The sequence below is a fragment of the Hyunsoonleella aquatilis genome, assembly GCF_014270105.1.
GTDB classification, from domain to species: Bacteria; Bacteroidota; Bacteroidia; order Flavobacteriales; family Flavobacteriaceae; genus Jejuia; species Jejuia aquatilis.
This window is the reverse complement of sequence record NZ_JACNMF010000004.1, coordinates 1-115343: the sequence shown is the minus strand read 5'-3', so window position 1 is coordinate 115343 and position 115343 is coordinate 1. Positions and strand designations below refer to the sequence as shown.

At 39.4% G+C, this 115343-nt stretch carries 72 protein-coding genes and 1 tRNA gene; 45 read left to right on the top strand and 28 right to left on the bottom strand.

Features of this window, described 5'->3' with window-relative positions; translation table 11 throughout:
* Positions 1-118 precede the first annotated feature (118 nt).
* The 8 genes from H7U19_RS12170 (at position 119) to H7U19_RS12135 (ending at position 7588) form a co-directional block, all read left to right on the top strand.
* Positions 119-820, top strand: coding sequence for a FadR/GntR family transcriptional regulator (locus H7U19_RS12170; RefSeq protein ID WP_186562769.1), 702 nt, complete (start codon positions 119-121; stop codon positions 818-820).
* 182 nt (positions 821-1002) lie between these two features.
* On the top strand, positions 1003-2301 hold the full coding sequence (locus H7U19_RS12165) for an MFS transporter (protein ID WP_186562767.1): 1299 nt from the start codon (positions 1003-1005) through the stop codon (positions 2299-2301).
* Positions 2302-2338: 37 nt separating this feature from the next.
* Complete coding sequence (locus H7U19_RS12160; RefSeq protein ID WP_186562765.1) at positions 2339-3103, top strand: SDR family NAD(P)-dependent oxidoreductase; 765 nt, start codon at positions 2339-2341, stop codon at positions 3101-3103.
* A 44-nt stretch (positions 3104-3147) separates the two neighbouring features.
* A complete protein-coding gene (locus H7U19_RS12155; protein WP_186562763.1) occupies positions 3148-3903 on the top strand; it encodes an SDR family NAD(P)-dependent oxidoreductase in 756 nt (251 codons plus the stop codon).
* Between the two features lie 6 nt (positions 3904-3909).
* Positions 3910-4674 carry a TSUP family transporter gene (locus tag H7U19_RS12150; RefSeq protein ID WP_186562761.1) on the top strand — a complete coding sequence of 255 codons (765 nt, stop codon included), beginning with the start codon at positions 3910-3912 and terminating at the stop codon, positions 4672-4674.
* Positions 4675-5206: 532 nt separating this feature from the next.
* Positions 5207-5701, top strand: a complete 495-nt coding sequence (locus H7U19_RS12145; protein WP_186562759.1) for an RNA polymerase sigma factor — start codon at positions 5207-5209, stop codon at positions 5699-5701.
* A gap of 1 nt (position 5702) precedes the next feature.
* On the top strand, positions 5703-6350 hold the full coding sequence (locus H7U19_RS12140; RefSeq protein WP_186562757.1) for a hypothetical protein: 648 nt from the start codon (positions 5703-5705) through the stop codon (positions 6348-6350).
* A complete protein-coding gene (locus H7U19_RS12135) occupies positions 6347-7588 on the top strand; it encodes a serine hydrolase domain-containing protein (protein ID WP_186562756.1) in 1242 nt (413 codons plus the stop codon). The genes H7U19_RS12140 and H7U19_RS12135 overlap by 4 nt, the downstream gene beginning before the upstream one ends.
* A 172-nt stretch (positions 7589-7760) precedes the next feature.
* On the opposite strand, the gene H7U19_RS16895 is transcribed toward H7U19_RS12135, so the two are convergent.
* Positions 7761-7913: an SsrA-binding protein gene (locus H7U19_RS16895; RefSeq protein ID WP_343069102.1), complete on the bottom strand. Its 153-nt coding sequence runs from the start codon at positions 7911-7913 to the stop codon at positions 7761-7763.
* A gap of 774 nt (positions 7914-8687) precedes the next feature.
* Positions 8688-8909 (bottom strand): hypothetical protein, encoded by a 222-nt coding sequence (locus H7U19_RS12130; protein WP_186562754.1) that lies wholly within the window; start codon positions 8907-8909, stop codon positions 8688-8690.
* Between the two features lie 190 nt (positions 8910-9099).
* Between H7U19_RS12130 and H7U19_RS12125 the strand changes: the two genes are divergently transcribed.
* The gene (locus H7U19_RS12125; RefSeq protein WP_186562752.1) at positions 9100-10041 is read left to right on the top strand and encodes a calcium/sodium antiporter; all 942 of its coding nucleotides are present in this window, start codon (positions 9100-9102) and stop codon (positions 10039-10041) included.
* Positions 10042-10095: 54 nt separating this feature from the next.
* Here the strand turns inward: H7U19_RS12125 and H7U19_RS12120 are convergent, their stop codons facing one another.
* Genes H7U19_RS12120 through H7U19_RS12105 form a run of 4 tightly spaced genes read right to left on the bottom strand, consistent with a single transcriptional unit; the run spans position 10096 to position 14739 of the window.
* Entirely contained in the window at positions 10096-11370 is a 1275-nt protein-coding gene (locus H7U19_RS12120) for an adenylosuccinate synthase (RefSeq protein WP_186562750.1), read from the bottom strand.
* Positions 11371-11385: 15 nt separating this feature from the next.
* On the bottom strand, positions 11386-11859 hold the full coding sequence (locus H7U19_RS12115) for a Fur family transcriptional regulator (RefSeq protein ID WP_186562748.1): 474 nt from the start codon (positions 11857-11859) through the stop codon (positions 11386-11388).
* Between the two features lie 25 nt (positions 11860-11884).
* Positions 11885-14104, bottom strand: coding sequence for a RelA/SpoT family protein (locus tag H7U19_RS12110; RefSeq protein WP_186562746.1), 2220 nt, complete (start codon positions 14102-14104; stop codon positions 11885-11887).
* Between the two features lie 56 nt (positions 14105-14160).
* Positions 14161-14739, bottom strand: coding sequence for a non-canonical purine NTP diphosphatase (locus tag H7U19_RS12105; protein ID WP_186562744.1), 579 nt, complete (start codon positions 14737-14739; stop codon positions 14161-14163).
* Between the two features lie 109 nt (positions 14740-14848).
* On the opposite strand from H7U19_RS12105, the gene H7U19_RS12100 reads away from it, so the two are divergent.
* Both H7U19_RS12100 and H7U19_RS12095 read left to right on the top strand, forming a co-directional pair.
* Positions 14849-15859, top strand: coding sequence for a Gfo/Idh/MocA family oxidoreductase (locus H7U19_RS12100; RefSeq protein WP_186562742.1), 1011 nt, complete (start codon positions 14849-14851; stop codon positions 15857-15859).
* A 105-nt stretch (positions 15860-15964) separates the two neighbouring features.
* The gene (locus tag H7U19_RS12095; RefSeq protein WP_186562740.1) at positions 15965-16264 is read left to right on the top strand and encodes an HPF/RaiA family ribosome-associated protein; all 300 of its coding nucleotides are present in this window, start codon (positions 15965-15967) and stop codon (positions 16262-16264) included.
* A 107-nt stretch (positions 16265-16371) separates the two neighbouring features.
* On the opposite strand, the gene rlmH is transcribed toward H7U19_RS12095, so the two are convergent.
* On the bottom strand, positions 16372-16845 hold the full coding sequence (rlmH, locus tag H7U19_RS12090) for a 23S rRNA (pseudouridine(1915)-N(3))-methyltransferase RlmH (protein WP_186562738.1): 474 nt from the start codon (positions 16843-16845) through the stop codon (positions 16372-16374).
* A gap of 110 nt (positions 16846-16955) precedes the next feature.
* Here rlmH and nadC point away from each other — a divergent pair, with 110 nt between their 5' ends.
* The 4 genes from nadC (at position 16956) to priA (ending at position 22246) form a co-directional block, all read left to right on the top strand.
* Positions 16956-17813: a carboxylating nicotinate-nucleotide diphosphorylase gene (gene nadC, locus H7U19_RS12085; RefSeq protein WP_186562736.1), complete on the top strand. Its 858-nt coding sequence runs from the start codon at positions 16956-16958 to the stop codon at positions 17811-17813.
* 267 nt (positions 17814-18080) lie between these two features.
* Positions 18081-19025 carry a YihY/virulence factor BrkB family protein gene (locus H7U19_RS12080; protein ID WP_186562734.1) on the top strand — a complete coding sequence of 315 codons (945 nt, stop codon included), beginning with the start codon at positions 18081-18083 and terminating at the stop codon, positions 19023-19025.
* A gap of 110 nt (positions 19026-19135) precedes the next feature.
* Positions 19136-19726, top strand: coding sequence for a hypothetical protein (locus H7U19_RS12075; protein WP_186562732.1), 591 nt, complete (start codon positions 19136-19138; stop codon positions 19724-19726).
* Positions 19727-19795: 69 nt separating this feature from the next.
* Positions 19796-22246, top strand: coding sequence for a replication restart helicase PriA (priA, locus tag H7U19_RS12070; RefSeq protein ID WP_186562730.1), 2451 nt, complete (start codon positions 19796-19798; stop codon positions 22244-22246).
* A 1-nt stretch (position 22247) separates the two neighbouring features.
* Here priA and H7U19_RS12065 read toward each other — a convergent pair whose 3' ends face one another.
* Positions 22248-22943: a LytR/AlgR family response regulator transcription factor gene (locus tag H7U19_RS12065; protein WP_092580221.1), complete on the bottom strand. Its 696-nt coding sequence runs from the start codon at positions 22941-22943 to the stop codon at positions 22248-22250.
* 200 nt (positions 22944-23143) lie between these two features.
* Here H7U19_RS12065 and rpsF point away from each other — a divergent pair, with 200 nt between their 5' ends.
* From rpsF to hisS, 5 genes are all read left to right on the top strand, one after another.
* Positions 23144-23482, top strand: a complete 339-nt coding sequence (rpsF, locus tag H7U19_RS12060; RefSeq protein WP_186562728.1) for a 30S ribosomal protein S6 — start codon at positions 23144-23146, stop codon at positions 23480-23482.
* Positions 23482-23781 carry a 30S ribosomal protein S18 gene (gene rpsR, locus H7U19_RS12055; RefSeq protein ID WP_186563393.1) on the top strand — a complete coding sequence of 100 codons (300 nt, stop codon included), beginning with the start codon at positions 23482-23484 and terminating at the stop codon, positions 23779-23781. The genes rpsF and rpsR overlap by 1 nt, the downstream gene beginning before the upstream one ends.
* A gap of 13 nt (positions 23782-23794) precedes the next feature.
* Positions 23795-24247 (top strand): 50S ribosomal protein L9, encoded by a 453-nt coding sequence (gene rplI, locus H7U19_RS12050; protein ID WP_186562726.1) that lies wholly within the window; start codon positions 23795-23797, stop codon positions 24245-24247.
* An 82-nt stretch (positions 24248-24329) separates the two neighbouring features.
* A complete protein-coding gene (locus H7U19_RS12045; RefSeq protein ID WP_186562724.1) occupies positions 24330-24800 on the top strand; it encodes a DUF6495 family protein in 471 nt (156 codons plus the stop codon).
* Positions 24801-25173: 373 nt separating this feature from the next.
* Entirely contained in the window at positions 25174-26550 is a 1377-nt protein-coding gene (hisS, locus tag H7U19_RS12040) for a histidine--tRNA ligase (protein ID WP_186563391.1), read from the top strand.
* Positions 26551-26867: 317 nt separating this feature from the next.
* Here the strand turns inward: hisS and H7U19_RS12035 are convergent, their stop codons facing one another.
* The 6 genes from H7U19_RS12035 to H7U19_RS16985 all read right to left on the bottom strand — a co-directional run bounded on the left by H7U19_RS12035 (position 26868) and on the right by H7U19_RS16985 (position 52273).
* On the bottom strand, positions 26868-34355 hold the full coding sequence (locus tag H7U19_RS12035; protein ID WP_186562722.1) for an immunoglobulin-like domain-containing protein: 7488 nt from the start codon (positions 34353-34355) through the stop codon (positions 26868-26870).
* Positions 34356-34574: 219 nt separating this feature from the next.
* Complete coding sequence (locus tag H7U19_RS12030) at positions 34575-37760, bottom strand: LamG-like jellyroll fold domain-containing protein (RefSeq protein WP_186562720.1); 3186 nt, start codon at positions 37758-37760, stop codon at positions 34575-34577.
* A 207-nt stretch (positions 37761-37967) separates the two neighbouring features.
* A complete protein-coding gene (locus tag H7U19_RS12025) occupies positions 37968-45341 on the bottom strand; it encodes a choice-of-anchor D domain-containing protein (RefSeq protein WP_186562718.1) in 7374 nt (2457 codons plus the stop codon).
* Positions 45342-45539: 198 nt separating this feature from the next.
* Positions 45540-51893 (bottom strand): M14 family zinc carboxypeptidase, encoded by a 6354-nt coding sequence (locus H7U19_RS12020; RefSeq protein ID WP_186562716.1) that lies wholly within the window; start codon positions 51891-51893, stop codon positions 45540-45542.
* Positions 51894-52096: 203 nt separating this feature from the next.
* A tRNA-Met gene (locus H7U19_RS12015) sits at positions 52097-52170 on the bottom strand.
* Positions 52148-52273: a hypothetical protein gene (locus H7U19_RS16985; RefSeq protein WP_281386197.1), complete on the bottom strand. Its 126-nt coding sequence runs from the start codon at positions 52271-52273 to the stop codon at positions 52148-52150. The genes H7U19_RS12015 and H7U19_RS16985 overlap by 23 nt, the downstream gene beginning before the upstream one ends.
* Positions 52274-52356: 83 nt before the next feature.
* Here H7U19_RS16985 and H7U19_RS12010 point away from each other — a divergent pair, with 83 nt between their 5' ends.
* Positions 52357-52749, top strand: coding sequence for an START-like domain-containing protein (locus H7U19_RS12010; RefSeq protein ID WP_186562714.1), 393 nt, complete (start codon positions 52357-52359; stop codon positions 52747-52749).
* 51 nt (positions 52750-52800) lie between these two features.
* The gene (locus H7U19_RS12005; protein WP_186562712.1) at positions 52801-53643 is read left to right on the top strand and encodes an aminotransferase class IV; all 843 of its coding nucleotides are present in this window, start codon (positions 52801-52803) and stop codon (positions 53641-53643) included.
* Here H7U19_RS12005 and H7U19_RS12000 read toward each other — a convergent pair.
* The 5 genes from H7U19_RS12000 to H7U19_RS11980 all read right to left on the bottom strand — a co-directional run bounded on the left by H7U19_RS12000 (position 53640) and on the right by H7U19_RS11980 (position 58177).
* Complete coding sequence (locus H7U19_RS12000; protein ID WP_186562710.1) at positions 53640-54200, bottom strand: YqgE/AlgH family protein; 561 nt, start codon at positions 54198-54200, stop codon at positions 53640-53642. The genes H7U19_RS12005 and H7U19_RS12000 overlap by 4 nt on opposite strands.
* 123 nt (positions 54201-54323) lie before the next feature.
* The gene (locus tag H7U19_RS11995; protein WP_092580684.1) at positions 54324-54596 is read right to left on the bottom strand and encodes an HU family DNA-binding protein; all 273 of its coding nucleotides are present in this window, start codon (positions 54594-54596) and stop codon (positions 54324-54326) included.
* Positions 54597-54786: 190 nt separating this feature from the next.
* A complete protein-coding gene (gene fmt / locus H7U19_RS11990; RefSeq protein WP_186562708.1) occupies positions 54787-55734 on the bottom strand; it encodes a methionyl-tRNA formyltransferase in 948 nt (315 codons plus the stop codon).
* Entirely contained in the window at positions 55731-57638 is a 1908-nt protein-coding gene (locus H7U19_RS11985) for a RecQ family ATP-dependent DNA helicase (RefSeq protein WP_186562706.1), read from the bottom strand. Before H7U19_RS11985 ends, fmt begins: the two co-directional genes overlap by 4 nt.
* A complete protein-coding gene (locus H7U19_RS11980; protein ID WP_186562704.1) occupies positions 57635-58177 on the bottom strand; it encodes an AAA family ATPase in 543 nt (180 codons plus the stop codon). Before H7U19_RS11980 ends, H7U19_RS11985 begins: the two co-directional genes overlap by 4 nt.
* A gap of 249 nt (positions 58178-58426) precedes the next feature.
* Between H7U19_RS11980 and H7U19_RS11975 the strand changes: the two genes are divergently transcribed.
* From H7U19_RS11975 to H7U19_RS11960, 4 genes are all read left to right on the top strand, one after another.
* Positions 58427-58720: a DUF493 family protein gene (locus H7U19_RS11975; protein ID WP_186562702.1), complete on the top strand. Its 294-nt coding sequence runs from the start codon at positions 58427-58429 to the stop codon at positions 58718-58720.
* 59 nt (positions 58721-58779) lie between these two features.
* Positions 58780-59409 (top strand): DUF4290 domain-containing protein, encoded by a 630-nt coding sequence (locus tag H7U19_RS11970; RefSeq protein WP_186562700.1) that lies wholly within the window; start codon positions 58780-58782, stop codon positions 59407-59409.
* A gap of 8 nt (positions 59410-59417) precedes the next feature.
* Positions 59418-60725, top strand: coding sequence for a UDP-N-acetylglucosamine 1-carboxyvinyltransferase (gene murA / locus H7U19_RS11965; RefSeq protein ID WP_186562698.1), 1308 nt, complete (start codon positions 59418-59420; stop codon positions 60723-60725).
* Positions 60726-60839: 114 nt separating this feature from the next.
* On the top strand, positions 60840-61727 hold the full coding sequence (locus tag H7U19_RS11960; RefSeq protein ID WP_186562696.1) for an NHL repeat-containing protein: 888 nt from the start codon (positions 60840-60842) through the stop codon (positions 61725-61727).
* A gap of 17 nt (positions 61728-61744) precedes the next feature.
* On the opposite strand, the gene H7U19_RS11955 is transcribed toward H7U19_RS11960, so the two are convergent.
* Complete coding sequence (locus H7U19_RS11955) at positions 61745-62608, bottom strand: AraC family transcriptional regulator (RefSeq protein WP_186562695.1); 864 nt, start codon at positions 62606-62608, stop codon at positions 61745-61747.
* Between the two features lie 103 nt (positions 62609-62711).
* Positions 62712-63293, bottom strand: a complete 582-nt coding sequence (locus H7U19_RS11950; RefSeq protein ID WP_186562693.1) for a GNAT family N-acetyltransferase — start codon at positions 63291-63293, stop codon at positions 62712-62714.
* Positions 63294-63331: 38 nt separating this feature from the next.
* Between H7U19_RS11950 and H7U19_RS11945 the strand changes: the two genes are divergently transcribed.
* From H7U19_RS11945 to H7U19_RS11925, 5 genes are all read left to right on the top strand, one after another.
* The gene (locus tag H7U19_RS11945; protein WP_186562691.1) at positions 63332-63757 is read left to right on the top strand and encodes a hotdog fold thioesterase; all 426 of its coding nucleotides are present in this window, start codon (positions 63332-63334) and stop codon (positions 63755-63757) included.
* 24 nt (positions 63758-63781) lie between these two features.
* Positions 63782-64879: a chorismate-binding protein gene (locus H7U19_RS11940; protein ID WP_246454799.1), complete on the top strand. Its 1098-nt coding sequence runs from the start codon at positions 63782-63784 to the stop codon at positions 64877-64879.
* Between the two features lie 51 nt (positions 64880-64930).
* Positions 64931-66691 (top strand): 2-succinyl-5-enolpyruvyl-6-hydroxy-3-cyclohexene-1-carboxylate synthase, encoded by a 1761-nt coding sequence (gene menD / locus H7U19_RS11935; protein WP_186562687.1) that lies wholly within the window; start codon positions 64931-64933, stop codon positions 66689-66691.
* A 337-nt stretch (positions 66692-67028) separates the two neighbouring features.
* Positions 67029-67367 (top strand): DUF2853 family protein, encoded by a 339-nt coding sequence (locus H7U19_RS11930; RefSeq protein WP_186562686.1) that lies wholly within the window; start codon positions 67029-67031, stop codon positions 67365-67367.
* 98 nt (positions 67368-67465) lie between these two features.
* Entirely contained in the window at positions 67466-68293 is an 828-nt protein-coding gene (locus H7U19_RS11925; protein ID WP_186562684.1) for a CvfB family protein, read from the top strand.
* On the opposite strand, the gene H7U19_RS11920 is transcribed toward H7U19_RS11925, so the two are convergent.
* Complete coding sequence (locus H7U19_RS11920) at positions 68285-68701, bottom strand: hypothetical protein (RefSeq protein ID WP_186562683.1); 417 nt, start codon at positions 68699-68701, stop codon at positions 68285-68287. The genes H7U19_RS11925 and H7U19_RS11920 overlap by 9 nt on opposite strands.
* A 427-nt stretch (positions 68702-69128) precedes the next feature.
* On the opposite strand from H7U19_RS11920, the gene mnmE reads away from it, so the two are divergent.
* The 6 genes from mnmE (at position 69129) to glgP (ending at position 78187) form a co-directional block, all read left to right on the top strand.
* The gene (gene mnmE / locus H7U19_RS11915; protein ID WP_186562681.1) at positions 69129-70526 is read left to right on the top strand and encodes a tRNA uridine-5-carboxymethylaminomethyl(34) synthesis GTPase MnmE; all 1398 of its coding nucleotides are present in this window, start codon (positions 69129-69131) and stop codon (positions 70524-70526) included.
* Positions 70527-70542: 16 nt separating this feature from the next.
* Positions 70543-70833: a DUF2188 domain-containing protein gene (locus tag H7U19_RS11910; protein WP_186562679.1), complete on the top strand. Its 291-nt coding sequence runs from the start codon at positions 70543-70545 to the stop codon at positions 70831-70833.
* Between the two features lie 258 nt (positions 70834-71091).
* Positions 71092-71694: a cytochrome c nitrite reductase small subunit gene (nrfH, locus tag H7U19_RS11905; protein WP_186562677.1), complete on the top strand. Its 603-nt coding sequence runs from the start codon at positions 71092-71094 to the stop codon at positions 71692-71694.
* A gap of 13 nt (positions 71695-71707) precedes the next feature.
* Positions 71708-73207 (top strand): ammonia-forming cytochrome c nitrite reductase, encoded by a 1500-nt coding sequence (gene nrfA / locus H7U19_RS11900; protein WP_186562675.1) that lies wholly within the window; start codon positions 71708-71710, stop codon positions 73205-73207.
* 81 nt (positions 73208-73288) lie between these two features.
* Complete coding sequence (locus H7U19_RS11895) at positions 73289-76441, top strand: cytochrome c biogenesis protein CcsA (RefSeq protein ID WP_343069100.1); 3153 nt, start codon at positions 73289-73291, stop codon at positions 76439-76441.
* An 87-nt stretch (positions 76442-76528) separates the two neighbouring features.
* Positions 76529-78187 (top strand): alpha-glucan family phosphorylase, encoded by a 1659-nt coding sequence (gene glgP, locus H7U19_RS11890; RefSeq protein ID WP_246454798.1) that lies wholly within the window; start codon positions 76529-76531, stop codon positions 78185-78187.
* A 60-nt stretch (positions 78188-78247) separates the two neighbouring features.
* On the opposite strand, the gene H7U19_RS11885 is transcribed toward glgP, so the two are convergent.
* Genes H7U19_RS11885 through H7U19_RS11870 form a run of 4 tightly spaced genes read right to left on the bottom strand, consistent with a single transcriptional unit; the run spans position 78248 to position 88641 of the window.
* The gene (locus tag H7U19_RS11885) at positions 78248-78970 is read right to left on the bottom strand and encodes a 4'-phosphopantetheinyl transferase family protein (RefSeq protein ID WP_186562673.1); all 723 of its coding nucleotides are present in this window, start codon (positions 78968-78970) and stop codon (positions 78248-78250) included.
* An 11-nt stretch (positions 78971-78981) separates the two neighbouring features.
* Positions 78982-80334 (bottom strand): nucleotide disphospho-sugar-binding domain-containing protein, encoded by a 1353-nt coding sequence (locus H7U19_RS11880; protein ID WP_186562671.1) that lies wholly within the window; start codon positions 80332-80334, stop codon positions 78982-78984.
* A 38-nt stretch (positions 80335-80372) separates the two neighbouring features.
* Positions 80373-87377 carry a non-ribosomal peptide synthetase gene (locus H7U19_RS11875; RefSeq protein ID WP_186562669.1) on the bottom strand — a complete coding sequence of 2335 codons (7005 nt, stop codon included), beginning with the start codon at positions 87375-87377 and terminating at the stop codon, positions 80373-80375.
* 49 nt (positions 87378-87426) lie between these two features.
* On the bottom strand, positions 87427-88641 hold the full coding sequence (locus H7U19_RS11870; protein ID WP_186562667.1) for a HupE/UreJ family protein: 1215 nt from the start codon (positions 88639-88641) through the stop codon (positions 87427-87429).
* Positions 88642-89031: 390 nt separating this feature from the next.
* Here H7U19_RS11870 and H7U19_RS11865 point away from each other — a divergent pair, with 390 nt between their 5' ends.
* The 6 genes from H7U19_RS11865 to H7U19_RS11840 all read left to right on the top strand — a co-directional run bounded on the left by H7U19_RS11865 (position 89032) and on the right by H7U19_RS11840 (position 97717).
* Entirely contained in the window at positions 89032-90594 is a 1563-nt protein-coding gene (locus H7U19_RS11865) for an amino acid adenylation domain-containing protein (RefSeq protein ID WP_186562665.1), read from the top strand.
* Positions 90591-90833, top strand: coding sequence for an acyl carrier protein (locus H7U19_RS11860; RefSeq protein ID WP_186562663.1), 243 nt, complete (start codon positions 90591-90593; stop codon positions 90831-90833). Before H7U19_RS11865 ends, H7U19_RS11860 begins: the two co-directional genes overlap by 4 nt.
* A gap of 14 nt (positions 90834-90847) precedes the next feature.
* Complete coding sequence (locus tag H7U19_RS11855) at positions 90848-93970, top strand: non-ribosomal peptide synthetase (RefSeq protein ID WP_186562662.1); 3123 nt, start codon at positions 90848-90850, stop codon at positions 93968-93970.
* Positions 93963-94427, top strand: a complete 465-nt coding sequence (locus H7U19_RS11850; protein WP_186562660.1) for a hypothetical protein — start codon at positions 93963-93965, stop codon at positions 94425-94427. Before H7U19_RS11855 ends, H7U19_RS11850 begins: the two co-directional genes overlap by 8 nt.
* Before the next feature lie 131 nt (positions 94428-94558).
* Positions 94559-96832: a TonB-dependent receptor gene (locus H7U19_RS11845; RefSeq protein ID WP_186562658.1), complete on the top strand. Its 2274-nt coding sequence runs from the start codon at positions 94559-94561 to the stop codon at positions 96830-96832.
* 105 nt (positions 96833-96937) lie between these two features.
* Entirely contained in the window at positions 96938-97717 is a 780-nt protein-coding gene (locus tag H7U19_RS11840; protein ID WP_186562656.1) for an alpha/beta fold hydrolase, read from the top strand.
* On the opposite strand, the gene H7U19_RS11835 is transcribed toward H7U19_RS11840, so the two are convergent.
* A complete protein-coding gene (locus H7U19_RS11835; RefSeq protein WP_186562654.1) occupies positions 97710-98483 on the bottom strand; it encodes a LuxR C-terminal-related transcriptional regulator in 774 nt (257 codons plus the stop codon). The genes H7U19_RS11840 and H7U19_RS11835 overlap by 8 nt on opposite strands.
* A 7-nt stretch (positions 98484-98490) precedes the next feature.
* Entirely contained in the window at positions 98491-99261 is a 771-nt protein-coding gene (locus H7U19_RS11830) for a LuxR C-terminal-related transcriptional regulator (protein ID WP_186562652.1), read from the bottom strand.
* A gap of 416 nt (positions 99262-99677) precedes the next feature.
* Between H7U19_RS11830 and H7U19_RS11825 the strand changes: the two genes are divergently transcribed.
* Together H7U19_RS11825 and H7U19_RS11820 are read left to right on the top strand one after the other, a co-directional pair.
* Positions 99678-100448 carry a helix-turn-helix domain-containing protein gene (locus tag H7U19_RS11825; protein ID WP_186562650.1) on the top strand — a complete coding sequence of 257 codons (771 nt, stop codon included), beginning with the start codon at positions 99678-99680 and terminating at the stop codon, positions 100446-100448.
* Positions 100449-101264: 816 nt separating this feature from the next.
* Positions 101265-115343 (top strand): choice-of-anchor tandem repeat GloVer-containing protein (locus tag H7U19_RS11820; RefSeq protein ID WP_186562648.1); only part of this gene is annotated, 14079 nt, incomplete at its 3' end.

Genomic DNA, 115343 nt, shown 5'->3' with positions numbered 1-115343 from the left:
AAACTGGTCAACCAATAAAACATGAGGTTAAACAGAAAAAATAACCGATTCATAATTAGAGGGATAGTGGTATAGAAAACATTTAACAGCCAATTTTCTCTAGGTATAAATATAGTATATGAAGATAGAAGCAATAACATTAAACGATAATCACAAAGTTCAAAATGCCATAATCGCTAAGATTAGGGATTTAATAAACTATAAAAACCTCGAGCCTGGAGAAAAGTTGCCGTCCGAGAGAATGTTGGCCGAAAAGTTTGGGGTTACCAGAAGCAACGTTCGTGACGCCATTCAAAAACTGGAGTTTTATGGGCTTTTAAAATCCATTCCTCAAAGTGGAACTTTTGTTGCGAATATTGGGATTATAGCTTTAAATGGTATGATTGAGGATATTTTAAGGTTGGATGAACCGGATTTTAAATCATTAGTAGAAACTAGGATTCTATTGGAATTGAAGACGGCCAGCTTGGCAGCTTCAAGAAGGAACGAAGATGATTTAAAGCATATAAAAGTGACGCTTGACGCCTATGAAGATAAGGTGTTGAACAATAAAGAAGCCGTACAGGAAGATTTGCTGTTTCATTTGGCAATCGCAAAGGCAAGTGGAAATAGTACCATGAATACCTTAATGTTATCAATTACGCCAGAGATTATCACCAATTTTGAAAAGTATCATGTTTGTGATGAAAACCAAGCGTTTTTGGGTATTCAGGAACACACAGATATTTACGAAGCGATTAAAAAACAAGATCCAGCTTTGGCAAAAGAAAAAATGAAAGTCCACTTTAAGGCATTATATCAATTTTGTTATAATACTTAAGTAATATATACATCAGATAAAGTTGGGAGTGCACGCCTTGACTTTGTTTAAATATTAGTACCAGGAGGGGAGAAACTCTTCATTTGAGATTTCTTCATTGTAAAGAAATAAGTATAATATTTCAGTACAGAAACATGACTTCATTTGGTTGTGCATGGAGCGTATTGAATAAACTGAGCATTATGAAAATAAAAGGATTACGATGGTGGGTGATTACATTAATCGCGTTAGCAACGGTGATTAATTATATTGATAGGCAGGCTTTACCTGTGCTTTGGCCTGATATTGCCAAGGATTTATACCCAGATAAAACATCGGATGAGCGTAAAGGAATTTATGCTATCATCTCAACTATATTCATATTTTCATATGCATTTGGTCAAGCTATTTTCGGTAAAATTTTCGATAAGTTAGGAACAAGAATTGGATTCGCATTATCTATTGGATTTTGGTCCATTGCCACTGCATTGCATGCCTTAGCAAGGGGTGTTGTAAGTCTTAGTATTTTTCGTTCCATATTGGGTATTGCCGAAGCAGGAAATTGGCCGGGAGCCGCAAAAGGAAATGCAGAATGGTTTCCTACCAAAGAACGGGCATTTGCACAAGGTCTTTTTAATTCAGGAGCAGCGATTGGAGGTATAATCGCTTTTCCTACAATTGGATTGTTATCTGTCTATTTCGGATGGAAATACATTTTTATATTGGTTGGTATTACTGGATTGCTATGGCTTATACCATGGTGGATTTTGGTAAAATCTCCACCTAAAAAACATCCATGGATAACGGATGAGGAGCGCAAATATATTTTAACAGGACAGCAGAACCAAGATAAAGATGGAGATGGTGAATTTGATGAAGGTTATAACCCTGAAACAGGCAAAATGCTAACTCATAAAGAAAGCTGGGGCGTAATTATTGCTTCTGCGGCTCTTGACCCAATTTGGTGGCTATTTATCTTTTGGATACCAATTTACTTAAACGAGGTTTATGGGATGGATGTTAAATCTATTGGGTTTTACGCTTGGGTACCTTATGTAGGAGCCATGTTGGGAGCTTGGTTTGGTGGATTATTGGCTCAAAACCGTATTAGGGCAGGCTGGACAGTAAACAAAACCCGAAAGTTTGTAATCACACTTGGATGTGTAATTATGTTGCCGATGTTACTTGCAATGGCAAATCCTGGCGGACCAGAAACAGCTGTTGTATTTATGGCAGTTATTTTATTTGGTTTCCAAACGGCTATCGGTAATGTTCAAACGTTGCCTAGTGATTTGTTCGGTGGAAAAACAGTAGGTACATTATCGGGATTTGCCGGTATGGCTGCTAAGTTAGGTGCATTTGGGTTAACTATTATGGTACCATGGCTTACATCAGGTGGTAATTACACCCCAGCATTTGTTATTGGTGCCGCATTGGCCATAATTACAGTGGCAAGTGTTTGGGTATTATGCCCTAAAATAGAGCCGTTAAGAGAGAAGTAAATTTTTAAAATAAAAACAAGTTATAAAATTTAAGAATATGAGTAATTTAAATCAAAAAATAGCAGTAGTTACAGGTGCGACAGGAGGAATTGGTTTTCAAGTTTCTAAGCGTTTAGGAAAGGATGGCTACACAGTAATTTTAAACGGTATTGAAGATGAGGTCGGTGCTCAAAAAGTTGAAGAATTGACCAATGAAGGCATCACCTCGGAATATTACGGATTTGATGTTACAAATGAAGAAGAGGTGACTTCAAACATCAACAAAATCGGTGAGAAATATGGAAAAATAGATGTTCTTGTTAATAATGCCGGTGGTTTAGGCGGCAGGTCTAGATTTGAAGACATGACTACAGAGTTTTACAGATTTGTGATGGCATTGAATTTAGATTCAACATTTTTTGCATCAAGAGCGGCAATACCATTCCTCAAAAAAAGTGATAATGCTTCTATAATAAATTACACTTCAATTGCAGGATGGAATGCCGGCGGTCCAGGGGCTGGGATTTATGGTACTTCCAAAGCCGCCGTACATGCCATTACAAGGGCTTTGGCCAAAGATTTAGCTGAGTATGGTATAAGGGTTAATGCAGTATCCCCTGGTACAATTGACACCCCATTTCACGCCCAAATTAAATCAACAAAGCCTGAAGTTTTTGCCTCATGGAAGAACAATATCATGTTGGGAAGACTAGGGCAACCGCAGGAAGTTGCCAGTGTGGTATCCTTCTTGGCGAGCAGGGACGCTTCATTTATTACGGCGGAAACCGTCCAAGTTGGAGGAGGACAAGGCTTGGGCATATAGTTTTAAAATAGCTTACATTTGCAATTGAATTTTAAACTGTACAAATGGGTAGATTAAAAGGTAAAATAGCGGTAGTAACTGGGGGCTCTCGGGATATCGGAAAGGCGATATCAATAAAGTTGGCGAAAGAAGGTGCGAAGGTTGTGGTTAATTACTTTAACTCCGAATCCGGTGCCAATGACACGGTCAATGAGATACTGTCTTTAGGAGGTGAGGCTATAGCCGTAAAAGCAGATGTATCCAAACTTTCGGATATAGAACAGCTTAAGTCAAAAACTACTCAAGCATTTGGGAGTAAGGTGGATATTCTTATTAACAACGCTGGCGGACTTTTTGCGCGAAAAACATTGCAGGAATTGGACGAGTCGTTTTATGAATTAGTGTTTAACGTTAATTTTAAATCTACCGTTTTTGTGATGCAAGCATTCGAGTCATTAATGGGTAAAGGGGCCTCAATTATCAATTTGTCTTCGCAGGCGGCGAGGGATGGCGGTGGAGGAGGTTCCTCATTATACAGCTCCTCTAAAGGTGCCGTTATGACGTTTACCAGGGCAATGGCAAAAGAACTTGGCCCGAAGGGTATTCGGGTAAACGCGGTATGTCCAGGTTTGATCGGAACCAAATTTCACGATGATTTTACCAAAGATGAAATCCGAAAAAAAGTAGCTTCTAATACGCCACTTAGACGGGAAGGAGAAGCATCCGAAATAGCGGATTTAGTAGCTTATCTAGCATCCGAAGAATCCTCCTTTATCACCGGTAATAATCTTGATATAAATGGTGGCCTTGCATTTTCCTAAACAAAAGTGAACGATTATCCTCTTGATCTATATTCTAGCCTATTACTTGCTATCATAGGAGTTGTAGCTGGTTTTCTTAATGTAGTAGCAGGAGGAGGGTCGTTGATAACACTGCCAGTAATGATTTTTATGGGGCTTCCCCCAAATATTGCTAATGCTACCAATCGTATCGCAATACTATGGCAAAATGTATTTGCAATTGCAAAGTTTAAAAAGGCAGGGGTAATTGATTCCAAGTATAGTCTTTATTTAGGTTTGGCTGCAGTACCGGGTGCACTGCTGGGAGGATGGCTAGCCGTTGATATAAAGGGCGAGGTTTTCACCAAGATCTTATCTGTTGTTATGTTGGTAGTTGGGGCTCTCATTTTATTGGGATCTTCATTGAAGCAAAAGGGGCGTTCCTATAATCAAGGAAAAGACTTGTGGATTGGGGTGCTACTATTCTTTTTCATTGGCGTTTATGGAGGCTTTATTCATGCTGGAGTAGGATTCATAATTATTCTAGTGCTTGACAGATTGATGCAGGCTCCATTGGCCAAAATTAATAGTGTAAAAGTCATTGTAGCGTTCATTTATACGCTCGCTGTAGTCATGTTGTTTTTGTTCAAGAATGTTATCAATTGGCAATATGGCCTAACACTGGCTATAGGTACATCAATTGGAGGATGGCTTGGAAGCTATTTTTCTATAAAGAAAGGTGATAAGTGGATAAAAGTATTGTTGTTTTTTACCATAATAGCGCTTTCAGTAAAATTATGGTTCTATAATTAAGAAATGCCCCTTTAATACTAGGTTCAAAGTAAATTCATTTGTCAAGAATCTCTTCAAAATCTTATATTGATATATGGACTTTATTTTACAATTTGAGGAGTGATTTAAGGTCTTCTAAAAAGTTTGAACTTTTCCCTATTAGGGTCACAAATAATTAACCCAATCATATGTAATACAGTTGGTTGGGTTTCTGTTTTTTAAAAATTCACCTCTTTTGAATGTATTGGTTATTAGTTTATAAAAATACCTTAAAAATAAGTTATTGAGGTAAGTTTGATTATGACTAAATAGCTAAAGAGCTTCTTAAAATAAAATAGAGGAGATAATATCTGGATTAAATAAAAAGAGTTTGATTCTATGTGCAAACTATTAAATAATTTAATTAGTTATACTTCGGGGAACATTGTACTTGATATAAGTGAATCCTCTATTTCAGAAAAAGAGAGGTGTAGGTACCTTATTTATATCAAATTTTAAAAAAAATCATTCCAAAGTGTAAAATTGAATAACATTTGTGCTCTAATATGATAAGATGAATCAAATGGAACAAGAGAAACTTTTCATGGATTGGTTTGATAAATATCAAGGCGTAATTATAAAGATTGCTAGATCTTTTACTAGTAGCGCGGATGATTTTGACGATCTCTACCAAGAAATCATTATTCAAATATGGAAATCTACTGTTTATTTTAGAGGAGAGTCATCAGCAATGACTTGGGTCTATAAAGTTGCAATTAACCGAGCAACTCTATGGAAAAAACGGGAATCAAAAAGACTAGAGCTAGTAAAGTCAATTGATTTGCCCTTAACATTGCTTAAAATGGATGATGGTTATCCAGACCACTTTGAATATCTCTATGAAGGGATTAGGAAGCTTAACAAGATTGATAGATCACTGATTTTACTTGTACTTGATGAAGTGAGTCACAAGGAAATTTCTCAAATAATGGGACTTTCTGAGTCTGCAGTGGGTGTCCGAATTCATCGTGTCAAGAAAAAGCTTTTAGGATTAATTAAAAGAGATTGAAATGGAATTTGATGAAGTATTAAAAGATTGGAACGAACAAAATATAGAACCGAAATTGAATAAGCATGAAGTTCTTCAGTTAATTAATAGAAATGTCCGAAAACATACAAGAAATAACTTTTGGTTACTCTTTATCTCTGGAACTATCATGTTATTAGCCTTTCTCTCACTTTTATTTTGGGTTTATCTTTTTGTTAATATAGGTTCGGGTCAAATGCGTGAAATGGATATTTTTCCTCCATTTGGATGGTTTATATTATTTCCTTTGTACGTCTTTGCAATTAGCTTACATATCATTATTAGACATATTTCCCAAAAGAAAAAACAACGTGAATTTAACCAAACTGTAAATGGAATATTTCTTATCAGAAAAAACCAGCTAGAAAACCGAGTATCTTTCTTTCACAAACTTCCATTTATTTATCTGGGAGGGTTGCTGGTTACAACGCTTGGCCAGTTTATAACACCCGAGTTTAGTTACTTCACTAATTATTCATTACCAATAGCATTCGGGCTGTTCTTACCAGATGTACTCTTAATAGTTGTTTTGACCGTATTAACAAGAAAAAGAATAAGGAATAAATATAAGCCTCAATTATCAGAAATTGAAAAACTTCTGAAAGACATAAATTTCAATGACCAGATATGAGTAAATACTTCTTTAGAACTTTGAAGTTCATACTAATTAGTTTATCTATAATACTATTTTTCATCTTCTTTTCATTGCTATGGAATTACTTAAATGGAGATGTACTCCCTAATGCGGATCATTTAAACCCTGTGTCCACAGAGATATATGATGATCGCTATACGGATCATATAAAAAAAGCCAAAAATATTCTTAAACAAAGAAGCCAAAAATTTCATGCTCCTGGATATTCTATTAGTGTTGGGGTCAACAATGAAGTTGTATGGTCTGAAGTTTATGGATATGCCAATCTTGAAAACCAGTCACCACTCACTATCCGATCTAAATTTCCAATAGGTAGTTTATCCAAGCCTTTGACAGCTACAGCTACTATGAAGCTTTGTGAAGACGGAGTGATAGATTTACAAACAGATATTTGTAATATTGTTCCAGAATTCCCTAAAAAACCTTACAAGATTTCTTTAGAACACCTACTTTCTCACCGGTCGGGCATTCGGCATTACCATACCAAATTTAAATGGCCACCACCTTATTTTACTATTGATCTACATGTGGGTGATGACTTTTCGAACTCAGAACAAAGGCTTGGTCTTTTTTCCCATGACAGTTTGTTATTTCAGCCAGGAACTGAATATAGCTATAGTACATTTGGGTACACTCTAGTAGGAGAAGCAATGGCCAAAGCTGCTAATGTGAATTTCTTAGATCTTATGGATGCTTTGATTTTTGAACCATTAGGAATGTCATCCACAGGTGCAGATTATATTGACAAGCCTGTAAGTGAAAGAGTGACAAGCTATAACAAAACTATAATAGGAAAGCGGGTAGAGATTGCCCCGGATGAGAATTGTAGCTATAAATGGGCTGGAGGTGGTTTTCTATCTACATCTACGGATTTAGCAAAATTCGGACTGGCATTAATGAACGGACAAATAATAAAAGACTCAAGCTTTAAGTCCATGCTTCGGCCAATAAGTCCATATGAAAATTCACCGTTTCCCCAATTTCACGGTATGGGGTGGAACTTTTATAAATTAGCTTCAGGAAATACGCTTGTTAATCATGGTGGGTCACCAACTGGTGGACAGGCCAGTATGGTAATGATTCCAGAAGCAAAAGTGGTGGTGGTCATCTTGACAAATTCCTATATTTATGGTGCGCTACCATTGAAAATGGTCGCAGCCAAAATTGCACAAGAATTTGGCAAAAGTCTAAAAAATAATGTTCCTGATAAATAATGTTTGTTGCTTAATAGTTTGATAATCAAGTTTTTGAGATTTACATGCTAGCGATAAATTAATTTAATCAGATTTCAGAATTAGTTTAATATCATCAATAAAGTTTGAACTTTTCCCGCTTAGGGTCACGAAATACAAAGACTTCCATGATTGGAGGTCTTTTTTTTAGAAACTAATCCAACGCATTTTTCGTAACATACCAGCGCCAACCAATTATGGCCATTTGTAGTTTATTGGCCTTGGCTAAATCTAATTTCCTTTTTGAATAGCTTGGGAGTACAGCTTTGTTAACCTTCGCTAAAAATTTAAAAACTTGCTTTTTCACCTGAAATGTTGTTAAAACAAAAATAGTAAAACTTATTCTAGACTAAGTTTTACTTTTTTTTGGGTTTAGAACATTGAAATAATCAAAAGGATTATGTCAATGACAAATTTGGCAAGTGTTATCATATTTTTGCGGGTTTTAAAGGGTTAATAATTGTGCTGTTTTTTGAAGATATATATTTGACTGAATGTCCACCAAACGTTTTCATGAAAATCGATAAATTTGCATACGGAATTGTAAGTGAAAAAATGATATTGATTTCGATATGAATGTGACTTTCTTTGATATTGTTTCAAAAACAAACTGTATAAGGTTGTTTTTGTTTCAGAACGAAAGAATTATAGGGGTTTTTGGAAGTGTTTTTTTAAAACCAAGGGGTTTTTGATTATAAAAAGTGTCTTTTTTGATGATTTCATCTTTTTCAAAAGAAAGATATGCAAGTAGAGTGACTTTAAAACAGATTTGTTTTTATGTGTCAATTTTTAATAAGTATCAATTATTTTTTTTCAATTAAACTAATAAAGTTCAACAACAAACACATGACTATTTTTATTGTTGTTTAACTATAACTTTGGTTTTAAATAAAATAAAAGCAGTACATATTTTTATGTACTGCCTTAAAACCCTTGCAGAATAAATTTTATTATTTGCCAAAAATGGCTTCACATCTATATTTATCCTTATCAACGCCAACGCCACATTCCCATTGTTCTAAGGGGGGACTTCACCATCAACGGCTATTTTATACACTAGATAATTATCTCTCATAAGACCTCACATTTCAATTTCTTTATCCGTATAGGTAATTAGACGTTTAGAGCTATCCTCTATATTTACAAATTTTGGTCCCTCAGTGTGGTTATCATCTTTCATATAAGTACCATTAAGAGTGATTGTGCCACTTATTTCTACTCCGATAATTCTATCGGCTTCAGTAGAACAGGCTGTTAGAATTACACAGATAAAGATTAGGGTAATTTTAAATGAAGTTTTCATGTTTAGGTTAAGTTTAAAATTTGGACAATGAATTTTAAGGATTGATTCCACATTTCATTGATGAATTTGCAGTTATTCGTTGAATGAAAACAATGATTGGTGTTTTATCGAATGTATTATCAAGTCAAATCATAATAAAAGGATTAATAATTGTTGAATCTTTAATATTATCTTCGCAAAAAAAAAGTGTATGAGTATCCTTTGGGTCGTCCTTGGTTTTGTGTTATTGGTAATTGGTGGGGAATTTTTGGTGCGTTCGTCAGTAGCACTTTCCTTTAAATTCAATATCTCAAAAATGGTAATTGGGATGACGGTGGTATCCTTTGCGACTTCTGCTCCAGAATTACTAGTAAGCCTTCAAGCCGCACTTTCGGGTTCGCCTGCTATTGCAATAAACAATGTGGTAGGCTCAAATATTGCCAATATAGGTTTGGTTTTGGGGATCACTGCATTGGTTGGGCCAATTATGGTGGATAAGTCCTTTTATAAATTGAACTGGCCTGTAATGATGGTCTTCTCAATTGCCCTGTATTATTTTTTGATTAATGATGATGTTTTGACTGCCCTTGAAGGAGGCGTTCTGTTATTAGGGCTTATAGGGTTTTTGTTTGTGCTGATTAGAAGTACCAGAAAAGATGCAATTCCCGAGGAAGTGGATGAATCATTGGCCGTTGTTTCAAACTTCAAAATCATTTTATGGTTGTTGATTGGGGCGGCCTCACTTTATTTTGGAAGCGAGTGGTTGGTGGATGGCTCTAAGGAAGTGGCTCGTGCAATAGGTGTAAGTGAAGCCGTAATTGGCGTTTCTTTAATAGCCATTGGTACTAGTGTTCCCGAATTGGCAGCATCGGTTATTGCGGCGGCCAAACAGGAAAAGGCAATTTCTTTGGGCAATTTAATCGGTTCTAATATATTTAATATTGGTTCTGTTTTGGGGATGACCGCATTGGTAAAACCAATTCCAGTGACTGAACCTCAAATACTCACCAATGATATTTTCTGGATGCTAGGGTTTGCGGCGGTATTAATACCAATGATATTTCTGCCCAAGCAGATGCAGATTAGCAGATTTAAAGGCTTCTTTTTGGTTCTGGGTTATGGCATTTTTATGGCTATAGTGTTTTCAAAATAAAAAGCCCAAAATGCTTTGCATTTTAGGCTTTCTGTCAGTTTTTAATGTAGTCAATTAGTTCCTGAAAATCGTCTGTTTTCTATCTGGCCCAACCGAAACAATGGTGATTGGTGTCTCCAGTTCCTTTTCCAAGAATGCAATGTATTCATTAAGTTCCTTTGGCAATTCTGAAGCCTCGGACATTTTGGTCAAATCTTCACTCCAGCCTTTAAAATCGGTATAGATTGGAGTCACATTTTCGGGTTCGATATTATACGGTAAATGTTTGATGACTTCATCTTTGTAATTGTATGCCGTACATACTTTTAAAGTCTTAAAACCAGAAAGTACATCGCCTTTCATCATCATCAATTGGGTAACGCCATTTACTTGGACTGCATATTTTAGCGCCACCAAATCCAGCCAACCACATCGTCTTGGGCGACCAGTGGTAGCACCAAACTCATGCCCAACTTTTGCCATGGTTTCACCATCTTCGTCAAACAATTCTGTTGGGAAAGGGCCAGATCCAACACGGGTTGTATAAGCCTTAAAAATACCAAAAACATCACCAATTTGGTTAGGAGCAACCCCCAAACCTGTACATGCACCTGCCGCAGTGGTATTGCTTGAAGTTACAAAAGGATAGGTCCCAAAATCGATATCCAGTAATGAGCCTTGGGCACCCTCTGCCAAAATGGTTTTGCCTTCGCGTTGAGCTTGATAAACGTATTCCTCAGAGTCAATAAACCTTAAGGATTTCAAAACCTTTACGGCTTCAAAAAACTCGGTTTCCAATTCCTTTAAATCGTATTCAATGGCGGCATCGTAATAATCAATCATGGATTCATGTTTGTCTGCCAGAGCTCTGTAGCGTTCCTTCCAATCGCTTAACTCCAAATCACCAATACGAATGCCATTTCTTCCCGTTTTATCCATGTAAGTTGGTCCAATGCCTTTTAGCGTTGAGCCGATTTTGGCCTTTCCTTTTGAAGCCTCACTGGCCGCATCCAGAAGTCTGTGGGTTGGTAATATGATATGTGCTTTTCTTGAAATCAATAGCGATTTTCTGAAATCCACATCTTGCTCTTCAAGTTTATCTAATTCCTTCTTAAAAATTACAGGATCAATGACTACGCCGTTACCAACCAAATTAATAGCGTCGTCATGAAAAATCCCAGAGGGAATAGTATGCAAAACGTGCTTCCGTCCATTAAAAACCAAGGTGTGTCCAGCATTTGGCCCTCCTTGAAAACGTGCAATAATATTATAGTTTTTGGTAAGAACATCAACAATTTTTCCCTTGCCTTCGTCTCCCCATTGTAGTCCTAGTAGTAAATCTACTGCCATTCTAAAATAAATTTGTTAGTTGTTTTTTTCGGTGTTAGCCTCTGAAGATTTGCGGTTCCCGTAAAAATATAACGAGTGGTTGTTAATTTCGATATTGAATACCTCCTCAATCGTTTTTTTGATAGATTGAATTCTGGGGTCGCAAAATTCAATCACTTCACCAGTATCGGTGAGAATCACGTGGTCGTGTTGTCTATCAAAATAGGATTTTTCATAATGTGCCTGATTTTGACCAAATTGATGCTTTCGTACCAAACCGCATTCTAAAAGCAATTCAATTGTATTATAAAGGGTGGCCCGCGATACCCGATACTTTTTATTCTTCATATTCAGATAAAGCGACTCGATATCAAAATGCTCCGTACTATCATAAATTTCCTGGAGTATAGCATAGCGTTCGGGTGTTTTTCTGTGCCCGTTGCTTTCCAAAAAGTTGGTAAAAACGCTTTTTACAATCTCTTGATTTTTGCTATCTGTTGTGGAACCCATAATTGCGAGTGCAAATTTACATTTTTTATACTCTTGACACTTTATCTATCCCATTTATTTTTTCGAGTTTCGCTAATAATTTTCGTAAAAGAGCCTTGTTTTTCACAATGACTTTGATTTTCCCTGTGAACAAGCCGTCATCCGTTTCAAAACTAAGGCTTTTCATATTTACGTGCATGTTGTCTGAAATGATTTTGGTGATATCATTTACCAAGCCCAATTGGTCAATCCCTGATACTTTGATTTCGGTTGCATATTCCTGCTGGCTGGAGTCTATCCATTTGGCCGGCATAATACGATAGGCGTAGTTAGATTGAAGGCTCAAGGCATTTGGGCAGTTGTTTTTATGCACTTTAATCCCTTCAGAAACTGTTAAAAAACCAAAGACGTCATCTCCTGGAATGGGGTTACAACAGTTGGACAGTTTGTAGTCCAGTTTTTCCTCTTCTTTATTGAAAACCAAGGAGTCGTAATTGGAAGTAACCTCTTCTTTTTCAATGTCTTCCTTCGGAATGGTAGTCTTTTTGGTAATACGGTTTTTAAAAAAACTAACGAAGGCGTTGCTTCTGGAGGAGGCAAAATCCTTTAGCATTACGTTGTCAATAGAACCGATTCCAACTCGGTAGAACAAATCCAGACTTGTCTGTAGCTTAAAATGGCGAACCAAATCGTTAACCGTTGATTCATTTAGAATAATTTTCAGCTGCTTTAGTTTTCGCCTTAAAATCTCCTTGCCCTCTTCTCCAATTAATTTTCGGTCTTCACGCAGGGCAGATTTAATTTTTGCCCTGGCTCGAGCCGTGGTGGTGTAATTCAACCAGTTGGCATTGGGTTTGGAGCTTTCAGAAGTTACAATTTCAACTTGGTCTCCGCTTTTTAGTTCGTGGCTTAAGGGGACGAGTTTTCCGTTAACTCTAGCACCTCGGGTATGCATGCCTACCTCGGTATGTATATGAAAGGCAAAATCTAGGGATGTAGCTCCCTTAGGCAACGATTTTAGCTCTCCTTTCGGAGTAAATACAAATATTTCTTGCGAGTAAAGATTGAGTTTAAATTGCTCCACAAAATCTACGGCATTAACGCTTGGGTTTTCCAAAGCTTCTTGTAATCTGTTAATCCAACTCTCTAGATTATCTTCCTTTTCGTCTTCTTGTTTGTATTTATAGTGCGCGGCATAGCCTTTTTCGGCAATTTCATTCATGCGCTCACTCCTAATCTGAACTTCAACCCACCTGCCTTTTGGGCCCATAACAGTGATATGCAAAGCCTCGTACCCTGTCGATTTTGGTGAAGAAATCCAGTCTCTTAATCTGATTGGGTTTGGCCTAAAATGGTCTGTAACTATGGAGTATATTTTCCAAGCCAAAAACTTTTCGTTATGATCTTCACTTTTGTATATAATCCTAATGGCAAATTTGTCATAAACCTCATCAAAAGATACGCCCTGGTTTACCATCTTTTTACGTATGGAAAAAATGGATTTTGGCCTTCCTTTGATAGTGTACTTAAAGTCTTCCTTGTCCAAGGAATTTTTGATGACACTGCTGAACTGTTCGATGTATTTGTCCTGTTCTTCCTTGCTTTCCTGAATTTTGTTGAGAATGTCGTTATATACCTCTGGCTGTGTATATTTCAACCCTAAATCTTCAAGTTCGGTTTTGATGTTGTAAAGGCCAATTCTATGCGCTAAAGGTGCATAGATATAAAGGGTTTCCGAAGCTATTTTCACCTGTTTGTCGGGACGCATGGCGTCCATTGTTTGCATATTGTGCAGGCGGTCAGCTATTTTGATAATGATTACCCGGACATCATCATTTAAAGTCAAGAGCATTTTCCTGAAATTCTCGGCCTGTAGGGACACATCCATGTCCTGCTCCTTGCTCAAAGAAGAAATTTTGGTAAGACCGTCCACAATGCGGGCTACGGTTTCGCCAAAAAGTTGCTCGATATCGTCAATGGAGTAATCATCGCAATCCTCCACTACATCGTGAAGTAGGGCAGCCGCAATAGAGGTAGCGTCCAGCCCAATTTCCTGCGCCACTATTTTTGCCACCGCAAGCGGGTGGAAAATATAGGCCTCACCAGATTTTCGGCGTTGGTCCTTATGGCCGTCCAATGCCACTTCAAAGGCTTTTCTGATGAGCTTTTTGTCCTCAGCCGTAAGCGTCGTGTAGCTTACTTTCAGTAACTCTTTATAGGCTTTGGCAATGGCCGCGTTTTCTATTTCAATCTCTTCCTCTGTCATCGAATAAAAATAATGCAAACAATATTAATAGCCAATACAGATGTTTAACTTTTTTCTTAGTCTACTTTGCCTAAGAATGAGGTGAGTTTTTGAACTGCTTTCCCACGATGGCCAATATCGTTTTTTAGTTTTAAATCCATTTCGGCAAAGGTCATGTCGTGCCCTTCCGGTTTAAAAATAGGGTCGTAGCCAAATCCTTTCTCTCCTTTTTTTTCTGAAGTAATTTCACCTTTACAAATACCCGTAAATATGTGAAGTTTTTCATTTAGGTATAAAGCGATAACAGTTTTAAATTGCGCGGTGCGATCTGATTTGTTCTGTAGATTTTTTAGCAATAAATCCATATTGTCGTTGGCGTCACGTTGCGCCCCGGCATATCTTGCTGAATATACCCCAGGTGCTCCGTTAAGAGCATTTACCTCCAGCCCGGTATCATCGGCAAAGCAATCAAAACCATAGTTTTCCTTGATGAATTCTGCTTTTTGGACGGCGTTGCCTTCAATGGTGTCTTGGGTTTCTGGAATGTCCTCAAAACACCCTATATCCTTCAAACTTAATAACCGAATGTTTTTAGGTATTAAAGCTTGTACCTCCTTAAGTTTATTTTGATTATTTGTGGCAAAAACAAGTTGCATTATATCAATTAAAAAATGAAACTAAAAGTACAATTATAATGATTCATATAAAAAGTACTAAATTAGTTTATGGAATAATTCAATAAAAATCAAACCTAAAACCATTCAAATGAAACAAAGCATAAAAACAGGAGTTTTATCGTACGGAAAATCAGGAAGCCAATTTCATTGTCCGTTTTTAGAATTACATTCCGGATTTGATTTGTATGCTGTTTTAGAACGTACAAAAAAGAAAGCTAAGTTAGAATATCCAAATATTATAAGTTATGATTCAATTGATGCATTTTTAAATGATCCTGAGATTGAACTTGTTATTGTGAATACACCAAGTGCCACGCATTTTGAGCTTGGATTAAAAGTAATCCAATCGGGAAAGCATGTTGTTATGGAAAAACCATTCACTGTAACTTTAGATGAAGCCAAAACACTTTATGAAGCAGCTGAAAAGCATAATCGCCTTATTTTGCCATATCAGAATAGGCGCTATGACAGCGATTATTTATCAGTGAAAAATGTTTTAGAATCAGGTAAACTGGGTGATTTAATAGAAGTACATTTTAGATATGACAGGTATGTTTATGCGCTGAGTGATAATCCCTCTAAAGAGTCCCCCGTTCCAGGAAATGGTGTTTTGTATAATTTAGGATCTCATGTTATTGATGCGGCGATTTCCTTATTTGGTGACCCGATAGCATGGCATAAATCTTCAGGACAATTTAGGCCCAATACCCTAGTGGATGATTACGCATGCGTACACCTAAAGTATCCTAGCGGGTTGCATGTATGTATCACCGCAAGTCTCTTGGTTGCTGATCCTATGCCAGCGTTCGTTTTATACGGAAAAAATGGTGCTTACGTAAAGGAGCGGACAGATGTGCAAGAAGATCAAATACAAGCGGGAATAAAACCCAATGATCCGTTGTATGGTATTGAGGCAGATGATAAGGAAGGTATACTGACTTATTATGAAAATGGGATTAACAAAGTACAAGAAAAAATTCCCTCCCTACGGTCTACCTACTTGAATATTTTTGAAGACGTTTTTCAAGCTATCAGAAACAATAAACCTTATGTGGTAACAAAATCTCAAGTTTTAAAGCAAATAGAGATCCTTGAATAGTAAAGGTTGTGAAATTTTATAACTATTTTATGACTTTTGTTCTGTCCTCTTTTGCAAGAAACCACTATTTTTAGATAAGAATTAACAATTAAAAGAAAACGGATTATGACAGTAAATTTTCAGTATGTAGATGTAGATGTAAGTGAAACTCTTTCTGGTTTCGCTGAAGAAAAATTAGGTAAATTGTTTAATAAATACGAATTTTTGATAGGTGCCATAGTGTACTTTAAACAGGACGAAAAAGACCATGATGCAGGGAAAATATGTAATATTGAATTGAGCCTTCCGGGGCCTAGAATATATGCCACGTCAAACGAACATAATTTTGAAGTTTCAGTTAGAGAAACCATTAAAGATTTAGACCGACAGCTTAAAAAGCGTAAGCAGGTTTTTAAGACGCATTAAATATTGATGGTAAACAGAGAATAAAAAGATGGCCTGAACATTAGTGTTTTTGGCCATTTTTTTTGTCTTTGATTAAGTATTACTGACTTTGACTGTTAATTGATCGCTTACCGATGATGATACGGTTCGTTCCTCAAAATTGTGAACCCTCGATATAACTGCTCCACAAAAAATAAGCGCACCATTTGATGGGAAAATGTCATTTTGGATAATGATAGTTTCCCATTCGCCTTTTTATAAACGTCTTCAGAAAATCCATAAGGTCCCCCAATAGCATACACCAATTGTTTGATGCCCGAATTCATGTGTTTTTGTAGATGTTTTGAAAATGCAATGGAATCTAATTGTTTGCCGTTTTCATCTAAAAGCACCAAAACGTCTGTTGAGTTAATCTGCTTTAAAATGAGTTCGCCTTCCTTCTGTTTTTGTTCATTTTCGCTGAGATGTTTCGTCTTTTTTAAATCGGGAATGATGTCAAATTCAAACTTTACATAATGCCCAAGCCTCTGCATGTAAAGTTCGATTAGCTCTATAAGTTCCTTATTATCAGTTTTGCCAATGGCAAGTAATTTTATGGTCATAGCCCCAAAATTACAATTTCATTTTTTACGATATTCATATTATAAGTCTTAAAAACTAAAAAATTCGTAATTTCCAGTTCCATTTATTATTTTTGCGCAAATTCCCTAGTATGATTACCAAAGAATATTTTGAAAAAGAAGTAGCATTCATCATCGAAAACGCTATAAGAGAGGATGTTGGCGATGGCGACCATAGTTCGTTGGCCTGTATTCCAGAAAATGCAAGAGGAAGGGCAAAATTGTTGGTAAAGGACAAGGGCGTAATTGCGGGAGTAGCTTTCGCAAAGCGTGTGTTTGAATACGTGGACAAAAAACTTAGGGTAGAAATTAAAATTGAAGATGGGACACCGGTATCCTATGGCGACATCGTATTGTATGTTGAGGGGCCTGCGCAATCCATTTTAAAAGCGGAAAGAACGGTACTCAATGCCATGCAACGTATGAGTGCAATTGCCACTAAAACTAGACGATTTGTCACCCTTTTAAAAGGTACGAAAACACAAATTTTGGACACCCGAAAAACCACACCGGGCATACGTGTCCTGGAAAAATGGGCGGTAAAAATCGGTGGAGGTGAAAACCATAGATTCGCGCTTTATGATATGATTATGTTGAAGGATAACCACATCGATTTTGCCGGTGGCATCACCAAAGCCATAGATATGACGAAGGAATACCTTGCAACAACAGGAAAGGATTTGAAAATCATGGTAGAAGCCAGGGATTTGACCGAGGTTGAGGAGATTTTAAAAAGTGATGGCATCTATCGTATTTTGATCGATAATTTTGACTATGAGGACACTAAAAAAGCGGTTGAACTAATCGGAAACAAGTGCCTCACGGAATCCTCTGGAAACATAAATGAAACTACTGTAAGACATTATGCAGAATGTGGCGTGGACTTTATTTCCTGTGGTGCGCTGACCCATTCTGTTCACAATATGGACTTGAGCTTAAAGGCAGTCTAAACAGATAGGAAGTATTCCTTTTATTTAAGTAACAAATGCGCTTTAGTGCTACTTATTTTTAATACCAAATAAATTAGAAAATGCAATATAAGATGGGCAGTTGCTTTCTTTTCTTATGAAGCTGAAAAATGCTTGCATAGCAATGGCTACGTAAGTATTTTTTCAATGAAATAATAGAAGAAATGAACGAGCAGATTAATTGTATTTTTTGGTTTTTTTGGTATAACTTGCATCACGTAAGTTGAAACAGTAAATCCGTTTCCATTAATGGCAAAACCTATTCGTGATAGACTGGAAGCTATTCCGGTTATTAATATTTTGGTTCGTTTTTTAACAAGAATTAAATTGCCCGGCCTTGAGGGACTTTCTATCTATGACTTGTTGGAGCTTTATGTTTTGGGCATTGTTAAAGGGGCATTAACGACCAGGGCAAGTGCCATTGCCTTCAGCTTTTTTACGGCCATTTTCCCATTTTTATTGTTTGTCATTATTTTGATTCCCTATATCCCTATCGATAATTTCCAAATGGAATTTATGGGTTTTTTAAATTCTATTTTACCGCCCCAAACATCTGATTTCTTTTTTTCGAATATTTTTGAAAATATAAATAACAGTGGAGGAGGAGGTCTGATATCATCTGTGTTTTTATTGTCAATGTTGTTGATGGCCAATGGCGTAAATGCTGTATTCTCTGGCTTTGAAAACTCCTATCACGAACAGTTAACAAGAAATGTATTTCAGCAGTACCTATATGCCTTTGGAATAGCTTTAATTTTGGCGTTTTTAGTGTTGCTTACCGTGGCCGTATTCGGATATTTTCAAATCTATATTCTAAAACCGTTGTATGAAAGCTTAAGTGGGGAAGTACTGGCAGAAGATAGTGGATTGGGTTGGATTATTTTTGCAAAATACATGTTTTTTGTGGTCATGGTGTATATCGCAACAGCCACCTTGTATTATTTTGGAACTAAAGAAGGAAGGGAATCCCGGTTCTTTTCAATAGGTGCATTGTTAACAACACTTTTAATCATTTTGACGTCTTACTTATTCGGGGTATATATCGAAAATTTCAGTCAGTATAATAAGCTCTATGGCTCTATCGGAGCACTTTTGATATTGCTTTTGTATTTGTGGTTGAATTCCAATATTTTGCTATTGGGCTATGAGCTAAATGCATCTTTACAATTTTTGAAGAAACGTCCTAAAACATAAAATAAGACCCATAAAATTTAAGAAAGTTGGATATTTTTTTATTTTTGAAACGATAAAATATTTACAAATTGATAGTGTTTTTTCTGTAATTTTTAAACCAAAATATTTCTATGAAATTAAAGATATTGTTTTTAACAGCGATGTGTTTTGTGATTTTTAGTTGTGAAGTTAAGGACGCCCTTGATGCACTCGATGAGTTAGAAGATATTGAGATGACAGAGGATGAAAAAGAGAGTGCCATTGTTATGACTGCAAAAGTTAATGGAAATCTTATCGAAATACCATATAAAAATGCGTCCCTTTTTATAGACAAGGTAATTGAAACTCATCGTTTAAGGTTGATCGGCGTTACTGAAACTATTTTTGTAATCGATAACGAGGCCATTTCATTATTCGCCTATTATGGCGCAGAGGAAGACTTGAAGGAAGGTGTGGAGTGGAATTTATCAAATTTAGAGTCAGGATTAACTGGTATGAGGGGTATTTACCAAGCTAATGACAAGGCTTTGAATAACGCAGTAGTAAATGCCACCACGGATGATACAAATACGGCTTACATTAAAATTAATAAACTTGATTACACCAATAAGGTGGCTTCGGGTATATTCAGTTTCACCGCCCAAACCCTAGTAAATGGGGAGATTCAGGCTTATGTGATTTCTGAGGGAACATTTGAAAATGTCAAGATCGTAGAGCAATAGATATATTATTTTGCGTTTGAGGTCTTTTTTGTTGTTAAAAGTTTTGCGGGATTGCATTATTTTTGAAGAATGCACTATTTCATCGAAGCCATACTCCCGATACCGCTCCAAAAGCTCTTTACCTATCGCATAACTTCTGCTGAAGCTGACTTTTTAAAACCCGGCATGCGCGTTTCTGTGCCCTTCGGAAAATCTAAAATTTACACAGCTTTGGTGTATCGGATTCATAACGAAGCACCTCAAGTTTATGATGCAAAGGATATCCACCAAATCTTGGATGAATCTGTTCTTGTAAATGAAACGCAGCTGAAATTTTGGGAATGGATTGCCAAATATTACATGTGTACTTTGGGCGATGTGATGCGGGCCGCTTTGCCCAATGCCTTTATTCTTGAAAGTGAAACTATCATTTCGAAAACCAATATTGAATTGAATGACAGTGAATTCAAGGACGATGAGTTTTTGGTGTATGAAGCCTTGCACCATCAATCTTCTTTGAAAGTGCAGGATGTGATGAATATTTTGGACAAGAAATCCGTATTGCCCGTTATCAACCGATTGATAGAAAAAAATGCCATTGCACTTCATGAAGAGGTTTTCGAAAAGTATGTGCCGAAATTGGTGCGCTATGTAAAATTGGATTCAAATTTTTCATCGGAAATTGAACTTCAAAAATTATTGGAGGAATTAAGTCGAGCGCCCAAGCAAAGACAGGTATTGATGGCTCTGTTTATGTTGTCTTCAAAAACCAAAAAACCGATAAAAGTTTCAGAATTGACTGCTGAAAGTGACGCATCTTCGGCAGTTGTGAAGGCTCTGATAAATAAAGGCATTTTAGAAGAATATTTTATTCAAACCGATAGGGTGGTTTATTCAGGTGAGGCCAATGAAGATTCCAAACATTTAAACGAGCATCAAGAGAAAGCTTTATCCGAAGTCAAATCCGAATTTGAGAACCACCATACAGTGCTGTTGCATGGCGTAACATCCTCAGGAAAAACTGAAATCTATGTAAAGCTGATTGAAGAGGTGTTACAATCCGGAAAACAGGTATTATATATTTTGCCCGAAATTGCATTGACGACCCAATTGGTCAGTCGTTTACAGAATTATTTTGGCGAGAAAGTGGCAGTGTTTCATTCTAGATATTCTTCGCATGAAAGAGTGGAGGCCTGGTACAATGTATTGAACAGCTCCCCGAAAGCACAAATAGTTTTGGGAGCCCGTTCGTCGATATTTTTACCATTCAAAAGTTTGGGATTAATTATTGTTGATGAAGAACATGAACAATCTTTTAAACAATTTGACCCCGCGCCCCGTTATCATGCACGGGATTCGGCCATTGTTTTGGGGAATATGCATAATACCAAAGTGCTTTTAGGATCAGCAACTCCAAGCTTGGAAAGCTATTTTAATGCTCAACAAAATCGATATGGTTTTGTGGAATTAAAATATCGTTATAATGATGTATTGATGCCAGAAATTGAATTAGTGGATATCAAAGACAAGCACAAGAAAAAGTTGATGAAAGGGCATTTTAGTGATAGATTAATTCAGGAAATGACGGAAACCCTTTCCGAAGGGCATCAAATTATTTTGTTTCAAAACCGTCGTGGATTTTCGCCAATTATCGAATGCAATACCTGCGGACATGCACCCCAATGCCCGAATTGTGATGTTAGTTTGACCTATCATCAATACCGCAATCAATTGCGTTGTCATTATTGTGGTTACAACACATCCATGCACACGACTTGCAGTGCTTGCGGCAGCCCAGAACTGGACAACAAGGGTTTCGGAACCGAGCAGATAGAGGAGGAGGTAAAAGTTTTATTTCCCGATTATAAAGTGGCCCGAATGGATTTGGATACTACTAGAGGAAAATACGGTTACGAAAAAATTATTACCGCTTTTGAACAACAAGAAATTGATATATTGGTCGGAACCCAGATGCTGACCAAAGGATTGGATTTCAGAAATGTAAAATTAGTCGGTGTGATGAATGCCGATAATATGCTCAACTTCCCGGATTTTCGTGCTCACGAGCGCAGTTTTCAATTGATTATGCAAGTATCGGGGAGGGCAGGGAGAACGGATAAGCGCGGTAAGGTATTGGTGCAGACTTATAACCCCTATCACAATATCTTACAACAGGTGTCGTCCAATAATTACGAGGCTATGTTCAAGGAACAAATGGACGATCGGTTCAATTATAAATACCCGCCGGTTTATAAACAGATTAAAATAACTTTAAAACATAAAGATTATAATAAGGTAGAAACTGCATCTATCTGGTTGGGGAAATCCTTAAGACAAGTTTTCGCCGATAATGTTTTGGGTCCGGAATCACCACCAATATCCCGAATTCGAAATCAGTTCTATAAAAATATTCTGGTAAAGATTCCTAAAAAACAGTCTTTATCAAAAACAAAAGAAGCTATCATTAAAATTAACAATAGCTTCTTCAGTATAAAAGATTTTAGGGCGGTTAAAATAGTTTTAAATGTCGATAACTTCTAGTTTAAATGTTATTTAACGCATCTACTAATTGTGTCTTCTTATTTCGGCTTAGTGGTATTTCGTAAGCACCAACTTCCACATTTTTACTGTTAAACCTATCAATTTTATCAAGATTAACGATATAAGATTTGTGGATTCTTAAAAATTTGTTTTCTGGCAGTTCCGCTTCAAAAGCTTTCATGGTAGATAATACAACCAAGCTAGTCTCCTCGGTTACCAGTTTAACATAATCACCAAGGGCTTCAATCCATTTGATGTCCTTAATGTATACTTTACGTTTCTTAAGATTGCTCTTTACAAAAATATGCTCACCTTCTTCCTCATGAAAATCCAATGTCAATTTATGTTGTTCTAGAGCTTTCTCAACGGAAGTGTTAAAACGTTCTTTAGTAATTGGCTTGTGCAAGTAATCTGTAGCATCATAGTTGAATGCCTTAAATGCATATTCGGTTTTGCCAGTTACAAAGATAATTTGGGGTTTTTTGTTCAATACGTCTAAAAGTTCAAAACCATTTAGCACTGGCATTTCAATGTCTAAAAAGATTAAGTCTACTTGATGCGTATTTAAACCATTTTTTGTTTCGAGAGCGCTACTGTACTCGGCAATTAAGTTAAGCGAAGGGTGATTTTCGACTAACTTAACTATGGAGAGACGTTGTATCGCTGAATCGTCTACTACTACACAGTTTAAAGTCATAACATTTTATATTATTTCGGTTAAGATATCGACAATAGTACAATAATTTCCGCTAAAAACCAAAAATCATCGGTAAACTGTCAAAATTAACAAAATATTAACATTTGAGGGAGACGAATATTTTGTCCTTAAAAAGAGTTGTAATATACTAAAAAATGATTATTTTTGCAGGCAATTTTTAACAATTTAAAACGATTTTTATGAATCATTATGAAACTGTTTTCATCTTAAATCCCGTTTTATCTGATGACCAGATAAAGGAAACAGTTAAGAAATACGAAGATTTTCTTGTTTCTAACGGAGCTAAGATGATAGCTAAGGAAGATTGGGGGCTTAAAAAATTAGCCTACCCTATCCAGAACAAAAAAAGTGGATTTTACCACTTGTTTGAGTACCAAGTGGCCGGAGAGGCAATTGAAGCTTTAGAGGTTGAGTTTAGACGTGATGAACGTTTCATGCGTTACTTAACTGTGAAACTAGACAAGCACGCAGTGGCTTGGGCCGAAAGAAGAAGAGAAAAACTTAACGTAAAAGCTTAATTATGGCATCTATTGATCAACAAGCAAAAGGAAAGAAAGATGGAGAAATTAGATATTTAACTCCGCTTAATATAGAGACTAACAAACAGAAGAAGTACTGCCGTTTTAAGAAATCTGGTATCAAGTATGTAGATTACAAAGATCCAGACTGGTTATTAGGTTTTGTAAACGAGCAAGGTAAAATTTTACCAAGACGTTTAACAGGTACATCTTTAAAGTACCAACGTAAAGTGTCTGTAGCCATTAAAAGAGCACGTCATTTGGCTTTGATGCCTTATGTAGCAGATTTATTAAAATAAAACAATCATAACAATGGAACTTATATTAAAACAAGACGTTGAGAATTTAGGATTTAAAGACGATGTTGTAACAGTTAAGAACGGTTATGGTAGAAATTATTTAATTCCTCAAGGGCATGCTATTTTGGCTACGCCGTCTGCTAAAAAAGTATTAGCTGAAAACTTAAAGCAAAGAGCCTTTAAAGAGAAGAAAATTGTTGACGATGCCAACAAAACGGCAGAGGCCATCAAGGCATTGGAAATCAAGATTGCTTCAAAAGTTGGTGCTGGCGATAAATTATTCGGTTCTGTGAATAATATCGACGTTGCCGGTGCCTTAGAAAAAGAAGGCCACGAGATTGACAAAAAATTCATCTCTGTTGCCGGTGGAAACGTAAAGCGTTTAGGGCAGTACAATGCGACTATTCGTTTACACAGGGACGTAGTTGTAGAATTACCATTTGAAGTTATAGCGCAGGCCAATTAATTTCAAAATTCTAAATACAGTAAAAACCGTTTAGATACGTTCTGAACGGTTTTTTTGTTGAGAAAAATTTAAATTTGTTCTAATGAAATACAGAAGACTAACCAAAGAACAATTTGAGGAACTGCACCAGGAATTTATCAATTTCTTGGCGACGCAATCCATTACGGCCGACGAGTGGGCTGAACTAAAGAAGAATAAACCGGAAGTGGCGGAAACCGAATTGGACGTTTTTAGCGATCTTGTTTGGGAGGGTGTGCTTAATCAAGCAGAATATTTGGAGCATTTTGCGCCACAGCATATCTATTTGTTCCGATTGGCCGAAGATGAGATGCATGCCATTGTAGTGAACGTCAAAAATGAAGCTGTGGATATCACTACAAAAGAAGGCTATAACTGGCTCCGCGAAAATTTAATGGACGAGCGTGTTGAGTTTTTGCAGGCTGATAAAGATTATTCCGAAGACAAAAATGGTGATAAATTTAAAATGATAGAGCAGGGGGCAGTCATTACAAAAGGGGAATTGTACCGCTATTTTGATGAGTTAATTAACTAGTCTCAACCCTTCCGAATTTTGGTTTTTATGAAACCAAATCCCGATAGCTATCGGGACACCTTTCCTTCAAAAAGGAAGGAGTTTTGACCAGCCGATAATTGAGAATCACTTTGTACTTGTGTGTTGCAATAAGTCAGCAGTAAAAAACTCTCCTCCTTTGTAAGGAGGAGTACCACGAAGTGGGGAGGTGGTTAGAACTCATTTTTTAAGAACCATACTTTTTTCCTCTAAAAACCTGTAAAAACAACTTCATTAATTATTTTTGCACTTTGTCATTCCGCATTGTCCCACTGAGCGCAGTCGAAGTGTGATGCGGAATCAAATAAAAAACAAACTAATCTTAAAAGAGATACCTGCGTTCGCAGGCATTATTATGGCCCAAAAACCAAGCATCCCAAAAGGCACTAGAGATTTTAACCCCGAGCAGGTCGCAAAGCGCAACTATATTTTCAATACCATTCGCAATGCATTTGAAACCTTCGGCTTTCAACCCATTGAAACTCCAAGTTTTGAAAACTCCGAAACCCTAATGGGCAAATATGGCGATGAGGGCGACCGCTTGATTTTTAAGATTTTGAATTCTGGGGATTATTTGTCAAAGGCAAATGCAGAAGCTTACGAAACGAAAGATTCGAATAAACTGACCACGAGTATCTCCGAAAAAGCCTTGCGTTATGACCTCACTGTGCCCTTCGCGCGTTACGTCGTACAACACCAAAATGAGATCGAATTCCCATTTAAGCGCTACCAAATCCAGCCCGTTTGGCGCGCCGATAGGCCCCAAAAGGGACGTTTTAGGGAGTTTTACCAATGCGATGCGGATGTGGTGGGCAGTGGCTCGTTATGGCAGGAAGTGGAGTTTATTCAGTTATATGATAAAGTGTTTTCTAAATTGAATTTGGAAGGGGTGACCATCAAAATCAATAACCGCAAAATACTCTCGGGAATTGCTGAGGTGATTGGTGCATCTGATAAATTGATTGATTTTACCGTAGCTTTGGACAAACTGGACAAAATAGGTGAGGCCAAGGTAAAACAGGAAATGTTGGACAAGGGCATTCCTCAAACGGGTATCGATAAACTGCAACCTTTGTTTTCAATTTCCGGGGATTTTGAATCGCAGATTGCTGATTTGAAAACCATTTTATCCTCTTCTGAAGAAGGCCAAAAAGGGATAGCCGAATTGGAATTCATCAATAACGCTATTTCAGAATTAGGCCTGAATACTGCCAAATTACAATTAGATGTCACCTTGGCCCGTGGTCTTAATTATTATACCGGGGCTATTTTTGAAGTGTCTGCCCCGGAATCCGTAAAAATGGGCTCCATCGGTGGTGGTGGCCGTTATGATGATCTAACGGGTATTTTCGGAATGCCAAATATGAGTGGGGTTGGTATCAGCTTTGGATTGGATCGTATTTATTTGGTTTTGGAAGAATTGGTTTTATTTCCTGAAACGGTTTCAAAAAATGTGGAGGTGCTGTTTATCAACTTTGGTGAAAAAGAAGCGTTATTCAGTTTAAAAGCGATAAAACAGCTACGCGCACAGGACGTCAATGCTGAATTATATCCTGATGATGCAAAAATGAAAAAACAAATGACCTATGCCAATCGGAGAAACATTCCTTTTGTGGTCTTGGTAGGGGAGTCCGAAATAGGAGCAAATCACTACACTTTAAAGAATATGGTATCTGGCTCTCAGGAAAAAGTGTCCTTGGATACTTTAATTTCTACCATAAAAAAGTCCTGAACAAGGTCCAGGACTTGAAATAGCTATCGAAAATTAGATTTGGGGTTTAAGGTGACTAACTCAAATAACTATTGTATCAATACGTTTTTGATGTATCACGGTGCTAATATAGGAAATATTTTTTAAAAATACGACGAAATGCTAAAAAACACGATGAAATACATTATTTTACAATAGTTTAAACATCTCTGTTTTCATCAAATTGCCTAGCTAATTCGTTATCTTGGGCTTCAATGATTCCAACAAAAAAAGAGGTCAACTCAATAATTGAGTTGACCTCTTTTTTGTTAAAGGATTGTTGGTTAGGTTATTACAATTTATTTCTTAACAAACCTTCTGGAATATAGCTTGTCGCCATCCTTCACCCTAATCGAATAGACTCCGGCTTCCAACCTGTCCACCACAATCTTTTTGTCCGTTTTACCTTCCTGAACCAATTGGCCTAAGGCATTCACAATCGTATATTCAAGTTTGGATGAGGTACTCGATTGTCCGCTAGTGTTCGTGAGCTTAATATTCAATACATCGGTCACTGGATTTGGATAAAGCCTAAGCTCGGTTTTAACAATAGCATTGTCCTCGGTGCCAAGAACTTTTTCGACACCGGTCTTTGCGCTACTAGAAGTAGAAAGACCGATGTTGTCAATTGCAATGTCCGCCTGCCAAGTACTGCCGACAATTCTGTTAAATCGCAATTGAACACTATTTCCCGTATAAGCTGTAATATCTACATTTACGGTGAGCCAACTATTGCCTTTATTGCCCGATTCGCTCCATAGAGTTGCCCATGTAATACCATTATCATTACTTGCCTCCAAGGCAATGGTTCCCATATCGCTTGCGCCAAACATATGATAATCAAAACTAAAGGTGGCGGTTGTGCTCGCGCTTAAATCAAAACATGGAGAGTTGAGAATAGCGCTCTTATTGGGGTAACCCACGTTGTTGCCAGAGGCTTCAACGAAGAGGTAATAGGTTCCGGCACTAGCAGATGACGGTCCGGTGTTATTTGAAGGGGTGCCGGAGGCATCGATTGTCCAGTCATTGTCATCTGCACTGGATTGCGTCCATAATCCTAATGTGTTTTCAAAACTTTCAGAGTAAGGGAAAGCGGAAACACCACCCGAGCAACTCGGCAATACAACAACTTCATCAACCAAACTTATGTCGTCAATTGCTATGTCCGCTTGCCAAGTACCGCCAATAAATCGATTAAACCTTAATTGAACGCCGTTGCCAACGTAAGGTGTTAAATCAACAATCGCAGTCAGCCAGCTATTTCCTTTGTTGCCAGATTGGCTCCAAATACTTGTCCAGGTTGCCCCTTCATCAATACTTACTTCTAAGTCAATAGTTCCCATATCGGATGAGCCAAACATATGATACTTAAAGCTGAAAGTAGCTCCGGTAAGGCCTCCTAAATTAAAACATGGGGAATTCAATATAGCCCTTTGGCTCGGGAAATTAGGGGAAGATGCCTCAACATAAATATATTGATTACCCTCAAATGCAGATGACGGCCCCGTATTATTGGATGGCGTTGAATTTGAGTTAAGAGACCAATCTATATCATCATTTGTTCCTTGTGTCCATGCTCCAAAGGAACTTTCAAAACCTTCATTGTAAGGGAAAGATGAAATGCCACCTGTACATCCATTTGGTATATCAATGACATTCACGGTTCTTGTTTCCTGCGTTGCAGGATTTCCTGCAGCATCACTTACATCATAGGTCACAACATAGGTTCCCGCAGTATTGGTGTCGACGGTATCGCCCCCGACAACAATGTTGGCCGTGATGTTGCCGTCAATATCGTCCGTCGCTGTTGCTCCAAGTTCATTATATGTCTCACCAACATTTAAGTCGATGATAGCTGAACCAATCAGAGTAATTATTGGAGCTACTGAATCAGGAATGACGTTAATAATTCTTGTAACCTGGGTTGCTAGGTTTCCAGCATTGTCGCTCACGTCGTAGGTTACCACGTAGGTGCCTGCGGTATTAGTATCTACAGTGTCACCCCCGACAATGATGTTGGCAGTTATGTCCCCATCGATATTATCGGAAGCCGTGGCACCCTGTTCGGTGTAAGTATCGCCCAAGTTCAAGTCGATTGAAGCGGAGCCGATCAGTGTAATCACCGGTGCAGTAGTATCGGGAATCACGTTTACCGTCCGAGTTACCGTTGCGGCAAGGTTGCCAGCGTTATCGCTCACGTCGTAGGCCACCACGTAGGTTCCGGCAGTATTAGTGTCGACAGAATCGCCACCGATAAGAATGTTCGCTGTGATGTCGCCATCGATGTTATCTGTTGCTGTTGCACCTTCTTCTGTATAAGTATCGCCCACATTTAGGTTGACGGTTGCGCTGCCAACAAGCGTAATGACCGGTGCAGTGGTATCCGGAATCACGTTTACGGTTCTTGTTACTGTTGTTGCTGGATTTCCGGAAGCATCGCTCACGTCGTAAATCACTACGTAAGTTCCGCCAGTATTGGTGTCTACCGTATCACCGCCGATAACGATGTTTGCGGTAATATCTCCATCAATGTTGTCGGTTGCCGTTGCACCATCTTCGGTATAAGTATCGCCCACATTCAAATCAATTGATGCCGGACCAATCAGTGTAATTACAGGAGCAGTAGTATCGGGAATCACGTTTACCGTCCGAGTTACCGTTGTGGCAGGGTTGCCGGCGTTATCGTTCACGTCGTACGTCACCACATAGCTACCTGCGGTATTGCTATCAACTATGTCCCCTCCGATAACAATGTTCGCTGTGATGTCGCCATCGATGTTATCTGTTGCTGTTGCACCTTCTTCTGTATAAGTATCACCCACATTTAGGTTGACGGTTGCGCTGCCAACAAGAGTTATGACTGGCGCGGTGGTATCTGGAATCATGTTCACGGTTCTGGTCACTTGTGCTGCCGCATTTCCGGCCGCATCGCTCACATCGTAGGTTATGACATAAGTACCGGCCGTATTAGTATCTACGGTGTCACCCCCGATAAGAATGTTCGCTGTGATGTCCCCATCAATGTTGTCAGTTGCCGTCGCGCCCTGTTCGGTATAGGTGTCGCCAACGTTTAAGTTGACTGTTGCGTTGCCAACAAGCGTAATGACCGGTGCAGTGGTATCCGGAATCACGTTTACGGTTCTTGTTACTGTTGTTGCTGGATTTCCGGCAGCATCGCTCACGTCGTAAGTCACTACGTAAGTTCCGCCAGTATTGGTGTCTACCGTATCACCGCCGATAACGATGTTTGCGGTAATATCTCCATCAATGTTGTCGGTTGCCGTTGCACCATCTTCGGTATAAGTATCGCCCACATTCAAATCAATTGATGCCGGACCAATCAGTGTAATGACTGGGGCCGTGGTATCAGGAATCACGTTTACCGTCCGAGTTACCTGCGTTGCGGGATTTCCTGCTACATCGCTTACGTTGTAGGTTACGATATAGGTACCTGCTGTATTAGTGTCTACGATGTCACCCCCAATAATGATGTTTGCTGTGATATCGCCATCGATATTATCGGAAGCCGTCGCGCCCTGTTCGGTATAGGTATCGCCCACATTCAAATCAATTGATGCTGAACCTATTAGAGTAATGACTGGCGCAGTAGTATCTGGAATCACATTTACTGTTCTTGTTACCTGTGTTGAGGCATTCCCAGATGCATCGCTTACATCATAGGTTACAACATAAGTTCCACCAGTATTTGTATCCACGGTATCGCCTCCGATGACGATGTTTGCGGTGATGTCCCCATCAATGTTATCCGTTGCTGTTGCGCCTTCTTCTGTATAAGTATCGCCCACATTCAAGTTAACCGTTGCATTGCCGATAAGCGTGATAATTGGTGCGATGGTATCTTGCTCGTCAGCGGTCAAATTAATATCATCAATGGCAATATCTGCCTGCCATGTACCGCCAGTAACCCTGTTGAAGCGCAATTGAATGCTCGCGCCTGCATAGGCATCTAAATTAATATTTACGGCTAGCCAAGAATTTCCTTGGTTGCCGGATTGGCTCCAAATACTGGTCCAATTGGCACCATCATCACTACTCAATTCTAAATCAATAGTTCCCATGTCGGAAGAGCCAAACATGTGGTATTGGAAACTGAAATCCGCACCACTGGCTCTCGAAAGGTCAAAGCATGGAGACGTTATAATTGCCCTTTTATTTGGGTAACCTGTGTTGTTGCCTGAAGCTTCAACAAATATATAGCTTGTGCCTTCAACCGCACTTGAAGGTCCTGTGTTGTTGGATGGAGTGTTATTGGAGTTCACCAACCAGTCCAAATCATCCGCACCTGATTGCGTCCAAGTTCCAATGGTACCTTCAAAGCCAAAGGCATAAGGATAGGAGGTAATGCCTCCGGTACATCCTGGAGGTGCATCAATAACGTTAACGGTTCTTGTGACTTGAGTGGCCACATTTCCGGCGGCATCGCTTACATCATAAGTAACTACATATGTCCCCAAAGTATTGGAATCAACAGTATCCCCACCAATTACAATATTTGCCGTAATATCTCCATCAATATTATCTGTTGCAGTAGCCCCTTCTTCGGTATAGGTAGCCCCTATAATTACATCTGCAGGGGAAGATCCATTTAAGGTGATTACTGGTGGTGTTGAATCTACGCCATCAAATGTAGTAACTACAATGTCATCAATAGCAATATCCGCTTGCCAAGTACTTCCAACAAACCTATTGAATCTTAATTGAACACTGCTTCCCACATATGCATTAAGGTTGACATCAACGGATAACCAGGTGTCTCCTTGGTTACCTGATTGGCTCCATAAACTGGTCCAATTAGTACCATTGTCATTGCTAACCTCAAGATCGATTGTGCCCATGTCGGATGCACCAAACATATGGTATTTGAAGCTGAAAGTAGCCTGAATCATTCCGGTAAGGTCGAAACAGGGCGAGCTAATTATTGCTCTTTTGTTAGGATAACCGGTGCCTTCAACAGAAGCTTCAACATATATATAGCTGGAGCCTTCTATTGCTCCTGAAGGGCCTGTGCTTTGGGAGGGTGTGGTGTTTGAATTGACTAACCAATTTAAATCGTCTGCCGTGGATTGGGTCCAATCTCCGATAGAGCCTTCGAAGCCTTCATTATAAGGGAAAGAGGCAATCGAAGTGCCCGTGCAGGCCACAAATGCGTTGGTAGTAAAATTAACCGAACTGCTATAGTTTGAAGTGTTTGAAGTACAGCGACTTCTAATTTGAACTTCGTAATCCGTGGATTCTGCTAACCCAGATAAGTCGGTAGTAAGTCCGTTTATATCATTAATTTCTGTCCAGTTGGTATCACTGATTGCTTTGTACCTTATGTCGTATGTTGCGGAGGTTACCTGATCCCAGGTTAAGGTGGCTGTGGTTACGCCAATGTTAGAAACACTCAATCCAACAGGAACTGACAGGACACAAGGAATTTGTACGCCCAATACCCTAAAATCATCAAAAACAAATCCGTCAAAAGAAGTGGTGTAGCTATCTTGTCTATTGGAGCCATCAGTATTGAAATTAAATCTCAAATAAACGGTTGATTGATTAAAATAAGCATTGTTGTTCGTGCCATCAATGATAATCTCTTCCATCACCCATTTATCCTGAGTATCTCCGTCATACAATTGTTCGCCATCAGGCTGAAAATTATTGTTGGTTGTGCTTTTTCCGGAGTAAGTATTGTTTTCGTTTGGGGCTCCAGGTTTGGTATAGGTCCCGCATAGGGGGGTCCATGTTGATCCATTAGTGGAAGCTTCAATCTGTACATAATCAAAACTTCGCTCTAAATCCCATTTGGCATAATACTGAATGATGGTTTCGTTAACACCAGTAGTGGCAATAGTGGAATTAAGCTGAAGCGTCTTGGATTCATTGTTAGCGTATGAGCCAGACGGCGAATCAGTAATGGCCGTTGTTGTTGTACCAGAAAATCCATTGAGGGAGATAGTGCCCCAAGATCCTCCTGCAGCCGTCCAGTTTGAAGTTCCGTCCGTATCTGGGTCATCAACAAACTGAATATTTGGTGTGTAATATTTTTTGATATTTGCTTGATAAATTACTCCGTCATCATTGCTTAAGGCAACATTAAATTCAATAATGTCATTGGCCTGTATAGCATTGTCCAAGCTATATGTTGCGACCACATTCCGCTGTTCTAGCGCAGACATCCCAATCTGGGAGCTTGGGCTACTTATAGAATTTATATTGGCAGAAACAGGTGTAACTGAAAGCGTAAAGTCACTGGCGGTTTGTCCTAAATACTCAATTCCAAAATTTAGATTCCCATTTAAAGCGGTAATATTGGAAGGAGATAAATCAATAAGTTTCGCGTACTTACCGCTAAAATATGCAGCCAGAAAATTACCTCTCATAGCTCTTCTGGCAATATCATCGATGAGCAAGGGATCCGGCCAAAAGCCACTGCCAGTTGAACCAGCTTCAGATCCCGATCCATTCTCTGGCGTCCATGCCATGGCATTTATACCTGCACCGGGGCCACCAGTAGAACCAGCAACGGCAGGACCCATCATCCAGTCATTCATGTTCCCACTGTTTAATGCACTTATTTGGGTGCTTGGACCGTATGCATAACGGTTAAAATGGGTCATATCATGATTGTATTTGGCAAATTCATCTTCTCGTCTGTCCACACCAGCGGCATCTAAAGTTGCTGGATCTACGCCTGCATAGCCATGAAGCATGGCATTTTTAAATGAATGATGGTTCAATACCAGCTTGAAGTCGTGTTGCAAAAAGAAGTCTCTGACGATTTGAGATTCAGGCTCGGAGAAAAACGTAGGGCCTCGATAGGTTTCACTACACGTATTTGTAGAAGACCCACCATTGCCCCAATAGTATCCAAAATTTCTGTTGAGATCGACTCCTTCGGAGGTGGTTCCACAACTTCCATTATAGATGTTCCTGTTTTTTCGCTGTAACCCACCACCATTGGGCAAAATGGATTCGTTATAGGCCAAACCGTCAGAATTAACAATTGGAATAAAGTATAATTCCTGGTTGTTTACTAAATTGGTTATCGCAGGATCCGAACCGTAATTTTCAAGAATATACCACATATAGTACATCAGATTCATCAAACTGGAAAGTTCTCGAGAGTGCGTCATTCCAGTATATAAGGTTTCTGGCTCTCCAGATTCGTCAATATCAGGGTTATCTGAAATTCTTACGTAATAAGTTGTTCTGCCTTCTACAGTAGTTTGATTGGTAGGGGAGGCATCTGTTTTCACTGAAATAATATTGGGGTAAAGCGATCGCATTAAATCAAGCTCTGCCAAGGCTTCTGAAACCGTGAGGCAACCACCCATACTTCCAAGTTTGAAATTTGTAGGTGTGCTCCAGTTAATTTCATCACACCCGTTATATTGGCCAATATTGTCTAGTACCACACTCGAAACACTGCTTTTGCCAAATCCAGCTTTGGATTGGAAGCCTTTTTGAGCTTGAAGCTCTTGCCTGGCCCTGGGAAGGTTTTTTTGGGCGCGGTCCGCATAATAAGTGCTTAAGTCATCTATAAGCACATTGTAAGGTACGCCTAACCTGGAGATTGTGGCTAGTTCGTTTTGCGATAATTCCAATTGCAACTTGCCATCTTTATATATGGCACCACATTGAAGGTCTATTCCTGATTGTGCCATCTGAGAGATGGTGGCACTACTGGGATTGCTAATACTGACACGTTTGTAATTAATTTGTTGTGAAAACGCGAGGGAAAGGTTCAGTAAAATACTGAACAGAAAAAGTATTTTTTTCATAACTAAGGTTGGATATAATAAAGGTTAATTGAGACTTAAATTAATCTTTTTTACTATACCGTAGATAAATTTTATCAACAAATTATTAAAAACTTATATAATTATGGTTTTGCCATAACTAGTGCAAAGAAAGCGCTTACATAAAATGTAAGATATTGAATGACAACGTAATGTGTTTGAAAATTCCGTCTCTTTTAGGAGATTTCTATTGGATTAACATTATAATATAGCTACTTTTTTGGCTATAGTACCATATTCGGTTTCAATTTTTAGAATATAGTTATTTGGGGGGATATGATTGGCGCTAAACTTAAGATGGTTTTTGTTGGTTTTGGTTTCGCGCTGAAACAATGATTGACCAAGAATATTGAACATTTCAACAGATTCGATCATCTGAGAAGAAGGGTTGTTGATGACGATACTGTTCTTTTCATTAGAAAAATAAACCTCTATTTGTTCGCTTTCCAAATGTGTCTGGGCACTTAAGGTCTGAGATTGGGAAAAAACAATTTCAAAACGGTTGAGGTATTCTCCTGTGGACAAAAAGATTTCGTATTTCCACTGGGTTAGGTCATGATAAGTATTCAATTCTTTATCATGAAGATAAATTATAAAATCGTTTGGTGTATTTTCCAACTCGTCAATAGAAATGCTATTGAAACCGTCCATATCAGTATGGATACCCAACGGAAACACTGTTTCTTCATTGATTTCATTCGTACCTTGGATGGTGTGCTTTTGATTTTGGATCATCCAATACATATCGTCAATCTGGGTGTCGATGTACTTGGAGTCATAGCCCCAATCTATTGCAGGGGTTGCATCCTCGTCAATAGTGAGGAGCAATTGTCTTCTTAGGGTATTTGGCGAGGTAAACCCAAGTCTTATTTTTGTTCTGGGGTCTTCTGCTTCCTCTTCAACCAGTTTTTGAAATTTCTTGTTTGTTGTAGAGGACTCTTGCGGCTGATGATATAAAACTCTCTGATTGTTATTAAACATAATTTTGCCGTTAGAAGTCGCCGTAAGATAAAATCCTTGACCTACAGGGATAAACCTTCCAGGGATTTCGTTGGGTGTGCCCCCTGTTGATATTTCAGGGCTGTCTGAACCTTTTGAAGCGGCAGGCACTCCTCCGGAAAGAGAGAATGTGGCATAGCCTCCCTGATAATTATCCGCAATGTGGGAGTTGCCTCCCCAATGTTTCCAAAAATATAAAGTACCGTTGGTCATGCTTGCATCTGTTTCCAAATTTTTATTATCCTTTAAAAACTGTATGGCATCGATGGCGGATGGATAGGGATTGCCCACTAGGTAATCGCTACCGGCGGTAACATTGATTTCAATTGTTCCGTTATTTGGTTTGCCTTGAAGTGTATATTTTTGCACGTCTGAAATAGTACCCGTTCCTGGGCCTTTCATTGTGAAACCTTCGCCCACCATTATTTCTCCAGAACTTCTTACCTGTTGCCACGTGGCAGTAGTATTTCCTGAATTATTGGAGAATTTCCAAATCCAGTAATCCGCTATTCCCAGAGGTACCGCAACACCGTCATAACCACTTTCCAAAAAATTAACATCGGCAAAAATGTCTTTTACTGTAAAACTGTTATTGTTAGTGCTATTACTTTGCCTTCCAACAGGAGATGCCCAATAATTATAGGTGTATTTGTCCGCCGTGCCTTCAAGTTCTTTTTCCAATACGCCAGAACTCAAAGGATCCAGCAAACTTTCCGAAGCTTGTATGAGTTGAGAATCTCCTTCTAGGCTTAGGGTGCCATCTAATCTAAGATAACTGGTGTTGAATAAGCCCGAATCATTTTTAACAGATAGCGAAGCGCCTGAATCGACGATAAGCCCCAAGATTGTGGCATTTTCGTTGATGTCTAAGTTTCCTTTTACCTGTAAAATAGCATATTCGGGAAAGCCTCTATATGCATCCCACACATCTCCTTGCAACCAATTTTCAGGGTTCTTCCAATCGCCTGTGGCGGTCTCTTTTGAGACGAAGGGTAGGGGTGCGTCAAAATCCTGATAGGTTTCTTCCATGTTGTGCAATAGCCCGTGTTCGGAATAATTAGATTTGTCAGCAGTATAGCCAGTGTCCAAAATTTCCATTGTATAATAGAGCAACAAATCCTTCCAAGATAGTCCTTCAATAGTATTATGGGCAATAGCACCTGTGATACTTTCATTTTTGGATTCTATTTTTTGAAAGATTTGAGCTTGTAATTGAGCTTCCGCTAGAGCCTTGTTGTAAACTCTTATTTCATTTATTGAGCCATCAAAATAGTTGTCTTTTGAAACTGAATTTCTACCTATTTCAAAATCGAATGCACTCCATTCACTTGAATTACTGAGCGTTGTATTTGCGACATCCGAATTTGTATGTTCCCATTCTTTTTCACCATTGATAAAAAGTGAAATATTTCCATTAATACCATCGTAAATCAACGCCACATGATACCAAATGTTCTCGTCCAAAACCATCGATTCCAAAGCAGGAGATGCAATGTCCCCTCTCGAATCGGTTTTTAAGGATGCTCGTAGGCTGTTATTACTATCGACAAAAAGCATACAGTTGGGCTGTCCCATAATGGTGTAATCACCGGTATAATCGTCCAATTTAATCCAGGACATCAATGTTGCTTGTTGTTGGCCACCTAAAAAAGAGGATCTACTAACATAATCATCAGTACCGTCAAAATCCAAGGTTTGCGGTTTGCAAAAACTGAAATTTCCAATCCCGGTGGCATGCAAGCTCTCAGGGTTGCAGGTATTGCAATCCTCCCAAAGTATAGTAATGCTTGTGATATAATTGGAGTCAGCAAAATTTACCCCCAGCATGGGATTTTCACCTGCCGATAAATTTGCCACAGCATTTACAATTCCGGTAGTTTCATCAACTGTATATGGAGGTTGAGCTGAAGTGTTAAATTTTGGGTAGATGTCGTTTCCATTAACGTCCTTTCCTTTAATGGTATATTTATCTCCTTTCCCCAGGGAAACATTAATGTGATGTATGTCAAAGGATAGGGCGTAAATAGGCTGGCTAAATGTAATAGTGCAAGTTATGCCCTCCCCAGAAAAACCGTTTGTTAATAAATCAATGCCTTTATAAAGATAGCTGGATTGAGTTCCTATTTTAGGGGTCTGTCCAGACCAAAATCCTAGCGTGCTGGTTTCACCTGTAAATTCTATTTTGATGTCTATCCCAGAATCGTCAACATTCGAATACGTATTTGAAAGTGTTCCCGGTCTCCAATATGCATCTTCGCTTGCCGAACTTGTCGTCCAATTTAAATTGAAGTTTTGTCCACACTCCGGAGTGGGGTGCAACTGCGCTTGCAATGTATTGCAAAAAAGGAGAGAGAAAGCCAATATTACAGCAATTGCAATGTTCTTCATAAGTAGGATTTTGGCAGGTTAGTTAAAAAATAGTTTTGGTGCCGACAATATAGGAAACCGATTGATTTTACTTTTATATATTCGATAAAGAGATTATATGCACGACAAAATATGTTTTTAAAATATACCCCAAATCTAGGTTTGGGGTATATCAGTTGGTCTTAATTCTAATTTAAGTCTCTATGAATTTTTGCTTCTCGTTGGCAATTAATCAATCAAAACTTTGTTGGTAATAGTACCATTTTCTGATGCCACAGAAATAACGTAAACACCCTTGTGAATCTGTCTTGTTTTAAATTCAAGGTAAGACTCGTCCATTTTGTCAGGTTGAGCCCTGAATACAGATTGACCAAGAATATTGAACATTTCCACAGTTTCAATATCAGTATGTTTTGGGTTATTTACTATAATACTTTCTTTTTCATTTGAAAAATAAACTTGCAGATTTAAATCTTCTACATCGTCAGTACTCAATGAAACATTACTTTGGAAAGTAATTTCAAAGCGTGAATTATACTCGCCTGGGCTTAACACTATGCTGAAGTCACTTTCTTTCAAATTATGATAGGTATCCAATTCTATATCGTGTACAAAAATGTCTTTACTAGCACTAATGTTTTCCAGGTTTTCAATTCTTATTGTGGCTAAGCCTTCTCTGTCTATTCTAACGCCAAAAGGGATAAATTGGTCCTCATCAAAGTTATCTAAAGCTTGGATTACCAGTTTGGAATTGTCCATGGTCCAGTACATATCCTCCCTATTATCCTCGTTTAAAAAGGCGTCGTAGCCGATATCAAAGGCTGTTGAGGCATTGTTATCCACGCCAACCAATAATTGACGGTGATAACCACCTGGCGAATCGAACATTAATCTAATTTTTTCTCTGGTATCCTCAGGCTGTGCCTTAGCAGCTGATTTAGATTTTCCCTTTTTAAAATGTGCCGAGCCTGTGTTGGAGCCTGAAACAAATTCCTTTTGGTAAGCTCTTTGGCTATTTCTAAACAGGAGGTTTCCGCCAACAATGGGCTGTGTGAGCCCGGCGATGCCTCCATCATCTACAGCGGATACGAAGAAACCTTGTCCAACTGCAATATATCTTTCGGGTAGTGTGGTTCCTGAAACATAAGTCGCATTAATTCTTGCATCCGTTGAAACGGCAACAGTGCCGCCCAAAAGCGTATAAACTGCATATCCACCTTGGTATTCAGCTAAAATATGGCTATTTACAGCAAAGTGATCCCAAAAATACAATGCGCCATTAATCACATTTGTGGTATTAGTTCCGCCATCTGTAGCGCTAATGTTGTCCAAAATGAATTGGTTGGCATCTAATGCTGAAGGGTAGGGGTTCCCGACTAAATATTCGTTATCTACAGTGATTGACAAACTGAAATCACCATTATTTGGTTGACCTTGAAAGATGTAGTTTTGGTCTGCGGTTAGCGTTCCTGGGCCTTTCATGGTGAAGCCTTCGCCTACTGACAAGGACCCTGTACTTCTAACATGTTGCCACTCGCTATATACATCATTTGGTCTGTTGGCGTATTTCCAAATCCAATAATCGGCGTTTTGAACCGGAGAACTTGTGCCATTATATCCGGAGGTAAGAAATCCAATATTGTTGAAAACATCAGTTACGTCATAGCTAGCATTACTTGTAGTAGATACTGGCGAAGACCAATAGTTATACAAATAGGTATTGGAATACCCTTGTTGGTCCCTTTCCAGGGTACCTGTACTTGCAGTATCAAAATCACTTTGATCCGTCTGTACTAATTGGGATTCTCCTTCTAAATCTAGCGTACCATCAATTCTTAAGTAATGCGTTACGGTCAGTCCAATACCAGTGTTTCCTACGGTATCTCCGTTTACTTGTAAATCACCACTATTAACAATCAAACCTTGAACGATACAATCTCGCGATCTGGCGGCTGTTGGGGACGAACCAAGATAGGTATCGTGGTTAATTTCCACAATATTCCAATCAATAGGGGTAACGCCATCAACAATAGAAAGTGAATTTGGTAAATTTTGATCCGCATTATTTAGCCAAGTTCCGGCAGCGTCCCATGATCCGGCCGCCTCAGTTTCATAAGGAAGTGGAGCAGTTTGGCGGTCCACAGTATTTAGGTTTCTTAGTGCGCCTTGGATATTGTTTCCTGAGATGTCATTTGTATTTGTATACGTATATACAGACATTGGGTAATACCCCGCAAGGTCGGTCCACGGCACCGCACTGATTTCACACTTCGAAATAGTCGTAGGAATCACATCTCCGTATTGAAGAGCAAGTGTTGCGTCATCCATAATTTCTTGGTTCATTACGTACCTTAGTTGGTCCACTGTTAAAGCGGTATCCCATACCCTAACTTCATCAATGTTACCCGCGAAATAATCAGTTGTATTTGGATCATATCCATCTGCCGCAGCAATTAAGAACTTTCGTGAAGTTGCTGTTGGTGCCGGCCATGAGGATGCACTAGTGTCCGCTACACCATCAATGTACAATGTAGCTGTACCACTATTATATATTACTGCAACATGGTGCCATTTGCTCTCGGGAATAGCTACAGAAGAGGTTAGGGTAGCCGCCCCGCCATTAATAGCGAATGACAATCTGCCTGAGCCGTCAATTCTTAAGTCGTAGCCTTCAGTAAAGGCGTTATCTCTTTTTGAAACAATTGAAGCATTTATAGCACCTACATCTCTTTTTATCCATGCAGAAATAGTAAAGTTGGATGTATTTAGGTCTAAGTTGTCATCCATATCAACATAATCCGAAGCACCGTCAAAATAAACAGAGCGTTCAACAATGACCTGAGGCGCATAACCGAAGGTTATATACTTTGTGCCATTGAAATCATAGTCGGTTTCAAGGTTGCCACTGCCGTCTGGCACCATTACCCTGTAATCTGCTGTAGGGTCAAATATGTTTGTATCGGAAATAAACATCAGATAACTTCCTGGAGGAGAAATATTTCTAATGGCATTTTGAGGCAATTTTACTTTACAAGAAGGAATATCCCCGCCAATTTCAACCACTTTCCAAATGCGTTGCATCCCGTCAAATGTCACTGGCGTTGAAAGACCTGCAATGCCTGCACTCATATCAACATTTACAGTAAATGGAGCACTGGTGATATCCGCACCATTATTACCCCAAACCAAGAATTGTCTGTCGGTAAATGTTGTGGTATTGGTTGTAATATTATCATTATTGGTATCATAGACATCTGTAAGTCCTATCGTTAAGAATCCGCTGGTTAACGTTGGGCCATAGGCATCCGTGCCGTCTGATTCAACATTCTGGCTTTTGGATTGCTTCTGGTTGAGTTCGGATGCGTCATCCCTACCAATGCCCGCTATATCATAATTATAACCAGTATTGGCGCTTGTATCCCAAATCACATTGCCTTGAGAATCGATATAGTCCACATCATTCTGCCTGTAATCCGTTAAGGTTGAAGTGGCGCGCTGTAAAGTGATACCATATTTTATGCCTAAATAACTTTGAATTTTCTGTTGATTCAAGGCAGAATTAGGAGCTTTATAAGAAATAACTTCACCCAACATACCATTGAGTTGAGAGGTAGTTCTACCTGCAATTCCACTTCGGCCAGTTCCTATTAGGAAGGACAAGTTGTCAAATTCGTAATAGTTTAGCGGCGTACCTGTTCCTGATGTTCCTGTTGTACCGGTAGTGTTATCAATTTGTTTACCGTTTTTATATATTTCTTTTGAAGTTCTTGCGCCATTGGCCTTAACGTTCAAAATCATAACATGATCAAAAGTGTCGCTTGAAGATGTAAATGCTCTACCGTATGAGTCCACACCTGGTGTACTACTGGTATTGGCATAGGCACCCATATTATGTGCTATCACTTCATTTACATACCTTCCTGTAGCACTACCAAATGATAATCCTGTGGGGTCCTCATGATAGTTGGCATCGTCGGAACGCCCACCAATAGAAAATTGTCTCCCCGGAGAAAAGGTACCTGTTTGTGTATCCACCACGTCATCACTTTTTACCACAACAAAGTAATCCTGGGAATGGAATCCTCCTTTACCGTTCATGTATTCGGTATTGTTGTTGTCAAAATCTGCGATTGGGTTAAAGTTGATATTTCGAGTGGCATTATCTCTGTAAATTGGTGCCAAAGTACTTGCGGCATTGGCATCTTCTTTGTCTAGGCTTGTATCATAAGCTTGGTCTTCCCAGCTGGTTAAAGCTGTGCCGTCTGATACTGAAATACCTTCATTGGCTTTTAACCACAGGCGTAGATTGGACGTGACATCTGCTGGCGCAACTGTTGCGTCGTTGAGCACTGTTGACGGATCCGCTTCTATCTTGAAATTATCAAATGCGACACCAACATCTGTACTAGAGCCATCACTTGAAAATTCTATTCTGAACCTCACATTGCTCTGGTTGGCAAAGGTGAGATCATCCAAATCCAAGGTAGCATTTTGAAAATGATTGTAAGCTCCTGAAAATGTTGGAGCAGAAGGTTTACTATCTCCGTTCCAGCCATCAGTGCCCAAAGCAGATGCATTATCTTCGTACCAGTTTGTGCCTGAGCCGGAAGCACCAAGAAGGGTGAATGGCCCGCCAGAGACTGAGTATAAAATTCGCATTCCATCAACATTGTCTTCGGTGTCGTATTCCAAATCTAAACTAAGCCTCAGGTTTTCTAAACCTGTAAAATCATATACGGGACTTTCAACAACAATATTGGTATTATTTACATAGCTATTGTAGCTGTTATTTCTCCAGAAACCACCCTCTGCAATTTCAAGAGTCACAGAAACTGGGTAGGCTGATGTCCAAACCCAACTATCATTTGTTGAGGTTATGATGGTCCACCCGCCGTTAGAAGCATCAAAACTTTCATAATACGCTGTATACTGTGGAGGTCCGTCTACACCGGTACCTTGAATATCGAAATTATATGGATTTTCGTCACTATCATCATTTGCTATGGTTATAGTGGCTGTTCTAAGTCCAGCTGCGCCGGGGTCAAAGGTGATTACAAATGTGGTTGAATTTCCAGGCGCAATAGTGCTTGATGGTATTGTGGTTACCGTAAAGTCGGCGGCATTGGTTCCTGTAATCGTAATATATGGCGAAATACCAACTAGATTTAAATCTAAAAGACCAGTATTGTTAATGGTAAAAGTATGGCCAAGTGTTGCGCCAACTGTATTTACATTTCCAAAGTCTGTATTATCCGCTACAATAGGTGTCACATCTCCGTCGGGGATTACAGTTCCGTTGCCCTCAATTTCTATTTCTGGACTTGGTACAACACCCGTTCCCTGAATGTCAAAAGTGTATGGGTTTTCATCGCTATCATCATTTGCAATAGAAACTGTAGCTGTCCTTAGCCCTAAAGCACTAGGGTCAAAAGTTATGGTGAACGTTGTGCTTCCAGTTGCACTTATTGGTGTTGATGGTGTTGCTGTAACGGTAAAATCTGCCGCGTGGGTACCCGTAATTGATATATAGGGGGAAGCACCGGTTAAATTAAGGTCAGCTGTGCCAGAATTCTCAATAGTAAATATATTGGCATCTGTTCCAGTCGCTACATCTACATCACCAAAATCAGTATCGTCGGTTGTGGATGGCGTAGTATCTCCGTCGCTTATCGATGTAGCATTTCCAACAATATTGATTTCGGGTTCAGGAGTTACATCTGCAAGTGCAAGGTCATCTACTGCAATGTCACTTTGATAATTGCTACCCGTGATGCCTTGTATTCTTAATTTGATGGTTTGTCCGATGTACGCGGCAAGGTTGATGGTAACAGAAATCCATGCATCGCCATTGGCAGTTTGTACCTGGCCGGTTTGAGTCCAAAGGTTTGTGCCATAGGTAGCACCTCCATCGGTGCTTACATCTATATTAAGGGTGCCCATATCGGCTCCATACATATGGTAGCTAAACGAGAATTCTGGATTAGCCACCCCCGTAAGGTCAAAACATGGGCTAAATAGATTGCTTGTATTATTAAAATTCGAAGAAGCTTCAGTATAAATATAGTAGGTGCCACCACCGGCAGCATTAGGGCCGGTTCCTGTGGAGCCCGTTCCTCCACTGTTTACAGTCCAGTTAAAATCATCGGCAGTATCTTGGATCCATGCACCGACTGTATTGGATTCAAAGTCTTCGGTATATGGGAAACTACTAACTGTTGAACTGCAAGGGTCAACTCCTGTGCCTTGAATATCAAAGGTATACGGATTTTCATCACTGTCGTCATTGGCAATGGTTATGGTAGCAGTTCTAATACCTGTGGCACTAGGGTCAAAGGTTATATCGAACGTGGTGGATCCGGCAATAGCCACTGGAGTGCTTGGATTTGCTGTTATTGAAAAATCTGCTGCATGGGTGCCTGATATTGTAACATATGGAGAAGTACCCGTTAGGTTTAAAGCTAAGTCTCCTGTGTTATTAATAGTAAAAGTATGGGTGTCGGTTGTTGTTCCTAAAGCAGTATTCACATTACCAAAGTCTGTATCGTCAGCAGTTGATGGCGTTGTGTCACCATCGTTTATAACTGTGCCATTACCTACGATTTCTATTTCAGGGCTGGGTGTTGTTCCCGTACCTTGAATGCTAAATGTATAAGGGTTTTCATTTGAATCATCATTTGCAATGCTTACTGATGCCGTTCTTAAGCCTAAAGCACTTGGGTTAAATGTAATGGTAAATGTAGTACTACCACTAGCGGCTATTGTGCTGGCAGGGGTAGCTGTCACTGTAAAATCGGCAGCGTGCGCCCCGGTTATACTAACCAAAGGTCCACCAGTAAGGTTAAGTGCTGCGGTTCCTAAGTTTTGAATGGTAAAGGTATTGGCATTCGTTCCTATTGTGATATCAACGTTGCCAAAGTCAGTATCATCGCTTACATCTGGAGTTGTGTCTCCATCGGCAATATTGGTCGCATTTCCCTGAATGTTGATTTCTGGAAAACTTCCTAGTGTAGCAGTCATCCCAACATTATCAATTGCGATATCTCCATCCCAACTCGCTCCTCTAACACCCCTAAATCTAATTTTTACGGTTTGGCCAACATAGGCTGCCAAATTTAAATTAACTTGATTATACGCTTGTCCATTTGATGTTTGGACTTGTCCTGTTTGAGACCATAATAAATTTGGGTAGGTACTACCGTTATCCGTGCTAAGTTCAACATGTAGAGAGCCGATGCTACCACCAAACATATGATACCAAAATGAGAAATTAGCTGCAATTGCACTTGTTAGATTAAAGCAGGGGCTTTCAAAGTTTGCTGTGTCCCCCGAAATTCTTGGAGAAGAGGTTTCAATATACATATACCACGTATCGCCTTGGCCAGTTGATGGTCCAGTGCCTGTAGAAGGTGTTCCTCCTGAGTCTCTAGACCAATCAAAGTTATCCCCTGTATCTTGTGTCCAGCCACCAACTCCAGTCTCAAAATTTTCTGAATAGGGAAATGTACTAATAGTGGACCCACATGTTTGTGAAAATCCATTAAATGAGAGCAATACACCTGATATAAGTATACCGACCCTTATTAAAAAAGTAATTTTTTTCATAAGAGGTTAAATTTAGCTTGGGACTAATTATTTAAGCACCAAATGTAGCGGATAACTCTATGAAATACAAAAATAATCGATGAAATGCAGTATTGGTAAATTAATTAGTTGATTATTAATGATTTATATTTTCGGGGTGGATAATAAAAAAGGGTGGATTTTATACAAATCCACCCTTTTTCAAAATCTCTTTTAAAATTAGAATTTCACTAATTTTCTTCTAAAGCTTTGTCCTGTTTTGATATTGGTAACTTTCACCAAATAGGTTGCTTGTTCCAGTTTGTTCAAGTCAACGACATCAATTTTGCCATTTCTACTGGTATACCTTCTCTCTATAACTTTTCTTCCATTTACATCAAATAGTTGAATGCTGAAGTCGCTATTGTTAAAGCTCAAAGGCACAGAAATACTTATGTTATCGGCAAACGGATTTGGAGTCATAGATATATCGGTAAGTTCTAATGTTTCTTCATCGGTTAATGTAGTTTGGTCGAAACCATCACAGTCTTGGTCAATACCATCATCTGTTATTTCTGGGGCACCAGGGTAAATGGTATTATCCCCGTCATCACAATCTGTATTGTCAGTGGAATACCCTGCAGGTGCCGTGGTCTCACACAAATCCACCGTTACTGTAGATCCGAAGCCATCACCATCATTGTCTTCGTAATAAGTAATCGGGCTGTTGATGGATCCGTTCGAGTCGTCACAGTCTGTATTGTTGTCACTATATCCGGCAGGGGCCGTTGACTCACAAAGCATTGCCGTAGTGGTCGATCCGAAACCGTCACCGTCCGCATCCACATAATAAAGTTGTGGCGTGTTCACGGTACCATCGGTATCGTCACAGTCTGTATTGTTGTCGCTATATCCGGCAGGGGCCGTTGACTCACAGAGCATAGCCGTAGTGGTCGATCCGAAACCGTCACCGTCCGCATCCACATAATAAAGTTGTGGCGTATTCACGGTACCATCGGTATCGTCACAGTCTGTATTGTTGTCGCTATATCCGGCAGGTGCGGAGGATTCGCAAAGCATTGCCGTAGTGGTCGATCCGAATCCGTCACCGTCAGCATCTACATAGTATTGTTGAGGCGTATTCACGGTACCATCGGTATCGTCACAGTCTGTATTGTTGTCGCTATATCCGGCAGGTGCTGTTGATTCACAAAGCATCGCCGTGGTAGTCGACCCGAATCCGTCACCGTCAGCATCAACGTAATAAAGTTGAGGTGTGTTCACGGAACCATCGGTATCGTCACAATCGGTGTTGTTCGTTGCATATCCGGCAGGTGCTGTTGATTCACAGAGCATCGCCGTAGTAGTCGACCCGAATCCGTCACCGTCAGCATCAACGTAATAAAGTTGAGGCGTGTTCACGGTACCATCGGTATCGTCACAATCGGTGTTGTTCGTTGCATATCCGGCAGGTGCTGTTGATTCACAGAGCATCGCCGTAGTAGTCGACCCGAATCCGTCACCGTCAGCATCTACATAGTATTGTTGAGGTGTGTTCACGGAACCATCGGTATCGTCACAATCGGTGTTGTTGTCACTATATCCGGCAGGTGCTGTTGATTCACAGAGCATCGCCGTAGTAGTCGACCCGAATCCGTCACCGTCCGCATCCACGTAGTATTGCTGTGGCGTGTTCACGGTACCGTCGGTATCGTCGCAATCGGTGTTGTTGTCACTATATCCGGCAGGTGCTGTTGATTCACAAAGCATTGCCGTGGTAGTCGATCCGAATCCGTCGCCGTCCGCATCCACATAGTATTGCTGTGGTGTATTCACGGTACCATCGGTATCGTCACAGTCTGTATTGTTGTCGCTATATCCGGCAGGTGCTGTTGATTCACAGAGCATCGCCGTAGTAGTTGAACCAAATCCGTCACCGTCAGCATCTACATAGTATTGTTGAGGCGTGTTCACGGTACCGTCGGTATCGTCACAATCGGTGTTGTTGTCGCTATATCCGGCAGGTGCTGTTGATTCACAGAGCATCGCCGTGGTCGTTGAACCAAAGCCGTCACCGTCAGCATCAACGTAATAAAGTTGAGGCGTGTTCACGGTACCATCGGTATCATCACAATCGGTGTTGTTGTCGCTATATCCGGCAGGCGCTGTTGATTCACAAAGCATCGCCGTAGTGGTCGATCCGAATCCGTCACCGTCCGCATCCACGTAGTATTGCTGAGGCGTGTTCACGGTACCATCGGTATCGTCACAATCACCAGATGTTGCTGTTAGTTCGGTTGCTGTATAATAATTTGTTGGACGCTCACAAACAGTGGTTGAGGTACCTTCGCTATACCCATCGCCGTCAGCATCTAAATACCAGGTCTGCCCTGGGAACTCGTTTGGATCGCCATCATCACAATCTGTATTGTCTGCTACATAACCTGCCGGTTGCGAGCCTGCAACCTGACTTACGCTTGGATCTCCAAAACCATCAGAGTCTGTATCTGCATACCAGGTTGTTGATGAAATAACATCTGCAGAAACATTAATATCGTCTATAGAGATATCACTCCTAAAACCTGAACCAGTTTCACCAAAGAAACGAATCTTAATAGTTTGCCCGTCATAAGCAGATAAATCAATAGTAGCTGGTTCCCATGGATCACTATTTCCAGAAGTCTGAGACGAAGGTGAGCCCAACTGGGTAAAAACGGTAACGTTGGAGGATTGAAAATTATCAGTACTAACAATTACGTAAAGATCTCCCATGGTAGAACCAAACATATGGTATTGGAAAGTCAATTGAGCATTTTCATAACCTGTAAAATTAAGGCATGGACTGGTTAAAAGTGCATCCATATCAGGATAGCCGGTTCCATTCCCAGAAGACTCCGTATAGGCATAGAAACTACCATCTACCGCTCCAGAAGGCCCGGTAACATCAGGAGATGTATTAGATGGTGTTAATCCAGAGATTCTTGTCCAATCAATATCATCGCTGGACTCTTGGACCCATAGGCCAAAACCACTTTCAAAGCTTTCAGCATAGGGGAATGCACTTACGACGTCATCACATGCTGAAGTTGTAAATACCGTTGAAGCTGTATACGCACTATTTGTTGAAGCAGTACACACCGTTCTCACTTGAACCTCGTATTCGGTTGCGGCCACAAGATTAGGAATATTGTAAAAATTTAAAGCTCTATCGCTGATATTTGTCCAAGTCGATGTGCCCGTTTCCCTAAATCTTAAATCATAATCGGAGCCCACAATCTCGTCCCAATTTATGGTGGCACTAGATGACGTAACATCATCTGCGGTCACGTTTGTTGGAGCCGTACAGGCTAATGTTGTAAAGTTTACGGTTGACGAATAAGATGAAGAGGAAGAGCTACAATCCGTTCTTACCTGAACGTCATACGTAGTATTTGGGTCTAGGTTGGGTATATTGTATGCATTGTCATCAAGATTGGAAACCGTAGTCCATGGGGATGTGCCATTTTCCCTATACCTAACATCGAAGGTTGCGCCGTCAATATCATCCCAAGTAATGTTAGCACTATCAATGAAAAGTTCAGAAGCCGTAATATTACTTGGAGCTACGCAGCCCAATGTAGTGAATAGTACAGAGGTACTGTAGGACGAATTACCACTACCAGGGCAACCCGTTCTCACTTGTACTTCGTATGTTGTAGCCTCGCTTAACCCTGAGATATTGTAAACAGGTTGATCTAAAACCAAGCTGGTACTTGAGGTAGAAGTCCAAGTTGAAGTTCCATTCTCTCTGTATCTTACATCATATGTAGCATCTGGGATATCGTCCCAATGTATTCTTACTGTAGAAAGCCCAATATCCGATGCTGTTATGTTGCTCGGAGGGTCACAAGCCAATGTTGAAAAATTAAATGTAGCACTATAGGCAGAATTTGTACTTGTGCCACATTGACTTCTTATTTCAACATCGTATGTCGTGCCGGGAGTTAAACCACTAAGTGCGTTGCTGTTGGTGTTAAAATCTGATACATTCGCCCATGTTGAAGTACCGTTAACTCTATATCTTAAATCATAGGTGTTGTTGAATACTTCGTCCCAATTAACAGTAGCTGCATCCGTTGTTATGTTCGATGCCGCGATGTTTGTAGGTACAGCGGTAGAACATCCAATGCCGATAACCTTAAAATCATCAAAGGTAAATCCTTCAAAATTTGCATTGATGTAAGAATCTTGTCGGTTTGAGGAATCGGTATGGAATACAAACCGAATAAATACGGAGCTATCCCCTAGGAATGCCGAATTTGTGGATGCATCAATAACTATTTCTTCCATACTCCATTTGTCTTGGGTATCTCCATCATACAATTGCTCACCATCAGGTTGGAAGTTTATATTTGTAGTACTCTTTTGAGAGTAGCGTGATCCGGTTTGGGAATCCTGATCTTCCGAACCAGGCTTGGTCAATCTTCCGCATAATGGAGTCCAGCCTGTGGAACCGTTTGCCGATGCCTCGATTTGAACATAGTCAAAGCTGCGCTCTAAATCCCACTTTCCGTAGAATTGAATCACTGCAGATTGAATGCCACTGAAGTTTAGGGTCCCATTATATTGCAACGTTTGGTTGTTAAGATTGTTAGAATAGGGAATAGAAGCGTTAGATCTGATTGCGGAGGCGTCATTGAAGCCATCTGTTACTGAAGACCACGATCCAGAACTGGTCCAATTACTGAAATTTGTTGGATCTAATGTCGATAATATTGTAGGTGTATATATTTTGGTAATGATAGTTTCATACAAAACATTATCGGAGGCGTAATCATTTGTAAGTACAACTTTAAATTGAATTTCGTCATTTGCCGCAATACCCCCGTCCAAAGTATAGCTGATATCCACAGTTTTTTGGGCTAAAATTTCAGAAGATGTGAAATTTTGGCTGGCACTTGCTGTGTTTATTGTAATATTGGGTGTAACGGCCGTAACGGTTACCGTAAAATTATTTGTATCTGGTGTTGTATCGTTACCATTTTGACCCAAGTTTTCAATGCCAAAGGTTAAGTTTCCAGATGTGCTAGTTATATCTGATTGGTTTAGGTCATGAAGCTTTGCATATTTCCCACTGAAATAAGCTGCCAAAAAATTAGCACGCATTGCGCGTTGGGCAATGGGCAAATAATTAGTTGGGTCTGGCCAAAACCCCCCATAAGTACCACCAGTGCCTTCTGAGCCGGCCCCATTTTCGGGTGTCCAAGATAAGGTGTGCTTTCCTGATCCTATGCCAGTTGGTGTACCATTGGCGCTAACGCCAGCGGGGCCACCTAGCATCCAGTCGTTCATATTACCACTGTTCAAACTGCTGATAGATGTACTTGGTCCGTAACCATAACGATTATAGAATGTCATGTCATGGTTGTACTTTGAGTATTCGTCCGGCCTTGGATTGTCTATATTTGTTCCTGCGTAGCCGTGAAGCATCACATTTTTAAATGAGTGGTGGTTTAGTGCTAATTTAAAATCATGCTGCATGAAGAAATCACGCATAATCTGTGTTTCATTCTCAGAAAATGGTCCTGAACCAGCATAAGTCGAACTACATGAGTTAGTAGTAGAAGCACCTCCATTACCCCAATAGTATGCAGAGTTTCTATTTAAATCGATGCCTTCATCGTAGGTGCCACATCCACCACTGGTATTTCTGTTTTTTCTTTGACCGCCACCTCCATTTGGGGCTACGGTTTCATTATAAACAAAACCATCTGGGTTAAAGACAGGGATAAAATACATCGCATGATTATTCACCAAGTTTTTAATGGCATCATCAGATTCATAATTTTCTAATAAGTACCACATATAGTAAAGCAACTGCATAATGGAAGCTGCTTCACGCGAATGAATTAAAGATTGGTAAAGTGTTTCTGGTTCGGCAGGCTCATCCATCTCCGGGTTGTCGGATATGCGAACAAACCACACTGTCCTGCCTTCAACCGTTAATTGATTAGTTGGTGACGCATTTTTTCTTGTAGAAATAAGATTTGGATATAACCTTTTCATGTCATCCAGCTCCTGTAAAACCATATCATAGGTAAGACAACCGCCAAAATGATTAGTTTCATTTGGATAGCTATCAGAATCATTTAAATTCCAGTTGTCAGGAACTTCCCAATTCATCTCATCGCATTCATCGTACTGTCCTAAGTTGTTAAGCAACTCATTGATTGTTAAAGACTTAGATGTTAGTTTGTTATTCTGTTTTAGCGCTAACTTTCCTCTTTTAAGACTTTTCTGCCTTTCCACTTCCGCTGTAGCCAGGGGCAAGTTTCTAATGGCCCTTTCACTATAAAACTTCGTCATATCGTCAATCAACACATTATATATCAAACCTTTGTTTTCTAATTGGTGCAACTGGTGTTCCGTCAGTTCTAATGTTAAATTATGATTATGAAGGATTGCGCCACAGGTCATATCGATACCTAGGGCATCAAGTTGTTCAATGGTCGATGAATTAATGTTTGAAATAGAAACTCTTTTAAGAATTTCCTGAGAGTGGGTTATCTGTGCTATTGTTAGCAAAAGAATACTTAGGAGAGTAATTTTTTTCATCAGATTTGGGATTATAATGAATTATTTAGGCACGAATATATAGAATTCTTGAGTAAATAATCTATAAAATGCAAAAAAAATCGATGAAATGCAATATAAATTAAATTTTATTGCTAGGATTTTTGTCTTGTTAAATTTGTTCTGGGTATGTTTTAACCAAAAAAAAAGCTCAATACGATTGTATTAAGCTTTTACTTTTTTCGTAGCGAGATCGAGATTTGAACTCGAGACCTCCGGGTTATGAATCCGACGCTCTAACCAACTGAGCTACCTCGCCATTTGTAATCCAAAATGGCTCTAACCTCCCGATAGCTATCGGGATGACTACCTCGCCATTTTGAGGTTGCAAATATAAAAACAAATATTACGTTCGCAAACATTCCCCAATCAAAATATTTTGAAAAATAATTGGATATCTTATGAATTAATGTATATTGAGCAACGCTAAATCTTATTATCATTTATGGACGACAAAGTTAAATTTGAACTGGAGTTTCCTATTCATGCTTCACCACAATTACTGTATCAATATATCTCTACGCCATCTGGTTTGCAGGAATGGTTTTCGGATAACGTTAACTCCCGAGGAGAGCTTTTTACCTTTATTTGGGACGATAGCGAGGAGCAGGCAAAGTTGCTGAGCAAAAAAAGTGGGGAACGCGTAAAGTTCAGATGGTTGGTTGATGAAGAGGAGGACCTGCAATGTTATTTCGAAATACGAATTCAGGTAGATGAAATCACCAAGGACGTATCTTTAATGGTCACCGATTTTGCTGATGATGATGAAATCGATGAGGCCAAAATGCTGTGGGAAAATCAAATTTCGGATCTAAAACATGTTCTAGGTTCAGTATAATAAAAGCCCATATAACCTTATATTTGTCCCGAATTTACTTCGGGATTTTTTATGACAAATTTTAACGGCACTATTTTAGAGGATACTACACATATTTCCATCAATAATAGGGGATATGCATACGGTGATGCGCTTTTTGAAACTATAAAAGTGGCCAATGGCAAACTGCTATTTTGGGAAGATCATTATTTTAGATTGATGGCCTCCATGCGGATAATGCGAATGGATATTCCTATGAACTTCACCATGGAATTTTTGGAAACTCAAATCCAATCCACTTTAGAAGCCAACGGACTTGAAAATGATAATTCTCGGGTGAAATTAACTGTGCACAGAAATGAAGGTGGGTTATACTTGCCCTTTCAAAATGCGATCGGTTTCAATATCAGTACAAAGCCTTTAGATAATGATGTTTTCATTCTTAACGATTTCAAATATGAGGTGGATTTGTTTAAGGATTATTATGTCGCGCCAACCTTACTTTCAACATTGAAAACTAATAACAAAGCGATTAACGTGGTGGGTAGTATTTTTGCCAATGAAAATGACCTTGATAATTGTTTGTTGCTGAATACTAATAAAATGGTTGTAGAAGCACTTAACGGCAATGTTTTTTTAGTAAAAGGCAATACCATAAAAACGGCTCCTTTGACAGACGGATGTTTAAAGGGTGTACTAAGGACCCAATTGCTTGCTATGGATAAAGGCTTAGGTGAATATAACATTGTTGAAGATTCCATTTCTCCGTTCGAACTGCAAAAAGCGGACGAACTGTTTATAACCAATGTGATTAAAGGTATTCAACCGATTTCGAAATATAGAAAGAAACAGTTTGAGAACAAAGTTGCTAAAATGCTATTAGAAAAGTTAAATACCAAGATAAGATTGGGCTAGTTGTAATTTGGGTTTTCGGGTGCGTTGGACCAAATACTGTATTCACCCCCAAGTTCGAGCATTTTTTCTTTCCAAAAAGATTCATAGTCCTTTTCAATAATGTTCTTTTCGTAAACATTCTCAGAAACCACCCACGAACTGGCCTTTAATTCATTTTCCAATTGATTGGCATCCCAACCCGAATAGCCTAGGAAAAACTTTATGTCATTTTCATTAATGGTGCTGTTGGCAATCAGCTCGGCCACCCTATTAAAATCCCCGCCCCAATAAATTCCTAAAGATATTTCTATACTATCGGGAATTAACTGTGGCACTTTATGGATAAAGTAGAGATTGTCCTGCTCCACCGGCCCGCCATTATACACTTTAAAAGAAGCTTCCACCTCCGGAATCAAATCGCTGATAGTATAGTCCAAAGGTTTGTTGAGGATAAATCCAATCGAACCATCGGCATTGTGGTCCGCCAATAATACAATCGAGCGATTGAAAGATACATCACCAATTATGGCCGGTTCAGCTATCAACAAATCCCCTTTTTTGGGCGTAGTGCTCGTCATGTGCTATGAATTAATAATTAAATCTAAGATTATTTTATGAATTATCCAACTTTTGAATGGTGCATAAAAAAATGCCTTCCCGTTAGGGAAGGCACTTTGCTATTATTTTGTTCTGTAAAAAAATTAGTTTACAGCGCTTGATAAATCAGATCCAGCCTTAAACTTAACCACGTTTTTAGCTTTGATTTTGATAGTCTCACCAGTTTGAGGGTTTCTTCCTTCTCTTGCAGATCTTTTAGAAACTGACCAAGAACCAAAACCAACTAAAGAAACTCTGTTACCTTTCTGTAATGCACCTTCTATTTCGATAAGTGCGCACTCTAAAGCCTTTTTAGCAGCTGCTTTAGTGATTCCTGCGTGTTCTGCCATTGCATCGATTAAATCTGTTTTGTTCATAATGTAAATTTTAAAATATTAATAAATTGGTTAAACTTTTTTCGTTAAATCCTCTACAAATTTATACGGATTATGCATTCATGCAAGTAATGGCAAGGGAAAAACGAGGTTTTGTTGATAACTTATAGCATTTGTTGATAAAGGATATGCATTTTAACGAATTTTTCACAATGTGAGTAAATATAAGGGCTTAGCGTACTTTGGCATTGCTTTCGACAGGATATCCGTTCAACAAGGATTTTGTGTCCATCAATTTCTTTCCGGGAAGCTTAATTTTTTGGATTTCGACATAGCCCTCGGCCACTGCCACTTTCAGTCCGTGCTTTGAAGTAATAATTGAACCTATGTCGTAATTGTGCGGTGCCATTGTTTTGGAGGCTTCGTAAATTTTAATATCTAAAAGGTCATCGCCGTTGATTAGTTCGCACCAAGCCGCGGGGTAGGGGCTCAGGCCCCTTATTTGATTGTAAATGCTATCAATATCATTTGTCCAATCAATTTTACAATTGTCCCTATTTAATTTATAAGCCGTTTTTAAATCATCGATTTCAAGTTGGGGTGTTGTAGTGACATCCCCTTTTTCTATGAGTTGAACCGTGTCTAAAACCAACTTACTTCCAAGATGCATCAATTTATCATGAAGGCTTCCTGCATTTTCTGTGGGTTCAATTTCTACTTCTTTCTGAAGAATCATTTCACCTGTATCAATTTTTTCGTCTATAAAAAAGGTGGAAACTCCAGTTTTGGTTTCTCCATTAATAATAGCCCAATTGATAGGCGCTGCCCCCCGGTAATTTGGTAATAGCGACGCATGAAGATTAAAGGTGCCATATTTAGGCATTTGCCATACTACTTTGGGCAACATTCTAAACGCTACTACAATTTGAAGATTGGCCTTAAGTGATTTTAACTCCTCGATAAAAGAGTCGCTCTTTAAATTTGTGGGTTGCAAAATGTGTAACCCTGCTTCCTTGGCATATTGCTTTACAGCACTCTCGTTGAGTTTTCGTCCGCGTCCGGCAGGTCTGTCTGGCGCTGTGATAACTCCAACTATGTTGCAGGTGGCTTCCACCAAAGTTTGCAGCGTAGCTACCGCAAAATCCGGAGTACCCATAAAAACAATTCTTAAATCCCTCATAAATGACTTAGTTTGTAAGTGTTTGATTTTGTTATACTAATAATTTTATGCTCCAATAGCAATTTTAGTGCCTCTTTTGTTTGATGGTCGGTACAGCCAATAATTTTAGTAATACGTCGTGATGGTTGCTCGCCCGATTCCAATAATTTAATAATTTGATGCCTTAAATCGTCGGAAGAAACGGTGGAGGATTTTGGTTTTCCCTTTGAACATACTGAACATGAGCCACAAGGCTTCAAACCCTTTTCGCCAAAATAATTGAGGAGTTGCATACTTTTGCACACCTCATTATTGTTGACATAGTTAATCATCGCCTTGATGCGTTCTTCCTTTATTTTGTTTTGCTGTTTGATGATTTTCGCAATTCGATTGATGGTTTTGTCGTCTTCACGCGGCTCGATGAAGGTGATTTGTGCATCGGTTTTCGAATGGTGCAAGGTAATGATGCCGTCCCTAGCTAATTGCTGTAATGTTTGAATCACTTTTTGCTCGGAAACAGAAGCTTTTTCAGCCATTTTTAAGGTGTGAATATCGATTTCATGGTCAAAAATGCCTCCGTAGGATCTCAAAATAGATTTTACTATTACTTCAAAATCCTTGTGATGCTCCAAATATTGAAAAATGGCATTGTTGCTTGATACAAACTGAACTAAAACCTTGTTTTTAAATCGATTGGAAAGGTTGATAATACTATTTCTGTCAAGTGCGGAAAGGGCATTATAGCAAAGCCTTCCGTCAAAATTATAGGTATTGCAAAACCGATTGAAATCAAAATCATGGGTGGTGTAATCGCCTTCACCATAAGATATTTGAAAGTAATTGCACAGTTTACGATACACCTGCTTGATGTAATCCACGGATGGTAATACTTTCAGAAACTGACCCTTAACTGTCAGCTCGTCACTATTATTTTTTAGCATCACGGCAAACGAAGTTTCGCCATTTCGACCGGCACGCCCTGCTTCCTGAAAATAGCTTTCGATGCTTTCGGGCAAATTTAAATGGATCACCGTCTTTACGTCTGGCTTGTCGATACCCATCCCAAATGCATTTGTTGCCACCATTACCTGCTTTTGGTTCTGCATCCAGGTGTTCATATTGCTGTTCTTTTCGTCAATATTCAAGCCACCGTGATAGAAAGTCGCGCTAATACCTTTTGTATTGAGCATCGTACTTATTTCCAAAGTAGATCGTCTATTTCTAACATATACAATGGACGATTCTTGATATTTCTTTAAAATGCTGATTAACCGATAATATTTGTCCTCTTCGTGCAAAACCATATAGCCTAAATTCGGTCTGGCAAAAGATTGCTTGAAGATTTTGGGGCTAATAAAATCCAACTCTTTGGATATGTCATCTACTACCTTTGGGATTGCCGTTGCCGTGAGTGCTACCATATTTACGGAGGGGTGCAAACGCCTCAGTTGTACAATATTTTTATAAGCCGGCCTAAAATCGTTGCCCCATTGCGATATACAATGCGCTTCATCCACTGCAATTAAATTGACGTTCATCTGTCGTATCCTATCCTGGACCAACTCTTGTTGCAAACGTTCGGGGGAGAGGTACAAAAATTTGTAATTTCCGTAAATGCAATTATCCAAAAGTGTGTCAATTTCATTTTTGGGAATACCGCTTGTTAAGGCAATCGCTTTAATGCCCTTGTCCTTTAGAGCTTGCACTTGGTCTTTCATCAAGGCTATAAGGGGCGAAATCACAATGCATACACCATCTTTAGCCAAAGCTGGAATTTGAAAGCAAAGCGATTTGCCACCACCTGTTGGCATCAGTACAAAAACGTCTTCGCCATCAATAACGGAATTAATAATGTCCTCCTGGTTTTCACGAAAAGAAGTGAATTTCCAGTAACGTTCCAATATATTTATGGGGTGCTGGTTCATTTTAAATGAAGCGTTTTTAAAATGAAGTCGGTTCTAGCTTCAACCGTTCCAAAAGGGACATCAATCGGTTTATAATTATATATGGAATAGGTGTTTAGCAAATGCTTATAAATCTCTTCGGATTGCTCAAAATTTTCATAGCGCTCATTGTCACTTTTATAGATGGCTCTCCATGGTTTTAAAATAAAAACAGTATCGTAAATGGACTGCTTTGTGACATCAACAAAATCTTTGGGAAAAGTATCGCCTACAAAATTCATATAGGCTAAAACATCGGGAATGCCCCTGTCAAAAAAAACAACTTCAGTTTCCAAGTGGTCGGCCTTCTTAAATTGTTTTATCCGCCCTTTTAAAAGCAACTCGCTGAACAATAAAGGGTTGGTCAAAAAAAGTTGGTCGACACCTTCCTTTTGTGCATCAAGTGTAATTTGCCTCGAAATTTCCTTGAAGCAAATATGGTTTCTAGCTTCAAGTTCATTGATAATAGAGGATTTTCCAGTTCCTGGGCCACCGGTGATAACAACTTTTTTTACCTTCAAAGTGAATTAAATTTGAATGTAAAATTCGGGATTTAATTGCTTTAAAAAAAATAGAAACTAAACGTTATATTTCTTCTGTAAAAAAACTAAATTTTGTCTTATATAAAAGTACAAAATTTAGTTTCACATCATTAACCCTGCCTTTGCCGGCAGGCAGGCGCTACGCTAGTCCATATAATTTTTTAATTTGGTTTCGATGAATTTTCAAATGAAAAAATTCATGTACTTTTGTAGCCTTAAAAGCAGGCTATGAGCACCTCTTCAAATCAGGATGAATTCTACAAAAAATTAAGGGCGCAGTTGTACGATACGGCGCTTTGGCCCAGTGAATATCTTTATAAATTCATTGTGAAGACAGATACTTCGGAAATAAAAAAAGTAGGTTCACTTTTTGATAATATGGGTGCGGTTATTACTACAACGGAGTCCAAAAACGGGAAATATACCAGCGTGTCCATCAATGTAAAAATGAAGGATCCGGATGCCGTAATTGGCAAGTACAAAGAGGTAGCCGAAAAAATCAAAGGGGTTATCAGCCTTTAGTTTTTTTTCGTATTTTGCACCCATACAACTTCATTGAATTTTAATACTACACTTTTATTGTGATTGACAATTTAGAATATAATACCGAGCGGGAGCATTTGATTATTCCCGAATATGGGCGTCATCTTCAAAAGATGATTAATTACGCCAAAAGCCAAGAAAGTAAAGAGGAACGTGAACGATTGGCCAAAGCTATCATTTCCGTAATGGGAAATTTACAGCCCCACTTAAGGGATGTGCCCGACTTTCAGCATAAATTATGGGATCAGTTATTTATCATGTCCAATTTTGAATTGGATGTGGATTCGCCGTTTCCGAAGCCTTCGAAAGAAGTGCTTTCTGAGCGCCCCGAACCTTTAAATTATCCCCAAAACCACCCGAAGTATCGTTTTTATGGTAATAATATCAAAACGATGATTGACGTGGCCAATACTTGGGAGGATGGTGAATTAAAGGAAGCCCTGGTATTTACCATTGCCAACCACATGAAAAAATGCTTTTTGAACTGGAATAAAGACACCGTTGAGGATGGCGTAATTTTCGACCATCTTTACGAACTTTCTAACGGTAAAATCGATTTGCGAAATTCTGAAGAGGATCTATCCGATTCCAGCAGTTTGATGCGCTCCAAAGGAAAGTATAGCAACAAAAAGAAAAAAGGGTCTAACCGCTCTAAAAGACGCCACTAAATCTATTTATGGGAACATTCAAAATTGAAGGAGGCCACCAGCTAAAGGGAAGCATTCAGCCTCAAGGTGCTAAAAATGAAGCCTTACAGGTTTTGTGCGCCGTTTTGCTCACGCCAGAAAAAGTTACCCTTAACAACATTCCGGATATTGTAGATGTTAATAAGCTGATCAGTTTGCTGAAAAAGCTTGGCGTTAAAGTTGAAAAAATCTCAAACGGCAAATATACTTTCCAGGCAGACGATTTGGACCTGAAATATTTGGAATCCGACCAGTTTAAAATTGATGGTCGTGGATTGCGAGGCTCCATAATGATTGTTGGGCCTTTGTTAGCGCGTTTTGGCCGTGGATATATCCCAAAACCAGGAGGTGATAAAATTGGTCGCCGTCGTTTGGATACCCATTTTGAGGGACTTATTAAATTAGGTGCAAAATTTGGCTACAGTAAAGAAGAACAGTTTTATGGTGTGGAGGCCAAAAAATTAAAAGGCACTTATATGCTTTTGGAAGAAGCCTCAGTTACAGGAACTGCAAACATTGTTATGGCTGCCGTTCTGGCCGAAGGACAAACTACTATTTACAACGCCGCCTGCGAACCCTATCTGCAGCAATTGTGCAAAATGCTCAATCGAATGGGAGCAAAAATTAGTGGGGTAGGTTCTAATTTACTAGTAATTGATGGTGTGGATAACCTTGGCGGGACCGAGCACACCATGCTTCCGGATATGATTGAAATAGGCAGTTGGATTGGACTTGCTGCTATGACCAAGAGTGAGCTTACCATTAAAAACGTGAGTTGGGATGATTTAGGCGTCATCCCCAATGTATTCAGAAAACTGGGCATCACGGTTGAAAAACAGGGGGATGATATACACATTCCAGCGCATACCAACGGTTATGAAATCCAAAGCTTTATTGATGGTTCCATCTTAACGATTGCAGATGCACCATGGCCCGGATTTACGCCTGACTTGTTGAGTATTATTTTGGTGGTAGCCACCCAGGCTCGGGGCAGTGTGCTGATCCATCAAAAAATGTTTGAAAGCCGTTTGTTCTTTGTGGATAAATTGATCGATATGGGAGCAAAAATTATTTTATGCGATCCGCACAGGGCAACTGTAATTGGACATGATTTTAAATCGACATTAAAGGCCACAACGATGACATCACCAGATATTAGGGCTGGCGTTTCGTTGTTAATTGCAGCATTGTCTGCAAAAGGTACATCTACCATTCAAAATATTGAGCAGATTGATCGTGGTTATGAAAACATCGATGAGCGTTTGCGTGCCATTGGCGCAAAAATTGAAAGGGTATAAATCCTATCTTTCAGTGTTTTCTGAGCAATCTTAGGGGACTTTTAGCTTTTTACAGCGGTTCGATTTAAATGTTACCCATTATTTGTTTATTTACCATAAGTTAAAAACCGAATTATGAGAAGCTTACTATTGTTTACCATTCTTGCCTTCACTTTATTACTGTCCTGCAACAAGAAAAAGGGCGCCGACAAGGTGGACCTTGTTCCGGAAATTGTAGAGCCAAAGCCTTCATTGGAAATACTATGGCAAACGGATTCATTGTTGACCACCTGCGAAGCTGTGCTTTACGACAAAACATCACAAACTATATTTGTAGCCAACGTGAATAATTCACCATGGGAAAAGGATAATAATGGTTTCATTTCTACTTTAAATACAAAAGGAGAGATTTTGGATTTGAAATGGGCCGAAGGGCTTAGTGGACCAAAAGGCATGGGGATTTTGAATGGTAAATTGTATGTTAGCGATATTGATGAGGTGGTAGAAATTGATATTGCCACAAAGACAATGACTGCACGGCATAAGGTGGATGGCTCACCACAATTAAATGACATCACAGTATCTAATAATGCTGTTTATGTTTCTGGCTCAAATAGTGACGGCATCTATCAAGTTGAGAATGGCGTCAAACTAATTGCAAAAGACAGTTTAGGAAGACTGAACGGTTTGCTTTACCAAGAAGAGGGAATATTCTATGCGGCTTCCAGGTCTCATAATTTTGGATTCTACAACCCAAAGGATAATTCATTTAAAACGTTGACTACCGAAATTGGTCATGGTGATGGTATAGTCCGGTTGGAAAATGGAGATTTTATAGTATCCAGTTGGCAGGGCGAGATTTTTTATATCAATCAAAAAGATTGGAGCAAAACCCAATTGCTGGATACTCGGGATAAAAAAATTAATGCGGCGGATATCGATTATATTCCGTCCACCCAAACTTTGTTAGTGCCCACCTTTTTTCATAATAGGGTGATGGCCTATAAATTGAAATTTGAGTAGCCGGATTTTAGTGTCTCCTATTTTATGGGAACATAAAATTCCGTTTTCAACTTTTCCTCGGCAACGCGGTCAGGGTGGCTTATGTAGCGTTCCCTAACAGGTTCGTCTCGTAATTCGTGTTCACTATCAAGAAGCCATTCGTTGAAAATGTGGTCATAGACTTCAGCAAAATATTTGTACGACCCTTGATACAGGAATACCGCAAACTTGCCACCTTTTAAAGTTTTTACCCCAATATCACCCGTCGGTTTGGCGTCTTTGTGAATAATGAGGCAAGCATCATATCTTATTTTGTCCTCATCGGTAACTTGGGGGTCGTCATGGGGCAATCCAATATGTTGAATCCCTTTGGTAAACAACTTTTGTGCTTTTACTTGTTCCCATAGTTTTTCCCAGGCTCCGGCATAATCTAAATTTTGATAAGCGCCTTGCATCCTTAAATAAAGGCATTTTTTGTCTTCAATTTCCTGAATTTTAGGGGTTTTGATGTTAAGTGTTGGTGTTTCCATAATATTCGATTTAATGATTGAGAATGATTTATTTTTTCGATATTCTGATGGCGAAATGCCCAAATGAGACTTGAACGCTTTTGAAAAAGAGGATGGCGTTTCAAAACCGACACTGTAAGCAATATTTTCTACTGGTTCATTGGAATATCTCAGTAGTTTAGCCCCCGTTTCAATCCTCATGCGCGAAATATATTTCCCGATAGGCTCCCCTAAAAGTGCCCGGCTTATGCGATGAAAATGAAACGGCGAAAAATGCGAAAGGTCCGCTAAGGTTTTAATATCAATCCTTTCTTCCAAATGATTATTGATGTACTCAATAATAACATTAAGGCGCTCGGCATAAAATGATTTGTTGTCCTGCTTTGGTTTCATCTTGAATTATCTTTCACAAATGTAAAAGATGTTTATGGGAATCACTTTTCCATTCTTGCGGAATACAGGTATGCCACAAGTGGAAGACAAAAAAAATAAAGTGTTAGGTAAACGGCTTAAACCCCGCAAAAATGGTATGCTTAAATGTGTCCCATTCCTCCCTCAATATCCCGTAACAACAAGTACTTCGTTTAAACCCGTCCAACATTAGTGTGTCTTTTCTCAAAATACCTTCAAGGGTAGCACCCAATTTTTCAACAGCTTTTCTTGAGCGCATGTTGCGTTCATCCACACGAAATTCAACTTTGTCAAACTTTAGGTTTTCAAAAGCATATTGCAACATTAAGAATTTCATTTCCCCGTTTAAGCCTGTGCCTTGAAACGTTTTGCCCATCCACGTCCAGCCGATATGTAGCACTTTATTGTTCCAATTAATGAGTCCAAAACGTGTACAACCCGCATACATCTGTTTTTCCTTGTCATAAATAATGAAAGGAATAGCGGTCTTATTTTTTTGGGCTTCCAATGCAGTTTTTACGTAAAGTTTTAAATCCTCAGGAGTATCAATTTTGCTGGGTGAATATTGTACCAGTTTGGGTTCCTTGGCAATTTCAATCAAATGATGATAATTGTTTAGGGTTAAGGGCGATAATTTTACACGGGTATTTTCAAGGGTAGCGGTCATTTCGTATTTTTACAAGCCTAAAAATAAAAAAGAATTCAATGCCATTACCCAAAGCAGACATCATCGAGCAATTTAATAAAATGAAGCAGGGCAATCTTATCGAACTGTTGGATATCGATATCGTTGACCTTGGGGAGGATTTTGTAATTGGTCGAATGCCCGTTACGCCAAAAGTGCATCAACCAGAAGGAGTGTTGCATGGTGGGGCTACTGTAGCTTTAGCCGAAACTATTGGCAGTTTTGCAGCCGAAATTTTAATGGATTTAGAGCAGGTGTTTGTGCGTGGCATAGAGATTTCAGCCAACCATTTAAAGGGGGTAAGAGAAGGTTATATTTACGCGAGGGCGAGCTATATACACAAAGGAAGAACCACGCAGTTGATGGAAATTAAAGTTACCGACGAGGCTGATAATCTCGTGTGCCTTTGTAAACTGACTACCATTTCATTACCAAGAAAAAAATAAAAATTGCAGGATTTTTTTAACCGTTTGAAGCAACAATTTGAATCAGGGTTGCCCTTTGTTGCCTATAGAAAGCCCAACCGAACCGAGGTGAAAGCCATACTTCAGAATAATGATGCGCTTTATAAAGTTGAAACATTTGATGAAAAAGGTTTTGTGTTTTCACCATTTGATGAAGCTGAAGATTCCGTTATATTGCCTTTGAATATTTCAGAAGTTATTTCCATTTCAAACTTTGTAAATGCTTCAGGAAAAACAGAGTTCCCCATTGAATCAAATATTAGTTCACGAGAAAAGGAATTTCATTTGGGACTCGTAAAAAGAGGGTTGAAAGTTATTGGAACAGGAGCCCTTAAAAAAGTAGTGCTCTCAAGAAAAGAAGAGGTTAACTTAGAGGAGGCCAACCCATTTTTGATTTTTAAAAATTTGCTGACAAGCTATGCCTCTGCATTTGTTTATATATGGTATCATCCTAAAGTAGGCCTATGGTTGGGTGCAACACCAGAAACCTTACTTAAAATTGAAGGGCGACAATTTTCCATGATGTCCTTGGCTGGAACCCAAAGTTTTGAAGGTACAACCGATATCACTTGGAAAGCCAAGGAATTGGAGGAGCAACAATTTGTTACCGATTTTATTTTGGAAAACATTGAACCTTATATTCAAAACATAAAAGTGTCAGAGACTCAGACCGTAAGAGCGGGTAATCTGTTGCATTTAAATACTCAAATTAACGGTGTTTTAAATCCCGAAATTTTGGATTTTAAAGAGGTATTGAAAAGCTTGCATCCTACGCCTGCAGTTTGTGGTGTGCCTAAAGCTGATGCGCAACGGTTTATTCTCGATAACGAAAAGTACAATCGCGAGTTTTACACAGGTTTTTTGGGTGAGCTTAATTTTGAAACCAAATCAAAGCCAAGAACCGGAAGGCGAAATGTTGAAAACCGTGCCTATACCTTTAATAAGACATCCACACAATTGTACGTAAATCTTCGATGTATGCAAATACAGGGCGATAAAGCCATGATTTACGTTGGTGGTGGCATCACCGAAAGTTCTAATCCTGAAAAGGAGTGGGCCGAAACGGTTTCAAAATCCCTGGTAATGAAAAAGGTCCTGCAGTAAGGTTGTTTGAGGGCTATTTGTTATTTTAGCATTTAGATTTTTATGAGCTAAATGACATATCCAAAAATCCCTCTTGCTCAGACTGTAGTTGCCCTGTGCAAAGCCAAAAACATAAAGAACATAGTTATTTCTCCCGGTAGCCGAAACGCACCGCTGACTATTGGTTTTACTAATGATCCTTTCTTTAAGTGCTATAGTATTGTGGACGAACGCTGTGCCGCTTTTTTCGCTTTGGGGATTGCTCAACAAATAAAAGAACCAATAGCTGTGGTCTGTACTTCAGGTAGTGCGTTGCTCAACTATTATCCGGCCGTGGCCGAAGCGTATTACAGCGATATTCCTTTCATGGTTTTATCGGCAGACAGACCTAAGCACTTAATTGGGATTGGAGACGGACAGACTATTAATCAAAGAAACGTTTTCGATAATCACATACTGTATTCGGCAAATTTGAAACTGGACATAAAGGATGAGAAAAACGTACCCGTGCATGAGGATTTACCTATCATGAAAAACTTGGAAAACAGGTTTGAGCGTTTTTTGGGCTTGCAAAAGGATATCCAAGAACACAATGAAATTGAGCTAAATAAGGCTATCAATTTTGCCAAATTAAAGAAAGGGCCCGTTCATGTGAATATTCCATTTGACGAACCCCTTTATGAAACAGTGGATGCACTTTCGGTTTCTCCAGAAGTTGTAGAAATGGCTAAACCTGATAATGCTGTTGATGAACACATGCTCCGAGATTGCTTTGAGGAATGGATGGCAGTATCAAAAAAAATGATTTTGGTCGGGACTAATGATCCCAATACTATCGATAGGCAATGGCTCGAGGAAATTTCGAAGGACGAAAGTGTCATCGTGTTTACAGAAACCACTTCTAATTTGCACCACAAGGGTTTCTTTCCGAGCATTGATCAAATTATCGCACCTCTTTCAGAAGAAGAGCAAAAGGCATTGCAACCGGATATCTTGTTGACTTTTGGTGGTTTGATTGTTTCAAAAAAAATAAAAGCACTATTGCGAAAATACAGGCCGAAAGAACATTGGCATATCGATGAAAAGAAGGCTAACGATACATTTTTCAGTTTGTCCAAACACATTGAAACAACACCACAATTGTTTTTTGAGTCGTTTTTGCCCAAAATCACCCATTATAAAAAGAGCGACTATAAAACGACTTGGAAAAAAGTAAGACACCACCGCTTAAAAAAGCACGAACAGTATTTAAATGAAGTTCCGTTTTGCGATTTCACGGTTTTCAACAAGGCTCTGGAAGCTATACCCAGCAATACTGTTTTGCAAGTGGGAAATAGTTCGGCCATTCGCTATACGCAATTGTTCAGTTTGAACAAAACTCTAGAAATATATTGCAACCGAGGCACAAGCGGTATTGATGGCAGCACTTCTACAGCAATTGGTTGCGCCGTTGCCAGCGAAAAACAAACTACTTTTATTACTGGTGACTTGAGTTTCTTTTACGACAGTAATGCCCTTTGGAACAATCATATTCCAAGGAATTTCAGGATTATCCTCATCAATAATCAAGGCGGCGGGATTTTCAGGATTCTGCCTGGGCACAAAAACACCGAGAATTTCGATACTTATTTTGAAACTACCCATGGTTTGAATGCCAAACATTTGTGCAACATGTATAATTTTGAATATGGATATGCTTCAAATGTATCGGAACTGGAGGAACGATTGAATTCATTTTATGAAGCTTCTGAACAACCAAAACTGTTGGAGATATTCACACCGAAGAACCTAAATGACGAGGTGCTTTTGAATTATTTTGATTTCATAAAATAGTTGCATACTTTCTTTATGAGGTCAATTTCATTTTTAAAGAAATGGAAACCTAAGCCTATCCTTGTTTTTTTAAACAAGTCAAGCTTCAATTGGATATAAAGATTTTACACCTCCCTTACTTCCTCCTTGAATAGGAGGGATACTGTTGCGTATGAGTTTCCCCTCTATTCAAGAGGGGATTAAGGGGTGTGTCAGGTAAATGCTGTTTATTAAATCTTATAGGCGTATGCTCAAATCGGGTTAAAATAGCGTTAATGTGACCGGCCGAGAATCCCTGTGTCTAAAAAATAGTTATCTTTAAAAATCATAATTATTAACCTTAAAAAATACTTTTATCATGAGTAAACGTGACGAGCTTATTGCAAAATATGCTGCAGATTTAAAAGAGAAATGTGGCGTAAGTGCCGATATGGATTTATTGACCAAAGTAACCATTGGCTGTGGGCCATCAATTTATAATGCTGATGCATCTACTGTTTCAGGGTCGGACGCATCTGAGTTGGAAACTGTTAAGAATAACTTCCTTAAAGGAAAATTGGGGTTGAGCGATGGTGATGATTTGGATGGTGCGATTGCTAAGGTGATGGATCAATATGGTCAATCTAATCGCAACAAATACAGAGCAGTGGTATATTACTTGTTAACTAAGCACTTTGGAAAAGAGTCCGTTTATTAATAGAAAGTTTTAATATATTTTGAAAGCGTTGCCATGGCAGCGCTTTTTTTATGCGCATTTTTGCAGGGCGCATTGCTAAAATCATACCTTTGCAACCTATGAAATTAGGGGAAATAAATACTTTGGAAATACTTCGTGAAACGGATCATGGCATCTATTTGATTGATGACAACGATGAGGAGGTATTACTGCCGAATCGCTATGTGCCTGCCGAGTTCAAAATTTGGGATAAAATTGATGTATTTGTATATCTGGACAATGAAGAACGTCTTGTGGCTTCTACGGATATGCCCCACATCAAAAAGGGAGAATTTGCTTTGTTGCGATGTAATCAAGTGACTAATTTTGGAGCTTTTTTAGATTGGGGATTAGTGAAGGAATTGTTTTGTCCGTTCAAGGAACAGGCATTTAAAATGAAACCCGGAGGCTGGTACTTGGTGTACTGTTATTTGGATGAAAAAACTGATCGACTGGTAGCTTCAAGTAAAACCAATCGGTTTTTGGATAATAAAGAGTTGACGGTTGAGCAATTTGAAGAAGTAGATTTGATAGCCTCTCACCCTTCTGACATTGGTTGGAATGTTATAGTTAACAAAAAGCATTTGGGTCTCGTTTACAAGGACAATATTTTTAAGGACATTAGTGTGGGAGACAAGTTAAAAGGAGTCGTTAAAAAAATAAGGCCTGGGAATAAGTTGGACATTTCATTAGAAAAGGTTGGCTATAGAAATATTGAGCCAAACGCCCAGCGTATTCTTAAGGAGCTTGAGGACAATAGCGGTTTTATAAATCTAACCGATAAATCTAGCCCAGAGGATATTAAAAATGTGCTTCATATGAGCAAAAAGAGCTTTAAAAAGGCCGTTGGAAGTTTATACAAACAGCGTCAAATAGAAATTAAAGGAGATGGAATTTACTTAGTTTAAGTAAAGTTCCTCGCATACGGTAACATTGTGATGGATCTGGTTTAGGGCATCGAACAGATTGTTGAAGACCAAATGTCCAGCACAGTTAAAATCACCCCTAGAGTTGCTCTCCAAAGTATGATGTACCGTAGCAGATACCACTAGATTTTCCGTTTTTTCTTTCAATAAAAAGACACCGGTATTGTCAACTTCATATGGATTCACCCGATTCATAATAATTCCAAAAGGCTTAGCATTTCCATAATAAGAAACGAGTTCTTTTCGAATAATATCAAGGTTCTCCATATTCAAAAGGATACCTTCGTTAATTTCAATAATGGCTATTTGTTTTAAAAAGAAGATGTTGGACCATCTATTTTGCACAAATTTTAAAATTTGGCCAGCGAAGTCAGAATCAATAATTGTCATAAGTTAAAACGTTACCCCCGTAGTTTTAAACTGTTAAACTATACTTAAAACTATTTAGATGTCTCTAATTCAGACACATAAAAAACATGTAAGTCACAGGAATTGAGAGAGTCATTGAATTAATAGCAGTCAAATATAAAATAGTTATTTAAAAAAACAAATTAATTCATTGTATGTCAGCTTCTTGTGGGTTTCTCCATACAATAAAATTGGAATTGCAATTTTCCAAATGAACAGCGAATCAAAATGGTTTAAAATTTTGAACGTCTTAAAATAGTATCAGTATAACGAATTGATGTACTAGATTTTTTAGTCTTAATATACCAATCTCTTTGAATAGGATAATAAGCAAGTGAATAGGTCTGACTGAAAAGTATTGTTTTGAAGCACATGTTTTCCTAGCGTTCTAAATTCTTATTTTTGCCGTATGATAATAAACGACACTATAGTCGCATTGGCTACTCCATCTGGTGCTGGAGCCATTGCAATAATCCGTTTATCAGGAAAGGATGCTATTAAATTGGCCGAAAAACAATTTAAATCAGTTTCGGGTAAATTGTTGGGCAAGCAAAAAACGCATACTATTCATTTAGGTCATATTATAGATGAAACCAAAACGATGGATGAAGTCTTAGTATCTGTTTTTAAAAACCCGAACTCTTACACAGGTGAGGATGTGGTCGAAATATCCTGCCATGGGTCAAATTATATCCAGCAGGAAATCATACAGTTGTTTTTGCGGAAGGGCTGTCGAATGGCGAATGCTGGAGAGTTTACATTGCGAGCATTTTTAAATGGAAAGTTGGATTTGAGTCAAGCTGAAGCTGTAGCAGATTTAATTGCAAGTGATAATGAAGCTTCGCATCAAATCGCCATGCAACAAATGCGAGGTGGTTTTTCTTCTGAGATAGCAAAACTTCGAGAAGAACTTTTGAATTTTGCTTCTCTCATTGAATTGGAATTGGATTTTGCCGAAGAGGATGTGGAGTTTGCTGACAGAACGCAATTTAAGGATTTAATTGAGCGCATCACATTTGTTTTAAAGCGATTGATAGATTCGTTCGCAGTTGGTAATGTGATAAAAAATGGAATACCCGTTGCCATAGTAGGGGAGCCAAATGTGGGTAAATCTACATTGTTGAATGCTTTATTAAATGAAGAAAGAGCCATCGTTTCAGATATTGCAGGAACCACACGCGATACGATTGAAGATGAAATTACTATCGGTGGCATAGGTTTCCGGTTTATTGATACGGCAGGTATTCGGAATACCAAAGACGTTGTGGAAAGCATTGGAATAAAAAAGACCTTTGAAAAGATTGAGCAAGCGCAGGTAGTGATTTATCTTTTTGATGCCGAATCTATTTTCGCCCAAAAATCTTCTGTAGAAAGTATTGCGGTCGAAATTGAAAAAATAAAGAATAAACATCCTCAAAAGCCTTTGGTTGTCATAGCCAACAAAATCGATGCTATTTCCGAAAAAGAACTGAACGTACTTAAAGTCAGTATTGACGATATCAAACTTATTTCGGCCAAAACCAAGAAAGGAGTGGAAGATTTAAAGATCGCTTTGACCAATTTCGTGAATACGGGTGCCCTTCGAAACGATGAAACCATAGTAACAAATACCCGCCATTACGATGCTCTTTTGAAGGCTTTTGAAGAAATCCAAAAGGTACAACATGGTTTGGAAACTGGCCTATCAGGAGATTTATTGGCTATCGATATCCGGCAGGCTTTATACCATTTTGGTGAGATTACTGGTGAGATAACCAATGAAGATTTGCTAGGTAATATTTTTGCTAATTTCTGTATCGGGAAGTAACTGCAAGAACTCATTTATGTCTAAGGAAAACAAAATATTGGATATTATTCAAGAATTAGTAGAGGCAATACTTAAAGTTCTTGGACACAGGCAAACTCGCAAACGCACTTGGCACCAACATGTAGTGCCTTATGAAGAAGGATGGGCTGTTAGAAGGGAAGGTAACAAGCGAATTACTTCAAAACACAGAAAGCAAAGTACGGCCATAAGAAAAGCTAAAACCTTGGCAAAACGCTATGATGCTGACGTCATAATCCATCGGGCTGGTGGTGGTATTCGCGAACGCATAAGTTATAAGGAAAAGTAGAAGCATTCTTTATGCAATAAAGTTTTCTTTTCGATCTCTAAATTATAAAGTATAACCTTAAGGCATTTTCAATATACTTTATTTGACTTCATTTAGAGGATCGAATTCGTCTGGAATAAGGTTATCGGCATAAAAAAGGACAAAAAAATCTTTTTTACCTGATATTTATCATGTTTTCAGAATAAATCGACTTTTACTTTTGACAAAAGTTTGGAATAACAAACTAATTGGTTAAATTTAAACACTAGCCGAACTAAATTGAAAGTAAAAGAAAAAATACTGCCGCCAACGACTACACGGTGGCGTAAAACAGCCATATTCTTCATGGCTGTTGTTATTGGTTTAGGTCTATTTATGGCGAAGGAATCTAGGGTGATTTCCTATATGTCAGACAATCCTCAGGCTTGTGTTAATTGTCATGTCATGACCCCAATGTACAATAGCTGGATGCATAGTTCACACAGGGAATATGCCAATTGTAATGACTGCCATGTGCCTCATAACAATGTTTTCAACAAATACTATTTTAAGGCTAAGGACGGTTTGTACCATGCTTCAGTATTCACCGCTCGCATGGAGCCTGATGTCATCGAAATGAAGGAAGCATCGCAGGAAGTGGTGCAAAGCAATTGTATCCGTTGCCATGTGCAACAAGTTACCCAGACGAAATATGATAGTTATATTGACGACCATAGGGAGAATAGAACAGGTCGTCAGTGTTGGAGTTGCCATGTCAACGTGCCCCATGGCACTGTACATGGCTTAAGTACTATAAAATATAATGTGGCGCCCCTGCCCACCGATCAGCAAGAACTCGTCATTCCAAAATGGATGGAAGAACAGATAGAACAAGAAGACTAAAAACGCAAACCGCATGAAAAACAAAGTATTATTTATCGTTACCCTTATCGTGGTCTTTCTACTGGGGCTATTGGCTTCAAGTATTGTAAACAGAAAGTCGGAAGCCAAATATAAGTACACGCCAAAGGTCAGCATTGCAGAAAACGAACCAAGAAATGCAGTTTGGGGCGAAAATTTTCCGCAGGAATACCAGTCTTTTTTACAAACTTCAGATACCTCTTTTGCATCATTCCAAGGTGGATCACATATGAGGGATGTTTTGGAAGAAGATCCTAATTTGGTCATCTTGTTTGCGGGATACGGCTTCTCCAAAGATTATAATCAAGGTAGGGGGCATGCCTATGCGGTTGAGGATATTCATAACAGTCTTAGAACCGGTGGTCCAAAAGGAAAGGGTGATGGCCCAATGCCTGCAACATGCTGGACCTGTAAAAGCCCCGACGTACCAAGGTTGATGAATGAAATTGGGATAGCAGAGTTTTACAGTGGCAAATGGGCGGATAAAGGTGCTGAGGTTGTCAATCCAATTGGATGTGCTGACTGCCACAATCCAAAAACTATGAAACTTCAAATCTCAAGACCTGCTTTGGTCGAGGCCTTCGACGCCATGGGAAAAGATATCAATCAGGCCACGCATAACGAAATGCGTTCCTTGGTGTGTGCGCAATGTCATGTGGAATACTATTTCAACAAAAATTTACCTGGAAAAGAAGGTACCCCATATTTAGTGTTCCCATGGAAAAATGGTACCACGGTTGAAGACATGGAAAAATACTATGACGATATGGAGTTTGCGGATTGGACACATAAACTCAGTAAAGCTCCCATGTTAAAAGCGCAACACCCCGGATACGAAACTTTTACCACTGGGGTGCACGCAGATAGGGGCGTTTCCTGTGCAGATTGCCATATGCCTTATAAAAGTGAGGGCGGACAGAAATTTACCGATCATCATATTCAATCACCTTTAAATAATACCTCCAATGCTTGTCAAGTTTGTCATAGACAGGAATCCAATAAATTGATTGCTAATGTGTATGAAAGACAGCGAAAAGCAACCGAGAACAGATTGAAATTGGAAGGACTCTTGGTCAAAGCACATTTGGAAGCTAAAAAGTGCTGGGAATTGGGGGCATCGGAGGAACAAATGAAACCCATTTTAACCGATATCCGCCATGGACAATGGCGTTGGGATTACGCGGCCGCAGCCCATGGAGCTTCTTTCCATTCACCTGTTGAGGTCGGAAGGATACTGGGAAGCGGACTCGTAATTGCTCAGGAAGCGCGTGTTAAATTGGCGCGTTTATTAGCGGATTTAGGGCATAACCAACCGATTGAAATGCCTGATATTTCCACAAAAGATAAGGCCCAGGAATATATTGGTTTGGACATGGAAAAACTTAATAAGGAGAAAGAGGAATTCAAAAAAAACCTATTGCCAAAATGGCTTGAGGAAGCTAAAGCAAGGGAAGATAAAATGCCTATAAACACTCTGTCTTCAGTAGCAAAATAGTATTTTAATACATTCAACATAAAGATACCTTATTGAACTTTTAGTAAGGTATCTTTTGTTTCATACTTCATATCATCTAAAGTGAATAAATTTTATCGTCTTTTTGCTTCTCCGATTTTGGCAGTTGTTTTTCTATTTGTTTTTGCAGTCTCAATGGCCACAGCCACCTTTATTGAAAATGATTACGGGACAGCTACGGCTTGGAAACTCATTTACGATAGCTGGTGGTTTGAACTGGTAATGCTCGGCTTGGGAGTATCATTCATCATGAGTATATACAAGTACAAGCTTTGGCGATGGGAAAAGTGGGCACTATTGCTATTTCACCTAGCTTTCATCATCATTTTAATTGGTGCAGGAATTACTCGATATGTGTCTTACGGCGGTATTATGCGTATCCGTGAGGGAAATGCTTCAAACGTTATTATTTCGGACAATAATTATTTGCATGTTCATATTTCAAAAGGTGAAGCCGTAAAAACGATTAAAAAGCGGATCGATTTTTCACCTGTAAGTGATAATGATTTTAATATTGAAAGTGATTTCAATGGGATACCAATCACCATCTCTTACGAGGAATTTGTGGCAGATGCTATTCCGGAAATCCAGGATGATGCTAAGAATGGGAAACCAATGCTCCAAATGGTAGTTTCTGCCGGAAATGGCAGAGAGACTGTATTTTTAGAAAAAGGCGAGATTGAGTCCATTGGAGAGCATCAACATAAAATAGGATTCCAGGTTGATGAAAAGGATGTCATCAATATTATTGAGGAAAATGGCACATTTAAAATTTTATCGCCAAGAGATTTAAGCGCTTTTGTGATGGCTACGGAAACGGCTTCAACATTGAAAAAAGACAGTGTACAACCGATGAATTTAAGAACCTTATATCGTGATGGCGATGCTTCTTTTGTCCCTTTGTCCTATCATCCAAGAGGAAAAATCACTTTGGCTAGTGGATCTGAAAAGCCAAAGGATAATGACGAGCAGAAGGATGATGCCTTGATCATAAATGTTCAAGTAGGGGAGGATAGCAAACAAAGCACACTGTTGTATCGAGAAGGCTTTTTACCTACCCAACATCCCATTGATTTTGATAATATAAAAGTATCGCTTTCCTATGGAGCCGAACCTATCATAACTCCATTTTCTATTCATTTAAATGATTTTCAATTGGAGCGTTATCCGGGGTCCACAAGTCCATCATCTTATGCCAGTGAGGTAAAAGTGATAGATAATGGTACAGAAATCGATCACCGTATTTTTATGAATAATGTGCTGGATTATAAGGGGTATCGCTTTTTTCAGGCCAGTTACGATACCGATGAAAAGGGTACGGTTCTAGCCGTTAACCATGATGCCTTGGGTACAAATATCACTTATATTGGTTATTTTTTGATGATGATTGGTATGTTTTTCACCCTCTTTGGAAAATCTTCCCGATTCACTTTGGTCAATAAAAATTTGAAACATTTGAAACAAAAAAGTGCTACACTGATTATTGTGCTATTTTCCATTTTCAATGTAGCTCTTTCTCAAAGCAAAACACCAGAAATCAACCTTGAGCTTGTTAAACAATTGGAAGTGGATGCACAACACGCCGATTTATTTGGAAGGCTTATGGTTCAGGATTTAGACGGGCGGGTTAAGCCAATGAATACCTTGGCTTCGGAGTTTTTGAGAAAGCTTTCCAGAAAACCGTATTTCAAGTTTACTGAAAATGGGAAAGCAGTCAAGTTGAGTGCCAACCAAGCCTTTTTGGCCATGCAGTCCGCATCCAATATCTGGCAATATGTACCGCTGATAAAAGTGGATAAAAAGAAGGGAGGCGAACTTTTTGAGGGGCTAAAAATCAGTGAAGATGGTTTAGTGTCGTTTACCAATTTATTGGGTAACAACGGACAGTACATTTTAGACGAAGTTGTGGAAAAGGCCAATCAAAAGAAACCGGCTGAGCGCAGTGAATTTGACAAAGAAGTTTTGAAGGTTGATGAACGATTTAATATTCTTTATAATGTCTTCGCTGGGAATTATTTAAAGGTATTTCCAAATGGCAATGATGACAACAACAAATGGCACAGTCAAACCCATCATTTTGAAGATTTTCCTTTTGAAGACGGTGAATTTGCGAAGCAAATCATTCCGACATATTTTAAGGATATCAACGAGCGCAATTGGATTGAGGCCAGCGAAAAATTGGGTTATATTAAAACGTTTCAAAATGTTTTGGGTAAGGACATTATTCCCAGTAGAAAGCGTATTGAGGCAGAATTGTGGTACAATCAACTTAACTTAAATTTTTGGCTGTTTCAAGTATTTTTCACCTTGGGGGCAATACTGTTGATTTTGGCAATAACCAAAATTTTCACTAAAAATAGAGTTATAGATTTTTTCTGGAACTCTATCATACTTTTTACATTGGTAGGTTTCATAATATTTGGTGGAAATATTATTTTAAGATGGTACGTCTCAGGACATGCTCCATGGAGCAATGGTTACGAAATGCTCGTATTTGTCTCTTGGGTATTATTGCTATGCGGCTTTCTAACCTTTAGGAAATCAGACTTTGCACTGCCGTTGTCCACTTTGTTTTCCGGAGCTTTGCTATTTGTTAGTTATTTGGATTGGCTCAGCCCTGAAATCACCAACTTAATGCCTGTATTAAAATCCTTTTGGTTAAAAATCCATGTGGCTACCATTGTAAGCAGTTATGCCCCTTTGGCACTTTCTGCTGTATTAGGTTTTATGGCGCTTTTGCTGATGATTTTCAAAACCGAAAAATCGAAACAAGAAATCGAAATCAGGATAAAGGAACTGACTTATATCAACGAAATATCAATGACCATAGGTCTATTTGTATTAGCAGTGGGAACATTTTTAGGAGGTATTTGGGCCAATGAGTCTTGGGGACGCTATTGGGCTTGGGATCCCAAAGAAACTTGGGCTTTAATCAGTATTATTGTGTACGCTATTGTATTGCATCTTCGGCTTATTCCCGGTCTAAAAAGCAGTTATATTTTGAATACGGCGAGCGTATTTGCATTTGGTTCTATTATTATGACATCTTTCGGGGTAAATTATTACCTCTCAGGATTGCATAGTTATGCGGCTGGTGATCCTTTGCCTATCCCAACTTTTATATATGTTTTGGTTGGGGTGGTTATAATTGTTTCAATAACGGCCTATTACAGGAGGGAACGCACTGTTGATAAACCGTTAAAAAGTTCAATATAATTTCGGCTTTTTGATCTAGATAATTCACTTCTAGTATCTTATATTGCATATCTGCTATGAGATTAATCAACTTTAAAAAGGAATTAAATGGAACAATTAACAATGACAGAACATATATATAGTAAATGGTATCATCCTTACGAGTCCGCAGATGACTATAAAAAGCGTGTAGCTTATTTCAGTATGGAATTTGGTATCGATCAGGCATTCAATATCTATTCCGGGGGGTTGGGCTTTTTGGCTGGTTCTCATATGCGCTCCGGTTATGAATTGAAGCAGAATATGATTGGAATTGGGATGCTTTGGAAGTATGGATATTACGACCAAGTCAGAAATGATGACCATAGCTTGCGTACAGAATTTAACGAGAAACATTTTGAGTTTTTAGAAGATACCGGAATTGAGGTTGAAGTGAAGTTGCACGACAATCCACATGTAAAAGTAAGGGCTTATGTTTTAAAACCTGAAATTTTCGGCACTGTACCGATGTATTTTTTAACAACGGATGTGGACGGAAATGATCATTTATCAAGAACCATAACAAATCATTTATACGATAGAAACCCAGTAACACGCGTATCCCAAAGTATTGTTTTGGGTATCGGGGGCGCGAAAGTGGTCCAGGCTTTGGGTGGTTCAGATACCTATCATTTAAATGAAGGGCATGCGTTGCCAGCCTTTTATTATTTGAGAGATAGGGGCGTAACTAAAGATCAAATGGTATTTACCACTCATACACCGGAAAAAGCAGGAAATGAAGAGCGGGAGGCACGTCACTTAAACAGATGTGGCTTTTTTGGACGTACCCTTTCTGATGAAGAGCTTCAGCGTGAAATGGTAAACGGCGGCATGATAAACTACACGGTTTCCGCTTTAAGAATGGCTAAAAAGGCCAATGCTGTTTCGAAACTTCACGCCGTAGTGGCCAACGATATGTGGAAGGATTATTACGGAACCAGTGAAATCATTCCCATTACCAATGCGCAAAATCAAAAATTTTGGCAGGACGAAAGTATAAAAAATGCTTGGGAACATAGGGATGCTGGCGGTTATAAATTCCGAAAGTTCGAATTGAAAAGTGAACTATGTCAGGAAGTATATCATCAAACAGGAAAGACATTTAACCCAAATGTGCTAACCTTTGTTTGGGCCAGACGTTTCGCTGCCTATAAAAGAGCAGATTTGTTGTTGCATGATTTTGAGCGATTTAAAAGATTGATCCACAACGAAAAATACCCTGTACAAATTATCTGGGCAGGAAAACCCTACCCGTTTGATTATGATGCGATTAGTGTGTTTAATCATTTGGTGTACCATTCTAAAATGGAGCGCAATTTGGCAGTTTTGGTGGGGTATGAAATAGAATTGTCGAGAAAGCTGAAATGCGGTTCTGACGTATGGTTGAATACGCCAAGGATCACGCGTGAAGCCTCTGGAACCAGTGGGATGACGGCAGCTATGAACGGCTCGGTAAATGTATCGACAAACGATGGATGGATTCCTGAATTTGTAAAGGACGGCGATAATTGTTTTGTATTACCGACTTTAGATCACAATTTACCAATTTGGGATCAAGATAAAATGGACACCAATAATCTTTATGAAATTTTAGAGCAAAAAGTGATTCCAACCTTCTATGATAATCCAGAGAAGTGGCAGGACATTGTGTTTACAGCCATGGACGATGTTATACCAGAGTTCACCACACAAAGAATGGCTGACGATTATTATAAGAAATTGTTTTAACAGGAATGTCTCAAAAACAAATTAAAGCATCCACAATGACATTGTGGATGCTTTTTTTTATTACAGTTTGAAATCGAAGTAATCTACCTTTTCAATGTTGCCTTTTATCGCCAACGCGGCCTTATAGTTCTTCGCGGTTTCAAAAGGGGAGATGTGCCATAAGTCTTTTTCATTGGCGTCCCATAAAGTTTCATATAATTCGGCTTCATTGTCCGAATCGATAGAGATCGAAAAAGCATCCAAGGGAAATGAGAGCCCCTTGGATTTTGCTTTTATAAAGGCCTCTTTTCTGGTCCAACATCTATAAAACCCCTCAGTTTGCAAGGAATCCGGAAAGTGGTGCAGGTCCTCAATTTCACGTTTTGAAAAGTAATTATCGGCGATATCCATCACATGGAAATCCGACTTCATAAATTCAATATCGATGCCAATATCAAAATTATTTACAAAACCCATCACGGCCATATTTTTGGAATGTGAGATATTAAATTTAAGGTCCGCCTTCAGTGCAAATTCCGGTTTTCCAAATTCGCCATATTTAAAAGTAACTGCTTCAGGCTTTAAGTTTAAATATTTTCCCGAAATGAAACGCAAAATGCCTCTGAATACAATAAAGCGTTCCTCATCCTTTTTGAAGTGGAATTTTGAGGCTCTCAGTTTTTCATCATCCGATAAATGATTCGAAAAAAGAGAAATATTCGATTTCATTTCATTAAAATTCACCATCCAAACATGACAGTTTCCGTTAGAAATCTCAAGAATATTTATTTTGGAGCTATCCATTTTTTATAAAATTAAACTTCTATTTTAAGAATGGTAGACAATCTTCTTTCTTTGTAGTCTTTGCAAATTTTCTTATAGTGAGTGGCATTATTTTTAAAAGTAGGATCGTCCAAAACCCTTTCCAAGTTCTTTTCAATTATTTTTGGGCTATCCTTATCCTTATCGCCCATAATACCCAACTTATGAAAATGAATTCTTGCCGCATTACCGCTTTGTTCAAAGTATTTCCCTGAGTAGGCCAACATTGGTACTCCAAAATAAATGCACTCATTCAAACTATTTGCGCCACAATGGGTTATGCAACAATCGGCTTGATTTAAAACTTGCAGTTGAGGTGCCCAGCTGAGAATATATACGTTTTCAGTAGCCACGGATGCAAATTCACTGGGATTCAATTTTCCTCCCAGGCTCACTATCATTAACCAATCTCTTCTGTTGTTAACGGCTTTAATAACTCTGTTGATATAGTCCATTTCTGGATTAATAAAGCTACTCGCTGAAAAGTAAATCAATTTTTTTTCCGATTCTGATTTTATTTTGACAACGCTTTCAATCATTTTTGCCACATTCTTATCAAACTTCAATTCCCTTTGCTCATAAACCATCGGGCCAATATATTTGAAATGATTTGGTGGGTCGTGAGGGAAATCCATTTCGGCAACAGACATGGAAATGGTTGGGATATTGGTATAGGCGAAAAGATCTGGCAAGTTGCTTAAAATGATATTTTCAGGAGGCATTCCTTGTTTCAAGGCGTAGGTTTTAAGCGTCCATCGCCTGTAGTCTCTAAACTTTAATTTGTTTACAATAATCCTTGCTCTAACTTTTAATTTTACAAAAGTCCAAGATAATAAGATGCCGAGCCAACTACCTTTGATCCCTTTTCCTGGGATAGTACTGGTTCGGATTGGGGGGAGCTTCAAATCTGCTCTCATTTCATTGTTGAACCAAGCCGTGAACAACGTAATTTTAGTGTCCAAATTCAAAGAGGCAAAAATGATATCATGCAATTCTGCATCTATAATAATGTGGTTTGGGTTTAGATTATTAAGGATACTATTATAAACGTCTAATCCAAGAATTTCCTTGCCTTTGGTGTAATGGCTGGAGTAATGTTTTAAATGATTTTTTAAACGTTTCGTCCAGTTTGTTTGGGGTTCGTTCTTTTGATTTTTAGCCTCAAAATTATAGTTGATTTCAGGGAGTTGAACATAATCAAAACCAATACTTTTTACCTTTTCCTTAACATCCATGGGACACAGGTATGTAATTTTGTGTCCCTCTTTTTCTAACCGCGTGGCCATTTCAAAGCTTGAATACAGTCTTCCTGTTAAACCTGTTATTATAAGTGCAATGTGGGCCATACTTTGGTTGTTGAATTTTTAACCTTTTTAAAGCGCTCTTACGTGCTATAATCATTAATGGCCTTTTCAATTTGCGTCGCTAATTTACCTGCATAAGGGGCTTCAAACAATTGATGGTGCTGACCATCTGTATAAAGAACGTCAACTTCATTAGTGGTGATGCTTTTCCAGGCTTTGATATAAGTGGGATTCAAATTCTTGTCTGGTTTTTCGGTAAGGATAAGCGTGGTTTTTCCCGTATGAGGGCTGCCCCAACTATACTGTTTGTAAATACGGATTAAATTCTGCTTTATCTTTTCTAAATCCTTTTTGGTTTGAGAACCAAACAGTTTAATTACGGAAGATTCCAAAAAGCGCTCGTAATTATTTGAAATCATCAATTTAAGTGCATTTAACGGATTGCTGGCCAAACGATTCAAAAATCCGGAAACACGCATTTTTATCCGTGTTGGGTCCGTAAAATCTTCTTGTTTGATTATACTGTCTATCACTATTAGATGAACCGTATCGCCGGACTGCTCAAACTCTCGGGCGATTTCAATACCTACTGCTGGACTAAAACAATATACTAATAAGTGGTAAGGTCCTTTTGGTTGAATGTCTTTTATTTCCTTGGCATAATCCCGTGCCATTTCTTCGATGCTTTGGTGCAAATTTGTATTGCTATTTGAGCCTGAGGGTTGAATAGCATAGACTGGCCGGTCTTTTTCAAGGCCATGAGCAATGGGGTTGAAGAAAAAAACAAAACCACCTCCACCATGAATACAAAACAATGGGGATTTGTCGCCTCCGGATTTTATGGGCACTACATATTTCCACCCTTGACTCTCATCCTTTCTTAATATATGATCACTCAAGGAGGCAATTGTGGGATGCTTTAACAAGGTTATTGGAGGTATCCGCAAGCCTAATCGTTTTTCAATTAAAGTAAACATTTTAATAGCCATCAGCGATGTACCTCCAATTTGGAAAAAGTTATGCGCGGTTCCAATATTTTCTTGGGACAATAAAGCTTCCCATATCTTCAGCAGTTCCAATTCAGTTTTATTCTTGGGGGATACAATAGAGTGGGTTTCTTGGGGTGTTTCCAAAACAACACTTGCATTCTCATCTGGTGCGGATTCTATTTTGTTCAATAGACTTCCCAAGTCAATTGGATCGTCTTCACCTAAAACGGAAATGATTTTTTGGAATTGACGAAGCATCCATTCACAGTTATCTACTGAAACAAATTGTGGTGTTGTCATCAAATAAACTCTGATTTTTTTCCCTGTAGTAATGGCCAAGGTGACAGGGTAGGTACTGGTAATTCCACTCTGGGAACTATGGATGCTAAGGTTTCCAATGTTGAGGTCTTCCCAAGGATAATTCTCAAAAAGGAAGAGGCTGTCAAACAAATTGGTACGTTCGGTCTCGATCCATTCTGAAATTTCCGGCAGGGAAAAATGTTCAAACGTTCTAGATTCAAGTTGATTTTTTTGTAGAGCTTGGAACCATTGTCTTATCTTGCTTTTATCCTGCACAACAATTCTAAATGGTAACACATTGGTAAACATTCCGGCCATCAAATTTATATTTGGGAAATCTCCTGAACGTCCGGAAACAGTATTGCCAAAAGTAATGTCATTCTGTCCAGAAAATTTAGAAATGATGAGCGACCATATCCCCTGAAATAGTGTGTTTAATGTAATTTTATAAGATTTGGCTAAGTCGTGGGCAGTTTTTGAGACTTCTTTAGACAAAGCAAGATTCTGTTCTTGCAGATTTTGAATGCCGTATTGGTTCGGGTTGAACAGAAAAGGGGAATTGAATCCCTCAAAAGTGCGCTTCCAAAACTTCTTGGCATCTGCGATTGGGATGCGTTTTTGCCAATTTAAGTAAGAAGCATGACCAGGAATTGCAGGGAGGTCCGGCGGAGTATTTCTTAGAACTGAATCGTAAATTGAGAAAAGGTCCTTAAGAATGATGCTGGTTGACCAACCATCTAATAGTAAATGATGGCAACACCATAAAAGGATATGCGAATCGGTTTTAGTTTTAATCAGTTGTACTTGGGATAATGGGTGTTCATTGAAATTTATGCCCTTAGTTCTATTGTCGTTTTTGAGTTCAGCGAGTTTATCGTTATGTATAGTTTCGTCTATATTAAGCCAATCGACAGAGTCCAATTTGATTTTTGTCGACGTATTAACAATTAGCAGAGGGTTTCTCAGATTGTCCCAATGTACCGAGGATCTTAAAATGGAATGCCGATTTGCTGTTAACCCCCAAGCTTTTTTGAAAATTTCAGCATCTAGTTTTCCGTCAATCGTACATTGTACATTAAGGAAACCTTGGTCGTATTCCGAGGTTAAGGTGTGGAACAGTATGCCTTGTTGCATAACGTTCAAAGGATATATTGTTTTTATATTTTGGTTAGGAAGCTTTGCGTTTTCGCTATTGAACAAATGGTCCAGTTCGTCTTGTGTCGCTTCAATTTCCGGGAAGTCTGATGGTGTAAACCTGGTTTTGCTATCCAAACAATAGGCAATAATCAGCTTCAAGTTTTGGTCAAAATTAGCAATCAAACTGGTTATTGTTTCTTTTTCAATGATTTGATCGGCATAATTCCATGCCATTTCTAAAACCCCATCTTTAACCAGTGCATTGATTTCCAAAACATAGTATCTTTCGCTAAGCGGATGAATGGTGTTTTTTGAAATGAATTTTATGTCGGTTTCTCCAGTATTCTGTCTGCCCAAAAAATTGAAAACAATCTCGGGATAGTCGGATGATTTTAAATGGGTGGTCAAAAACTTCAAAATGCCATAACCCATTCCGCCTTTTGGAATACTTCGCATCTGCTCCTTAACTGTCATAATTTTAGAACCAATGTCGCCATTCAAATCCAAATCTAAACGCTTTGGGAAAAACGATGTAAACCAACCTACAGTATTTGATAAATCCATAGAGGCGTCAGTTGCTTCCCGCCCATGACGTTCCAATGCCAAGGTGAGGCTGTCGGTTTTGCCGTAACGTGCCAAAGTATCAACCAGTGCCGTCAGCAGTAACTCATCCGTTTTTGTATTAAAAGCTTTGTTTGCCAGTTCCATAAGGTTTTGTGTTAGCCCTTTATCAATGTTGAAGTCGATACTGCTAACATCCTTTTGATGCACTGGTAGTTTGTTTTCCGATAAATTAGAGAATATATTTGACGTTTGGGTTTGGGCTTTCCAATACGGTAATTCGTTTAAAAAACTACCAGAATTAGCCTGTTCCTTTAAATGATCTGTCCACGACTTTATGGAAGCGGTTTTGTTTTCAAACCATTTCAAATCGTCATTTTCAAATGCTTCGGAATACGCATTTATGATGATTTGCCACGACACGAAATCAATGACCAAATGATGGGCGAGCAGAATGATGCTGTTTTTTGAACTTTCGATGTGCTTGACGAAAATACATTTAAACAGCCCGCCTTCCGAAAGCTGGATATTTTCCTGAATTAGTTTTAGGCCTTTTTCAATTTCGATATCAATATTTTCGTTTGAAGGCCTTGAAACATCAATTATTTCAAAAGCTTTCACCGCTTCGGGAGCCAAAACTTTAGCCTGCCATTGTTCGTGCTTTTGGTAAAAACTTAAGCGCAGGGCATCATGAGTTTTGATAATCTTTTGGGTTATTACTTGTAATCGTTCCTCACCTACATTTTGCGGTAAACTCTGGAATTTAAACCCTTGGTTCCAATACTCCGGGGCCAATTTGTGGCTATCAAAAAACCAATGTTGAATTGGGCTAAGGGGGATGTCTCCCATAACCATATCTTCCTTGTTGAGATTCTTGTCATCTTCCCGCGATACGAACATGGCCAGTTCAGAAATAGTTTGATGTTCAAATAATTGGTTGGGGGCAATAGCAATCCCCATTTTACGGGCCATGGCAATGATTTGAATGCTCAAAATCGAGTCCCCGCCAACTTCGAAAAAATTGTCTTTTGTACCTAACTTGTCAATACCAAGGATGGATTTCCAAATATCCAATAATTGTCGCTCCAGCTCGTTTTTGGGTCCCTCGTTATTGTTTTCGGAATTTTCCCTAGTGGTGATGTTTAACGCACCCAATTTTGTTTTGTCAACTTTCCCGTTGGGCAACAGGGGAATTTGATCAATTTCGGCAAAACTATGGGGAATCATATAATCCGGTAAGGCATTTTTCAGATACTGCTTTAACAAATTTTCATCATAGCTTGACTTCGGCACGATAAAGGCCACCAGCCGTTTTGGCTTGCCAGTTTCTTGTTTTACTACAACCACAGCTTGTTTTACCAAACCGCTGTTGTTGATGGTGTTTTCAATGTCGTCCAGTTCAACCCTAAAGCCTCTAATTTTGATTTGCTGGTCGGCGCGACCAAGAAAATCAATAGTGCCGTCATTTCGGTACTTCCCTAAATCTCCAGTTTTATAAAGCTTTTCTTCTGGAATGAATGGATTTTGGATGAAAACTTTGTTTGTTAAATCTACTCGATTGATATAGCCTTGGCTAAGCCCAGGCCCTCCAATGTAAATCTCGCCGGCAACACCAAAGGGTACTTTTTTAAGATCGCCGTCCAAAATATGTATTTGGGAATTTGCTACTGGCTTACCTATCGGTACTTGCTCCTTCATTAAATCCACCGGTGTAATTTTGTGTGCAATGCACCAAACCGATGCTTCCGTGGGGCCATACTCGTTATACAGGTTGGCCTCAGGTAATGTTTTAAAATGGTTTTCGCAAAGCGAAATGGAACAGGCCTCACCCGCCACAACCACTGAGTTAAGGGATTTTAATTCTGATGTATCCGCATTTTCCAAAATTACATTGTACAAGGAGGGGAGCATCAAGGTATACGAAACATTATGCCGTTCAATAGTTTCCGCAATTTTTTCAATGTCCTGCTCCATGCGTTTTTTTGTAAGAACCAAGTGGCCTCCCGTACAGAGCGTCCAAAAAATACCTGCTTTGGAGCTGTCAAAAGAAATGGACGACATCAACAAAAATGCCGAAGGATGGTGGTCGTAAAAATTTAGCCTGCCACCAGTGGAATTGATAATGTTTTTATGGGTAATGGGCACCCCTTTGGGCTGTCCAGTACTTCCGGAAGTGTAAATTACATAAGCAAGGGCGTCACCATTCACTTTAGGAAACGTTTCGGTTTCAACCGATTTGTTAAGATTGATTTTGTCAATTAAAAAGGATGTACCCTCAAATTGTTCAAATAGTTTTAGGAGAGGCGTTTGCGTAATAACTTGTTTCACCTTTGAATCCTTTAATATGAAAGCGATACGCTGGGAGGGATAATCGGGGTCAATGGGCAGATAGGCACGTCCCGCTTTTAATATGGCAAGCATCCCGATAATCATGTCCAAAGAGCGTTCAACACAAAGCCCTACAATGGTATTTTCATTGGAGTTTGTTTTGAGGAGTTCTGTGGCAAGAACTGTAGATTTATGGTTTAATTCATCGTATGAAATAGATTGATTTTCAAAAGAAACTGCTGTATTTTTTGGGTGCTTTTTAGCAATATCTTCAATAATATGATGGATGGCATTGTAGCTTTCAAAAGGATGTGCTTTGGGGGAGTTATTTAAGTGCAAAACTTTTTCATCCGCTTCGGACAAACCTGGAATATCTTCAATGTGCCCGTTAGGATTTTCTACAATAAAATGTAGAGTATGCTGTAAATAATCTTGAAATCTCTGGATGGTGTTTGCTTCGAAAAGATCGGTGGCGTATTCAAAAGTTGATACTATTTTACCATGGTCCTCGTGGATAAAAAGGGTGAGGTCAAATTTTGAAACCTCGGCAATATAATCTTTATTTTCGGTGAGGGTTACCTCGTTTCCAAAGGAAGGCAATTCAGATTTTGGGATGTACACAAACATGGTCTGAAACAACGGATTGACAGAAAGGGAACGTTCTATCTGCATTTTCTTGACCAGCATATCAAAAGGTACATCTTTGTTGGCCAGCCCTTCCGTAAAAACAGTTTTTACTTCTTCAATAAATTGGGAAACGGTGAACTCTTTTTTAATCGAAGTTCTTAAAACCATCGTATCAATAAACAGCCCAAAAATAGATTCCAACTGCTTTTGGTTTCTGTTGGCCACCGGGGTGCCCACTATAATGTCTTCCTGTTTCGAAAAATTATGCAACAAGAGATAGTAGGCCGATAAAAAAAGTACAAAGGGGGTTGTGCCCATATTTTTTGCCAATTCTAAAATTCGACCTGAAAAATTTTCATCAAAATTCAGGGTAAGTTCGGTGCCATGGTATGACGGCGTTACGGGGCGTTTAAAATCAGTAGGTAAATCTAAAACCCGAATGTTGCCGGATAATTTCTTCCTCCAATATGAAAGCTGTTTATCAAAGGTTTGATGTTTATTTTGCCAAAAGGCGTAATCGCTAAAATCAATGGCATTGGCCTCAATTTGTATCGTTTCACCTTTAATAAAGTGGTTGTAGTATTCCGCTAGTTCTTCCCTTAAAATATTCATCGACCACTGATCCGAAATAATATGATGAAAGGTTAAAAGAAGGATGTGTTTGGTTTCAGTAAACTTAAATAATGAAGCCTTAAATAGTGGTGCGACGGACAGGCTGAAACTATGGTCCGCCTGCCTATCCATAAATTGTTTAGCCTTTAATTCCTTTTCGGTTTCGGGATGACTGCTGAAATCTTCCTCAAGAATATTGAAATTGATGGCATCGTCAATTTTAAGTATGGGTTTTCCATTCTCATCAACCTCATAATAGGACCTAAAAACCTGGTGCTTTTCAAAAAAAGTTTTTAAACTGTGCTTTAGGGCATCTACATTCAAATCCCCCTCAAAAGTGAAGTATTCCGATAGATTATAGAACACATTTTCGGGATACATCTGCTGTAGGAACCACAGTCTTTTCTGCCCATAGGAGAGTGGGATTTTGGCATCTGGTGGCGCCTTTTCAATGGTATTAGAAGCCGACGGCTTTTTGTCTTTACTTTTCCATTTTTCCAGTAAAGACATGGGTTTAATGTCCTTTTTCACAACTTTTTTTGAAATTCTCTAAAAGAAATTTTTCCGTTAAGTTATGTAATTATTTTAAACCAAGCCACTGCGCAAATTTAAAACCGTATATTCTTATGTAATCGTCAAACATCAGATTGTCGTCAAACACGCGTTCATAGCACCAAAGCAATGACACCACAATCAATATTATGGAGGTATAAAAGATAAATTTTGGATACAGTTTAAGCTTTCTGATAAAATACAATATGGGAAAAATAATGGCGATAATAATCAACTGTCCTATTTCAACGCCAATATTAAACCCTAAAAGCGAGAGCGTTAAAAATTCATTGGATAACCCTAAATCGCCTAAAACCGTTGCAAACCCAAACCCGTGGAACAGCCCAAAAATAAAGGCAATAACCCAATCCTTCATCTTAAATATTGGTTTGATATTATGGTATGCGGCCAATGCAATGGAAAATGCAATAATTGATTCTACCAAACGGGACGGCAGGTTAACCAATTGCAACGAGGCCAAAGTAAGCGTGATAGTATGGGCAATAGTAAAAAACGATACTACTTTTATGATGTAAATAAATGCCGATTTAAAGGTCATTACGGGTTCCCACCCGAAAATTGTGTTGTCTTTTCTCCGAACTACGGCGGGTAAAATTAGCGCCAATAAAAAGAGGATGTGGTCAATGCCAATCCAAATGTGCCAAATACCTTGTTTTATCATGGCAATAAACCCTGTCATGGTGTGCGAATCGCTCAAGTCTAGCACGCCTTCGGTATCGTCCGGACCAAAATCCATAACGATGTTGGCTTCTTCGTTTATCACGCCCGCTTTCCAATTGTATTCCACTACAACAAACCCTTTGTGCTCATCGTCCTCCTCAAAGGCAATATTATAGTAGATAGTCAAATCCTCCGGAAGGGTCTTCATATTGCTGAGGTTAAAATAAAATTGCATAAAATTACCAGTGCTGATCCAAATGTCTCCTATTTCGGTAAAATTGATATCATGCTTCCCAAAATCAGAACTAAACCCCGCATTTTGAAGAATGTACGCTTGAATTTGAGCGGCGTAGGGCTCAACGTCCTCAGGCGTTGCATTTTTGGGCAGGTTTAAATTGAAAATATCGTTTAGCTCCCTAACATTTATTTCATAACGGCCTTCAATACCCTTATCTTCATAAATCCTTAAATAGAGGTAACTTTGATTAGGCAAATGCGCAAAAGCAGTAGCGGATAATAGTAAAAATAAGGCAACAAGAGTCTTGGTTAGCAGGGTTTTCATATTTTTCTTTTTGTCGATTTCACCTTTATTTTGATTCCCAGGAAAGAAATTAATAGGGTGAAATCAGTTTTAGTGATTTTTTTTCAATAATATTAATAAAAAGATGAAAACAATCAATATTTGATATATGATGTTCAGTTTATTCGTTAAAGTGTGAAATTGGAGGGCAATTGTAAGTATTGTAGGGGTAAATGCTAAAAAAATCAAACTTAATCGATTTAAAAAGTTTCCCAACGATTGTTTTTGCTCAATAATAATTATTGAAGTTAATTGAATCAAAATAAAACGAAATGTGTATCTTTTCTAAAAGAAATTATAGCTTTAAGGCCTGATGGACATTGAGAATATTGCTAAACTATTAGGTTTTAAGGCCTAATAAAAGAAGAGAAATTGATTTATAATTTGGTCCAAATCGTAGAGAATTCTGCAAAAGAATTCCCTTCAAAGGTGGCGTTTAGATATCTAAATGAATCCATAACTTATAGGGATTTAGATATTAAAACCAGCCAACTTGCCCAACATTTAGCAAACCTAGGCATTAAGAAGGGCGACCGCGTTGGCATTTTTATGCACCGCTGTTTGGAAACTTCAATCGCCATTTACGGTATTTTAAAATCTGGGGCGGCCTATGTGCCAATTGACCCATTTGTACCCAACGAACGCATAAAGTTTTTGGTAAACGACTGTGGGATAAAACATTTGGTGACCACTCCAAAGCAGGCCAAGAAAATCAAAAAGCTTTTGGAGGCAGATATTGGTTTGGAATCCATCATAGGCGTATCTGAAATAGATGCAATAAAAGCCATAAGTTGGGAAACCCTTTTCAAGCAGTCTTTGGAAAAACGCGTCCCAGTCAACATTTTAGCCGAGGATCTGGCCTATATTCTATATACTTCAGGAAGTACCGGTGTACCGAAAGGTATTATGCATACCCATGATAGCGGGCTGGCGTTTTCAAAATTGGTGGTGGATTTATACGATTTTAAATCGGATGATGTTGTAGCAAACTCTGCGCCATTGCATTTTGATGTGTCCATTTTAGGATACTGCGCCGCACCATTGGGGGGAGCCACAACCGTCATTATTTCCGATGCCCATTTAAAGTTTCCAATGAGTTTAGCAGATATGACGGTAAAGGAAAAAGTGACCATTTGGTATTCCGTGCCGTTGCTTTTGATTGAATTGTTGCACAAAGGAGGTATCCAAAACAAGGATTTCTCAAGTTTGCGCTGGGTATTGTTTGCTGGGGAGGTTTTTGCAACGAAACAACTTCGCACTTTAATGCAACACTGGCCTCAGGCGCAGTTTAGCAATATTTACGGGCCTACGGAAACCAACCAATGCACCTACTATAATTTGTCCGAACCTCCCGAAGGTGATGAGCCAATTCCGATAGGTTTCACTTGGAAAAATACGGAATATAAAATTTTAGATGAAGTGGATAACGAGGTTGACAAAGGAGAGGAGGGGCTTCTTGTAATAAGGTCGGCCACAGTAATGAAAGGCTATTGGAACAATATAGCACTTACCGAGGCCTCATTTTATATAGAAGAAATTGCCCCCGGGTTTGAGCACAGATATTACAGAACTGGAGATTTGGTAAAACTGAACGAGAAAGGCGAAATCCTGTTTTTAGGAAGAAAGGACAGACAGATTAAATTTAGAGGCTTTCGTATTGAGATTGACGAAATAGAAAACACATTGGCAAGGCATGATGCCGTTATTGAAGTGGCTGTTATTTTTATAGATGCCAGCGGTGAAAAAGAGCTTGTTGCCACCGTTTTGGTGGACGAAAGGTTTAATGTAACAGGCGCAGACCTGAAATCGCACTGTAAAAAACACCTGCCAGTTTATGCCGTTCCTGGTGAGGTGTTGATATTGAAGTCCTTTCCAAGAACCAGTTCGGGAAAGATAAATAGAAAAGAAATAGAAAAAATGATTGCCAATATATGATGGAACAAACGATCATAAAATATATAGAGAAGGAACTTGCCAATGAATATATTGAAGACGGATTGGATGCCACTGACGACCTGCTGGGCAGTGGTATTTTAGATTCCATGGCCATGGTAAGGTTGATTGCCTATGTAGAAGAAACATTTGAAATTAAGGTTGATCCGGAAGAAATGATAATCGAAAATTTTATGACTGTTGAAGATATCAGCAATTTTATTTCAAGCAAAAAAGTTTAAAAATTTGAAACTAAATGCATAGGAATTATTCACCATTAACGCCAAGCCAAAAGCTATTGTGGATAGGCCAGGAACTTAATCCCGGGCTACCGCTTTACAATATGGTGATGACCTATGAGATTCAAGATGAAATTTCTTTGCCCCACTTTAAGGAGGCTTTTCAAAAAGTGGTGGAAACTTGTGATGTGCTTCGGTCTGTATTCAAATATAAAGATGATGCGCCCGTTCAGGAATTTTTAACTGAGGTAGATTATGAACTGGATTTCAAGGATTTATCAAAAGAAACAGACCCTAAGGCAACATATGAAACATGGGTAAAAGAACGGTCTGTGAAAATGTTCAATTTAGAGAAATGTGCCTTCGATACCGTGCTCATTAAAATGTCCGATGCCCGCTATATTTGGTACCTCAATCAGCACCATTTAATTTCTGATGGATGGAGCACTTCGCTCGTTTTTACTAAAATGTCGGAGTGTTACGCCAAAGCATTGCAAAACGAACTGAAAGATGCTGAAGCAATGCCCTCTTTTCAGGAATATGTACTCAATAGCAATGAAGGCAAGGCAGGAGAACATCACCAAAAATATGCTGGTTTTTGGGTTGAAAAATTAAAGGATTTCCCAGAAACACCGTCTTTGTACTATTATAAAACTTCCCATTTGGATACGCCATCAAAACGGGTTTCTGTCAGCCTCGGTGAGGCCCGTACCCGTAAAATCAATGCCTTGGCAAACCAGAAAGGCATAAGAGGATGGACGTTGGATCTAACATTGTATAATATTTTCCTGACGGTACTTTACGCTTATGTTTACCGTGTTTCGGGGCAGAACAGGTTAACCATAGGATCCCCCATTAACAATAGAGGGACCAAAGTCCTGAAAAATACCGTCGGACTTTTTATAGAAACCTTCCCCTTGCTTGTGGAAATAGAAGAGGACGAAACGTTTATGTCCCTGTTTAAAAAGGTACAATTGGAAAGCAATAGCTTTATTAAACATGCCCAAGGCAGTGTATCCACAGCAGATTTAAGCCGCAGTTTTAATGTGTTTTTCAATTATATCAATAATAAAAATCCAAGCTTTAACGGCGCTGGGGTAAAAACCAATTGGGTACACACTGGACATCATGATCCCAGACACCATTTGCGTTTGCACGTTCATGATTTTGATAATACAGACCAATTGCAGTTGTATTTTGATTTGAATACCAATCAGTTTGATAGTAATGGGCAGGAATTGGTGCCTCAGCATTTTCTTAAAATGTTGGACGCCATTGTTGAGGATTCTGGTCAAAACATCGATACCGTCAGTTTGATCACGGATACAGAGATCTCAAAAATAAAATCTTGGAATAATACAACTGTAGATTATCCTGAGGGAGAAACGTTACTTTCAAAATTCAAAAACCAAGTTCAAAAAACTCCAGATAACGTGGCACTGGTTTTTAAGAAGGAAACCCTGTCCTATAGATCCTTGGATGAAAAGTCCAATCAAGTAGCTCAATTTTTAATTCAAAAAGGCATCAAAAGAGGTGATATTGTCGCTATCAGCCTTGAGAGGTCTATTGAAATGATGGTATGTATTTACGGGATTTTAAAGGCTGGTGCTGCGTATTTGCCACTTGATATTTCCACACCTTCAGAGCGACTGAAATTCATTCTTAAAGATGCCAAGGCCAAAATTTTATTTTATAACCACGGCCATATAGATAGTGCGGTTTTAAATGATGTTGAGGGTTATGATGTGGCAGAAATTAATGATGAAATATCTTCGCTAAGCACATCTTCAGTTGATGTTGACAGTCTTCCAGACGATTTGGCTTACGTTATTTATACCTCCGGGAGTACAGGTGAGCCCAAAGGCGTCATGTGCCACCATAAGGGTATCTGTAACCGCTTGAATTGGATGCAGGATTATCAGTCTATTGATCAAAGCGATACTTTGATTCAAAAAACACCAATTACTTTTGACGTGTCTTTGCCTGAGCTATTTTGGCCGTTGCAAACTGGAGCCAAGTTAGTGGTTGAAATCCCTGATGGGCACACCAATCCTGAACATCTTCAAAATACCATAAGGCAAAACAATATTTCGGTCATTCACTTTGTGCCTTCCATGTTAAACGTGTTTGTTCAAGCTGGAGGTGCCGAAAATTGTACAAGCTTAAAAACTGTATTTTGTAGCGGGGAAGCGCTGTCGGTTTCGGTCGTAGAACGGACGTATGAAAAATTAAATGTTGAAATATATAACCTTTACGGGCCAACGGAGGCTTCGGTTGAGGTTTCCTATTGGCATTGCAAGCGGGAAACGCTTCATGCGGGCATTCCTATAGGCACTCCAGTTTCCAATACGCAACTCCATATTTTAGATAAAAACCTAAACCCTTTGCCAATTGGCGCAATGGGAGAATTGCATATTGCTGGCATTCAAGTAGCTAAAGGCTATTTGAATAGAAAAGAGCTTACAGAAGAAAGGTTTATCGACGATGTTTTTTCTGATGACCCCCGTGCAAAAATGTATAAAACAGGAGATTTGGCACGCTATAGGCCGGATGGCGTGATAGAATATCATGGCAGGATAGATAACCAGATTAAATTGCGGGGCCTGCGTATTGAGCTGGGGGAAATAGAAAAGAATCTGGAAAAGATAGAGGCCATTTCTCAAGCTGTGGTTATGGTTGATGCAAATGAAAACTTGCTGGCCTATTACCTTGGTGATACTCTTGAGGATACAAAAATAGCAGAAGCACTTGGCCAGCGATTGCCCCTTTACATGGTTCCTCAATTTTACATGCATTTGGATCAATTTGAGTTTCTGTCAAGTGGAAAAGTGGACAGAAAAAAACTGCCAACGATAAATTTACGTAAACAAGATAAGCGACAAGAAAAAGCATTGCCTAAAAATGAAATTGAGGAATTGGTACATGGAGTCTGGAAAGAAGTTTTGGAAATTGAAAACATCGGCGTAAACGAAAATTTCTTTAGAATTGGGGGCAATTCCCTCAATGCCATTTCCATCACCTCTAGGCTAAAGGCCATGCTGGAATTGGAGGTGCCAGTTACCGACGTTTTTAATTACCCCACCATTGAGGCCTATTCCCAAAATATAGAAAAAACCATCATGGAACTGTTAAATGAATAGCACCGCCCAAAAAGGCTTAAAGCCGTTCGCCATAAAGATTGTTGCCATTGCGATGAGCATGTGCTATGTGTTTGGGCCGTCTCATAGTGAAGTGAACAAGGTGTTACATATTTTAGTGCATCAGTTGGAAATGCCCGAAAATGTTATGTCGCATACAAGTGCTGAGCGCACAAATCATGCGGGCCACACCAATCATAAACTAAAGAATGACGAAGCCCATCAGCATACTTTTTTGGAAACGATTCAAAAAATATTGAAAGCCTCTGATACCGATAACGATAAGGATGAGCCCAAAATAGTATTCCAAAAAATAGACAAGCATATACGGACAAATCTGACGTATAAAAGGCAATCATTTTTTTCGGCCCAACACATTAGGCATCAATTTTTTGTCAAACTTCAGCATATCCGAAATGGATACCCAGACGGAAAATTCCAACCCCCTCAATTTACTTGATAAGAAAAATGTTGTGTAAAAATGAAAATTACGCAACAATCTCGATGCTATCAATTCAAAAAAAATTTTATAAACCAACTCTTTTGGGAGGATGATTTTAGTCCTTTCAAAAGAAATTAATAACCAATGCTATGTTAAAAAATATACTAACAGTACTCTTGCTTGCCGTGGGATTATGTACTTACGCCCACGAGCTTAACGGCACGGTAATTTCAGCAGAAAACGAAAAGCCCCTTCAAGGTGTCGGGGTTTACAATAAAAATACGGGGGCTTATACCTATACCAATGTTTCCGGTTATTTTGAACTCGACGACATCTCGGTAGGAGATGTTGTTTATTTCTATCAACTGGGATTTGAAAATTACGAACTCACCATAGACGAGTCGCATTTGGATAGTACCATAAACATAATTCTTGAAATATCTTCAGCATCTTTAGACCAAGTGCTGATTGTTTCCAAAGTAAATGTGCTGAGTAGTTTTGTGAATGTGGATTTAAAAACAACTCCCGTAAAAACCTCTCAGGAAATCCTTCGTAAAATCCCGGGATTGTTTATCGGTCAGCATGCTGGTGGCGGTAAAGCCGAGCAGATTTTCCTCAGGGGATTTGATATTGATCACGGTACTGATATTGCGATTGATGTGGACGGTATGCCGGTAAACATGGTATCCCACGCGCATGGACAAGGGTATGCCGATATGCACTTTATCATTCCCGAAACCATTGAAAATTTAGATTTTGGAAAGGGTTCCTATTATGCTGATAAGGGGAATTTCAATACCGCAGGCTATGTGGATATTGTTACCAAAAAGAAAATCGATAAAAATGTGATTTCAGTTGAAGCTGGCCAATTCAATACGGTTCGTGCCATGAGCATGCTTAAAATTTGGGACGGCGAAAATAGCAATGCCTATGTAGCAAGTGAGTTGAACCTAACGGACGGAGTATTCGATTCGCCACAAAATTTTAACCGTTTGAACATCATGGGGCGTTACAATTACAACAACTTTAAGGATCAGGAATTCAACCTGTCATTGTCACACTTTCAAAGTAAGTGGGATGCCTCGGGACAGATTCCGCAACGCGCGGTTGATTCTGGATTAATTGGTCGGTTTGGAGCTATCGATGATACCGAGGGTGGTAATACGAGTAGGACCAACATTTGGATGAACCATATCAAACATTTTGATGAACATACAAGTTTGACATCCTCCGCCTATGTATCCCAATATGATTTTGAATTGTTTTCAAATTTTACCTTTCTTTTGGAGGATCCTGTAAATGGAGATCAAATTCGCCAATACGAAGATAGAACCATTATTGGGGCTAAAAGTGTTTACGAAAAGTCTTTTCATTTGGCCGATCACGAAAAACAATTGAAGTATCGTGTTGGAGTAGGTTTTCGTTATGATGATGTAAACGACAACCAATTGTCACGAACTAGGAATAGGCAAGAGCTTTTGGAACGATTAGCTTATGGCAATGTGGACGAAGCCAATGGTTTTGCATTTGCTGACCTAAATTATAAATGCAATAAGTGGACATTGAACCCCGGAGTTCGCGTAGATTATTTTAATTTCGGATATGAAAACTTGTTAATGCCAACTTATGACTCCAGAAGTGAAAATGATGTCATAGTCAGCCCAAAGTTTAACGCTATTTATTCTCCTAATGAAAAACTACAATTGTTTGCTAAAACTGGTTTGGGCTACCATTCAAACGATAGTCGTTTAGTTGTAGCTACAAGAGAAGAGATTCAAACCCAAAATCCAGATTTGACAATTACGGACATTGAAACTCTGCCCTCAGCTTTCAGTGTGGATTTAGGGACGGTATGGAAGCCAACGAGTAAGTTAGTAGTTAATGCGGCATTTTGGTCCTTGTGGTTAGAGCAGGAATTTGTTTATGTTGGGGATGCCGGTATCGTAGAGCCCAGTGGGAAAACAAGACGACTGGGTATCGATTTTGGTTTAAGATATCAAATTGCAGATTGGCTTTATTTTAATACCGATGTTAACTACGCACATGCTAGAAGCACCGAAGAACCGGATGGGCAAGATTATATACCACTTGCGCCGGATTTAACTTCTGCAGGTGGCTTTAGTTTTAAGGAGTTGGGCAAATTCTCCGGAAGCATCAATTACCGCTATATCAAAGACCGTCCGGCAAATGAGGATAATTCAATTGTGGCTGAGGGCTACTTTGTAACGGATTTTAATATTAACTATTCGTGCAAGAATTGGACATTCGGATTAATTGTAGAGAACTTGTTTGATGTGGATTGGAACGAAACCCAGTTTGCCACCGAAAGTAGATTGATGGGAGAGGCAGATTCGGTGGAGGAAATCCATTTTACACCCGGTGCGCCTTTCTTTTTGAGAGGGAAGGTATCTGTAAGATTCTAACTTTCAGGATGTTTTAAGAATATCTATAAATTGAGTATGCTTCATTAAAATAAAATCAAAGATTTAACCGGAATATTCGGTATATTTCTAAAAAAAATTATTTCAATGAAGCATACTTTTATCCAAGGGGAGAGGGACGGCACAATTATTTTTATTCATGGCAACTCGTCCTCTTCTAAGGTTTTTCAGCATATTTTAAATTCAAAAAACATCAGGCACTCCATGTTGGCCGTCGATTTACCGGGACATGGAAGTAGTTTAAATGGATATAATAGAGAAGAGAATTTCTTTATGGGGTCTTACTTAGACCAGCTATCCGACCTTATTCAAAGTATTGATGACGACATTGTATTGGTGGGTAATTCTTTGGGAGGACATATTGCTATTGAACTGGCGCCCCGTATTGCTGACAAGCTTTTGGGCTTGGTGGTTTTTGGAACGCCCCCATTAAAAAAGCCGTTAAATTTTGAAGAAGCCTTTTTACCAGAGCCTGCCTTGCAAACCTTTTTCACAGAAAACCCGCCAGATAATGAGATTCAGGAGGCGGCCAATGTAGCGGTATTTGATGAAGATAAAGCTCCTGTAATATTTACTGATTTTAAAAATGCCCATCCAAAAGTGAGGACAGCTTTAGGTGTTGATGTGGCCAATGGAAGACTTTTAAATGAATATGAAATATTTACAGGTTTACCAGTATCAAAATACATCATTGCCGGGGCGCAGGATCCTACGGTAAATGGAGACTATTTGAATGAGGTGGTGAAGGCTTCAGCTGGACATTGTGAATTGATTGAATTTAGCGATTGCGGGCATTACCCGAGTTTAGAGCGGCCCCTTCAGTTTGAGGCAACGCTTATTAGAATAGCTAATGAGGTGTTTAAATAATCCCTTCCCTAAGGCATTTAGCAATGACTTCTGAAGTATTTTTGCACCCTGATTTTTTTAAGATATTTTTCTTGTGCGTATGAATCGTGTTCGTAGAAATATTAAGCTGAGAGGCTATGCTGTATGTAGAATTTCCTTTTACGATGGCTTTCAATATTCCTAGTTCTCTCTTGGTAAAAGGTATTTTGTTCTCTTCTATTAAGTCAAAACTATCATTGGCTTCGTTATAATGGTAATTCGGTAATCTATCCCCTATAAATGAAACTTTATGGTCAATGGGCAAATCTAGATGGGTTACATCAGTATGTACGCCAATGACCTGTTGCACCTTACCATTTTTAGAAACATTTATCGCCTTGGACTGGTGAAGAATGGTTTTATATGCACCATCTGCAGTCATAAACCGAAATATATATACCGTTTTATACTTAGTAATTTCTTTTACATCAATTTTTCTCATCTTAAAATTGACGGAAGCCCGTTCTTTCCTATGTAAATCGGCTAAATCCTCTGGATGAAAAAGAGTAAAGATTTTTTCCAGTGTAAATTGATTTGGAGGAATACCGAGTACGGTCTGGGTACCCTCACTAACATAATCAATATTATAAGTCGCAAAATTTAGTACATAATAATAAAAATTTCCAGTAGCAAACAACGACGCAATGCTATCAACAATTTCCAATACCAATTTTGAGTCTGCTGGCTCAATATTCTGCATAACCGCACCCCAAACATCAAATACCTTCTTAATATGTGCCTTTCTCATAAATCATTTAGATAATGCCCTCCCGAATGGCTTTCGCAACAAGCTGACTGGTATTGATGGCTCCTGATTTTCTTAGGATATTCCGTTTATGGGTATTCACCGTTAAAAGCGAAATGGATAATTGTTCGCTGATGTGCTGTGCCGTTTTACCTTGGCTTAGCAGTTTCAATATTTCAATTTCACGTTTTGTATAATCCGTTGAATAATGCTCCCGTAGTACATAGTTCCCTTTCGAATATTTAAAGTGTACCGACGGGTATTTTTGGCTTATAAAAGACACCTTATTGTCAAAAGGCGTATTTAAATGGCTAACATCTGTATGTATGCCCAGCACTTTCTGAATTTTACCGTCGTGGGACATCACCAGCACTTTGGTCTGGTGCAATATGGTTTTATAAACACCGCTGGTATGCCTTAGGCGCATCAAATACACCACCTTGTAATCCGGGATGTTTTCCACTGGAATGTCGTTAAATAAAAAATGTGTGGCAATACCCTCCTTTTTATGCATCACCTCCAAATCATCAGGGTGCATAATTTTAAAAAGTTTATCGACACTAAATTCCTCGGGTTGAACGCCCAATACGTCTACAATGCCATCATGCACATAGTCCATGGTAACATCTTCAAAATTAATGATATAGTAGTAAAAAGGACCGGCCGAAAATAGAGAGGCCACTTGGTCAACAACATCGAGAAGAACTTCTTTTTTGTTAGGGTTTAAAATCTTGTTCTCAGTTTCCCAAACGCGGGTTACCTTACGCGCATTTTCATTCATCCTTCGAGAGTAAATAGCTATTAATCAGGTGATTTTTACTTTTTATTTTAGACTGAAGCCACTTGAGTTTACAGTGTTTTCTAGCCCAAAGGGTAAAGTTTGAATCACATTATTGTTAAAGATGTCAAAAAAAAATGACATTGACAATTTTTGGAGGCCTTACATAGAAATTTTTACTTTCTTACACATTTATAGAAGCTTCTTTTTGCAATTTCTCAGCATTTCACCTTGTTTTTGAGGACTACTTAATGCCATTTTCCCAAAAAACTTCAAAAAATACCTAGAATTGGGTATTGACTGATATAAGGCTATCCACTAGTTTTACCAAAGTTATTAATTAGTTCTTAGGGAGAATTCAAAAGTGTCTGTGGTCTTTTGTGGACACAGGCACTTTTTTGCTTCTAGCCAAAACAAAAATGGGGGTATCTTTTGACAACATAAAAGTTCTGTTGCAGTCCATACTGGATGCCGGCGGTAGACCCTGTTCTGAATCCCAACTGGAAAAAACGCTTAATGGTCTGGAAGGGTTAAACGGCGCATCTACATTTTATGGATTACTCACTCCTAAAGAATTAGATTTTAAATTTTTGAATCCTGAGATGGTAGGTCTTTTGGGTTTGGAAAAAGGCGAGACAGGCTATTTCAACTTTGATCAAATTTTAAGTCATGTACATCCTGAGGATTTGGAACACTGGCACATCGCTTTAAAAGAAATGCAGACCTACCATCTTGCCAATACCAAGATGATAAGCGCCCCAAGCATTAGTTATACATGGAATTTAAGGATAGAGGACGCGACCCAAAAGTATATTAACCTGTTTCAAAACATTACGCCTTTAATGCTCCAGGAAGGCCCATCTGCCGCAGTAGTATTGATACAATTTACAGTGTTACCTGTGATGGAGGACTACAGAGTAACCGCATCTATGTCCTACAGCACGGATCAAAACCATTTAAAAACAGTCGGGTTTAATCACTTTAAACAGAAATTATGGTGGGAGCAACTCAGTGATCGGGAGCAGGAAATACTCACCCTGGTGCAACAGCAGGCCACCAGCAAGACCATTGGTCAACAATTGGGCATCAGCCCAAATACAGTCAATACCCACAGGCGCAATATCTTAAAAAAGCTAAATGTCAGTTCCACTGGGGAATTGATTGGCATCCTAAAAGCCAGTAATATGTAATTTATGACCAATGGTTAAGAACAGTCTACAAAATAATTTATAGCGAATATTCGGAAACACTTTTAGAGTTATGTCATCCTGTCCCGAAAGCTTTCGGGATTGTTTAAGGATCTCCATAATCATTTAAGTTTGGCCTTTTTTCAATTTTGGTTCATTCTAAACCAAATTGAACGCCTCAAATACAATTTAGTAAAAAGCTCTCGACTTAAAACTTCAGGTAATTAATCAAAACAAAACCATTCCCTCCGAATAAGGAGTCACGATAGTTATCGGGCTAGGGAGGTGTTTTTAAGGTTTTTACCATACCTCCCCTTAGGGGAGGTCGGAATTGCAGGAGGCAATTCCGGGTGGGGGCTACCATTCAACCTCATTATTAAACCATACATCTAAAACCAGTCACAGACATCCCAAAAACCCCGTCATTAAACGAAAACACAGTCCTAGTACTCACAATAAGTATTGCAAGAAAACACATAAAATGGCAACTTTACCATGCTATTAATTGTAATTATTCGAAAGTCAAAAATGGCCTGACAAAGTAAAACTATGGCGTCGGGCCTTTTTATTGAGGGAAAAAAGAAAGTTTGTCATTCTGAACTTGTTTCAGGATCTAAAACACCCAAGTTAACCAGAAAAAATACCCAAAACTGGGTATTTCACAAACCAACAAAAGGCACTAGCTTTAACAGTACCCTTTTTAGGACCTCTTGTTTTGAATTAATAGCACCACCCACGTCTACCAAATCCCGCCCTTATGGGTATGGTGCAATGCTATTTTATGGTATTGCTAATTGCTATTAACCAAAACCAAACATTATGAGGGATCATTACCTTAAGCATCTCACGACTCTTCTAGTTTTTTTATTTTCTGTTATTTCTTTAAACGCCCAAATTGCTTTTGAGGAAGTTTTACCATCGGTACAGGAAAATTTCCATGACGTTTATAACGGTTCTATCGCATTTGCGGATGTTGATGGGGATAACGATCTAGACGTATTGGTAACCGGGGTAAACAGTACGGGTACGCGCATTGCAGAATTACATATTAATGATGGTTCTGGGGGCTATACGCTTGTTGGGGGAACCCCTTTTGAAGGTGTGCAAAATAGCGATGTAGCCTTTGCAGATGTGGATGGAGACTCAGATCAAGATGTATTGATATCTGGTTTGAATAGTTCTGGGCTAGGAAGCACAAAACTATATGTGAATGACGGGTCAGGCGGGTTTACAGAAGTAGTTGGTACCCCATTTGCAAATGTTCAAAGCGCTTCCATTGCTTTTGCAGATGTCGATGCAGACTCAGACCAAGATGTTTTAATAATGGGTAATGATAACTCAGACCAACGCGTTACAACATTATATACCAATGATGGCTCTGGAGGCTTTACAGAAGTCACTGCATCCTTTGATAGCGTTAGAAATGGAGAATTAGCCTTTGCCGATATAGATGGCGATACAGACCAAGATGTTTTTATTACCGGTATAAATAGTTCAAATCAACCGACTTCAAAATTATATACCAATAATGGTTCAGGAGTTTATACCGAGGTGACGGGCACACCATTTGATGCTGTACAAGACAGTTCTATAGCTTTTGCAGATGTAGATGGCGATAACGATCAAGATATTTTGTTAACAGGCATAAACAGTTCAAGTTCCCGAATTTCAAAATTATACACCAATAATGGCTCGGGGAGCTTTACAGAAGTTGTAGGCACACCCTTTGAAGGGCTTGTTGGTGGCCTAACAGTCTTCGCAGATATAGATGGCGATAACGACCAAGATGTTGTCATAAACGGCTACGGCGTATCAAACCAATATATAACAAAACTATACGCAAATAATGGCTCTGGAGTCTATACCGAAGTAGTTAGCACCCCATTTGTAGCAACACAAAGTACGGCCATAGCATTTGCTGATATAGATGATGATAACGATTTAGATGTATTGATTTCAGGTAGGGATAGCGCTAACCAATATATAACAACTTTATATATTAATGATGGGGCTGGTGGTTATGTAGTAGCAAGTGAATTTTTGTTTGAAGATGTTAATAACGGCTCTATCGCATTTGCTGATATTGATGGGGATAATGATCAGGATGTCTTAATAACAGGGTATAATGGTTCGACTGGTGTTTCAAAATTATATGCTAATAATGGTTCTGGGGTATTTACAGAGGTTGTTGGCACCCCTTTTGAAAGTGTTTATGCTAGTTCGGTAGCTTTTGCTGATGTCGATGGGGATAATGACCAAGATGTCCTAATTACAGGATATGCTGGTATTGGTTCAGGTAGAATTTCAAAATTATATACCAATAATGGTTCAGGAGTTTATACCGAGGTTACGGGTACACCATTTGATGCTGTACAAGACAGTTCTATAGCTTTTGCCGATATAGATGGCGATAACGATCAAGATATTTTGTTAACGGGCTTAAACGGCTCGGGCTCCCGAATTTCAAAATTATATACCAATAATGGTTTTGGGGTATTTTCTGAGGTTGTTGGCACCCCTTTTGTTGATGTTCAATTTAGTTCAGTAGCTTTTGCAGATATAGATGGCGATAACGACCAAGATGTCCTAATTACAGGATATACTGGTATTGTTTCACGTGGAATTTCAATATTATATACCAATAATGGTTCAGGAGTTTATACTGGGGTTACGGGTACGCCATTTGATGCCGTACATCAAGGTTCTATAGCTTTTGCAGATGTAGATGGCGATAACGACCAAGATATTTTATTAACGGGCTTAAACGGCTCGGGCTCCCGAATTTCAAAATTATATACCAATAATGGTTTTGGGGTATTTTCTGAGGTTGTTGGCACCCCTTTTGAAGTTGTTTATAGAAGTTCAGTAGCTTTTGCTGATATAGATGGGGATAATGATCAGGATATCTTAATAACAGGAAATAATGGTTCTGGTGGAATTTCAAAATTATATACCAATAATGGTTCTGGGGTATTTACAGAGATTATTGGCACCCCTTTCGAAGGTGTTCAAAGTAGTTCAATTGCCTTTGCTGATATAGATGGGGATAATGATCAGGATGTCTTAATAACAGGATATAATAATGGTTTTACTGGGGTTTCAAAATTATATTTTAATAACACCATACCAATCACCCCAGACCAAGCTACCCTACCAGACATCACAGCACAATGCGAGTCTACCCCAACCGCCCCAACGGCTAACAGTGGCACCATTACCGCAACACCAGATGTTGCCTTTCCTATTGCCACACAAGGCACAACCGTGGTCACTTGGGATTATGGCGGGGGTGCTACCCAAACCCAAAATGTAATTATTGATGATACTACGGCGCCAAGCTTAACTTGTGATCCCGTGATGGCCGATGCTGATTCTGGGGCTTGTGAGGCTACTCTAACCATTAATCCACCTATTGTAACAGATAATTGCAATTATGGCAACGCGCTTGATTTTGATGGTGTGGATGACTCAGTAACTATGTCTCCTACTGGTATGGCAAACACTATAGAGTTTTGGATGCATACTGATATTCCTATTGATGGAAATACGCAAACCATGTTGATATCGTCCTTTAATAACTCCAATGCTAATTACATAATAGCAAATAATTTCTCTAGTAGTTTTACTGGGGAAACCATAAGTTTAAACGTTGGATTTAGTGGCAGTATAAGGACGAACGTGCCTTTAAGTTCAGGTTGGAATCATATAGCAATTACGAGCAATGGGTCTATGTATTCAAAAATATATTTGAATGGGGTAGAGGCCGCTTCTACAATTTTTGGAACCCCGAGCGTATTCAATCTGTCAACCATGATGATGGGTATTGCGCCTTCCCAAACTGCTTTTTATGATGGTAAACTGGACGAATTTAGGGTATGGGATTATTCAAGATCTCAAGAGGGTATTCAAGCCCAAATGAATAATGAAATTACAGTTCAACCAGGTTTGATTGCTTATTATAATTTTAATGAAGGTACAGCGCTTCAGGATAATTCAACAGAAACAATTATATCAGATGCTTCAGTTAATGGTGCGGATGGAACCCTGAATAATTTTGCACTTGTAGGTTGCGAATCTAATTTTGTAGCTGGATTTAATGGTATTACTGTCACCAATGATATAACAGGAACTTGTGATGCTTCAGGAACCTATCCCGTGGGTGATACCGACATCATTTGGACAGCCACAGATGCTAACGGAAATACCAATACTTGTACGCAAACGGTGACGGTTGAGGATACCGAAAATCCAATTGTCAGTGTTCAAAACATCGGCGTTACCCTTGATGCGAGTGGGCAAGCCAACATAACGCCTCAAAGCATTGATAACGGTAGTACAGATAATTGTGGTGTGGCTTCCTTGATTTTAGATAAATCTTCGTTTGATTGTAATGATATAGATACGGGTGAAAATAATTATGCCTTAGATTTTGATGGGGCGGATGATTATGTTGTTGCACCACATAATGTAAGTACTACTTTAAATTCATTTACCGTGGAAGCTTGGATAAGCACAACTCAAAGTAGTCCATATGCGCGTATTATAACGAAGCCAGTAAATGGTGGACAAAACTATAGCCTTTTATTAAACAACGGTAAACCGCACATCCGTTATGATGAGGCCGCAGGAACCGGGAAACATGTTGAAGGAACTGTATCAATAAATGATGGACAATGGCATCATTTAGCTGGGGTGTATTATTCTATAACAAATACACTTGAGTTATTTGTAGATGGTATTTCTGTTGGTACCACGATTACTTCAGGAACACCTGTAACTGGAAATGAAGGTCTGTTTATTGGACGTTTTAGTAGTCTTTATGATGGATACTTTAACGGGAAAATAGATGAAGTTAGGGTTTGGAATGTAAATAGGTCTGATTCGCAGATAAACGAATTCATGAATAAGTCGCTTGTTGGGGACGAATTAGGTTTGGTAGCTTATTTTGATTTCAATGAGGGAACAAGTACTGTTGCTAATGATAAATCAGATAACGCAAATAATGGAACTTTAACTAATATGGACGAAGCCACTGATTGGGCTTCGGACGCACCAAATATTATTAATGGTATTCCTGTAGTATTAACTGTAACAGATGTTAACGGCAATCAATCTACAGCAACAGCCAGCGTTACAGTAGTTGAGCCTGCCGACGCCGATGGCGATGGGTATAAAATATGCGATGGTGATTGCGATGATACTAACGCAAACGTATACCCTGGAGCTCAGGAGGTAAGCGATGGACTGGATAATGATTGTAACGGGCAAATTGATGATAATACTTGTGAGTTGATCGGGGTTAGTGTTACCACTACGAATGCCACTTGTGCCGACACTGAAGATGGTGGTGCTCAAATTGAAATCACCTTTTATGGAGCACCGGTGGCAATCGAAGGCAACTTAGGAGGCCCCGACTGGTTCCCTTTGGGGACGCCAACGAGTAATCCTTTTGTATTGCCTGTTAATGTGATGGCAGGCACATATACCGTCACAGTACGCGAAGCTAATAACAATTCCTGTGAAGAAAGCTTTGAGTTTACGGTTGGCGTCAACAGCAACCCGCCAGATATGGATGGGGATGGCTACACAGTTTGTGATGGCGATTGTGATGATAATGATGCGGCAATTAATCCGGGAGCGGCTGAAGTCTGCGATGGAGTAGACAACAATTGTGACGGTAGTATAGATGAATCTGGCGGACAACTGTGGTACGTGGACAATGATGGTGATGGCTTTGGTGATGCCAATGATGCGGGAGTACTAAGCTGTTTTCAACTACCAGGCACAAGTGATAATAATTCGGATTGTGATGATTCATTGGACAATGTATATCCAGGAGCTCAAGAAGTATGTGATGGGATCGACAATAATTGCGACGGCAATGGCAGTATTGATGAAGGCTTTGATATGGATCAAGATGGTTTTACTACTTGTGCAGGTGATTGTGATGATACTGATGATACGGTTTTTCCGGGTTCTCGAGAAATCAATTGTGACGGGGTGGATAATGATTGTAATCCCTCCACACCGGATAACCAAAACCCTGCGGTAGTTGATGTATCAGTCACTACCGAGGTTGGGATTGGCCCAGTGATGTCCTTGGATTTTAGCACGGATTTTATCAATGGTACGGATTTCGACTTTAATGCCATTGGTACGGGCGTAAGCGATCCCGGAGGTATGATTTGGCAATTCTCCAATATGGATCCTTCAACGTATGGAGGCCTATGGTGGAATTTCTTCGAAATCAAAAACCCAAGACATTCCAGCCAACCAGAAACTGGATTTATGCAGTTTACCAATTATAACCCTGCAACGGGTATTGCGGTTTGGACATCTACGGCACCAATGACTTGGACCACACCCGGATTTCCACAACAGTCGGTCAATACCCAATTCCGCATGCAATTACAGCCTTTGGGAGCTACTGGCGCAAGTCCGTTAGCACCTGGTGCATTAGGAAATACGGTGGCCAATACCGTATTCGCTAGTGATATTAGTATGAACACCGTGCCTTCCAGTTTCCCAGTAATGGATGTTAAAGCCCAAGGGGATTTTCAAGCATGGTTTGCTTTTGAAGTAGCTGGAACCAATCAACCTTTGGCTACTTTTTATGATAATGCCAATACGCCACCGAATTCAGAATTTAGGACATCGGTAAGCTCACGTTTCAGTAAGGCCGATCCAAAATGTGTCAATCCCGGTTCCGTACTTGCGATGAGTGCCACGGCCGATGCCAGTAATCCGGCACCGTTTGTATATACCTATAATGGAGTATCCAATACCACAGGAATTTTCCCAAGTATTGGGGCAGGTACGTACAATTGGAGCGTTACGGCAAGCGATGGCTGTTTAACGGAAGGGATGCATACAGTAAATCCACCCAATACCAATAATACAACCCCAATTCCTGATGTAGCTAATTTGCCGGATATTACGGCGGAGTGTGAGGTGACGTCTTTGACACCTCCGACGGCTACTGGAGAATGTGGAAATTCAGTAACGGGAAGCCATGATGCAACCTTGCCTATCACCACACAGGGCACCACTGTGGTAACTTGGACTTATGATGCTGGTAACGGATATACTGCTACCCAAACGCAAAATGTGGTGATTGGTCCTTCTTTTAATTTATGGGGAATGACGAGAAGTGGCGGAATTACAGCCAATGCTGGGGGGATATTTGAATATGATATAGAAACTGAAATCTTAACGCATCACTACTATTTTGATTCGGCTAATAATAATGGGTTTAATCCGCAAGAAGATTTGCTTCCAGCCTCCAATGGTAAATTATATGGAACAACAGATGCAGGAGGAGCAAATAATCTTGGAACATTGTTTGAATTTGATCCAATAAGTCATCTTTTTACTAAAAAGATAGATTTTGATGGTACAAATGGAAGTAATGCGAATGGCAGTTTAATACAACTGGCAGATGGGAAAATATATGGGACGACGCGAGGTGGAGGAAACTTAAATAAAGGGGTAATATTTGTTTACGATCCGGTAACAAATATCCTTACAAAGTTATTCGATTTTGGTGGTCTGAATGGAGAATTACCCTTTGGTAATTTTGTTCACTACAGAAATGGGGTTTTGTTAGGCCTTGCTTTTAATGGAGGTTCGCAAGGTATGGGAGTTTTGTTCCGTTTTGATACGAATAATAATAGTTATACAAAATTAATCGATTTTACAGGTACAAATGGTGCTTATCCAAGAGGTAGTCTTATAAAAGCAAATAATGGTAAGTTTTATGGAACAACTCAAGGAGGAGGACTGAATAATAAAGGAACTATTTTTGAATTTGACCCCATGTCGGGTTTTACGAAAAAAGCTGATTTTGATGGAACAAATACGGGATCTGACCCATGGGGTGACTTAATTCAGGCACCAAACGGCAAGTTTTATGGAACGAATCTTCTTGGAGGCGCAAATAATAAGGGGGTGATTTATGTATATGATGGGGTTTCCGCAATAGGCAAGCTTATCGATTTTAATGGAATTAATGGTGAATCACCCAGAGGTAATTTAGTAGCTATAGACAATAGAACAATATTGGGTATGACCTTGTCCGGTGGGACAAGTAGCATGGGGAATTTGTTCGAGTTAGATTTAACCACGAATACATTAACAAATAAAGTAAACTTCGCTGGAGGAGCAACAGGAGCAATTCCAATATCTGGCTTAATTAAAGTGAACTCTGCTCCTGAAATCATACTTGATTTGGCTCAATTACCTGATGTCGAATCAGAGTGTGAGGTAACGGCTTTGACCCCTCCTACTGCTACAGGCAATTGCGGAGAAATAATTACTATAACACATGATGCTGATTTACCGATTACTAGCCAAGGAACAACGGTTGTAACTTGGACTTATGATGATGGAAATGGCAATACAGCCACCCAAACCCAAAATGTGGTTATTGCCGATGTAACACCTCCAACAATTAATTGTGGAAGTCCTGTTATGCTTTCAGTGGATTCTGGGCAGTGTTCTGCCACTATTTTTGATGATTCCTATGATATTATAGGTACAGACAATTGCGATGGGGCTACTACTGTAAATGATTATACATCTACTTCGACCTTAAACGGTGCCACATTCAATCTAGGTGAAACTTTAGTCGAATGGACGGTTACAGATGCAGTCGGAAACACTGTATCTTGTACTCAATCCATTACAGTTGAAGATGACGAAGCACCTTTGGCGTCGTGTCAAGATATCGCGGTACAGTTGGATGCCAATGGCGAGGCAACGATTACTCCTGAAGATATCGATAACGGATCATCGGATAATTGTGGCATACAGTTAATTACGATTGATATTAATGCTTTTGATTGTAACGATTCGGGTACAATAGCTCCTGTAACACTAACAGTTAAGGATGACGCTGGTAATGAAACTACATGCACGGCTAACGTAACGGTAAGTCCACCTGCTGATCAGGACGGTGATGGCTTCACAATTTGTGATGGCGATTGTAATGATAACGACCCATTGATTAATCCTACCACCGTCTGGTATGCCGATGTGGACGGTGATGGGTATGGCGATCCAAATACAAGTGAGGTAGCATGTGTACCGACACTAACCAATGCTACAAGTGACAATTCAGATTGTAATGATACGGACGCGAGCATCAACCCAAGTGCAACGGAGATCTGCGACGGCATCGATAACAACTGTGACGGGAATATAGACGAGGGCGTTACCACGACCTATTACGCGGATGCCGACGGGGATAGCTATGGTGACCCGAACACCAGCATGGAAGCCTGTTCCTTGCCTGCGGGCTATGTTTTAGACAATACGGACTGTGACGATACGAATGCTTCAGTAAACCCAGTGGCACAGGAGGTCTGCGACGGCATCGACAACGACTGTGATGGCCTTATAGACGATAACGATGATTCAGTAACTGGTCAAAGCGTTTGGTATGCGGATACTGATGGGGATTCCTATGGGGACCCTAACAGCAGTACCTTGAGCTGTATCCAACCGTTGGGCTTTGTTGCTGATAATTCAGATTGTGACGATACGGATATTAATATTTTTGCAGTACTCGATGATCCAATTATTTCGGGAGAAACTACAATTTGTGACGGAGATACAGCATCACTCATGGCAACAAACACTGGAGGGACCACTAGTTGGTATAGCGACTCTGGTGGGACTGCTTTGATTTCAACTGGCACAAGTTTTGTCACTCCAGCGTTAACCGCTGACACCACATACTATGTTAGAGAAGTGGCAGGTGGTACTTGTTCCTCGAACCTTGTTTCAATAACAGTACAGGTTAATCCTTTACCAGTAGTTACTTTCACTGCGCCTGATGATATTTGTATTAATGCGGATTTACTAACTGGATTAGGTGGTGGTTTGCCAACTGGTGGAGTCTATTCAGGGCCAGGTGTAACTGATGATGGTAATGGTATGACCTATACTTTTGATCCTGCAGTTGCGGGGGCGGGAACAGCTTCGATAAGCTATACAATTGGAAACTCTCTGTATTTGGTGCTAAGAAATACATCCTCTGGTATATCTAACGCACTATTTAAATATAGCGATAATTATATTACCCAAGTTGCACTACCTAGCGACTATATTATGGAGGAGCATACAGATATCAAAGTTTTTAATAATGAACTTTATGTTGTACTAAGAAATTCCAGCAGTAATGGGGTATTATTTAAGTTCGATGGAACGGCTTTTACTCAGGTCACATTACCTGTCGGCCTTAGAGTATCCCGTTATTTTGACTTTGAAATGTACAATGGAGAATTTTATATGGTACTAGAAGATAATTCTGGAGACTATTTTTATAAATATGATGGTTCCACATTTACACAGATTCCATTACCTGGAAGTTTAAAAAATGGAGGAGGAAGTCGTTTCGTGAAATATAATAGTCAGATATTTAATAATGAGTTGTTTCTTGTGTTAGAGGATGGGTCAAACGGAATATATGGAGCATTATATAAGTATAATGGTTCGTCATTCACCGAGATAATGTTGCCATCCGGGTTGAGAATGGCGCCCAGGGATCATGAAATGGAAGTTTTTGGTGGAGAGCTATTTGTTGTATTAGAAGATGGGAGTAATGGAATTTATGGAGCACTTTATAAATATGATGGCACATCATTCACTCAGATCACTTTGCCCAGTGGTATGAGAATGGGTGACTATTATCCTTCTGAACAAGACAACGGAGAACTTTTTGTGGTATTGGAAGATGGTAGTAATGGAATTTATGGGGCGCTTTATAAATACGACGGTTCTGCATTTTCATCAATTACCTTACCCTCTGGTTTCAGAATGGCAAATAACTACGATATGGCGGTTGTTGAAAATGACCTAATTGTAATATTGGAAAACGGATTGGGTGGAATTTATGGTTCTCCTTACAAATATGATGGAACAGCTTTAACGAATATAAGTTTGCCCTCAGGGTTTAGGGTTCAAAGAGATTTTAAAATGCAATATTTTGGAACTAGTTGTTTCAATTTTGTCAATGATGAAATTGAAGTATTTGACTCTCCAACCATAACAGCGACTGCCTCGGCTACCGAAATCTGTGAAGGTGAAAGTGTAACCTTGACAAGTGATGGTGCTATAAGTTATATTTGGGATAATAACGTGACGGATGGGCAAGCCTTTGTGCCAACAGAAACTACCACTTATACGGTAATAGGCACTGATGCTAATGGTTGTGAAAATACGGCAGAAGTTACAATAACGGTAAACCCGCTTCCAGCACCAGTCATTTCAGGCCCCACCGATTATTGTATTGAAGCAGGTGTCACCCTTGATGCAGGCCCTGGTTTTGCTTCTTATCTATGGTCACCCGGGGGAGAGACTACGCAAACCATTTCGGCACTAGAGGGCTCTTACACAGTAACGGTCACTAATGATTTTGGTTGTAGTGCCACTTCCGATAGTTTTGACGTCATCGATAGTGATAGCGAGGCTCCTATTTTGGAGTCAGTAACCCCGGATACAGGTGCATATTGCCTTTTGGGCAATTCCTTTGTTTGGACGGTTGATGCTTCGGACGAAAATCTGTTCTCACTAGAGGTAGACCACAGTCTGGAAGGTACGGTGCCTGAGTTCACAGTTTATGCGAGCGCATCGGATCCTTACGGAGGCAACGAAGCCGATTTTACTGCTTTAGGAGCAGTCGTTACTTACGACGACGTATTGCAACAGTGGACCATTGATTTTGGTGAAACCGTAACCGATCTGTTTATTGCTAATGGAGGCATTACATTGTATGCTGTACTTAAAGATTGTGCAGGTAATGAGTTGGGCTCAATGTCTCCAACTACGCCGGAAAATACCTTTGCTTATACATTTGATAACGATAATGAGGCTCCGGTTCTTGAGGCGGTAACCCCAGATACAGGTGCATATTGCCTGTTGGGCAATTCCTTTGTCTGGACAGTTGATGCTTCGGATGCAAACTTGTATTCGCTTGAGATAGACCATAGTCTGGAGGGAACCCTTCCAGAGTTTACGGTTTATGCGAGCTCATCGGATCCTTACGGAGGAAACGAGGCTGACTTCACCGCATTAGGAGCACTTGTAACTTATGATGAGGTATTGCAACAGTGGACTATTGATTTTGGGGAAACTGTTACCGATCTGTTTATAGCAAATGGTGGTATTACATTGTATGCGGTGCTTAAAGATTGTGCGGGCAATGAGTTGGGCTCAATGTCTCCAACTACACCTGAAAATACCTTTGTCTATACATTTGATAACGACAATGAAGCTCCGCTTCTGGAGGCCGTAACTCCAAATACAGGGATTAATTGTCTAGCGGACAACAACTTTATTTGGACGGTTGATGCCTCGGATGCAAACTTGTATTCATTGGAGGTGGACCATAGTCTGGAAGGAACCATTCCGGAGTTTACCGTTTATGCAAGCGCATCGGATCCTTATGGAGGCAACGAGGCTGACTTTACCGCATTAGGAGCACTTGTTACATACGATGACGTATTGCAACAGTGGACCATTGATTTTGGGGAAACTGTAACGGATCTATTCAAAACAAATGGAGGTATCACATTATATGCTGTACTTAAGGATTGTGCTGGCAATGAGCTAGGCTCAATGTCTCCCGCCACACCTGAAAATACGTTCACTTATACATTCCCTGTACCGCCAATTGTTGAGATTTCTGGGTCAAGCGAATATTGCGAAGGTGCTGGAGGCGTAACCCTAGACGCAGGTGCAGGATTTGGATCCTATCTCTGGTCTCCTGGAGGTCAGACCACACAGACAATTTCGGGAGCTTTAGCAGGAGTCTATTCGGTTACTGTAACAGATGCTGTTAGTGGATGTAGTGCTACATCCTCTGAATTCACTGTTATTGAGAATGCTTTACCGTTTGTAAGCTTTACAGCACCAGCAGACCTTTGTTTAACTGATGGCGTACAGGTTAGCCTTGGTGGTGGCTCACCGATGGGAGGTACGTATTCAGGGGCAGGTGTGACGGATGATGGTAATGGGGAGACCTATAGTTTTGACCCAGTCGCGGCAGGAGAGGGCACACATAATATAACATATACTTATGAGGATTCAAATGGATGTACCAACCTAGCTACTGATGATATAGAGGTCATAGATTGTTTTATCTGTCCTCAATTTACAGGGTTGGGCTCGCCAACGAATATATTCACTTATTGTGAGGGTCAACAAGACCCGTTTAATTCGTTCTTTATAGATTCGGATGTTGTGGATGTGGAGTTCCGTTTGTTTACCAACCCAACAACTGATCCTTATACAGGTGGTACCGTATTAGGAACTCCAATAACACCAATCCTTTCTCCATTAAGAGCAAAAGTTGAATTAGATGGGATTGGACCGGGTACCTATTATGTATATGCCATTCTGGATGAAGATGACCCAGACCTAACGGATCCACTGTGTAGACCTTTTGAATTCTTTGAATTAAGAGTAAGACCTTTAATGACCTGGTATGCTGATACTGACGGTGATTCCTATGGCGACCCTAACAACAGTATAGAGGATTGTGATCAGCCTTCTGGCTTTGTTGCTGATTCGTCCGACTGCGATGACACGGACGCATCCGTGAATACGCCACAATTGTATTACGTTGATTTTGACGGTGACGGCTACGGCTCCACTGCGGAAGAGTTTATCTGTTCCTCAACGCCACCAGCGGGCTATGCCGATAACAACACGGACTGTAACGATACTGATGCTTCGGTCAACACCGAGCAACTGTACTATGTAGACTTCGACGGCGACGGTTTCGGTTCCACAGCCGAGGAGTTCATCTGTTCCTCGACCGCACCGGCGGGCTATGCTGACAATAATACGGACTGTAACGACACGGACGCATCCGTGAATACGCCACAATTGTATTACGTTGATTTTGACGGTGACGGCTACGGCTCCACTGCGGAAGAGTTTATCTGTTCCTCAACGCCACCAGCGGGCTATGCCGATAACAATACGGACTGTGACGACACGGATGCATCCGTGAATACCCCACAGTTGTACTACGTTGATTTTGATGGTGACGGTTTCGGTTCCACGGCCGAGGAGTTTATCTGTTCCTCGACCGCACCGGCGGGCTACGCGGACAATAATACGGACTGTGACGACACGGACGCATCCGTGAATACCCCGCAATTGTACTACGTTGATTTTGATGGTGACGGTTTCGGTTCCACCGCCGAGGAGTTTATCTGTTCCTCGAACGTACCGGCGGGCTACGCGGACAATAATACGGACTGTGACGACACGGACGCGTCAGTTAACACCCCGCAATTGTATTACGTTGATTTTGACGGCGATGGTTTCGGTTCCACCGCCGAGGAGTTTATTTGTTCCTCGACAGCACCGGCAGGCTATGCGGACAATAATACGGACTGTGACGACACGGATGCATCCGTGAATACCCCGCAATTGTATTACGTTGATTTTGATGGCGATGGTTTCGGTTCCACCGCCGAGGAGTTTATTTGTTCCTCGACAGCACCGGCAGGCTATGCTGACAACAATACGGACTGTGACGACAATGACGCATCCGTGAATACGCCACAATTGTATTATGTTGATTTTGATGGTGACGGTTTCGGTTCCACAGCCGAGGAGTTCATCTGTTCCTCGACCGTACCGGCGGGCTACGCGGACAATAATACGGACTGTGACGACACGGACGCGTCAGTTAACACCCCGCAATTGTACTACGTTGATTTTGACGGCGATGGTTTCGGTTCCACCGCCGAGGAGTTTATCTGTTCCTCGACAGCACCGGCAGGCTATGCGGACAATAATACGGACTGTGACGACACGGATGCATCCGTGAATACCCCGCAATTGTATTACGTTGATTTTGATGGCGATGGTTTCGGTTCCACC

Bases quoted from the DNA above. Each gene is read 5' to 3' on its own strand.
- H7U19_RS12170 (WP_186562769.1), top strand. From the start codon at position 119: ATGAAGATAGAAGCAATAACATTAAACGATAATCACAAAGTTCAAAAT.
- H7U19_RS12165 (WP_186562767.1), top strand. From the start codon at position 1,003: ATGAAAATAAAAGGATTACGATGGTGGGTGATTACATTAATCGCGTTA.
- H7U19_RS12160 (WP_186562765.1), top strand. From the start codon at position 2,339: ATGAGTAATTTAAATCAAAAAATAGCAGTAGTTACAGGTGCGACAGGA.
- H7U19_RS12155 (WP_186562763.1), top strand. From the start codon at position 3,148: ATGGGTAGATTAAAAGGTAAAATAGCGGTAGTAACTGGGGGCTCTCGG.
- H7U19_RS12145 (WP_186562759.1), top strand. From the start codon at position 5,207: ATGAATCAAATGGAACAAGAGAAACTTTTCATGGATTGGTTTGATAAA.
- H7U19_RS12140 (WP_186562757.1), top strand. From the start codon at position 5,703: ATGGAATTTGATGAAGTATTAAAAGATTGGAACGAACAAAATATAGAA.
- H7U19_RS12135 (WP_186562756.1), top strand. From the start codon at position 6,347: ATGAGTAAATACTTCTTTAGAACTTTGAAGTTCATACTAATTAGTTTA.
- H7U19_RS12130 (WP_186562754.1), bottom strand. From the start codon at position 8,909: ATGAAAACTTCATTTAAAATTACCCTAATCTTTATCTGTGTAATTCTA.
- H7U19_RS12125 (WP_186562752.1), top strand. From the start codon at position 9,100: ATGAGTATCCTTTGGGTCGTCCTTGGTTTTGTGTTATTGGTAATTGGT.
- H7U19_RS12120 (WP_186562750.1), bottom strand. From the start codon at position 11,370: ATGGCAGTAGATTTACTACTAGGACTACAATGGGGAGACGAAGGCAAG.
- H7U19_RS12115 (WP_186562748.1), bottom strand. From the start codon at position 11,859: ATGGGTTCCACAACAGATAGCAAAAATCAAGAGATTGTAAAAAGCGTT.
- H7U19_RS12110 (WP_186562746.1), bottom strand. From the start codon at position 14,104: ATGACAGAGGAAGAGATTGAAATAGAAAACGCGGCCATTGCCAAAGCC.
- H7U19_RS12105 (WP_186562744.1), bottom strand. From the start codon at position 14,739: ATGCAACTTGTTTTTGCCACAAATAATCAAAATAAACTTAAGGAGGTA.
- H7U19_RS12100 (WP_186562742.1), top strand. From the start codon at position 14,849: ATGAAACAAAGCATAAAAACAGGAGTTTTATCGTACGGAAAATCAGGA.
- H7U19_RS12095 (WP_186562740.1), top strand. From the start codon at position 15,965: ATGACAGTAAATTTTCAGTATGTAGATGTAGATGTAAGTGAAACTCTT.
- rlmH (WP_186562738.1), bottom strand. From the start codon at position 16,845: ATGACCATAAAATTACTTGCCATTGGCAAAACTGATAATAAGGAACTT.
- nadC (WP_186562736.1), top strand. From the start codon at position 16,956: ATGATTACCAAAGAATATTTTGAAAAAGAAGTAGCATTCATCATCGAA.
- H7U19_RS12080 (WP_186562734.1), top strand. From the start codon at position 18,081: ATGGCAAAACCTATTCGTGATAGACTGGAAGCTATTCCGGTTATTAAT.
- H7U19_RS12075 (WP_186562732.1), top strand. From the start codon at position 19,136: ATGAAATTAAAGATATTGTTTTTAACAGCGATGTGTTTTGTGATTTTT.
- priA (WP_186562730.1), top strand. From the start codon at position 19,796: ATGCACTATTTCATCGAAGCCATACTCCCGATACCGCTCCAAAAGCTC.
- H7U19_RS12065 (WP_092580221.1), bottom strand. From the start codon at position 22,943: ATGACTTTAAACTGTGTAGTAGTAGACGATTCAGCGATACAACGTCTC.
- rpsF (WP_186562728.1), top strand. From the start codon at position 23,144: ATGAATCATTATGAAACTGTTTTCATCTTAAATCCCGTTTTATCTGAT.
- rplI (WP_186562726.1), top strand. From the start codon at position 23,795: ATGGAACTTATATTAAAACAAGACGTTGAGAATTTAGGATTTAAAGAC.
- H7U19_RS12045 (WP_186562724.1), top strand. From the start codon at position 24,330: ATGAAATACAGAAGACTAACCAAAGAACAATTTGAGGAACTGCACCAG.
- hisS (WP_186563391.1), top strand. From the start codon at position 25,174: ATGGCCCAAAAACCAAGCATCCCAAAAGGCACTAGAGATTTTAACCCC.
- H7U19_RS12035 (WP_186562722.1), bottom strand. From the start codon at position 34,355: ATGAAAAAAATACTTTTTCTGTTCAGTATTTTACTGAACCTTTCCCTC.
- H7U19_RS12030 (WP_186562720.1), bottom strand. From the start codon at position 37,760: ATGAAGAACATTGCAATTGCTGTAATATTGGCTTTCTCTCTCCTTTTT.
- H7U19_RS12025 (WP_186562718.1), bottom strand. From the start codon at position 45,341: ATGAAAAAAATTACTTTTTTAATAAGGGTCGGTATACTTATATCAGGT.
- H7U19_RS12020 (WP_186562716.1), bottom strand. From the start codon at position 51,893: ATGAAAAAAATTACTCTCCTAAGTATTCTTTTGCTAACAATAGCACAG.
- H7U19_RS16985 (WP_281386197.1), bottom strand. From the start codon at position 52,273: ATGTTTGCGAACGTAATATTTGTTTTTATATTTGCAACCTCAAAATGG.
- H7U19_RS12010 (WP_186562714.1), top strand. From the start codon at position 52,357: ATGGACGACAAAGTTAAATTTGAACTGGAGTTTCCTATTCATGCTTCA.
- H7U19_RS12005 (WP_186562712.1), top strand. From the start codon at position 52,801: ATGACAAATTTTAACGGCACTATTTTAGAGGATACTACACATATTTCC.
- H7U19_RS12000 (WP_186562710.1), bottom strand. From the start codon at position 54,200: ATGACGAGCACTACGCCCAAAAAAGGGGATTTGTTGATAGCTGAACCG.
- H7U19_RS11995 (WP_092580684.1), bottom strand. From the start codon at position 54,596: ATGAACAAAACAGATTTAATCGATGCAATGGCAGAACACGCAGGAATC.
- fmt (WP_186562708.1), bottom strand. From the start codon at position 55,734: ATGAGGGATTTAAGAATTGTTTTTATGGGTACTCCGGATTTTGCGGTA.
- H7U19_RS11985 (WP_186562706.1), bottom strand. From the start codon at position 57,638: ATGAACCAGCACCCCATAAATATATTGGAACGTTACTGGAAATTCACT.
- H7U19_RS11975 (WP_186562702.1), top strand. From the start codon at position 58,427: ATGAGCACCTCTTCAAATCAGGATGAATTCTACAAAAAATTAAGGGCG.
- murA (WP_186562698.1), top strand. From the start codon at position 59,418: ATGGGAACATTCAAAATTGAAGGAGGCCACCAGCTAAAGGGAAGCATT.
- H7U19_RS11960 (WP_186562696.1), top strand. From the start codon at position 60,840: ATGAGAAGCTTACTATTGTTTACCATTCTTGCCTTCACTTTATTACTG.
- H7U19_RS11955 (WP_186562695.1), bottom strand. From the start codon at position 62,608: ATGAAACCAAAGCAGGACAACAAATCATTTTATGCCGAGCGCCTTAAT.
- H7U19_RS11950 (WP_186562693.1), bottom strand. From the start codon at position 63,293: ATGACCGCTACCCTTGAAAATACCCGTGTAAAATTATCGCCCTTAACC.
- H7U19_RS11945 (WP_186562691.1), top strand. From the start codon at position 63,332: ATGCCATTACCCAAAGCAGACATCATCGAGCAATTTAATAAAATGAAG.
- menD (WP_186562687.1), top strand. From the start codon at position 64,931: ATGACATATCCAAAAATCCCTCTTGCTCAGACTGTAGTTGCCCTGTGC.
- H7U19_RS11930 (WP_186562686.1), top strand. From the start codon at position 67,029: ATGAGTAAACGTGACGAGCTTATTGCAAAATATGCTGCAGATTTAAAA.
- H7U19_RS11925 (WP_186562684.1), top strand. From the start codon at position 67,466: ATGAAATTAGGGGAAATAAATACTTTGGAAATACTTCGTGAAACGGAT.
- H7U19_RS11920 (WP_186562683.1), bottom strand. From the start codon at position 68,701: ATGACAATTATTGATTCTGACTTCGCTGGCCAAATTTTAAAATTTGTG.
- mnmE (WP_186562681.1), top strand. From the start codon at position 69,129: ATGATAATAAACGACACTATAGTCGCATTGGCTACTCCATCTGGTGCT.
- H7U19_RS11910 (WP_186562679.1), top strand. From the start codon at position 70,543: ATGTCTAAGGAAAACAAAATATTGGATATTATTCAAGAATTAGTAGAG.
- nrfA (WP_186562675.1), top strand. From the start codon at position 71,708: ATGAAAAACAAAGTATTATTTATCGTTACCCTTATCGTGGTCTTTCTA.
- glgP (WP_246454798.1), top strand. From the start codon at position 76,529: ATGGAACAATTAACAATGACAGAACATATATATAGTAAATGGTATCAT.
- H7U19_RS11885 (WP_186562673.1), bottom strand. From the start codon at position 78,970: ATGGATAGCTCCAAAATAAATATTCTTGAGATTTCTAACGGAAACTGT.
- H7U19_RS11880 (WP_186562671.1), bottom strand. From the start codon at position 80,334: ATGGCCCACATTGCACTTATAATAACAGGTTTAACAGGAAGACTGTAT.
- H7U19_RS11870 (WP_186562667.1), bottom strand. From the start codon at position 88,641: ATGAAAACCCTGCTAACCAAGACTCTTGTTGCCTTATTTTTACTATTA.
- H7U19_RS11860 (WP_186562663.1), top strand. From the start codon at position 90,591: ATGATGGAACAAACGATCATAAAATATATAGAGAAGGAACTTGCCAAT.
- H7U19_RS11855 (WP_186562662.1), top strand. From the start codon at position 90,848: ATGCATAGGAATTATTCACCATTAACGCCAAGCCAAAAGCTATTGTGG.
- H7U19_RS11850 (WP_186562660.1), top strand. From the start codon at position 93,963: ATGAATAGCACCGCCCAAAAAGGCTTAAAGCCGTTCGCCATAAAGATT.
- H7U19_RS11845 (WP_186562658.1), top strand. From the start codon at position 94,559: ATGTTAAAAAATATACTAACAGTACTCTTGCTTGCCGTGGGATTATGT.
- H7U19_RS11840 (WP_186562656.1), top strand. From the start codon at position 96,938: ATGAAGCATACTTTTATCCAAGGGGAGAGGGACGGCACAATTATTTTT.
- H7U19_RS11835 (WP_186562654.1), bottom strand. From the start codon at position 98,483: ATGAGAAAGGCACATATTAAGAAGGTATTTGATGTTTGGGGTGCGGTT.
- H7U19_RS11830 (WP_186562652.1), bottom strand. From the start codon at position 99,261: ATGAATGAAAATGCGCGTAAGGTAACCCGCGTTTGGGAAACTGAGAAC.
- H7U19_RS11825 (WP_186562650.1), top strand. From the start codon at position 99,678: ATGGGGGTATCTTTTGACAACATAAAAGTTCTGTTGCAGTCCATACTG.